Here is a 115,343-nt window from a genome sequence, read left to right as displayed (position 1 = left end):
AATCTGCACACGGAACGAACCCTGCTTCTGCAGTACTTGCCGGAATGAAAGTGGTAGTGGTGAAAAATCTTGAAAGTGGAGAAATCGATTTCGAAGATTTAAAAGCAAAAGCGGAACAACACAGCGCCAACCTTGCTGCGGTGATGATTACTTATCCTTCAACTTATGGTTTCTTTGATGATAATATTATTGAAATTACAGATTTGATTCATTCCCACGGTGGACAGATTTATATGGATGGTGCAAACATGAATGCACAGGTTGGTTACACTTCGCCAGGAAATATTGGTGCAGATGTTTGTCACTTGAACTTGCACAAAACCTTTGCGATTCCTCACGGTGGTGGTGGACCTGGAGTTGGCCCTATCTGCGTTGCCGAACATTTAGTGAAATTCTTACCAAGCAATCCAAATATTAAAATCGGAACTACAGAATCTATTGATGCCATTTCCGGAGCACCTTACGGTTCTTCTTTGGTCTTAAATATTTCTTATGCTTATATTAAAATGTTGGGAACTTTTGGTTTGAAAAAAGCCACAGGTCATGCGATTCTTAATGCCAACTATTTGAAAGAAGTTTTAGGCGAGCATTTCCCGGTTCTTTATTCCAACAAAAAAGGAAGAGTTGCTCACGAATGTATCATCGATTTCCGTCAGTTTAAACCACTTGGAATTGAAGTTGCCGATGTTGCAAAACGTTTGATGGATTACGGTTACCACGCTCCAACAGTAAGTTTCCCAGTTGCGGGAACATTAATGATTGAGCCAACTGAATCTGAAAGTAAATCAGAATTAGACCGTTTCGCCGAAGCATTAATTTCTATCAAAAGAGAGATTGATGAGATCGCAGACGGTAAATATGATACAGCGAACAACGTTTTGAAAAACGCGCCACATACAGAACAAGTCGTGATTTCTGACACTTGGGATCGACCATACAGCCGCGAAAAAGCTGCTTATCCTTTGGATTGGGTTCGTGATCACAAATTCTTCGCCTCCGTTTCTCGTGTTGACGAGGCGTATGGCGACAGAAATTTAGTGTGTACCTGCGCACCGATTGAAAGTTATATGTAATTTAAAAATCATAAAAAAAAATTCCTGGAGGTCTTCTTCAGGAATTTTTTTGTTTAAAAATGAAAGTCTTTATTATGATTTTTTATTTGGGCAGACATTTCCGCCTTCCACTCCCGCTTTTTTATTCCACTTCGTTCCACAAAAAGAGCTCCGTTCAAGTCGGGCTGCAAGATTCCGCTATGAAATAGGTGAGTTCTAAATATTAATATTTACCTTCGATATTCGATATTCACAATTCACTATTCACAATTCACTCATTCACCACATTGCTCATTACCGATTACTCATTGCTCATTCACGCTCTCACATCCCAAATTCCACTGTATATTTCTTATCAAATTTCCATTTACCATTGACGAATTCTGCTGAAATAGTTCCATCGCCGGTTGGATCAGAGAAATCGGTAAAGTAAACGTTATCGTAATTTTTATAGGTTTTCATTTTGCTGTATTTTCCTGGAAAAAAATGATCAAGAACATCATCTTTTACCGGTGCTTTCTCAGAAGTGGTATAAACCAAAACTTTTATGTTTTTTGGATTCATCGCTTGAAAATATTCGCAATCGGTTAGAATTTCTACAAAAGAATATTTTTTAGTAGTAGTCGGATGGTCGACCAAAGTTTCATACATCGCTGTAAATTTATCAGTACCCGATTTATATTTCGGATTTGAATCAAGAAAATCTGCAATTCCATCGCCATCAGTATCCGCAGAATTTGGATTCAGACCAATGAAGTTTTCAAACAGATCATTGAAACCATCTTTGTCACTGTCTTTTTTAATGTCATCTAAATTGATCACAAACTGAACGCCATCTTTAATCACTTCATATTTCGGCAGCATCGGAACTCGCGATAACCTTTGAATATTGACCAAAGTTCCATTCATTACAAATGCATTGTTCTGTAAAAACTTTTGATCTTTTCCATAAAAATCCGGTAGATAAACATTCTGTGTTAATCCTAAAAAGTAAGGTTTAAAATCATTGTTGCTTTTTTCAATGATCCATAATCCATATTTATTTTTAGCCAAAGCGTAATGATCTTGAATTGATACATAATTAAATTCCGGTAAAGCCGTAATCCATTCTGCAAATTTTTTCTGATATTCTGGCGACTCGAAATATTTCTTTTCCTTTGCCTGAAGTTTTTCCGTCGTTTTTAAATCATAATTAAATTTTTGAAAATTAGTGAGATTTTTCATCTGAATATGGGCGGGAAGATCTTTAAGAATTTCCTCATGAGTAAGAGGTGCAGTTGGTTTTTTAACATCTTCGTAATTAATTCCCTCGTTCAGGATAAAGCATTGTTCTTCAGTAGTTTGTTTTGGTTTTTCACCATTTTCTGCATTTTTAGAACAAGACAAAATAAATAGAGGCAAGAGTAAAAAATAAACTTTCATATTAAAAACTTTTATTAGTTAAATTTAAGACTTATTTTTGGGTTAATATTATGATATTAAACAGCCTATTTACCCATCAGCGAACCGGAAATCATCCTGCAATTCCCGCGTCCAGAACAGATTTTCAAAGAGATTTTGACCGTATTATTTTCTCTGCCTCGTTCCGAAGACTGCAGAATAAAACCCAGGTTTTTCCACTTCCGGGAAGTGTGTTTGTGCACAATAGACTGACGCATTCTCTCGAAGTTTCTTCTGTGGGAAGAAGTTTAGGAAGTGCCGTTGGAGATTTCATCTTTAATAATTATAAAAGTGATCTGGATGAAGATGCCCAGAATTTTTATCAGCATAATCTTCATAATGTGATTGCTGCAGCTTGTTTGTGCCATGATGTCGGAAATCCAGCTTTTGGACATTCCGGTGAAGATGCGATTGCCAGTTATTTTGAAAAAAATGAAAAGGATTTAAAAGGGAAATTCAACGAAAAAGAATGGGCAGATCTGGTAAATTTCGAAGGAAATGCAAATGCAATCAGAGTTTTAACGCACCAACAAACCGGTAAAGATGAAGGTGGAACGCAACTAACTTATACCACTTTGGCGAGTATTGCAAAATATCCGTGTGAAGCAATTGCAAAGAAAAAAGGAGTTATCCACCGTAAGAAATTCGGCTTTTTTCAAAATGAAAAAGATACCTTTTTAAATATTGCAAAATCGGTTCATCTCCATCAGGAAAGTGAAGAGCCGACTATTTTCAAAAGACATCCTTTTGTTTGGTTGGTTGAAGCGGCAGACGATATTTGCTACAACATCATCGATATGGAAGATGCGCACCGATTGGGAATTGTCTCTACTTCGGATTGTGAAAATTTGTTCCTCGAATTGATTAAATCAGAAAACGGAAATACCAAAAGAGTAGAAGATAAGTTGGCAATCTTGACCAACGCTAACGAGCGAATTTCTTATCTGAGAGCAAAAGTAATCAATGCTTTAATTAATAAATCAATCCAAATTTACCAGGAACGTTTCATGGATATATTACATGGAACATTAGATAAAGCGCTGCTTGATATTTTTAAAATCGATAATCCCTCTTTACAGGAAATCGAAAATTTCTCCATCGATAAAATTTACAATCACAAAAATGTGATCGAAATCGAAAATGCCGGATATAATGTAATGTACGAATTACTGAATCATTTTATTCCACCGATTTTAACTGCTAAAGATCAACGAAAATCTTACGATAAAATGGCCTTGAAACTTTTACCAAAACAGTTTCTGTATGAAGATGGATCTGATTACCAAAAAGTTCTGGGTGTGATTGATTTTGTTTCCGGAATGACCGATAATTTTGCGACTGATTTGTATAGAAAAATTAAAGGAATTGATATCGGAATGACGATGTAAATTCACTAAATTTTAATTATCTTTATCCAAAATCAAAACGATTTATTTAAAACCATTAAAAAAATTCCAATGACTTATTTAGGATTTATTATCTTTTTCTTGCTTGTTATTTTATTCGCCTCGTTCTTTACGGTGAAACAGGCAACCGCTGCAATCGTTGAGCGTTTAGGGAAATTTCACGTTGTACGCCAATCGGGTTTACATTTAAAAATTCCATTCCTTGATCAGGTTGCGAAAAGAATGAACTTGAGAATTCAGCAATTAGATGTTATTATCGACACGAAAACTTTGGATAACGTTTTCATCAGAATGAAAGTTTCTGTGCAGTATCAAGTTATCGCATCTCAAGTTGCCGATTCTTTCTACCGTTTAGAAAATCCAGAAAATCAAATTACATCTTATGTTTTTGACGTAGTAAGAGCAGAAGTTCCAAAGTTGAAACTGGATGATGTTTTCGTTAGAAAAGATGATGTTGCAGTTGCCGTAAAAGGGGAACTTCAGGAAGCAATGCAAAGTTATGGTTATGATATCATCAAAGCATTGGTAACTGACATCGATCCAGACGAGCAGGTGAAACATGCGATGAACAGAATTAATGCTGCTGAGCGTGAAAAAACTGCTGCCGAATACGAATCTGAAGCACAAAAAATTAGAATTGTTGCCGTTGCAAAAGCGGAAGCAGAATCTAAAAAATTACAAGGTCAAGGTATTGCCGATCAGCGTAGAGAAATCGCCGCTGGTTTGGTAGAATCTGTGAAAATGTTGAACGAAGCGAATATTAATGCACAGGAAGCTTCCGCGTTAATCGTTGTAACTCAGCATTACGATACACTTCAGGCAATTGGTTCGACGAATAAGAGCAGTTTAGTATTATTGCCAAACTCTCCTAATTCTGCGAGTACTTTATTAAATGACTTAATGGTTTCTATGGCTGCAACACAACAGATGGAGCACATTAAACAATAAGTTTTATTGAATATAAAATATGCGAAAGCCAACTTTACGAAGTTGGCTTTTTTTATGTCGTTACTATTTTAAAAATGAAAAATTTTCAATTATAATTCATTTATTTCTCGAAAGTACTTTCTTTTTGAAAAAAAAGAATACTTTTATAAAAAAAAATTATGAAAAAAATCAACTTTCTTGGGCTTGTCGCTCTGTTCTTTATGGTAGTTTCTTGTGTCTCCAATGTACCGATGAATTCGGAGTATTTTCAGAAACCATCTAAAGTGGGAATTTTTGTAAATGTAAATGATCCTCAAAAATTTAGAGAAGGTTCTCAAGGATTATTAGATTTGGCTGTAACTTCTGGAGATAAGTATCAACCTCTTTTAGATCTTGCCAAGAAAGAGATTAGCTTTAAAAATGAGTTGATTAATATTTATACTGAAACTCTAAAAGCAAGAGGAAAAGAAGTAGTTGTTATTGATGAAAAGTTTGATCCAAAAACAGCTGAGAAATTTAAAGGTGATAAAGAAGAATCTAAAAAATATTTCAATTATGATATGAGATACCTGAAAGAGAAATATGGTGTTGACGATGTCGTTTTTGTTAATGTAAATTGGGGTGTCATGATCAGTTATTACAGTATGGTTGAAACCGGGAGAACGGGATATGCTTCTATTTCTAACCGTGTAATTAATTTGAAAGACAACTCTCTTTATTTTTCAAATGATAATTCACAAGTTGATGTTATAAAAGGAAAGTGGAATACGCCACCTAATTATGACAACGCAAAAGGTAGAATTCAGGAAGCTGTTAATAAAGCGATTGAAGTTGAAAAAAATATATTCAAATAGTTAATTTACGATACGAACTGGAAAGGCCCGAATCACTTTCGGGCTTTTCTGTTTTTTTAAAGTAGGGGAATAAATTAATTATTATATAGAGATTGAATACAATCTTAAAATCAAGTTGATTTTTGACTTTTTTATTATTTTTAAATAGGTTTCTTTTCTAATTTTTTTAAAACATTTTTAAGTATTTTTGCATCACTTATGATTAACAGCGACCAAATAAAAGACGTTCAATCCAGAATTGGAGAATTGTACAAACACTTACAAATCGACCGAAAGAAAATTGAAATTTCAAACGACGAAGAAAAAACGGTGTCGCCCGAATTTTGGGATCATCCGAAAGAAGCAGAAGTTTTTATGAAGCAGCTTCGTTCCAAGAAGAAATGGGTGAATGATTATGAAGAGATTTTTGCTCGTTTTGAAGATATTCAGGTCTTAATGGATTTTGCCAAAGAAGATCCTGATTCTGAAAAAGAACTTAATGAAGCCTTCCCGGTACTTGTACAAAAAATCGATGATCTGGAATTTAAAAACATGCTTTCGAATGAAGGTGATGAACTTTCTGCGGTGCTTCAAATTACCGCTGGAGCTGGAGGAACAGAATCGTGCGACTGGGCTTCGATGTTGATGAGAATGTACACGATGTGGGCCGAAAATCAAGGTTATAAAATCCGAGAACTGAATTATCAAGCTGGTGAGGTTGCCGGTATCAAAACGGTGACTTTAGAAATTGATGGCGAATTTGCTTTCGGTTATTTACGCGGAGAAAATGGGGTACACCGTTTGGTGAGAATTTCGCCGTTCGATTCTAATGCCAAACGCCATACAAGTTTTGTGTCGGTTTATGTTTATCCTTTGGTCGATGATACGATTGAAATCAATATCAATCCTGCAGATATTTCCTTTGAAACGATGCGTTCTAGTGGAGCAGGTGGACAAAATGTAAATAAGGTAGAAACTGCAGTTCGATTGCGTCACGCACCAACCGGAATTATTATTGAAAATTCTGAATCCCGTTCTCAACTTCAAAATAAAGAAAAAGCAATGCAGTTATTGCGTTCCCGATTATATGAAATGGAACTTGAAGAGCGCATGAAAGCCAGAACAGAAATTGAAGCTGGTAAGATGAAAATCGAGTGGGGAAGCCAGATCAGGAACTATGTAATGCATCCTTATAAGTTGATAAAAGATGTTCGGTCCGGTCATGAAACTTCAGATGTTGATGGAGTAATGAATGGTGATTTAACTCCTTTCCTAAAAGCCTTCTTAATGGCCGATGGAACGGCTGTTGAAGGTGACGACTTTTTACTTTAAATTTAGCAAACTTTAACAAATACTTAATATTGATAGACGCTGTCTTTTATTATCTTTGCAAATATGGAGCATTTTGAAAGTTGGAAGGATTTCTTGAATCCTGAGTTTTACATAAAGATGGGTGGTTTTTGGCTCATCTTATTTATTATCTTCGCGGAAACAGGTTTATTTGTTGGATTTTTCCTTCCTGGTGACAGTTTACTGTTTGTGTCAGGAATCTATGCAGTTGAAATTATTAAAGAAACTTTTGGTTCTACCGGAAGCGATTTTCTGGATACTACGATTTTAGCAACCTCAGTTGCAATTGCAGCGGTGATCGGAAATGAAATCGGTTACTGGTTTGGTGTAAAAGCGGGTCCTTCTCTTTATAAAAAAGAAGATACCTTCCTTTTCAAAAAGAAATATCTTTTTCAAGCACACGATTTCTTTGAGCAGCATGGTGCTTTAGCTGTAATTATGGCGAGATTCTTACCGATTGTAAGAACCTTTACTCCAATTGTTGCAGGAATTGTGAAAATGGATAAAACCCGATTTTTAATTGATAATATTATCGGTGCCTTTTTATGGTCATTCTCGCTAATTTTTGCGGGACATTATTTAGATGCTTTATTTAAGAATCAATTTGATATTGATTTGAAATCGCATTTAGAAATGATCATCATTATCATCGTATTGATTACTACTGTTCCAATTATTATGAAATTTTTCTTTGGTAAAAAGAAAGAAGAAGTTAAGGACGAAATTGATACTCACGGATAAATAACATCTTGTTATAATATTGAACAGCATTCGAAAGAATGCTGTTTTTTTTATTTTGAAATTTTTAAAATCTTGAATTTGAATTAAGTATCCGAGATTACTTTGTTTCGCTCTTTAATCTTTCAATCAGCATCGTGATAATTCTTCTGTTATACTCTTTGCTTTCCATACTATAAGTCTCGATTTCTTCTAAGGTAAACATGCCGATTGTTATTCCGATGAAGGTATTTTTGAGTACGCTGTCTTTTTGTAAACTTTGCTCGATAAATGTTCTTTTTTTTGCACCGGATAAAGAGTCGTAATCTGCTTTCTGGCGCATTGCATAAGTTGCAAATAAGGAAGCGTAAATATCGTTCTGTAATTTTAAAATGGGCCGTAAAGTTTGGTTTTGAAATTGTTCAATTGCGGTACTTGTTTCTAAAATTTCTATTTCTAAAGTGGGTCTTAAATCTAATTTATTGGTCATTCTATTTCTATTTATTTTTCTGAATTAATGCTAGTATCTTCAACAAAAATAGGGTTTATTTTCATTTAAATATTGCTTAAATAAAATCATTAATTGAAAAATGATTTAAAATTTCTATCAAAATTTTTACTTCAATTTAATCATTTATCGTAATATTACAATATAGAATAATGATATGGGAGCAAGTAAAATCGAGCACTTTTCAGACGAACAAATTGAATTAGCAAAGATTGCAAAAGCTTTGGCACATCCAGCTAGAGTTGCTATTCTCGAACATCTTTTAAAAGTAAACGAATGCATTTGCGGAGAAATCGTTTCCGAACTTCCGCTCGCACAACCGACCGTTTCTCAACATTTAAAGGAAATGAAAAACGCTGGAATCATCAAAGGAACAATAGAAGGAAATTCTGTTTGCTATTGCCTTAATGAAAATATCATCGAAAAACTGCATCTTTATTTTAAAGAAATCTCCACTAAACTCGCCGAAAGAATAACGTGTTGTTAAGATTCAAAAAGCATTTAATCTTTTTTTTGGAACAAATGATTATCAGTCTTTTATCTAAAATCTATCTTCCAACGTCCAACATCCAACATCCAACATCCAACATCTAACACCTAACATCCAACACCTAACTAAATCACAATGAATACCAACGAAGAAATCAAAGAAATGGTAAAGCAAAAATACAGTGAGATTGCTTTACAAGACCAGCAAACCAACGCATCTTCTTGCTGTGGAAGTGGCGGCTGCACGACTGAAGTTTATAATGTAATGAGTGATGAATACGATCATTTGGAAGGATATAACGCCGAAGCTGATTTAAAATTGGGTTGTGGTTTGCCAACAGAATTTGCCAAAATTCAACCGGGAAATACAGTTGTGGATTTAGGAAGTGGTGCCGGTAATGATTGTTTCGTAGCCAGACATGAAACAGGCGAAACGGGAAAAGTAATCGGAATCGATTTTACACCAGAAATGATTGATAAAGCCCGATCGAATGCTGATAAATTGAATTTCAATAATGTTGAATTCAGATTAGGCGATCTTGAAAATATTCCGACAATGAGTAATATTGCAGATGTTGTGGTGAGTAATTGTGTGATGAATTTAGTTCCTAATAAGCCAAAAGCTTTTAGTGAAGTTCACCGAATTTTGAAAGTCGGCGGACATTTCAGTATTTCAGATATTGTATTGACTGGCGATCTTCCGAAAAGAATTAAAAATGCTGCCGAAATGTATGCAGGTTGCGTCGCAAGTGCGATTCAGAAAGACGATTATTTAGATATTATTAAAAATTCTGGTTTTAAAAACATCACTATTCAAAAAGAAAAACCAATCATTATTCCGAATGATATTTTGAAAAATTATCTGAACGAAGAAGAAATCGAAACCTATAATTCCAACCAGAATATTATTTTCAGTATTACGGTTTACGCTGAAAAATTAGATGAATGTTGCGGACCAACATGTTGTTAAGAAATTGAAACATTCCTAAACTTACATTTACAAAATAGAAAAAGCAAGATTGATTTCTTGCTTTTTTATTCAGATAAAGTTGAACAGTTATTTTTTCTTTGATTTAATATAAAGGAAACCAATTAAAATTCCAGCGGCCATCATCATAACGGTTTTCGTTTTTTTCGATGGAACAGGAATCGCCAGTTCACCATAAATCCTCATCGGATCTTTGGATTGATAATTTACATTCCCATCAGTATTGGTTGTAGCATCATCTTTCATCACTAATCTTAAAGCTGCTGAAGCTGTATTAATAATTGCTCGCGGAAATAAGCTATAGAGTATTTTCGATACTTGTGCATAACCGTCGGTGATAATACTTTTTCTCGGATTTTTTGCAGCTTCAACCATTTGAGATGCCAATTCACGTGGATCTACTGAAAACGGTGGAATCTTGAAATCCAATCCTGAATATTTTGCGGAGTGCATATTCCCGGTCGATCTTTGAATTCCAGGATATAATCCAACAATATGAATGTTTGGTTCATCGGAAACTTCACCTTGCAAACCTTCTACCATTCCTCGTATTCCAAACTTGGTGCTTGAATAAGCGGTAGAATAAGGAGCTGGCATCCAGCCACCAATAGAAACATTATTAATTAAAATTCCTTCTTTTTGTTTTTTAAATATCGGCAGAACTGCATGAGCTCCGTGTAAAAAACCTAATAAATTAGTTTTCACCACTTGATCCATCGTTTCAATTGGGATTTCTTCAAATTTACCGCTTGCCATTACTCCGGCATTATTGACCCAGATATCGATTCTGCCATTAAATTGTAATGCACGTTCTGCCAGACGTTGAACTTGTTGCGCATCGGAAACGTCGGTTTGAATGCCTACGGCAACTACTTCTAAATCGTGACATAAAGCAACGGTTTCATCTAATCCTTCCTGACCTCTGGCGGCAATCACTACATTACAACCTTCTAAAGCAAATGCTTCCGCGGCTGCTCTTCCGACGCCACTAGTTCCTCCTGTGATCACTACCGTTTTGCCATGCAGGTCTCCGTATGTTATTTTTTCATTTTCCATAATAGTATTTTATAAATGTTAGATTGATGGGTGAATACTATCAATTATTATGCAATTCATTTTTAATTCGATTTAAAATGATTTTTAGAAGTGAATAATGAGAGCAATTGTGTCATTTATCTTTTTAATAATCTCGCAATTTTATAAATTTGAATTCCATATTTATATTTTAAATTGTCGAATAATGTCCAATGCCTGCACTTTACAAAACGAAGATTTCCTAGATCACATCGATGTGATTGTCCGAAATGTGCGAAAAATGCCGTCGCAACTGAGCTAAGCCAACCAATATTCAGTAGAAGACGATAATGAAATTCGGTGTGCGTGTACTCATTGTGGTTTTGTTAGTCATTTTAATGATATTGCTAAATCAACCGTTTTTATTAATAGCCGCGGAGTTGCGGTAAAATCACATGTTCTTTATTTTAACAGTCCTTGTGATCCGTTCTTTCAATATAAGGTTTGGTAGGTTATTCCAACAACGTACGGATTTCTTTGGGCGTATAATCTTGAACATCTCAGCATCATTTAAAACTTTATCGCCTACAAAATACGCAGTCGCAATGGTTTAGAAAATAAGAACAAAAGCATCGCCAGTCGACTTCCAGCTTGGTTTTCCAGTGATAAAAACCGAGATTATTGACTAAAAATAATTAAAAAATTTAAAGAAAAATAGAATTTAATTCTATCAAAATTTCAAAATTCCTGATTGCATTAATAACGTTTTTTCCCGAAAAATAGTAGGGATTATGCATCAACATGTTTAAATTTTCATCGCTATGTTAAAGCTTTCTACCACTTGGTTTGTGAAATTTTGAAAATCAATTGTTAAATAAACCTTAATTATATTGAAAATCATTATATTTGCCGACTATAATTTTAATGTTGTAAACTATTAACGATGCAAGGAAAAGGACTTATTACGCTGGTTGCGGTCATTCTGGGACTTATTTGTCTTAACGAATTGTTACCAACATGGTATGCTGGTAAAGTTGAAAGACAGGCCACTGCTATTGCGGGAAACAATCCCGAAAAATATAACAAAGAGATGGCTCGTCTTTCTAAAGACACTCTTAATCTTGGATTTACAAAACTGTATTATTCAAGAGCAAAAGAAAGAGAAATGAAGTTGGGTCTGGATTTGAAAGGAGGAATCAACGTTCTTTTGGAAATCAACCAAAGAGATTTGGTAAATGATTTAACCCAATATTCTACGAATCCAATTCTTTTGGAAGCGCTAGACAGAACAGACAAAGACCAGAAAAATTCTACGAAAAACTATATCGAGAATTTCTTTACTGAATTTGCTGCGGTAAATAAAGAAAAAGGAACCAACTTGAAATTGGCTGATCCAGAAATTTTCGGAAATACCAATCTTACAGAAATTAAATACAACTCATCTGATGATGAAGTTAAAAATATCGTTAGAAGAAAAATTAGTGCTTCAGAAGGAGCTGCTTACGAAGTAATCAGAACGCGTATTGATAAAATGGGTGTTACCCAGCCAAACGTTCAGCGTGTTCCTGGAACAGGTAGAATTTCGGTAGAGATGCCAGGAAGTAAAGATATCGACCGTGTAAAGAAAATGTTGGCGACTTCTGCAAAATTACAGTTCTGGGAAGTACAGACGATTCAGGAAGTTATTCCTTACTTAGAGCAATTATCAACTATTGTTCCTTTGAAAGCGGATTCTATCGGTGTTGCAAAAAATACCAATTTAATGAATATGCTTCAGTTGAACTCTTTGAGATCAAGTGGAGTTGGTAACATTAAATTATCAGATACTGCCGCAGTTAATAAAATTTTAAATTCGAAAGTTGCGAGAGACCTTCGCCCTTCGAATATTAAATATACCCAGTTCATGTGGGGATATAAGCCAGAATCTACTGACGCAAATAATTTAGTACTTTATGCTATTCGTGGTAACATCAACCAGAAAGCGCCTGTTGATGGTGCCGTAGAATCTGCCAGAGTTAACTATGACGAAATGGGTAGAGTAGTTGTTGACATGCAAATGGACTCAAAAGGTTCTAAAGAATGGAAAGCAATGACTGCCAAAAACGTGAACAAATCAGTAGCAGTTACTTTGGATAATGTAGTTTATACTGCACCAAATGTTGTTAATGAAATCCCGAATGGTAGAACACAAATCTCTGGTAACTTCTCTCAAGAAGAAGCTCAGGATTTAGTAAATGTTTTAGGAGCTGGTAAACTTCCTGCAAGTGCAAAAATTGTACAGGCAGATGTTGTTGGGCCATCATTAGGACAACAGTCAATCGACGCAGGTATGCTTTCTTTCTTGATCGCATTTTTAGTAATTGTTTGTTATATCATTTTCTACTACGGTGGTGCTGGAGTTTATGCGGTTATTGCAATGGTAATCAACTTGTTCTACATCTTCGGAATCATGGATTCTGTAGATGCGACCTTAACCTTGCCTGGTATCGCGGGTATCGTCCTCTCCATGGCGATGGCGGTGGATACCAACGTAATTATTTATGAAAGAACCAAAGAAGAACTCTTCGCTGGTAAAGGTATTCTGGAAGCGTACAAAGACGGTTTCAAACATGCACTTTCGGCGATTATCGATGGTCACTCGACTACGATTCTAACTGCAATTGTTTTGTATATCTTCGGAACAGGTCCAATTAAAGGATTTGCAGTAACATTAATCATCGGTATTTTGATGACCTTCTTTACTTCGGTATTGTTATCAAGAGTAATGATTTTTGCAAGATTGAACAAAGGAAAAGGATTGTCAGTTTGGACGCCTATGACTAAAAACTTATTCAGAAATGTTTGGATCGACTTTATTGGAAAAAGAAAATATGCTTACATCATCTCTGCATTTCTTACTGTTGGAAGTTTAGTTTCCATCTATGTAAATGGCTTCAAATATGGTATTGACTTTACAGGTGGTAGAAACTACGTTGTGAAATTCGATAAACCAGTTGATGCTGATAAAACGGAAAAAGATTTAATCAAAATGTTCTCTACTGAAGATGGGAAACTATCTGCTGTAGAAGCAAAAACTTTCGGAAGCGGTAACCAGTTAAAAATCTCTACGGATTATTTAATTGATGACGAATCTTTGAAAGCCGATCTAACCATCGAGCAAAAATTATATGAAGGATTAAAAGCAGAACTCCCAGCAGGTTTAACTTTACAAGAATTCAAATCACCAGATGCTTCTCATGCCGGAATCGTGTCTTCTACCAAAGTAGGACCAACCGTTGCAGATGATATCAAAACAGGTGGAATGTTCGCGGTAATCGCAGCTTTAGCGGGAATCTTCCTTTATATTTTAGTTCGCTTTACCAAATGGCAGTTCTCTTTAGGAGCAATTGTTGGTTTGGCTCACGATGCGATTATCATCTTAGGAACCTATTCATTACTGCACAAATACATGCCGTTTAACATGGAGATCAACCAGGATTTCATTGCAGCAATTTTGACGGTATTAGGATATTCCATTAATGATACCGTAATTGTATTCGACAGGATCCGTGAATATTTAAGAGAGAAAAAATCCCTTACTTTGGCAGGATTATTTGATGACTCTATCTCAAGTACCTTGGGTAGAACGTTCAATACGTCATTCACCACGATATTGGTAATCTTGGCCATCTTTATTTTCGGTGGAGAAAACCTAAGAGGATTCATGTTCGCCTTGTTATTGGGTATCGGTTTCGGTACTTATTCATCCATCTTTATTTCCTCGGCAATCGCTTATGATTTCTTAAAAGGGAAAGGAAAAGGACCAGAAGAAAAACTACACGGTAGAACTTCAGTCGATGTAGAAGTCATTGACAAAAGAACTAAGAAATAAATTTTATATTTAAATAATAAATGTCCTTCGAAAGAGGGACATTTTTTTTGTTTAAAAGATTCGTCATATCTACTTTTATAAGAAAATATATTTAGCAAATCCGAATTTTTTTATTTTCTATTTGGGCAGACATTTCCGCCTTCCACTCCCGCTTTTTTAATTGGTGGCTTCGACAAGCTCAGCCACCAACTAGAAAGAGCTCCGTTCAAGTCGGGCTGCAAATCCCGATTTAATCGAAGATCTTTATTAATGTGAAAATGGTTCAATCCTCAAACACCAACATTTGAATTTCACTGAGAGATTAGAGTTAGTATTCTACAATTAAAGATTTCTTTTATTATTATGCTTATGCTTTACCCATTGCTAAACGAAGTGCCTTTGCGCCCGTAATTTTTACAGTAAGTTATATACTACTTTGCGTCTTTGTGTTAAAAATTCGTATTTTCAAACAGTTACTTTTTTAAGTAATTAAATCTAATTATAAAAAAAACCTGACAAAAAACTATCTTTACACCCGCAATGAAAAAAAATCGAAAATCCGCCGCCATAGGTTTCATTTTCATCACCTTACTAATTGATATTACAGGGTGGGGAATCGTGATTCCAGTAGTTCCGAAACTGATTCAGGAATTAGTTGGTACTACTGATTTAAGTGTCGCTTCCCGCTACGGAGGCTGGCTCAGTTTTGCGTATGCCGGAATGCAATTTATTTTCGCATCCGTTTTAGGAGGATTGAGTGATAAGTTTGGCAGACGACCGATTATCCTTTTTTCATTGTTAGGATTTTCAATGAACTTTTTCATTCAGGCAATTGCTCCAACCATCTTCTGGCTTTTTGTCGGAAGAATTTTATCAGGAGTTACAGGCGCGAGTATCACTACGGCAAGTGCTTATATCGCTGATATATCCAATGATGAAGACCGCGCCAAAAACTTCGGAATGATTGGTGCCGCTTTTGGTTTAGGATTTATTATCGGTCCGGTCATCGGTGGATTCCTTGGACAATACGGAGCAAGAGTTCCGTTCTACGCAGCCTCTGGTTTATGTTTAGTCAACTTTCTTTACGGTTGGTTTATTCTTCCCGAAAGTCTCGACAAAGAACACCGGCGACCTTTCAACTGGAAACGGGCAAATCCCATTGGTTCTTTATTGCAACTGAAAAAACATCCAGAAATATTAGGTTTAATTTCAACCTTAGTTCTCGTTTACATTGCCGGACATGCCGTACAAACCAACTGGACTTTCTTTACGATGTACAAATTCGGCTGGACAGAAAAAGTAGTTGGACTTTCATTGGGAGCAGTCGGTTTAATGGCAGCGTTAGTTCAGGGATATTTAATACGATTAATACAACCCAAACTCGGTAATGAAAGAACCATTGTTTATGGACTGGCACTTTATGCAGTTGGTTTAATTCTGTTCGCTTTCGCCAGTCAAAGTTGGATGATGTTTGCCTTTTTAATTCCTTATGGCTTAGGTGGAATTGCGGGACCTGCTTTACAATCTGTAATTTCATCACAAGTTCCAAAGAATGAACAGGGAGAATTACAAGGAGCTTTGGCAAGTTTAATTAGTTTTACTGCGATCATCGGTCCACCCTTAATGACGAATGTTTTTTATTATTTTACACACGATTCGGCACCATTTAAATTTCCGGGAGCACCCTTTTTCCTGGGATTTATTTTAATGGCAATCAGTGTTATATTGGTGAATAGGATCTTCCTGAGAAAAAAAAATCCGTAATTGAAATTTTAACCTCTTGAATTCCAATCAAATTTTAAGAATAATTTAATTTTAAAAATGAAAAACGATACCATAATCTTTTGTAATTTTACACCATGGAATTAAGTATAGGTGAAATGCTCATGATTGCCTTAGCAATCGTTGTCTTGTTTGGTCCAAATAAATTACCGCAGATTGCGCGCGATTTAGGACAGGGAGTACGCAAAATGCGTGGCGCCATGGAAGACGTGAAAACTGAAATCTTAAAAGAAACGGACAATCCTGTTTCTGAAATCAAAAGAGAAATTGATAAAGTAAAGCAAGCAGCAATGGATTTTAATCCAATGGCTGATCTTGACAAACAAGCTCTTGCCCAGCGGGAAGAACCCAAAGTCAATCTTTCTGAAAACGATTCTCACGAAGGACCAGTAAGCCGTTAAGATGCACGAGATTATTCAGGAAGATAGATCGATGTTTTTATTTCTCAATAATTTGGGAAGTCATTCTTTCGACCAATTCTGGATCATGATTTCTGCGACCTGGATATGGATTCCACTTTATATCATTTTTCTTTATCTTTTATTTAAAAACTATCAACTTCGAAATTTAGTTTTTATTCTCATATTTATTGCTTTAGGAGTTACCTTCTCCGATCAATTAGCGGGAATTTTCAAAACCGGAGTTGCACGTTTACGACCTTGTCACGATCCAACTTTAACAGGCTTAATGCGTGACGTAAAATGTGGCGGACAGTTTGGATTCTATTCCAGTCATGCTGCAAACACATTTTTTATCGCCACTTTTATGTCTTTGCTTCTTTATCGAAAATACCGATTGCTTCCTTATATTTTATTCATTTGGGCCATCATCGTTTCTTACAGCCGAATTTATTTGGGCGTCCATTTTCCACTTGATATTTTAATGGGTTCCTTAATGGGCTTTTTTGCCGGTGGTTTTTTTGCCACTCTAGCCTTAAAAGTAATCCACAAGCAGAACAACTCAAATTCAACAACGACCATTTCAGAGTAGATTTTTAACGAAAATAATATTTTCTAATATTTTTACACCACTCAATTTCCGAAGGACATCTTAATTCTCTTCACTCCTTAACCAAAACCTTAATGATTAAATTGTAATGGTCAATTGTCAACAGTTAAATGAAATTTAAGAAACTGTTTGTGTAAATTGTGTTATAATAAATTTCATTAATACACCACGCAATTTCCAAAGGACATCTTAACTCTCTTCACTCCTTAACCAAAATCTTAATGGTTAAATTTTAATTATCAATTCTCAAGTTCTCAAATCTTCAAACTCTCAAATTGTGAAATTTTTGAAACTCTTTGTACAATTTGTGTTTAAAGCATTTTCACTCTCTTATCAATTCGATTTCGTCAATCAAAATTTCCATTGAAAATACCACTCCTCCTATCTTTTTTATATCTTTGCTTCTATGTCAGAAAACAACGATAAAAGGCTTTTCCTCATCGATGCGTACGCGATGATTTTCCGTGGATATTATGCTTTAATAAGAAGTCCGCGTATCACAAGTACCGGGATTGATACCTCCGCTATTTTTGGTTTTACCAACTCTTTAATTGAATTAATTAGAAGAGAAAAACCTACGCATTTAGCCGTCGTTTTCGATGTCGGACAAGCCAGCGTTCGAACCGCTGATTTTGCCGAATACAAAGCCAACAGAAATGAAACTCCCGAAGCCATTAAACTGGCTATTCCGTATATTCATAGAATCTTAGAGGCGATGCACGTTCCCATAATTGGTCTGGAAGGTTATGAAGCCGATGATTTAATTGGAACTCTTTCTGTAAAGGCAGAAAAAGAAGGTTATCAAACTTTTATGGTGACGCCAGATAAAGATTTTGCACAATTGGTGACAGAGAACGTCAAGATTTATAAACCCGGTTTAAAAGGGGCTGAATTCGAAATTCTAGGCGTTGAAGAAGTTAAAGCAAAATACGAAATCGAAGATCCAAAACAGGTTATTGATTTCCTGGCCATGATGGGCGATGCTGTGGATAATATTCCTGGTCTTGAAGGAGTTGGTGAAAAAACCGCCAAGAAGTTTCTAAAAGAATACGGAAGTATTGAAAATCTTTTAGCAAACACGGCAGATTTAAAAGGAAAGTTAAAAGAGAAAGTAGAAAACTCAGCAGAACGTGGAATCCTTTCAAAAAAATTGGCCACTATTATTTGTGATGCACCGATTGAATTTCATCAGGAACAATATGATTTAGATACGCCTGATTTTGAAAAAGTAAAAGCAGTTTTTGATGAAATTGAATTTCGACGTTTATATGAAAACTTGTATCGTGCTTTTGCTCCCGCAAATGAAAATGTGAGTTCTAGTGTCAAACCATCACTTTCTAATCCTCAGCCTGCAAAGGGTGGAGTTCAATCGATGCAACTTGATTTGTTTGCCAACTTTGAAGAATTAGATCAAGCGACAACGACCAAAGAAACTGCTTTTGATAATGATCATTTGTATCAATACATCGATTCTCCGAAAGCGCAATATATGTTGGTTCGAAACTTAATGGCTCAGCAAGCCGTTTCTTTCGATACTGAAACCACATCATTAGATGAAATGGAAGCCGAACTAATCGGAATGAGTTTCTCCTACAAAAATGGCTTGGCGTATTATATTCCGCTGTCAGAAAATCGCGAGGAAGTTTTAGAAACGCTGGAAATTTTCCGTCCATTTTTTGAGAAGCAAGATGTTTTGAAAATTGGACACAATATAAAATTTGATTTCAAAGTTTTAAAACAATACGGAATTACCGTTGAAGGATTACTTTTCGACACCATGATTGCGCATTATTTACTCAATCCAGACGGTCGACACGTTATGGAATATCTTTCCGAAATGTACCTGAATTACAAACCGATTTCCCTGGAATCATTGGTGGGTAAGAAAGGAAAAAATCAAGAAAGTTTACGCTCCGTTTCTTTACAGGAACAAACTGAATATTCCAGTGAAGATGCCGATTTGGCTTTCCGTCTTTATCAGGTTTTTGCTCCACAATTAAAAAAAGAAAATCTTGAGAATTTATTTTTTAAAGTCGAAATGCCTTTAATGAAAGTTCTTGCCAAAATGGAACTGGAAGGAATTGCGCTCGATAAAAAATGGTTGGAACAGGAAAGTATTGATTTAGAAAACGATTTACGTCAACTGGAGAAAACGATTTTTGAATTTTCAGGCGAAGAATTTAATATGAATTCTCCGAAACAATTGGGCGAAGTTTTATTTGAAAAAATGCAACTTGATCCAAAAGCGAAGAAAACAAAATCTGGTCAGTACGCAACTTCCGAAGATATTTTACAAAAATTATCTTCAAAGCATGAAATTATTAAACATATTCTGGAATACAGAACGTATCAGAAATTAAAATCCACTTACGTCGATGCCTTGCCTTTACAGATTGATAAAGACGATCATCGCGTTCATACCAATTTTTCACAAACAACGGCTGCAACAGGACGTTTAGCAAGTATAAATCCAAACTTGCAGAATATCCCAATCCGGACTTTACGTGGACAACAAATTCGTGGAGCATTTGTCGCTAATCCTGGAAATAAATTAATTGCGGCAGATTATTCTCAAATTGAATTGCGTTTAATTGCAGCAATTTCTGAAGAAGAGAATATGATTAAAGCCTTTCAAGATGGTGAAGATATTCACGCTTCCACGGCTTCGAAATTATTTAATATTCCTTTAGAAGAAGTTACGAAAACCCAGCGTTCACAAGCAAAAACAGTGAACTTCGGAATTTTGTATGGTCAAGGTGCTTTTGCTTTAGCCGAACAAACCGGACTTTCCAGAAAAGAAGCCAAGGAAATGATCGAATCTTATTTCGAAACTTATCCGAATTTGAAAAAATACATGGCCAATCAGGTCGTGAAAGCGCAGGAAATGGGTTATGTAGAAACGATATTGCATCGTAAGAGACATTTAAAAGATATTAATTCTGCGAACTTTGTGGTAAAAGCACACGCTGAAAGAAATGCTGTTAATGCTCCAATTCAGGGAAGTGCTGCTGATGTGATAAAGTTAGCAATGATTAAAATTGATGAGCAACTCACCGAACAGAATTTAAAAACGAAAATGCTTTTGCAGGTTCATGATGAACTTGTTTTCGAAGCGCCTGAAGAAGAATTAGAAACCGTAACTGCTTTAATTAAAAAAGAAATGGAATCGGCTTACGAAACCACCGTTCCTTTATTAGTCGAAGTTGGAGTCGGAGATAACTGGTTGGAAGCGCATTAAGATTTACACTTTGTCAAAGTTAAAATCTTTGACAAAGTTTTTTAAATAAAGTTTAATTTAAAATTTTACTTATGAAAACAGTGGTATTTTATGAGCATGCAGACGCACCAATGGAAAAGTTTATGGAAGTTTTTCCGAGGCATCAAGTAGTAGAAGATCAATTTTTAAAAACGGGAAAAATTTTGGGTACCGGGGCATTTTCAATTCCAGGAGAAGGAGCAATGGCCATTTTTTCCGACCGAGTTACAGCAGAAGAATTTGTGAAGCAAGATCCCTTTGTTTTGGAAGGTTTAATCGCAAAAGTAACCATCAAAGATTGGAACGACGAAATTCTGTAGAAGGGGTATTGGTCGTTCATTTATTTTCTGAGAAATTAAAGATAGCGTTCCTCCGGAACGCATATTTAAAATCGGTAAATTGTTGAATACAGAGATAAGATTCCTCTGGAATTTATAATAATTATTATATGAAATTTCTAATCATCATTCCCACGCACAACGAAGAGAAGAATGTTCTTTTCACTTTGAAATCTTTGCAACAACAGATTTTTCAGGATTTTTTCTGCGTCATTGTTAATGATGGTTCTACGGATAAAACGCAGCAAATTATTGAAGATTTTATTAAAGAAAATTCAAAATTTAAAATTCAGAATTTAGAATTATCACAGCATGAACCTGGCGCAAAAGTAGTTCGAACTTTTAATAAAGGATTGGAATCTGTAGATTTAATCGACTTTGATATCATTTGTAAATTCGATGCAGATATTGTTTTTCCGTCGGATTATTTAATGAAAGTCAATCAAGTTTATGAAACGCAACCAAAAGCCGGAATGGTTTCCGGGATTGTCAAAATCAATAAAACAATTTTTGAAAATGCTTTGGTGTACGATTTTAAAGACGAAAAGAACCGATGGAAATTTGAAAATTTATCCTCTAAAAACCATATTCGTGGACCTATAAAATCCTACCGTAAAGAATGTTTTCAGGCTATGAATGGTTTGCGCCCGGTTTTAGGTTGGGATAATATTGATGTGATGTTGGCCAAGAAAAATGGTTGGGAAACCATCACGATTAAAGATTTGTGGGTGAAACATTTAAGACCGACTGCTTATCAATATAAAAATCAGAAAGCCGAAAAACTCGGTGAATACTTTTATAATATCGGTTTGAATTTACCATTAACAATCATTTCCTCCGGAAAATCATCATTTAAAAATAAGTCATTTTCAGAATTCTTCACCACGATGAAATCTTTTTTAAAACAAAAACGAGAACGGTCATTATCAAAAGAAGAAATAAAATATATCAGAAATCTACGCTGGCAACAGATGTTCAATAGAAAATAATTTTTATGCTAAAAACAATATTTTTCTTTTTGTTGTCTACTCAATTATTCTGTGGGCAAATCATCAGAGATACAATCCTTGGAAACCCAAAATTTGTTAAAGAAACTGTTGTTTTTTTAACAGAAATAGAATCATATAAGTTTCTTTCTACCGACGGTGATTATGGCCATGCAACAATTATGACGCCTGAAAATTTACGGAAAAGTATGCGTGATAGTTGGTTTGGAAGTGCATTTTGCAGGTACATCAATAACGAAACGTATTTCGATAAGAATAGAAACATTAGCAATGAAAAGTGGTTTTATAAATCGGGAAAATTGGTGGGAGATTACAGATATTCTTACGATCGTTTTAATAGACTGGTTTTTAAATCTGATAGTTCCGACTATGCTACGATAAAATCAAAAATGTTTTATCAATCATGTGATTCAAACCCGATATTCAAGGAAACTATTCGATATAAAAAAGATGGAACCTTGCAGAAGCGCGGTGGATTTTTAGATACCTTTCCAGAAAAACAAATTAGTGAGTATGACGTCGTAAATAAAGTAGAAAATGTTTATTTAGTTACTAATAAAAAAAATAAGATTGTTAGTGATGAGGGCGCATATCAAGAGATAAGAGATTCTATTTTTAATAGGTATTTAATCATGCAACGGTATTATAATGATCGATGGCAAATAAGTAAATCTGTAAAGTTCTACACTGATTACAAGAATGCTACAAGAAAAAGTAAGGAATTCTACACGTACGAATATGATGAACTTAATAGGAAGATTAAAGAAAGTAAATATGAAAATGATCGACTGATAACTTCTTCATTGTACACATATAATCCTCAAGATTATTTAATTGCAAGAAAAACCTTTGTTAATGATAGGCTATTGTACAGTGAGAAATATAGTTATGAGAATAATTATATCGTAAAATTAGAGATAAAAGATAATTTTGGAAATGAGAGTAATCAAGATTTGAATAAAATAGTAACTTTCAAGTATAAGTTTGATAAACAAAAAAATTGGACGGAGATAACCAAGATCGTCGATGACAAAAACCTTTATGTATGGAAAAGAGAAATAGAGTATTATTAATTTTTATGTTGTGTTTCGGATTGATATCGGCACAGAAAAACGCAGATCTCATCATCACCAATGCGAAAATCTACACGGTCAATCAAAATTTTGATACGGTAGAATCGATGGCGATTTCAAAAGGAAAAATTATAGCCGTTGGAAAATCTGCTGATATTCTTAAAAATTACAAATCTTCCAAAGTTCAAGATTTACAGGGGAAAACTGTTTTCCCTGGATTGATCGATGCGCATTGTCATTTCACAGGTTATGCTACCGACAAGTGGAAATGCCAACTTTGGGGAACAAAATCTTGGGACGAGATTATTTCTAAGATTTCAGATTACGCCAAAACTGCTCCTAAGGAATGGATTTACGGACGTGGTTGGGATCAAAATGATTGGGCAATTAAAGAGTTTCCAAATAAAGAACAACTCGATCAATTATTTCCGAACCGTCCGGTTTATTTAAAAAGAATTGATGGGCATGCTGCGGTTGCCAATCAGAAAGCATTAGATATTGCCGGAGTGACAAAAGATTCAAAAATCTTGGGTGGAGAAATCGAAGTTAAGAATGGAAAATTGACTGGAATTTTAGTTGATAACGCAATGCTTTTGGTTGAAAAACATATTCCGGAAATTGAAGATAAAATGGCGATTCAGTATTTTTCTGAATTGCAGAAAGAATGTTTTTCTTACGGATTAACCTCGCTTCATGATTGCGGAATTACAGAAAGAACTTTGGGACTTTTAGAAAAAGCACAATCACAGAATACTTTGCAAATGAAGATTTTCGCTTTGATGGAAGACAATCCTGACTATTACGACCGTTGGATTAAAAAGGGAAGATATACCAATAAAAATATAACTGTTGGTGGATTTAAAGTGTATTCTGATGGAGCATTAGGTTCCAGAGGTGCTAATTTAAGACATGATTATTCGGATAAGAAAGATTGGAGAGGATTTTTATTAAGTGAAAGAACGCATTTCGAAAACCTAGCGAAGAAATTGAAAAATAGTAATTTGCAAATGGCAACTCACGCCATCGGAGATTCTGCAAACAGAACGATTCTTCAAATTTATGGTGATGTTTTAGGCGGTAAAAATGACCGAAGATGGAGAATTGAACACGCCCAAATTGTTGATAAAAACGATTTCGATTTGTTTGGAAAATATTCAATTATTCCTTCTGTTCAGCCGACTCACGCAACTTCCGATATGTATTGGGCAGAAGATCGGTTAGGAAAAGAACGTTTGAAATATTCTTATGCTTACGAAGATTTATTAAAGCAAAATGGTTGGCTTCCTTTGGGAACTGACTTTCCAGTCGAAGAAATTAGTCCATTAAAAACGTTCTATTCTGCTGTGGCAAGAAAGGATTCAAAACATTATCCTGAAAACGGATTTCAAAAAGAAAATGCTTTAACAAGAGAACAGGCAATTCGTGGAATGACGATTTGGGCAGCCAAAGCCGCTTTCCAGGAAAATGAAATCGGAAGTTTAGAACCAGGAAAATCAGCGGATTTTATAATTGTTGACCAAGATTTGATGACGGTTCCGGAAGTTAAAATTTTAGATACTAAAGTTTTAGAAACTTATAGCAACGGAAAGAAAGTTTTCTAACTAAACCTTAATTTAATCTTGAAAAAAATAGCTTACATAGAACTCGATACTCATGCAGAAATTGCAGGAAGTTTCATGGCGTTAATGAACGGTTCCAAAGCGTTTGAGGTCGATTATTACTTTTCTGAAAGGATTATAAAGCAAATCGGGAAACATCATTCGAACATTCATTTAAGTGAAAGTACGGAACTTTTGGATCAATTGGAGCAGAACTATGATTTGATTATCATAGGAACGGTGCATCGTTATTTTAATTTATTTAATGAAATTGCGGAGAAATATAATACTTCCGTTATTGTTCATAATTTAAATTTTACAAGGACTTCTAGGTTTCAATTATTTCAAAATATCTTTAAAAAAGACTTTAAATACCGATTGAAATTATGGTTAAAAGAAGATCTACTTTCAGCTCCCGAAGTTTTTAGAAAGGCAAAAAATCTTTTGGTTTTGGATCAAAGTTTAGGGCGAGATCATTTTCAGTATTTACCAGTGTTCTTTAATGAATATCAAGTCAATAATAACTCTGAAATTTTCACGATTGTGATTCCGGGAGCGGTTTCGCAGCAAAGAAGAGATTATAAAAAAGTGCTTCAAGAATTGACGAATCTAAATCAACTTGATTCGAAAAGGTTGATTCAAATTATTTTTCTCGGAAAAGCCCATGGCAAAGAACTTCGCTGGTTACAGAGTTTTGAAAAAGAAAAATCCGCAAATATTTCGATTCAATATTTTACTGAAAAAGTTCCTCAAAATATTTTCGATGAATGGATGAATAAAGCCAACGTTATATGGTGTCCAATTCAAAGTGAAACCGAATTCTTTAGCAATAAAGAAATCTATGGGAAAACCAAAATGAGTGGAAATATCGGCGATGCTATTAAGTATGGAAAAGTGGCTTTCTTTCCGGAGAATTATCCATCTGATTTTGAATTTATTATGAATGAAAAAGCAAATTTATCACAAGAAATTTTCGGGTTTAAATCAGAGAACTCTTATGATTTCCAAAAGGAATTTAGAAAAAATGCAATTTCAACTGAGCTTGAAAATACTTTAAAATCGTTACTCTAAATTCTTAGAATTTAAAGATGCTTTTAAAGAACTTTTTATTCAGATAATCTTCAAGTGGGAAGATCTTCATTACATGATTAGCTCCAAAAATTACGATTAAAACAAAGGCTGGTTTGTACAAGAGATTGAACAAATTGCTTTTTGTTACCGGGAATATAATAGCCAAAGTTATCGCTAAAGTGCAGATGATAAAAACGTACATCATCTCGATGGTCAATGGGAAAACTTTAAATTTAACATAATTAAAATAAATTTTAATCATATTAAATAAGCTCAGTGAAATCGCCGTTGCCATTGCAATTCCAATAATACCAAATTCTGTTTTTGTTAGGAAAAGATAGTTCAATACAATCGTTGTAATCGCTAGAAATAGCATCACCACAATATTGAAGCGGTAATGTTTTGAGAGCGAAATAATATGTCCGTTGAATCCAGTGGCTAAATCAAATAACATTGCGAATCCTAAAATCCAGACAACGGGTTCGGCTTGACGCAATTGTTCGCCGTTTTTGATGAAATTACTTAAATAAGGAAATCCAACTAATATGCACGAAAATAGAACTGCGCCTAGAAAGAATAAAGTCAAAGAAGTTTTTTTGTGGAAACGGTCCAGTTCTTCGAATTCCCCTTCAGCAATGGTTTTATTAATAATCGGAGCGGATATATTAAACAGTCCCATTTGTGGAATTAGGATAAAAGAGAGAATGGATAAAATAATACTGTAAACTCCATTTTCTTCAAAATTTAAGAATTCACCAATCATGAAATTATCGACACGGAAGGCGATATAATTTCCGATGTTTCCTAGAAAACCGTAGAAGCTGTAGTTCAGAATTTCTTTCCAAAGGTTGTCTTTCCGTACATAATCCGTACTGAAATCAGGTGTGATTTTTTCCAGTTTATTGGCGTAGAAAAAATATCCTACCAACGATAATAGAAACATTCCAAGGAAAAATCCGTACGATCCTTTTTCAGAAACGCCCAAAAAGAAAAATAAAGTAAAGGCTCCTAAATTGGCGATTTTTGGAAATAGATTTTCAAAAATATTAGGAACAACAATTCTTTTGAAATTGGTAATATATTTATTGAAAACAGCAGACAAGGCCATTACCAAAATAAGTGGAAGAATTAAAAGTTTCATTTTCCACAACTGTAAACTTTGGAATTGTGGGAACAATAAAAAGAAAGCGAAAAATAGGATGGAAAAAATGACAAAATTCAGCAGAATTCCAGTTAAAGAAAGAGATAATAGATTTTGATGTTTACCATCTTTTTTGGTCTGATGAAAAAACTTAACGGTAGAGAAAGAAAGTCCAAAAACTACGATTGGTAAAAGCATTTCTGCTGTTGGCATAATGTAGCGCAACTTTCCGTAAAACTCCATGTCGTACGGGAAAATGAAAATCGCAGAAATAGTCCCGAGTAAAAAACCGAAATATCCGATTAAGGAATATTTAAAACCTTGACGTGCAACTACACTCATAGTTTATTGGTTTTAAGGGAGTTTTGGTTTTCTTTGAAAATGAAATTTCGCACCATATTTTTTAACGGTAAATAGTTTTTAAGTAAAATTCGTGAGTAATTTTCTAAATCATCAAAGTTGTTTTCAAATTCAAGAAAACAAAGATAGTAAAATATGTTAAATAAATGTTAAAATCATTACTAAGCAGTAAATGATTTGAAGGAGACAAGGTTTTGTTTTAAATTTATCAATTGAAGATGTGAGTTCTTAATAGCATTTATTGCAATAAAATATCTTCGTTACTATAGCATGAAAAAAGTTCTTATTCTCCTCGGGTTTAGTTTACTGACCTCTTGTAGTTCCCTTAAAAATAATCAACAAAAGCCTTTCGTTTGGGAGGGAGCCAACGTTTACTTTCTTTTAACCGATCGTTTTAAAAATGGTGATCCGTCGAATGATATTAATTTTAATCGAAAAGAAAAAGCCGCTGTTCTTCGTGGTTTTGAAGGTGGAGATTTAAGAGGAGTTATTCAAAAAATTGATGATAATTATTTTTCTGATTTAGGAATAAACGCCATTTGGATGACACCAGTTGTGGAGCAAATTCACGGCGTAACCAATGAAGGAACAGGTAATACTTATGGATTTCATGGTTATTGGACAAAAGACTGGACGGAACTGGATCCCAATTTTGGAACGAAGAAAGACCTTAAAGAATTGGTGGAGAAAGCGCATAAAAAAGGAATTCGAATTGTTTTGGATGCGGTGATTAATCACACTGGACCGGTGACGGAAACCGATGAAATATATCCTAATTCCTGGGTGAGAACTTCGCCAACCTGTACTTACAATAATTTTAAAAATACAACTGAATGTACTTTGGTTGCTAATCTTCCTGATGTTTTAACGGAGTCAAATCAGCCTGCAGAACTTCCACAAATGCTCGTTGATAAATGGAAAAAAGAAGGGAAGTATGAAACGGAAATGAAATCCTTGGATGCCTTTTTTGCCAGAACAGGCTATCCAAAAGCACCGAAATATTATATTATGAAATGGCTGGCAGATTATGTTCAGGAATACGGAATTGACGGTTATCGCGTTGACACCGTAAAACATACGAATGAAGATGTTTGGAAAGATTTCCAGAAGGTTTGCCAGGAATCATTTGATATTTATAAAAGAAAAAATCCTTCGAAAGTACTTGACAATAATTTGTTTTTTACGGTGGGAGAAGTTTACGGTTATGGGATTTCACAAAAGCAAGATTACGATTTCGGTGATAAAAAAGTGAATTATTATCAGAACGGCTTTAAGTCGCTCATCAATTTCGATTTTAAAGGAGATGCCAATAAATCTTATGAAGAGCTATTTTCGAATTATTCAAAACTGTTGCATTCTGATTTGAACGGCAAAACCGTGATGAACTATTTAACTTCGCATGATGACGGATCACCTTTTGACAAGGATAGAAAAAGAACTTATGAAGCTGGAACAAAATTATTATTAGCACCCGGGATTTCACAAGTTTATTATGGAGATGAATCTGCAAGAACTTTAACGATTGTTGGTACAGAAGGCGATGCAAATCTTCGGTCAAACATGAACTGGAATGATATTGCGATAAGTGCATCAACCAATAACCTGTTAAAACATTATCAAAAATTAGGGAAATTTAGAGCGAATCATCCAGCTGTCGGCGCAGGCGTTCATCAAATGATTTCGGAAACGCCTTATTATTTCTCCCGCGTCTTATCCCATGAAAATTACACCGATAAAGTGATCATTGGACTTGATATCAGTGGAAAACTGAAAGAAGTAAATGTGGAAGGAGTTTTTGCTGAAGGAAATCAATTGAAAGATTTTTCTTCTGGTGCATCGATGCCTGTTATAAATGGGAAAGTTTCTTTCTATTCTAATTCTCCAATTGTTTTGTTAGAAAAAATTAATTAAAAAATTAAAATGAAAAAAGTCAGCATATTATTTTTAGTATTGATTTCCTTCGGACTATTTGCCCAAAAAGTTCCGGAAATTAATAAAGCAGAATTTTCAAAAGAGGCCTTAGGTCAAAAAATAACTTCTTTAGAAGGAAAGAAAGTTTCGATTGCCGAGGTGTTGAAAAAACATGAAGCACGAATTTTAATTATTGATTTCTGGGCGAGTTGGTGTCGAGATTGTATTCTTGCACTTCCGGCTACTAAAGAGTTGAAAGAGAAAAATCCAGAAATTGACTTCGTTTACTTTTCTTTGGACCGTTCTCACGAACAGTGGAAAAGAGGGTTGGATAAATACGAAATCGCTTCTCAAGAAAACTATTGGTTTGATGAAGGTTGGAAAAATAATTTCAATAATTACATCGACTTGAATTGGGTGCCAAGATTTATGGTCATCGATCAAACTGGAAAAATTGCCAAGTATTACTCGATTCATCCGAGTGATCCTGATATTCAGAAAACGATTGATCAATTAAAGTAATCGTCTTTTAACCAAAAGGTAATTCCAAGAATTCATTGAGTGGTTTTATACTTTCGAGTATTTTAGCAAAATTGGTCGCCGCATTTTTATCTAAAAGTTGTTCATCAGATACAGGATGACTCACGATAAAACTTTTCAATTTCAGATATTCTGCCATCGGATGATCTTTTTCAAAACCGGTTGGAACTCTTTGTAATTTGTTTTCTACACTTAATCCGCGGAAATTATTTCGGAAATCGTTGTTTTCTAAAATTTTCAAAAAATCTTCACTATTTGCTGCTATTTCTTTCCTGATCTCCTTTAAAACTGAAGGCTCTGGTTGGTAAACGCCACCTGCTAAAAATGATTTCCCGGGTTCGATATGTAAATAATATCCAGAGATCTTATTTCCTTTTCCCATTCCTAAACTCGCTCCGAAATGCGTTTTATAAGGAATTTTATTTTTCGAAAAACGGATATCACGATAGATTCTAAAGATTGCTTTCTTGGGATCAATTTTCAAAATCTCGTCATCGAATTTTGAAATCTCATGAATTAAATCTTCCACAAATACTTCCACATCTTCCTTGGCTTTCAGATAGACATCCTTATGTTCATTGAACCATTCGCGGTTGTTATTCTTTTCTAAAGTTTTAAGGAATTGTAGGGTGGAATTTTCTATTTTTACAGACATTTTGATGTGTTTTTTTGAGATGAGAAATTACTTTTACTTATTCCAATTTCTTTTTTTGGTTTGTTATTTTTTTTAATTCTTTGGCGTTTAGATTGCTAATGATTTTTTTGCCTGATTTTGCTTCGATTTCTTTTCTGGCATTTCCCGCTACTGTTCCGCCTTGTCGGGCTATTATTTTATTTTCGGCGAAGTTTTTCGGTTTTTTTTCTTTGCTTATTTCGGTAGTTGTAGCTTCAGCAAGCATATTCAAAACCAATTCTAAATTGGTCATATTATCTCGAAGGTTTTCTTTTTTCAAACCCTTGTATTTTTTGTAATCTTTAACGATTTTTCCTGACCAAGCTTTGGTGATTTCATCAGTAAGTAAAGCATATTCTTGTCCTTTTTTCACTCCTTTATTATCCCATTCGTCAGTCAATTCTTTTCTTACCTCAATGCTTTTTAAGCGTTGATTTATCCAAGCGGTGCTGTATCCTTTTTTCAGATAAGTTTCCATTGCACGATCAAAACCAAGTTCTGGATCTTCAGTTTCTTCTATCCGTTCGTAGCCAACTTTTGCTAACCATAATTTGAAAGGTTCTGCTTTGGGAGAAGGAATAGATTGAATTAGGCGAAAAAGTTGCTCGGTATCTGCAACATCAGTTAAACGCATTTTACCGTCAGCTGCTTTTAATTTCAAAGCGTTACAAGTTGTAACGGTTTCATTTCCTTCGTCGATTAATCGTTTTTTTAATACTCTCCAATAGACTTGTGGATTTAGACTGTCAGTTAAAACAGAAACCACATCAACAATACTAAAATACCATTTTTCATCGTCATCGCTCCAAATTGTACGAACTTTCTGGCTTTCAAATAATTTTATTGCGGTTTCTTTTTTCATTTTAAATGATTTTTCTAAAAATATTCTTCATAACGAAAATACGTTTTTATTACCTTGAAACTATTCTTGTCGTTGCTTCTTTATAGGTTGTGAGGAATTGTATTGTGGAGCAGCGTGTTGTTTTTACTAATTAATTCTAATCAAAAATAATCAAAATTAATTTTAAATATATGTTCATTGTCATTTAACCGTGTCAAGGTTCTAAACCTTGACACGGTTTTTAAATTTCGTCATTTAATATCGAGAAGAACTTTAAGTTAAAGAAAATAGAGGATTGTAAGAAATATAAAGTTAACCTACAAAAATAAAACGGAGATAAATGGCGTTTTGTGTAATTAACAATAATTTAATAAACACCTCATATAATTATAATAAATAAAAAACGTATCTTTGCACCCAATTTATAGACGATCTTTTACATGAATTTATTTACGGAGACCAATCTAAGTCCTGAAGTTTTGAAGGCAATTGGCGAAATGGGCTTTGTGAGCCCAACAGAAATCCAAAAACAGACTATTCCTTTTATCTCTACAGATACACGCGATCTTATCGCACTTGCGCAGACGGGAACAGGCAAAACAGCAGCGTTTACGCTTCCGATTTTGGATATGATTGACGACGGGAGTCGCAAAATCCAATTATTGGTGCTTTGTCCAACCAGAGAACTTTGTTTGCAAATTACCAAAGACATTACAAATTATTCGAAATACTTAAAAAACATCAAAACTACAGCAGTTTATGGTGGTAGCAGTATTAGCGATCAAATCAGATCTTTACGTGACAAACCACAAATTATCGTGGGAACGCCAGGTAGAGTAATCGACTTGATCAACAGAAAAGCCCTTGATTTTTCAGAAATTCAATGGTTAATTCTTGATGAAGCTGATGAAATGCTTTCAATGGGTTTCAAAGAAGATTTGGCAACCATTTTAAGAGAAACACCAGAAACTAAACAAACTCTTTTGTTCTCGGCAACGATGAATAAAGAGGTTGAAAGAATTTCTAAAAACTATTTGACGAATCCACACAGAATTGCTGTTGGTTCTATCAATGAAGTTAAGAAAAATATCAAGCACGAATTTTACGTGGTTGGTTACAGAAACAAAAAAGAAGCTTTGAAAAGATTGATTGATGCAAATCCAAATCAATATTCAATTCTTTTCTGTAGAACCCGTATGGAAACTCAGGAAGTCGCTGACTTTTTGATGCAAAATGGGTATGCTGCAGATGCGCTTCACGGTGATTTATCTCAGGCACAACGTGATACGGTAATGAAAAAATTCCGTTTGAAAAACATCGATATCTTAGTTGCGACTGACGTTGCAGCGAGAGGTTTGGATGTTGATTCATTGACACACGTTATTCACTTCTCTTTACCGGATGATCCTGAAGTTTTTGTTCACCGTAGTGGTAGAACTGGACGTGCTGGAAAAGATGGTATCTCGATTTCTTTAATTAAACCTGAAGAATCAAGAAAATTGAAACAAATTAAATCAGTTACTAAAATTGATATTGTTGAGAAGAAAATCCCAACTGGTAAAACGATTATCGAAGCACAGGTTGCTGGAGTATTCGAAAAATTATTTACAGAGCACGAAAATCTGGTTGAATTCGACAATGAGTTGATTCCAGATTTATCAGCCTTTACTAAAGAAGAGTTGGTTCACCAAATGTTGCAGTTACAACTGAGAGAGATGGCGCTTTATTACAAAGATAAAGACGATTTGGTTGATCAGAAATTCAACAGCGACGATAGAGGAGGAGACCGAGGTAGAGATCGTGGCAGAGACCGTGATCGTGACGGAAGAGGTAGAGATCGCGACAGAGGCGGTGACCGAAGAGAAGGTGGAAACAGATTCAGCAACAACCGTGATGGTGGTAGCAGAGACGGTGGAAGCAGGGATTTCGGACGTGACCGTGAGGGTGGAAACCGTGATTCTAGAGATAGAGATGGTGGAAACAGAGGCGAATCTAGAGATAGAAAACCAAGAAGAAACGATGGCGATATGGTAAGGTTTTTCTTTAACTTAGGAAAACGTGATAACTTGAAAAAAATTGACATGTTGGAAATTATCAACAAGTCAACTGAAAAATCAAGAAAAAGACCAGATATCGGTAATATCGAAATTTTAGAAAAATTCTCTTTCTTTGAAGTAGAAAAATCATTTAAAGACGAAGTTCTTAAAGGATTAGAAACTCAAAAATTCAAAGGAAAAGATATGAGAGCTGAAGAATCTAACTAATTCTCACTCTTATTAAATATACAAAACAGTTTCATTTTAATTAATGGAGCTGTTTTTTTTGGTTAATGTTAAGATTTGGGAGTCGTGTTTTTTGGAGTAAGAAAATGCTGTATTTTGCGCTTTTCGTTGATATAATTCTCATGAACTATATAGTATCCTTGAGCATCTATGAAGTATTATTTTGAGAGATTTCTCCTATCAGAAAAGCATAAGTCGTTTTATTGACGCAGAGGCGCAAGTTTTTATAATTTTCTTTTGAAACTGTTTAACGCGCAAAGTTCGCCTCGGGGCAAATATGCAATGTTTTGAATTTATATTTTTTGTATTTTTTAATTAAGATTGAGTTTCATTTTTAATAAAAAACAAAACCAAAGAATAAGCTCTTACTTCCAAAATAGATAGCACGCTAATTTGAAAATCCTTGATGAACTTTTTGGAATAATTTTTACCTGAAACTTTTGTGACTTTGTGGTTTTTTTTTTATTAATTAAATATCTTAGGAAATTGTAATCGAATTTTTGTTGGCAACTATTTTTCAATGTTAAGAAAGATTAATATAAAAACGAGAAACCTATCACTCTTTTTCGGAAATTTGCACCACTAATTATTAAATGAATTAAAATGGGAATCGGAAATATTTTTAAAATGTTCCAGCCGAAAGACAAAGTGTTTTTTGTACTGTTTGAAAAAGTAGCAGAAGAGCTTGTAGCGATGTCAAAAGAATTTCACGAAAGTTTACTTGACTTTGACATTAATGATGACACCATGTTACAACACATGAGTGACTACGAACACAGAATGGATGATTTAACACATGAAATTTTCGTGCAGTTAGGAGAAAACTTCATCACTCCATTTGACAGAGAAGACATCAGTCATTTAGCGAGTGGTTTAGATGATATTGCTGATTTTATGTATGCGTCTGCTAAATATATTTATTTATACAAAGCACCACTGGATCCTGCTTACACTGAATTTACTCTTTTAATTTACAAATCTTGTCTTGAAGTTCAATTGGCTCTTAAAAACTTGAACGATTTTAAAGATCCAAAAGCAGTCAAAGAATCTTGTATTAAAATCAACTCTTTCGAAAATATCGCTGATGACGTATTGAGTCAGGCAATTGTTAAATTGTTTGATACCAATGATGCACTCTTAATTATTAAAGTAAAATCAGTTTTGGAATATCTGGAAACAGTGACTGACAAAGCAGAAGATGTTGCAAACACGATTGACAGTATTTTGATTAAATACGCTTAATCTATTCCCTAACTTAGTATAAAGAAAAGAATGGATTTACCGATTCTACTTATAATAATCATTGTATTAGCCTTAATATTTGACTATATCAATGGGTTTCACGATGCCGCAAATTCTATTGCGACCATCGTTTCAACAAAAGTATTAACCCCTTTCCAAGCAGTTCTTTGGGCTGCCGTCTGGAATTTTGCAGCATTTTTCCTGGCTGCCTATGTTATCGGAGAATTTAAGATCGGGAATACGATTGCCAAATCCGTTAATACCGACTTCATTAATCTTGAAGTCATCTTTGCGGGTCTGGTTGCCGCAATCGCGTGGAACTTATTAACTTGGTGGTTTGGGATTCCTTCCTCTTCATCACATACCTTAATTGGTGGTTTCTTAGGTGCTGCGTTAATGCATGCCTTGGTGACTGATTATCATGTGATTGCTTTGGCTCAACCGGACTTGGCTACTTTTGATAAACTGATTCTGGCCTTTAAGCAACTCTTTACGCAGGATGTCGTCAGGTATGATAAAGTGATTCCGATCTTTTTATTCATCTTCCTGGCACCATTGATTGGTTCTGCGATTTCGATTGTAATCACTTTGTTTATCGTCAATGTTTCGAAAAGATCAAGCCCTAGAAAAGCCGATAATGTTTTTAAGAAATTACAGTTAGTTTCATCAGCCTTGTTCAGTTTAGGACATGGTACCAATGATGCGCAAAAGGTAATGGGTATTATTGGAGCAGCTGTGATTTACCATCATACACAGACTTTACACGATCCTGTTTATTTAGCTTTAGACAGTACGCACCAGTTTAATTATTTTGTAGAACATTACTTCTGGGTTCCTTTTACGTCATTTTTAATGATTGCTTTAGGAACCATGAGTGGCGGTTGGAAAATTGTAAAAACCATGGGAACACGTATTACGAAAGTTACTCCATTAGAAGGAGTGGCAGCTGAAACTGCTGGAGCAATTACGCTTTTCATTTCAGAACATTTCGGAATTCCAGTTTCAACAACCCATACTATTACCGGTGCAATTATCGGGGTAGGCGTAACCAAAAGAGTTTCTGCAGTTCGCTGGGGAATTACCGTAAGTTTATTGTGGGCTTGGATTTTAACCATACCAATTTCTGCCTTTGTTGCAGGAGTTACTTATTTGGTAGTGGTGTTTTTTAGATAATAGATATTTTATATAATAGGAGAAAGTGTCTCAATACTCCAACTGACCTTCTGAGATTCTAATAGTTGACACCCATGCTCTGACAGGAGTCCGTGAGAAAAACATAAAAAAAGCCGTTTCATATAGTTATGAGACGGCTTCTTTTTTGTGCCTGTTTTAATAGGTAAAGAATTATTTTAAATCGTATTTTTGCACAAACAAGAAATTTATGCAGTTTTTAGATGAATATCAGGAGATGGTTGCTACCGCGATTCAAAAATATATCTTCAAAGATAAACCCGAGGAACTTTATGCTCCCATGAATTATATTATTTCACATGGTGGAAAAAGACTTCGTCCGATGATGGTCTTGATGGCGTGTGAAATGTTTGGTGGTGATTTAAAGAAAGCAATTAGACCTGCTTTAGCAATAGAGTTTTTTCATAACTTCACCTTGATTCATGATGATATTATGGATGAAGCGCCACTTCGACGCGGTAAAGCTACTATTCATACTTTGCATGGAATTAATACAGGGATTCTTTCCGGAGATGCCTTGATGTTCAAAGCCATTAAATTTTTTGAAAATCTAGAACCTGATTTGTATAAAGCATGCATGCGTGTTTTCATTCATACTGGTTTATTGCTTTGTGAAGGTCAACAATATGATATCAATTTTGAGACTCAGGAAGAAGTTACTTTCAATGATTACATCAGAATGATTACCTACAAAACAGGGATTCTAAGTGCTTCCTCTTTTGAAATTGGTGCATTAATCGCCGGTGCAGATTTTAAAGATGCAAAAGCCATTTTCAATTTTGGAAAACATGTTGGAATTGCTTTCCAGATCATGGATGATTATTTAGATGTATTCGGTAACCAGGAACAAATTGGTAAACAACATGCAGGAGATATTTACGAAAATAAAAAAACGGTCCTGTATCTTTTAGCCAAGGAACACGCAACCGAAGAAGAAAAGAAAGAACTCGAATTTTGGTATTCTAAGAAAACCGATAATGTGGACAAAGTCTACAGCGTAGAAAAAATATTCCGTCGTGCAAGAGTGGATGAGAAAGCGTTACATCTTATTCAGGAACATAATGATCTTGCTCAGCAGTATCTCAATAAAATCAATGTTTCCGACGAAAAGAAAAAGCCGTTTGTAGAACTTGCTAATTACTTATTGCGCAGAGAAAGCTAAATAAGAATTCTCCTTCATCATCACATTAACAAATCATAATCGTCTCCTTGACCAATGAAATTTAGAACAGAAGTAGATATTCCCAATTCCGATAAAAAAATTGAAGTTGAAGATCAAATCTTTTCAATCGGTTCTTGCTTTGCAACCGAAATGAGCGATTTGCTTCAAGATGGACAATTGCAAACTTTTAATAATCCTTTTGGGACGCTTTTCAATCCGTTTTCCATCAATCAAAGTATCAAGAAATTACATGATGCTCGGTTTTATGAAGAATCGGATTTAATTAGTTTTAATGAAGAAGTAATTTCCCTGGATCATCACACTTCCTTTAATTCTCGGTTTCTTCATCAGACTTTAGACCGGATTAATTCTCAAATCGACGCCGGAAATCAGTTTCTCCAAAACACCAACTGGATTCTTATTACTTATGGAACTTCCTATATTTATGAATTTCTACCGAAGAAAAAACTGGTCGCAAATTGCCATAAAATTCCTGCAAAATATTTCGAAAAGAGATTATTGACCAATTTAGAATTAACAGATTCCATTTATGAAACCATCGTTAATCTGAAAGACATCGCAAAACCCAATGTTCAAATTTTATTTACTGTTTCGCCAGTCCGTCACACCAAAGATGGAATGGTCGAAAACAATTTGAGCAAATCGAAATTGATTTCAGCGATTCATGAAATTTTGCCACAATTTGAAAACTGCCATTATCTGCCGGTTTATGAAATTTTAATGGATGATTTACGGGACTATCGTTTCTACAAAGAAGATTTAATTCATCCCAATAATCAAGCAATTAATTATATCTGGGAAAAGTTTGGAAACGCTTATTTTTCCGATGAGACCATGGATTTTATCGAAGAGAATTTAAAAATAGCAAAGTCTTTAGATCATAAAACCTCTGATGATAAAAATCCAAAATACCAGGAGTTTTTAGAAAAGATAAAAGAAAGAATTTCGATGCAACAAGCGAAAGTAAAGCATAAAATATTTAATTAAAATCCGAAGGATTCAAAACTTAATATTCTTAACTCCTTCATCATTCTTAATGGTTTAAAATTTTTTATTTAAAATCTGTTTTCTTTAACTAATTACTTACTACCTAAATCCTAAAATTTACAACCAAAATGATCGATACCCACACTCACTTGTATTCCGAAGAATTCGACGAAGACCGAAAAGAAATGATCGAAAGAGCTTTAAATAAAGGCGTTTCCAAATTTTATCTCCCAGCCATTAATTCTGAAACGCACGAAAAAATGCTCGCTTTGGAAAGTGAATATCCAAATCAGATTATTTCTATGATGGGATTACATCCATGTTATGTAAAACCAGAATCGTGGGAACAGGAACTGAAATTAGTTGAAGATTATTTAAACCAAAGACCATTCGCAGCCATCGGAGAAATCGGAATTGATTTGTATTGGGATAAAACCACTTTAGATATTCAGGTAAAAGCTTTTGAACAACAAATCGATTGGGCGATTGAAAAAGATCTACCCATTGTTATTCATACCAGAGAAAGTTTCGATGAAACATTTGAAGTTTTAGACCGAAAAAAGCATCCAAAATTACGGGGGATTTTCCATTGCTTCTCAGGAGATTTGGACCAGGCAAAAAGAGCGATTAACCTAAACTTCATTTTAGGAATCGGTGGAGTAGTCACCTTTAAAAATGGAAAGATCGATCAATTCTTAAACGAAATCCCTTTAGATAAAATCGTCTTAGAAACCGACTCTCCTTATTTAGCTCCTGTTCCACATCGCGGAAAAAGAAACGAAAGTTCTTATCTGGATTTGGTTGTTGGAAAACTCGTGAATATTTACAATAAAGACTTTTCCGAAATCGATAGAATTACTACAGATAACGCAAATCGGATTTTTAATAGGTAAAGAAAAATAATGAAAAAGAAATTCGACAGCATAAGATTTTATCATCCCGAAGAAGTGAATCCTGCAATACGCTTTATAATGCGCCATCCTATGATGAAACTTCTTCTGCATTATAGTCTTCCTAATATTTCAGATGAAAAAATACAGCAAATTGTTGGCGATATCCATTCTATCGAAGATTTTCAGAAATTCATTATTTACCCAAGTATCAAGAATGTTTTGAAAGCAAGTTCTGACGGGTTTACTATTTCTGGAGCAGAAAATTTGAATAAAAAGGAATCTTATCTTTTTATATCCAATCACCGGGATATTCTTTTAGACACCTGTTTGTTAAATTTTGCTTTGTTAGAGAAAGGTTTAAACCTGACAGCATCGGTCATTGGAGATAATTTGGTGCAAAGAGATTTATACCTTATTTTGGCAAAACTAAACCGGAATTTTTTTGTAAAACGTAGTGCAGCGCCAAGGGAACTTTTAGAAAACAGCAAACTTTTATCTGAATATATTTTCCAATTGTTAACCAGTGAAAATCGCTCGGTTTGGATTGCGCAGCGAGAAGGTCGTGCTAAAGATGGTAATGATTTCACCCAAGCTGGCGTTTTGAAAATGATTTCTATGTTTGATGAGCAAAGTAAACCTTGTCAATATTTTAAAAAATTAAAAGTAGTTCCTGTTTCTATTTCTTATGAGTTAGACCCGACAGACAAATTGAAAGTTGAAAAAATGTGCGCAGATCATCTGAATCAAGAAAAGCACAAAAACGAAGATTTTCTCAATATTATGACGGGCGTTTCTGGCCAAAAGAAAAGAATTCACTTGCATTTTGGCAAGATAGAAGATGAGATTTATACGGATATTGAAAACTCCGTTTCGAATTCTAATAAGCAAATACAGAAGTTGGCAGAGGTTTTAACCAAAAAAATTGTAGAGGGTTACAAACTTTGGCCAAGTAATTATATTGCTGCAGATTTACTGAAAAACAGCACTCTATATTCGAAATATTATACTGAACAGGAAAAGCAATTCTTTATCAAAAGAATGAATTTAAGCATTGTTAAAAATAATCATTGTATGAATCAAGCGCTTTTGGAAATGTACGCAAATCCTGTTTTTAACAAACTAAATCTATAAAAAATGCCACGAATTCACAAATGATTAATTCGCGAGTTCGTGGCAAATGTTTTTTAGCAACAACCTATTTTCCTCTCGAAAAATTACTCTTATTGTTAGGCTTCTTACTATGACTGTTACTTGCATTCCCTTGGCCTTGCGGTCTTGGTCTGAAAGGTTTGTTATTAGAATCTCTTTTTTCAGCTACTAAATTCTCAGTATGGAAAGGATGTTCTTTTTCAACCGGAATTTTCTTGCCGATTAGTTTCTCTGTGTTCTTTAGATTTAATAAATCCAGACCGTCAACGAAAGAAATTGAACTTCCTTCTGCACCCGCTCTTCCTGTTCTACCAATACGGTGAACATAAGTTTCAGACACGTCAGACAATTCAAAATTTACTACATATTTCAACTCATCGATGTCGATTCCTCTGGCTGCAATATCAGTCGCAACTAAGATTCTCGTTTTTCCAGATTTAAAATTAGTAAGAGCGTTCTGTCTTTGATTCTGAGATTTATTTCCGTGAATTGCTTCTGCAGAAATTTTATGGCTTTGTAGTTTTCTGGCAATTTTATCAGCACCATGTTTTGTACGTGAAAATACCAAAACAGATTCCTTAATTTCTTGCTGTAAAATATGCGTTAACAGATCCAGTTTGTTGTCTTTATCAACGAAATATACTTTCTGTTGAATCGTATCAGCCGTTGCAGAAACGGGCGCTACTTCAACCTGAATTGGATTAGTAAGCATAGAGCTCGCTAATTTGTTAATTTCTTCCGGGAACGTCGCCGAGAAGAATAGGGTTTGTCTTTTTGGTGGAAGCAATTTAATAATTCTCTTCACATCGTGAACAAATCCCATATCAAGCATTCTGTCTGCTTCGTCTAAAACGAAAACTTCTAAATGCTTTAATGAAATAATTCCTTGAGAAATAAAATCCAGTAATCTTCCTGGAGTTGCTACCAAAATATCAACGCCTCTTCTTAAAGCGTTTTCTTGGGCAGCTTGTTTTACACCTCCGAAAACCACTAGATTTCTTAATTTCAAGTGTCTTCCGTAAGATTTGAAACTCTCATCAATCTGAATGGCTAATTCTCTCGTTGGAGTAAGAATTAAAACTTTAATGTGATTGTTTTTAGCATTTTTGATTGCTAAATTTTGTAGGATAGGAATCGCAAATGCTGCAGTTTTTCCTGTTCCGGTTTGTGCGGTTCCCAGTAAATCTCTGCCTTGCAATATGTGGGGAATCGATTTTTGTTGAATAGGTGTTGGTTGGGTGTAACCCTCTTCCTTAAGCGCTTTTGCGATAGGATCAATTAAGTTTAAGTCGGTAAAATTCAAATGAAATGTTTTTTAATTAAAATGAAACTCGTGTCATTCTATAAATAATGTAACGAAGGAAATGAAGTAAAAAACTTTTAAAGTTTTCAATTCCGCAGGGAAGCGGATTCATCTAGAATGACATCGTCCATAAAAAATCCTTCCGTGAAGAAGGAATTTAGTTTTGCAAATATAGTTTAATTATTTTTAGTAATGGATATTTATGAATTATTCAATCTTCGTCCAATTTTGATTGGTTTTTAAATCTTCAAAAAACTGATATACTTTTACTAACTCTGGTGTTCCACGTTTGCCGTAATCCTGGACTTTTTTAAGGTGTCCATCTTGATAATTAAGGGTTAAATTAGAAGTTGGCAGATCGGTAACGTTTTTATTTCCATAATCATCTTTTAAATCTTTGGGTAAAGAATCCAGAAGGGAAATTAATTGATTGTAATGTTCCTGATCAATTTTTCCTTGGAAAGATCCTTCGCTTTTTTGTGATTCTGTATCTCGCGAGAAATTAAAGCGTTCTGCTTCAAATGTTGCAGTTCTGTCGCTGTTAATCGTCATTTTAAAAATAGGGCAGAAGCCAAAACAAGGTCCGGCAGAATATTCAATTTTGGAATACTTGGAAGTTGTTTTAGTTGTAGCGCACGAAACGATCAGAAGGAAAGAGAAAAGACTGAGTACGTATTTCATATTTTTATTTTGAAAATTGATTTCAATTATTATTCCAAAAAAAAATAGATCTGCTAAAAGCAAACCTATTATTTTTATATCCGTTTATAAATCTTATCCGTGTAACTGTTTCCAGATTGCATCTTTCAATTCCATTAATCCTTCTTGGGTAACAGCTGAAAAGAAAATAGGTTGCTTGTTTTCAGGGAATTCTTTAGAAATTTCAGCTTTCAATTCATCATCTAAAAGATCTGCTTTAGAAATAGAAATAATGAAATCTTTATCTAAAAGCTCCGGATTATATTCCTGCAATTCATTTTCCAGAATTTTAAACTCCTCAAAATGACTTTCTGAATCGGCCGGAATTAAGAATAAAAGAATGGAGTTTCTTTCAATATGTCTTAAGAATCGATGTCCAAGACCTTTACCTTCCGCAGCACCTTCGATGATTCCTGGAATATCTGCCATTACGAAAGATTTGTAATTCCGGTAATCTACAATTCCTAAATTGGGCGTCAACGTTGTAAAAGCGTAGTTGGCAATTTTTGGTTTTGCTGCAGAAACTGCTGCCAGTAAAGTTGATTTTCCAGCATTTGGAAATCCTACTAATCCTACATCAGCAAGCAATTTTAATTCAAAAGTGATATAGCCTTCTTCACCAGGCAATCCCGGTTGTGCATATCTTGGAGTTTGATTGGTAGAAGATTTAAAATGCTCATTACCTTTTCCACCTTTTCCACCGTGCATCAAGATAATTTCCTGACCATGTTCTAAAATTTCAGCAACAACTTCTCCTTCTTCATTTTTAGCAATGGTTCCAAGCGGAACTTCAATATAGACGTCTTCACCATAAGCACCGGTTAACTGGTTTTTACTCCCGTTTTTACCGCGTTCTGCTTTAATGTGTCTTGTGTATCTCAGTGGAAGCAAAGTCCACTCGTGCGCATTTCCTTTTAAAATTACGTGACCACCACGTCCACCATCTCCACCATCAGGTCCACCTTTTGGAACATATTTCTCACGGTTAAGATGCGCTGAGCCTCCACCACCATGACCACTTGTACAATGGATTTTTACGTAATCTACGAAATTTGACATAATTCAGTTCTTAGTTATGACGAGAAAAAACGACAAAGCAATCCAATTCAACAGATTGCTTTACTGCGCTCGCAATAACGATTTTTTTATTTTATTTTTTCTACTTCCGCAAAAAGTTTTTCAGAGATTTCATCGATTGCTCCAACTCCGTTTACTTCTACATATTTTCCCTGTTGTTTGTACAACTCGGCAACTTCTGCAGTTTTTGCGTAATATTCTTTAATTCTATTGCTGATGATTTCTTGATTTGAATCATCAGTTCTTCCACTGGTTTCTCCTCTTTTCAACAGGCGTTCAACTAAAACCTTATCTTCTACTATTAAAGAAAGGCAAACATTGATATCGCTGTTTAAAACTTCTTTAACGATTTGTTCCAAAGCTTCTGTCTGGGTTGCTGTTCTTGGAAATCCGTCGAAAATAAATCCTTGTGCATCACATGGTTTTTTCAATTCATCGGTCAACATGTCAATGGTTACTTGGTCTGGAACCAATTCGCCTTTGTCGATATATGATTTTGCTAACTCACCTAATGCGGTGTTGTTTTTCATATTGTAACGAAATAAGTCACCAGTAGAAATTTGTTTCAAATTGAATTTTTCAATCAAATTCTGTGCTTGTGTACCTTTTCCGCTTCCTGGAGGACCGAATAGAACGATATTTATCATTATTTATCAGATTTATTTTTTAGTGATTTATTCTTCCTTCAGATAATTGATATAAGTCTGGAAGATTTCTTCCTAATTCATCATAATCAAGTCCGTAACCTAAGACAAATTTATTTGGGATCTCTTTAGCAACGTAATCGATTTTAAACTCTTTTTTGTAAACGTCCGGCTTTAATAATAAAGAGGCTACTTTTAAAGATTTTGGACGCTGCGTGTTTTTAAAGTATTCGAATAAACTTTCAATCGTGTTTCCAGTATCGATGATATCCTCCATTAAGATGATATGACGACCTTCAACTTCTTTGGTTAAGTCCATTTTTTTATAGACAATTCCTGTAGATTGTAGTCCTCCTACATAAGAACTCATTTGAAGAAAAGCAATTTCGCATTGTCCTGGATAGTGCTTTAGGAAGTCTGAGAAAAACATGATAACGCCATTCAAAACTCCTATAAAAACAGGGACTTCATCTTTATAATCCTCATAAACTTTCTGTGCAAGATCTTTAATGAGTGCTTGAATTTCGTCGTTTTTCATGTACGGGACGAATTCTTTATCGTGAATTTTAACTATATCCATATTTTTTTTCTAAAGTGCAAATTTAAGGAAATAAATTGAAAGTGAATGCTGTTAATCGATACCATATATAAGAGATGTAAAAGGTTGTAAATCTTTTATCTCTAAATTTTGTTCAAGATTATTATAAAAACTAATTTTGTAGAAATCTAAAAAAAAAGTAAAATATGGCAACTTACGTTGTAGTTGGTCTTCAGTATGGCGACGAAGGCAAAGGAAAAATTACGGATGTACTCTCCGCAAAATCAGACTATGTGGTGCGTTTTCAAGGCGGTGATAACGCTGGACACACTGTCTATGCTGGTGAAGAGAAATTTGTTTTACACTTGCTTCCCTCGGGAGTTTTGCAGTGTAAAGGAAAATGTATTATTGCCAATGGAGTAGTCGTAAATCCGAAAGCATTCTTGAAAGAAATCGGTCAGATTGAAGAAAAAGGAATGCGTACCGATCACGTTTTTATCAGCAGAAGAGCGCATGTTATTATGCCGTATCACATTTTGCTCGATACGTACCGTGAAGAAGAAGAAGGTGGAACGCAAATCGGAACGACCAAAAAAGGAATCGGACCTTGCTATGAAGATAAAATCGCAAGAGTTGGAATTCGTATGGTTGATTTGTTAAACCCTGAGGTTTTAGCAGAAAAAATCAAGAAAAATCTTAAAACTAAAAATTCACTTTTCGAAAAATATTTCGAGAAACCAAAATTAGACTTTGATGAAATTTACAATGAGTTTTTAGCACTTGGTGAAACATTAAAGGACAGAATCGTTGATACCGAAGTTGAATTGAATCAAGCAATTCACGATGGTAAAAATATTTTGTTTGAAGGAGCGCAAGCTGCCATGTTAGATATCGATTTCGGAACGTATCCTTACGTTACCTCTTCTTCGCCAACAACAGGTGGAGTTTGTTCCGGTGCCGGAGTTCCTCCAACAAGTCTTCAGAATTTAATTGGTGTTGCGAAAGCATATACAACAAGAGTTGGAAATGGTCCTTTTCCTACGGAGCTGAACGACGAGATCGGTGAAGAGATGAGAAGAATTGGTCATGAATTCGGTGCAACTACAGGAAGACCAAGAAGATGTGGTTGGTTAGATTTGGTTTCATTAAAACATGCAACCATGATTAATGGAATTAATAATTTAGTCATTACCAAATTAGATGTTCTTTCGGGAATGCCTACTTTGAAAATTGCAACCAAATACAAAACAGAAGACGGTAAAATTATCGACTACTTCACTTCTTCAACGACGAAATTATATAAGTACGAACCAATGTATGAAGAATTGGAAGGTTGGGACGAAGATATTACGCACGCCAGAACGTATGATGAACTTCCTGCTAATGCAAAAAAATATATTGAGTTTATTGAAAACTATTTAGGAATCAATGTTTATTTAGTTTCAGTTGGTCCTGAAAGAAGTCAGAATATTATTAGAAAAGAATTATTTTAAGTTTTAGAATCGTTTTTTAGTAATAAATAAAGGTAAACCACTCTGCAGAGAGTGGTTTTTTGGTTTTAAAGTTAAAATTATTTTTATATTATGTTTTGGATGGTATCTTTTACTAATTAACAAAATATTGGCTTTAATTTTGATATAAGTTTAAAGTTATTTAAAATAATATATAAAACTAATAATCATTAAATGCTTTTTACACCTTAACCAATTAAAATAATTTAGTGATGAAAAATCTACTCCAAAACAAAGAATTTCAACTGGACGAAATTCTTTTTGAAAACCGAAATAAAAATTACGGTGCTTATGTTTTAAGAAACGAAGCAGATCACATTCTAACAAAATCGATGTTCATCGGAATAGGCGTTTTTGCCATGGTCGCAATCACCCCATTATTAATGAATGTTTTCAATGCTACAGAAGTTCCGATCATAGTTGAAGTTCCGCCGCCTTATGAAATTCACAATGTAGATCCACCTGAAGCTCCGCCGGTTGTTGTGCAAACAACGCCTCCGGTAGCAGCGCCAGTTAATACTTTGGACTCTACTGTTCCAACTCCAACGAAACATGCTAAGGTCGAAAAAGTAATGCCGAAGCAATCGGATTACGATCATGTAGTAGCTGGAACCAAAGATATAGTTGGAGTTCCACCCGTTAGTTACACTCAGCCGGCAGTACAGGATATTCCCGTAAAGGGTCCTGAAATTAGTGTTCAAAAACCAGTTGATAATACTCCAAAAACAACGGTAGATGTTTCAGCGGATTTTATGGGCGGAATTAATGCTTTCAGAAATAAAGTGGTCAATCAGTTTAATACTTCTGCGATGGATGGAACCAGTGAGGTGGTGAAAACAACTATTGTTTTCATTGTTGAAAAAGACGGAACGATTAGCGAAGTAAATGCAACAGGATCAAATTCAGATTTTAATCGTGAAGCTATAAAAACCATTAAAGCAGTAAAAGGAAAATGGATTCCTGCCAAGTTAAATGGCGAGAATGTAAGAAGTTATTTCAAGTTCCCAATTTCTATGCAATTTGAATAAATAAGCAGTTAACTTAAAAAGATAAGACTTATCCACAAAATACATTGTTTTGTGGATAATTTTATTTATCGGTAAGTTGTTAATTTATAATACTTTAACTTTATTTGAAGGTTTTGGAATCATTTAAAAATCAGAAAAAAGTGTATTTTTGGGGATTAAATTTTATATAATGGCTAAAATCATAGGGATTGCTAATCAAAAAGGCGGCGTAGGTAAAACTACAACTGCGGTGAATCTCGCTGCAGCATTAGGAGTTTTGGAAAAGAAGATTCTACTTATTGATGCGGATCCTCAAGCAAATGCAACTTCAGGTTTAGGGATCGAAGATGCTACTTTTTCTACCTATCACTTGTTAGAACACAGTGTAGAAGTAGAAAAATGTATTCAAAAAACGGCTTCTCCTAATTTGGATATTATCCCATCTCATATTGATTTGGTTGCGGCGGAGATTGAGTTAGTCGATCGTGAAAACCGCGAGTACATGCTTAAAAAAGCGTTGGTATCGATCAGAGATAATTACGACTATATCATTATCGACTGTGCACCAAGTTTAGGATTGATTACGGTGAATGCGCTAACAGCAGCAGATTCTGTGATTATTCCAATTCAGTGCGAGTATTTTGCATTAGAAGGTTTGGGTAAATTATTGAACACCATTAAAAATGTTCAAAAAATTCATAATCAAGATTTAGATATTGAAGGTTTACTTTTGACCATGTTTGATTCTCGTTTAAGACTATCAAATCAAGTGGTAGAAGAAGTTCACCTCCATTTCCCTGAAATGGTTTTTGAAACAATTATCAGTAGAAATGTTCGTTTAAGTGAAGCACCAAGTTTCGGCGAAAGTATTTTAAATTACGATGCAGAAAGCAAAGGAGCGATTCAGTACCTTCAGTTGGCCGAAGAAGTTTTGTTGAAAAACGAAAATTTAATCAATAATTAAGAAATGATTTGCGGGGTTTAATTTTATTTAAACTTTAAAAATCAAGAAAATATTTTAAGAATGAAAGACAAGAAAAGAGCAATGGGACGTGGATTAGGTGCGATTTTAAGCGCCGAATCGAAAGCGACTGTTAACTCCGCAACAGATGAAGGTGCAGACAAATTTGTCGGCAATATTATGGAGGTCTTTTTAGAAGATATTGATCCGAATGCAACACAGCCAAGAACCTATTTTGATGAAAAAGCCCTGAATGATTTAGCGCTGTCCATCAAAGCTTTGGGTGTTATTCAACCGATTACTTTAAGAAAAGAAGGGAATAGATTTGAAATTATTTCTGGAGAAAGACGTTTTAGAGCGAGTAAAATTGCGGGTTTAAAAAGTGTTCCGGCTTATATTCGATTGGTCAATGATCAGGAATTGCTTGAAATGGCTTTGGTTGAAAATATTCAAAGAGAAGATTTAGATGCCATCGAAATTGCTTTAACTTATCAAAGATTGCTCGAAGAAATCGGAATGACTCAAGATAATTTAAGTCAGAGAGTCGGCAAGGAAAGAAGTACAATTACCAATTCAATTCGTTTACTGCGACTGAATCCTGATTTCCAGAATGCGATTAGAAGTGGTGAAATTTCCGCCGGTCACGGTAGAGCCATTATCAGCATTGAAGATGAACAAAAACAAAAAGAGCTTTTTGACAAGATTTTAAAACATGGTTTAAGTGTTCGTCAAACCGAACAGGAAGCCATTTTGTTGAAGAATCCTAAAGCTGATGTCAAGAAAAACAAAACAGAGCTCTCTAATAATTTCAAAAGAGTTGAGAAAAATTTAGCCGATATTTTAGAAGTTAAAGTAGAAATAAAAACGGCTGCTAACGGTAAAAAAGGAAAAATAGTTCTGGATTTCAAAAACGAAGAAGAATTAGAACAAATTCTCGCACACTTTAAATAATGCAAAAGCTTACTGTTATATTTTTGGTTTTATTTTCAATGATGACTTTCGCACAAATCAGTCCGAAAGATACTATTCGTGTTGAAAATTATCCTACAGATTCAGTTTCTGCAAAAGAAGTCCCGTCTGAAATTGAAATGCTTACCAATATTAAAGATTCCAATGCTCCTGCTGGAATAATGAAATTTAATCCTACAAAAGCCGGATTATATTCTGCGATTTTACCAGGATTAGGACAATATTACAATAAGAAATACTGGAAAATCCCAATCGTTTGGGGCGCAATCGGAACTGGAGTTGGCGTAACACTTTGGAATCAAAAACAATACAACCGTTACAGAGAAGCTTTTGTCGCTGAGTTAAATGGACAACCACATGAGTTTTCCAATATTCCCGGCGTGACCAAAGAAGTTTTAGGACGAACGCAAGATCGGGTTAAACGACAAAGGGATTATGCGATTGCAATTACCAGTTTAATTTATGTTTTAGGAATCGTAGATGCAGTCGTAGATGCGCATTTATACGAAGGAAGACATGATCCTGATTTAGCTTTAAAACCCACCATTATTTTCGATGAATTCGGAAAGGTGAATTCTAAAGCAGGTTTAAGTTTGAGTTATAATTTTTAATAAAAGAAAAATTATTACAATACATAAAATGGAATTAGATTACTATAAAAATTAAAAACCACAAAGTCTTTTTGGAAAAAATATTTTAAAAGTCCACAAAACTTAAGAAAATCTGAAGATTTTCCCTTGATGAACTTTTATTGATCTCTTTTTTAAACTAATCTTTTGTGACTTTGTGGTTATAAATATAAGTTGTTGATTTTTATTAAAATAAAATTTTAACTAAAGAATATTCATTTAATAATAAAAACGCACTGCGTTAAAAGATATGAAAATAGCACTTGTTGGTTACGGAAAAATGGGGCATATCATTGATGAAATTGCCACAAAAAGAGGTCACGAAGTTGTAGCGAAATTAAGCGAAACTCCAACTTTAGAAAATCTGAATAATCCAGATGTAGTAATCGAATTCTCCAATCCTGAAGTAGCTTTTAAGAATATTAAAGTATGCCTGGAAAATAAAATCCCTGTCATTTGTGGAACAACAGGCTGGCTCGATCAAAAACCTGAAATCGAGAAAATTGCGCTTCAGAATAATACTGCTTTCTTATACGGTTCTAATTTTTCTTTAGGCGTGAATTTATTTTTCGCTTTGAATGAAAAACTGGCTAACTTGATGAAAGGATTTCCGGAATACAACGTTCAACTCGAAGAAATTCATCATACCCATAAAAAAGATGCACCAAGCGGAACTGCCATTTCTTTAGCGGAAGGAATCATTAAAAATGATAACCGATTCGATGCCTGGAAATTGGAGGAAACTCAAAATAAAGAACTCGGTATTTTTGCCATCAGAGAAAATGAAGTTCCCGGCACTCACAGCGTTTACTACAAAAGCGATGTTGATGAAATTGAAATTAAACACACTGCTTTCAATCGAAATGGTTTTGCAGTCGGAGCCGTAATTGCCGCCGAATGGATCATCGGCAAAACAGGAAATTTCACCATGAACGATGTTCTCTTTTCATAAGCAATGAATAATAAGCAATGAGCAATTACTTATTACTCATCACTAATTACTCATGTTCTGTAACAATTTTCAAATAAAATAAACTAATAGCGATAAGCAATACAATATGGATTACTTTCTTACTTATTTAATTTACGTCGTCATTCTCTCTGTAATAATGGGGATTTCTACGTGGAAACTTTTCAAAAAAATGGGTTACAATCCGCTATTTGCGTTTGTGCCTTTTTATAATTACTTCATCATTTTAAAAGAAACCGAGCATTCCAAGTGGTGGGTAATTTTATCTTACGTTCCGATTATCGGACCGATCATGATGACTGCTTTCCATTTGTTTTTGATGAGACATTTCGGAAAAAAATCTTTTGTGCAGACTTTGTTGACAATCTTCCTTCCTTTTATTTATTTGGCGGTGGTGAATTATTCCAAAGATGCAGAAGTTGAAAAAGAGGACGATCTATATTTAACAGACGAAGAAAAATTAGCCAAAAAGAAAGATACTTTTACGGGTTCAATTACTTTCGCTGTAGTATTTGCTACGGTTATTCACGTTTTTGTAACTCAACCTTTTGGGATTCCGACAGGTTCCATGGAAAGAACACTTTTGGTAGGAGATTTCTTATTTGTAAATAAATGGTCTTACGGTTTTAGAATGCCGATGCGCCCAGTTGCATTACCTTTCTTGCAAGGAACGATCTCGGATACAGGACAAAAAGGGAATCCGAAAGATGACCCAAAATCTTATGTGGATGCCATCAAACTTCCGTACACCAGAATTTTGCAGTTAAAGAAACCGCAGAGACATGATATCGTAGTGTTTAATTATCCGCAAGATTCGGTTCACACTGCGATTGATCGAAAAGATCCTTACGTAAAAAGATGTGTCGCTGTCGCCGGCGATCTTATGGAAATGAGAGCAGGAAGGCTTTTCATTAACGGACAACCAGAAGTTATTTTGGGAGATCAGCAACTTCAGCACAAATATATTGCCACCACTGGAAGTCAATTAGACATTCCGGCTTTGTATAAAATCTATGGCTTTTTACCGGTTCAGGAAATTCAGACTCAAAATGGTTTCATGTATGATTTTCAGGGGTTGACCGATAAAACAGCGAAGGAAATAAAAGCGCTTCCACAGATTATCGAAATGAAAGAACATATTTGGGCCAAAGATTCTGCGGCGGTTTCTTACAAAGTAAATGCAGCCAGAGACGCTTACACCAAAAATATCGATACCACACAATCTATCTTTCCTATCAATAAAAAGTGGAATCAGGATTGGTACGGACCTTTAAGAATTCCGAAAAAAGGCGATGTGGTAATTTTAAATCAAGAAACATTACCAGAATATCAGTGGATTATTTCTGAATATGAACACCATCATTTAGAAAATAAAAACGGTAAAATCTTTATAGATGGCAAAGAAGCGACTCAATACACCATTCAGCAGGATTATTATATGATGATCGGTGATAACCGTGATGCCTCTTTAGATGCGCGATTTTTCGGCTTCGTTCCAGAAGAGAATATCGTTGGATCACCCATGTTTACTTGGATGAGTGTTCAGGGACTTTTCAAAGACAGCGGTTCTACTTATCAGGCTGACACCAAAATTCGTTGGGACAGAATGTTCAAAGCAACCAACACTGGCGAACTGCACAAAACCTCTTACTGGTGGGTTGCGGTCTTAATTCTTGGGCTGTTTTTCGGTTGGGATTTCATCATGAAATTCTTTAGAAAGAAAGAAGAAGAAGAGAATTAATTTTTTTAGGAGCTTAATCCCGCTGTCCGCTATATCTTTTTTGCCTAGGCTAAATCCAACGCAAAAAAAAGGATGCCGCTTCCATCGGGGCTAGGATTCAGTTCACCAATCAAGAGTTGTTGAATATTGAAAAACTTTTTAGGAAAGAATAAATTATAAACGTATAATTTATTCTTTCCTGTTTTGGGATAACCATTCATTTGACTTTTAGCAGCACGTTTTTAACAAAAATAGTATTATAACAATGGCCATTTTATTACCTGTATTTTATCTTCCACCAGTTTCGTGGTTTTCCATTTTTTTACAAGAAGATGCAGAGATTATTTTCGAACAGTACGAAAGTTTCCCCAAACAAACCTTTCGAAACAGAGCCAATATCTATGGAGCAAATGGGAAGCTATCATTGATCATTCCAATGAATCATAGCGGAAGTCGGTTGTTAAAAGATATTCAAACTTCAACACGGGATAAGTGGCAACAACTTCACTGGAAGTCCATAAAGACCGCTTATCAATCTTCTCCGTATTTCGATTATTACGAAGATCAACTGGAGGGAATTTTTAATTTTAAATCAACTTCATTATTAGAATTTAATCTTAATGCTTTAAAAGTGATTCAGAAAATTCTGAAAACAGAAAAGGCATATTCTTTGAATGAGGAGTTCTTCAAAGAGCCAAAGGAACTCAGTTATCGAGATCAGTTTTCAGCAAAATCAGAAACCGCTTTTCAAATGGAAGACTATTATCAGTCTTTTTCAGATAAGTATGGTTTTTTAGAAGACTTATCTATAATTGACCTTATTTGTAACAAAGGCCCAGAATCGATGACCTATATTAGAAATATTAAACTTAAATAAGATGAAGAAGATATTAATTGCCGCGTATTTTATGACCGGCTTTGCAGTTTTTGCGCAACAAACTGCTGCTCCGTTAGATCCAATGCAAGATAAAAATTTGATGACTTGGTATCATCAGGATTTTGCATCATCTAATGTTTATGGCGTAAATACTCAGAATGCTTACAAATATTTAGAATCAAAAGGCTTAAAACCAAAACCAGTAATTGTTGGAGTTTTAGATAGTGGAGTAGATGTTGAACATCCAGGTCTTATCAAAAATATGTGGAGAAACGTGAATGAAATTCCAGGTAATGGGATTGATGATGACGGGAATGGTTATATCGACGACATCTACGGCTGGAATTTCATTGGTGGAAAAAACGGTGATATCGATGTAGATAACATGGAGGTAACTCGTGTTGTTAAAAAATACCAGTCGGTTTTTGAAGGACCAAATTCTGCACAGAACAAAGCGAATCAAGCAAAAATGCCGGCAGAGTTTGACATGTACATGAAGTCAAAAGAAATTTTCACCAAAAAAAGCGTTGAGGCAAAACAGAATTACGAAACCTATAAGAGGATTTCAGACATGATTCCTTCAATGATCGCAATGTTAAACGGTCAAAATCTAACTCCGGATGTTGTAGTTTCAATTAAACCAACAACACCAGAACAGGCGATGGCTGCTCAAGTTTTAGGACAAATTAGTAAAGATCCGTCTGTTGCAGGAAAATCTCCAGCTGAAGTGCAGAAGTTTTTAGAAGCTCAGATGAAAGAAGCTTTGGATTATTATGAGCCACAAGCTTTGAAACAATATAATTTGGATTATGATCCAAGAGCTTCAATCGTTGGAGATCATTATGACGATTATGCTGAAAAAAATTATGGTAATAACCACTACAAAGGTCCAGATGCACAACACGGAACTCACGTTGCTGGAATCATTGCCGGTCTTCCTCAAGGAAATGAGGTGCAATATGGAGTAGGTTATAAAGTCGCGAAAATCATGACGGTTCGTGCAGTTCCAAATGGTGATGAACGAGATAAAGATGTTGCAAACGCGATTCGATATGCCGTAGATAATGGTGCGAGAATATTAAATATGAGTTTTGGTAAACCAGTTTCGCCAGGAAAAGATGTTGTTTGGGATGCCTTCAAATATGCAGAATCTAAAGGAGTTCTTTTAGTGAAAGCTGCTGGAAACGAAAATGAGGACATCGCTGAACACGTTTACTTTCCAACGAACTTTAAAAATGTTACCGACCCAAAACCTTTTATTAATAATATGATTGTTGTAGGAGCTTCTACCAATGATAATGAGTTTTTAAGAGCTGGTTTCTCCAATTATAATAAAAAATTGGTTGACGTATTTGCACCAGGTGAAAAAATTTATTCTACTGTACCAGATGGTAAATATGAATATCTTCAAGGTACTTCAATGGCATCTCCAGTAGTTGCAGGTGCTGCAGCTGTTTTACTTGCTTATATGCCAAATTTAACTCCAGCTGAAATGATTGAGTCATTAGTGAAGACCTCAAATAAGTCCACTGTGAATGCAATGATTAATTCCAATACCAATAACAGATTCGATATGATTTCTGAAGCGGGTGGAGTAATCGATTTGAAAAAAGCAGCAGAATATGCTTACACTCACTTCTACAAAGCCTCAGCTAATTCAGCTCCTTTGAAAGCAAAACCTTCTACCATAAAGAAAAAAGCTGTTAAAAGAAAAGCTGTTAAAAAGTAATATGATTAAATTCATATAGTTAAAACCCGATAATTCGGGTTTTTTTTGTGTTTTAATTTAATTGGCACGGTTTTTTGTACTTCTAAAATAATTAATTATCACGACTATGAAAAATTTATTATTAGCAGGAATTATCGGAGCAGCAATGACTGTTTCATGTTCTACAGCAAAAACAGCTCAGTCAGACCGGGCAGATTTTTTAAAATTGAAAGGTGACTGGCAAATTACCAGTGTGAACTATGACAACAATTATAAAGTAAAGCCATTTGACGAAGGTGCAGATGCACAATGTTTTGTTGGTAGTCACTGGAAATTGGTTCCAAATAACTGGACAGGTTCTTACACCATAAATGGTGGTGGAGATTGCCCAAGTGTAATGCAGCCAATTAAGTTTGAAGTAACCAATGGTAATGAATTCAAATTCAAAAAATTAATGGAAGGCACTAAAGCAAAAGCGGTCACTGCTGGATATTCATTAAATTTAATTAGTCAAACCGCAGATCAATTTAGTCTGGAACAAAATATTCCTTCAGGTGGAGACAATGTAAGAGTTGTTTACAACTTCGAAAGAACTTCAATGAAATAATAATATCAAAAATAAACTTATGAAAATTTTTAATAAAACAAACATCGCAGCTTTGTTTATCTCAGCATCAATGTTGACAATGACCAGTTGTGAAGCAGTAAAAAACTCAAATAATCAACAAAAAGGAACTGTAATCGGTGCTGCCGCAGGAGCAGTATTAGGTGGAGTTCTTGGAAATAATTTAGGTAGAGGTAGAAACGCACCTCTGGGAGCTGTTCTTGGTGGAGTAGTTGGTGGAGTAGCCGGTAACGTTATCGGTAACAAAATGGATAAACAAGCCAAAGAAATCAAAGAAACTTTACCAGGAGCAGAAGTTGAAAGAGTAGGGGAAGGAATCAAAGTAACGATGAAAGAAAACATGGTTAACTTTGCATTTAATTCATCAGACCTTACCTCTGATGCAAAAGTAAATCTTAATAAATTAGCTACCGTTTTAGCAAATAATCCAGATACCAATATTAATATTTACGGATATACAGATAGTAAAGGAACCGACTCTTATAACCTTTCCCTTTCTGACAGAAGAGCTGCGGCAGTAAAAAGCTACTTAGCATCTAAAGGTGTTTCTTCAAGTAGAATGAATACGATGGGAATGGGTGAAGCTGATCCAGTTGCTACCAATGATACCGATGCTGGTAGAGCACAAAACAGAAGAGTAGAATTTGCAATTACAGCAAATGAAAATATGATTAATGCAGCTGGTAATAACTAGTACGTTTTAAATCATATTCCAGAATTTACAATCCGCTTCGGCGGATTTTTTTTATTTAAAATTCACTAATTTTACAACTGAATTTTACATGAATGAAGAAATATTTAAAACTGCTTCGCGTAGAGCAATGGGTCAAAAATCTATTTGTTTTCTTACCGCTATTTTTTTCGGGAAATATTACCCATTATGACTTATTGCTAAAAAGTGTTTTTGCTTTTATTATTTTTTCTCTGGTAGCGAGTAGTATTTATATCATTAATGATTATTCAGATATCGAATCCGATAGAAAACATCCGGAAAAAAAAGACCGTCCGTTAGCAAGTGGAGAAATTTCAAAATCAAAAGCTAAGATTATTTTAGTGATTTTGTTGACTTTGATTTTTGTTTTAATGTTCCTGAGCAGAGATTTCTTATTAGATAATCTCTGGAAATTTGCAAGTATTGTAGGTTTTTATTTCGTCATGAATTTAGCATATACGTTTAAATTAAAACACGTTGCAATAGTTGATGTCATGATTATTTCGATTGGTTTTGTCCTTCGGGTTTTAGCTGGCGGTTACGCAACCGGAATTTTAATTTCACAATGGGCAATTTTGCTGACATTTGTTTTGGCGTTAGTTTTAGCAATTGGTAAAAGAAGAGGAGAACTCATTAATGCTCAAATATCAGGTAGAACAAGAAAATCACTCGACGGCTATAATGTACAGTTCGCGGATATTGCACTTTCTATCAGTTGTGCTTTAGCAATCGTATGTTACTTGATGTTTACGCTTTCTCCAGAAGTGCAGCAGCGATTCCATCCAAGAGTTTTTTATACGGTAATCTTTGTTGTATTTGCTTTTTTACGCTATTTACAGCAAACTTTGGTTTATAACAAAACCGAATCTCCTACCAAAATTATTTACAAAGACAGATACATTCAAGTCACCTTAGTGCTTTGGTTGGCGGCGTTTTTATTACAAATTTATTTCAAGAAATGAAACCAAATTATAAACAGACCGTAACGAATTGGGGAAATTTCCCAGTGGTGGAAAAGGAAATGAAGTCCGAAGATTCGTCTGCTAAAATTAGAGATTACGTCCGCCATAATCATGATATCATAGCCAGAGGAAATGGCAGATGTTACGGTGACGCAGCACTTTCTGAAAATATATTTTCTACCAAAAGACTAAATAAATTCATCAGTTTCGACCGTTTAAATGGAATCATTGAATGTGAGTCCGGCGTCTTGCTTTCGGATGTTTTAGAAGTAATCGTTCCTCAAGGTTATTTTCTTTTTATAACTCCAGGCACTAAATTTATTACGGTTGGTGGTGCAATCGCTTCCGATGTTCATGGTAAAAATCATCATGCAGAAGGTTGTTTTTCAGAATATGTAATCGAATTTTCTTTAATGAACGAAAAAGGAGAAATCCTAAATTGTTCCAAAACTGAGAATGCTGATAAATTCTGGTCAACAATTGGTGGAATGGGATTAACCGGAATTATCCTCTCGGCAAAATTTAAATTAAAAAATATTGAAAGCACTTATATTCGTCAAGAAAGCATCAAAGCAGAAAATTTAGATGAGATTTTTAAATTATTTGATGAAAGTGAATCTTGGACGTATAATGTTGCTTGGATTGATTGTCTTCAAAAAGATAAAAATTTAGGGAGAAGTATTATGATGCGCGGCGAGCATGCTTTTAAACATGAATTGCCCAAGAAATTACAGGAAAATTCTTTAAAGCTAAAGAAAATCAACAGTCCCTCAATTCCTTTCTATCTTCCCAATTTTATTTTAAATAATTTGACGGTTAAATTATTTAACTACTTGTATTACAGTAAGCAGCGTAAAAAAGAAATCAAAAATTTCGTGCATTACGAAACGTTTTTTTATCCTCTGGATGTGGTCAGTGACTGGAATCGGATTTATGGTAAAAATGGTTTTATTCAATATCAAATGGTCATTCCAAAAGAGAAAGGTAAAGAAGGAATGAAGAAGATTCTGGAAACCATCGCTAAAAGTGGAAACGGATCTTTCCTCGCTGTCTTAAAATTGTTCGGTAAAGACAATGTAGAAGCATACAATTCCTTTCCGATGGAAGGTTATACTTTGGCTTTGGATTTTAAAGTCAATAAAAAATTGAAGAAACTGGTAGCTCAACTTGACGATATCGTAGAGGAATTTGGCGGCAGAATTTATTTAACCAAAGATTCGATGAGCAAATCATCATTGACGAATTATCTGCAAAATGTTCAGAATCCGAAATTTGTTTCGATGCAGCAAAAGAGAATTCAAAATAACTAATGAATTTTCAGAAGATAATTCTATCCAGAAATTCATATCCAGAAATTACAAAATAAACTATGATCGTTTTAGGAAGCAATTCAGAAGTTGCACAGGCATTTGTTGAGAAGACTTTAAGTGCCGGTGACAAATTTTCGAAAATATATCTTTTCACTTCTAACAAAGAAACCACAGAGAAATTTGCAAAACATCTTGAGGTGAAATTTGTTCAGCAATCAGAGATTATCGAACTCGATTTATTGAAACCAATCGATTATACGACTTTTGACGAAATTGATTCTGAACTTCTTTTTTGCGCAACAGGATATCTTGGTGAAGGTACCGAAGAAGGACTTTACGATAATAGAAATACGGAGAAAATCATCGATATCAATTATGCGAAATTAATTCCAGTTCTTAATTTCTTTGCCAATAAAATGGAGCGACAAAGATCAGGAACAATGATCGTACTTTCTTCTGTTGCTGGTGAACGCGGACGACAAAGTAATTTTATTTACGGAAGTGCAAAAGCAGGTTTAACTGCTTACTTAAGTGGATTAAGAAATTATCTGTTTGCCAATAAAGTTCATGTTCTTACGGTAAAGCCTGGTTTTATGGCAACTAAAATGACGGAAGGTTTACCGCTGAATCCCAAATTAACTGCAAGCCCAAAACAAGCAGCAGAAGCAATTTATAAAGCCTATAAAAGCAAGAAAAACATTGTTTATGTCTTACCGATTTGGAGCGTTATCATGTTGATTATTAAAAATATTCCAGAGTTTATTTTTAAGAAATTAAAACTTTAATACTATAAAAGATAATTTGTAGTTTACAGAGAATTAATTGATACTGAATTTTTAAATAATGAAAAAATTATATTGCTTTGATTTTGATGGAACGTTAACATACAGTGACACCATGTTTCTGTATCTTAAATTTTATAATGCTTCGAAATTTAGAATTCAGTTTATTAAACATATTCCGCTTTTTACTTTGTTGAAAATGAAACTTTTAGATGCTGAGAAAGTGAAGAAGAGTTTTATTTCTTCCATTCTTAAAGGTCAATCTAAAGCGAAAATTGAAAAAAAATCACAGCAGTTTTTTGAACAATATTATCCTGAAATTGTTAGAGGAAATGCTTTGGATTTCATTAAAAATATCGATCATACTCATACGGATTGTTACATCGTTTCTGCCTCGCTTGATATTTGGGTGAAACCTTTTGCAGATCAATTTAAAATGAATCTCGTTGCAACGCAGGCAGAGTTTAAAAATGATATTTTCACCGGCAATTTTGTTGGAAATAACTGTAATGGAATTGAAAAAGTAAATAGAATTAAGGAAATCATTTCGGGTAAAAAATATGATAAAACCATCGCTTTTGGAGATACTTCTGGCGATAAAGAAATGTTAGATTGGGCAAATGAAGGTCAGTTTAAATTTTTTCATTAATTTTAAACTCTGAAAAAATCTAAAAAAGTAAAAGTAAAAATGAATAAAATTTATTTGGATAATGCTGCGACTACGCCGCTCTCCGAGGAGGTTATCGATGCAATGGTAGATGTTTTGAAAAACAATTATGGTAACCCGTCATCAACTCATAGTCTTGGTCAGGAAGCTAAAATACTGATCGAAAACGTAAGAAGAGATGTTGCAGATTATCTAAAAGTGACTCCGGCAGAAATAATTTTTACTTCTTGTGGGACAGAATCTAATAACATGATCATAAAATCGTGTGTCGATCATTTGGCGGTAGAGCGAATTATTACTTCGCCGCTTGAACACAAATGTGTGGCCGAAACGGTTTTGGATATGAAGAAAAGAAGAGGAGTTGAAGTGGCTTATCTTCGTCCTGACAAAAAAGGAGATGTCAATTTAGAACAATTAGAAAATCTGCTAAAAAGTTCTGACAAAAAAACTTTGGTGACCTTAATGCACGCCAATAACGAAATTGGAAACCTTCTTGATATTAAGAAAGTAGCTAAAATGTGCAAAGAAAATAATGCATTATTCCATTCTGATACGGTACAGTCAATGGCACATATGGATTTGGATTTCTCTGATATCCCAGTAGATTTTGCTTCTTGCAGTGCACACAAATTCCACGGACCAAAAGGAAGTGGTTTTGCATTCATAAGAAAAGCTTCAGGATTAAAAGGAATTATTACCGGTGGTCCACAAGAAAGAAGCTTAAGAGCAGGAACAGAAAATGTTTGCGGAATCGTAGGTTTAGGAAAAGCTTTAGAAATTTATCTTAAAAATATGGATAGTTATGCTAATCATATTAAGGAGATTAAACAATATACGATCGATCAACTTTCTCAGAAAATTGAAGGCGTTAAATTCAACGGAAGAAGTGCTGAAATGGACAACAGTCTTTATACAGTATTAAGCGTTTTGTTGCCTTTCAAAGATCCAATGATTGGGTTAAAGTTAGACATGAAAGGAATCGCAATTTCACAAGGAAGTGCGTGTTCTTCAGGAGCATCTAAACCGTCCATGGTAATGATGATGGTGGTAGATGAAGAGGAAATGGATCATACGACACCTCTAAGAGTATCTTTCAGCCACTTTACAACCAAAGAAGACATTGATGCTTTGGTCAATGCGGTAGAAGAAATCGCAGAGAGCTTTCAAATAGAAAAAGCAAATGTTGAGCATAGATAGACAAGGAGTTAAATTAACAAGAATATTGTAAATTTGTACTGAAAATTAATATTAAAAATATATAAAAAATGGCATTAGAAATTACAGATCAATCATTTCAGGAAATGGTTTTGAATTCAGATAAACCGGTATTGGTAGATTTTTGGGCAGTATGGTGTGGACCTTGTAGAACACTTGGACCAATTATCGAAGAAGTAGCGACTGATTTCGAAGGAAAAGCAGTAGTAGGAAAAGTTGATGTAGATAACAACCAACAGGTTTCTGTAGACTACGGAATTAGAAATATTCCTACAGTTTTGATTTTCAAAAATGGAGAAGTTGTTGATAAAATCGTAGGTGTTGCTTCAAAAGAAGTGATTGCTGAAAAATTATCAGCACATTTATAAAAAATAAATTGCTTGACAATGAGTGCTTTCCTGATTAGGAAAGCATTTTTTTTAAATATTGTTTGCAAGGTGCAATAAAAAACGTACTTTTGCACTCACCAAAAAGAAAGGAGTTCTTACAAACTAAAAAATCTGATAATTCAACTCATTAAAAATCGCAAGTCAGCTCGCCAGAGTTAATAAGACGGTTTTGAATTCAGTTAATTAATGGTAAAATGATCCGGTAGTTCAGCTGGTTAGAATGCCGCCCTGTCACGGCGGAGGTCGCGGGTTCGAATCCCGTCCGGATCGCATTTATAGATTATTGGTAGTCTATAAAAAACAGATTAAGTTTATCAATTACTTTTAAAAAAAAGATCCGGTAGTTCAGCTGGTTAGAATGCCGCCCTGTCACGGCGGAGGTCGCGGGTTCGAATCCCGTCCGGATCGCTTTTTTTTTAATCATCAGTAATTTATAAATGTTCCTATAAAAGTTGATCAATACTTTTTCAAAAAAATGATCCGGTAGTTCAGCTGGTTAGAATGCCGCCCTGTCACGGCGGAGGTCGCGGGTTCGAATCCCGTCCGGATCGCAACTACAATATCAAAGTAGTACAAAATGCTGTAAAACATATGTTTTACAGCATTTTTTGTTTTGTGCCTACTGCAAAGAGAGTCAAAAAATTACATTCTGAAAGTGACCTATTCAGTGACCTGTTGAACAGGTTGAAATAGGTCACTGGAAACTCAGAGAAAACCTTATCACGAGCTAGTTCATAAACTGAATATCTTGTGATAAGGTTTTGGTAAAGTTAATTTTAAAATCTTTAAAGTCACACAAAATGAACAAGACATTTAATTTACTTTTCTATGTAAAAAAAACTAAAGTCAATTCTACAGGAGAGGCTCCTATTTATTTACGAATTACAATTGATGGCAAAATATCCGAGATCAGCACAAAACGGACAGTACAGCCTTTAAAATGGAGTTCTGCGATGCGGAAAGTCAATGGCTCTTCAGAAGAAAGCAGATCGCTTAATTTTTATCTAAAAACATTTGAGCAAAAAGTTTACGAGACTTATCATGGGTTGATGAGAGATAAAGAAACAGTGACTTGTGAAGCTCTTAAAAATAAGTTATTGGGTAGAGGAGAACTCAACAGAACGCTTATTCCTATTTTTCAAGATCATAATGATCGAATGGAGAAGCTAGTAGGGAAGGAATTTGCCCAAGGGACATTAGTTCGTTATAAAACCACTATAAAGCATACCAAAGAGTTTTTGAAATGGAAGTATAATATTTCTGACATTGACATTAAAAAAATTGATTATGGTTTTCTTAACGACTTTGAATTCTTTCTTCGGACTGAAAAATCCTGCAATAATAATTCTGCTGTAAAATATATCAAGAATTTCGGAAAAATCATTCGCATCTGTCTTGCTAATGGTTGGATGGAAAGAGACCCTTTTTTGAACTACCATTCGAAGTTTGATGAAGTAACAAGAATGTTTCTCAATGAAGAGGAAATAGAGATGCTTTTGGTTAAGAATTTTAAAAACGAGAGGTTATCTTTGGTTCGTGATATTTTTTTGTTTAGTTGCTTTACGGGTCTAGCTTATATAGATACACAGCAACTTACAGAGCATAATGTCACAATAGGATTAGACAACAATAAATGGATTTTTACCAAACGCCAAAAAACCAAAACGACCTCTAATATCCCTTTGCTTTCTCAGGCAGAAAAGATTATTGAAAAATATAAAGCGAATCCAATCTGTATTAATAAAGGTAGATTACTGCCTATATTGAGTAATCAGAAAATGAATGCTTATTTAAAAGAAATCGCCGATATTTGTGGTGTAAATAAAGAGTTGACTTATCACATCGCTCGTCATACTTTTGCGACGACAATTACTCTTTCTAATGGAGTCTCAATTGAGAGTGTAAGTAAAATGCTTGGTCATAAGAGCATAAAAACCACTCAGCATTATGCTAAAATTTTGGATGCGAAAGTAAGTGCAGATATGAATGACTTGAAAATAGTGTTAGGAAACAAGGAGCAAATGAAACAAATTGGATGATTTTTATTGCCATTTTAGGTTGACGGTTTGAAAAACTTATATCCTTTCAGTCTTTTATATCTACTCATATTCCTAGTAACATTTGAGTTAGTAAATTCTTGTGTGGATTTATTAAAATTAATTAAACCAAACATATTATTTTAAAAATAATTCTAAATGCTTTTTATGAATACCTATAGAATAAATTTCAAAAGAAACGTTTTCATCTGCATCAAAGGACTTATCCCACATAAGCGCTTCCTCATTTTTTAATTTATAGGAGTAGTAAAATGAATTGATCATAATTTTCATTCCTATAACGGGAACACACGAAATTCTAATTGGTCTTTCCTTTAATTTACGTGACAAACTTAAACTCTGTTCAGAATTTTTTTCTTCAATCGTTAAATTCGGCAAACCATCCCGAAATGTAAAAGAAACTTTCATTTTCATTTTAAATATTATCGTTTTTTTAGACTTTATATGATCTGTGCCTTTGTAAGTTTTGATTTTTCATTGCTTTTTTTTAAGATATAAAGAAAAATGACAGAAGACTTACTAGCTTTTGAATTCGACCGGGATTTTTGCAATATCCAAATCTTTCGGATCCGCACCTTGTCGCATTGAAAATATAACTTCATCCTTTTTTATATGTTCAAATTCATCGTAGCTTAAATCGAATAATGATTGAAGGTTCAGATTCAATAGTTGCTCATTTTCATCAATGAAATTGTCAGAATAGATTCTAATAAATTCTTTTTTTACTATTTCGTTCACTTCAAATCTTTTGAACTTTATAAAATCTCCTTCTTTAATCCTAAATACCCTTTTTAGTATTGAAAAATCCTGAATTTCATTTTTAGAAATGAGATTGTCTCTCAAAATAAAATTTGCATAAGAGATCAGCAGATCTAAAGACTCTAATTTGATGTCTTCAATTTTTTGGATGCTATATCTTTTGAGAATGGAATTTAAGAAATTTAATTCAAAATTATCATCTAACAATTTTAAAATTTCGCAGATATATTCTTTCGAATCATTATCTGCTTCTCTTTGTACAATAAATCTGGAAAAAGAAGGTGAAAAGGTGTACATATTTCAATTTAATCTTGATTTATAATTGGTGATAACGCTATTATGGTAGTAGAAAATATACTAAAGCCGTAGCTGCTCAGTCTAAAGGAAATCTCTCCCGAGGATCTCGTTAATTATTTTTTCATTTCCTGCTCATAGGCCTAAACGAAAACTTAGTTATTAGCCCTATATGTTAACTTTTTTAGAATTTATTTGTTTCTTTTGCTCTTGTCCAGTTCTTCCTAAGAATTGGTTTTAAAAAACTTGTTTCACCATTGGATGGTTCACCTGAAAAATGACAGTTATTCTCACGGTATTCATCGTTGTTGAATTTTTTCCAACTTTGAAAAGCGGTGTCACACATTGGAAGTTTTGAATTGAATGGAATTTGCCTCCCAGTTCTAATACAAAAACCCAATACCTTTGTCAGCTGTTTAGGAATAAAGGTTTCCTTTTTAACGAAAGTATCAGTCTTAAGTTTGTTATCAAAAAAGTCAGACAATTTATCCGTTTCAATTATAGACTTTGTATAACTTCTTGAAAACCCTAACCTCGTGCTTTCAAACTTTGGTTCTTTAAGAAAAAGTAAATCGGATTGCTCTATAACCCGTTGAAAATATCCAGCGGCATCATTTTCCAAAGTGTCCAGACTGGTAAAGCTTTCCAATATTCCTTTTTATTGGTAAGTACTCCTGCTTCAATATTGTTGTCTTGCGAAAAATTGTAAAGATTCATTGAGGTCAAGATTGCTGCACTTTCATTAGCATAGTATTTTGCATGAAGTCTTTTTTCATAACGAATTTCTATATTAGGAAAGTCTTTGAAAAAATTAAAATCTTCTTGCTTCATGCTTTTTGAAAAGTCATCTTCATTTTTCCCGAATACTACAGTAATTTTAAGGTTGGGATTGTCCTTTTTGGCTTTCAATGCAGAAGCGTATCTGTCGTGAAGTTTGATGTATGGAGAGATGAGTATTATATAATCGTCAGCATATTCAAAAAGATTTTCTAATTGAGCATTTAAGTCATTTCCTGTTAAGAATGTCGCCATGTATTGTTTTTAATTACGTAATGTTCTTTAGGTTATTAGATCAAATATATAAAAAATATTTGCATTTTATGGGAGTCTAAAATGGAAATTTTTCAATTCTGATTCGGGAGAAAGGATAAAGCCATTTTGATGATAATATTAGTGATAATTGAAGTTAATAAATTTATTTGGCGTAATATATTTCCATCAATATCTTCGGAAAAAAAACATCTGAAAAAAACTTCGGAGAATAGGGGATCCCATTCCGTTCAACAGGCTTTCATTCCATGCCTTTCAGACAAAATGACCCAAGGCGCAAAAGAATGGAGTGCAGCTAAAGTTCAGTCATTAGCGGTTCGGGCTTGTTATGATGTATTTATTGTTCTTTCTCTTCAAAATTATCAAAATAGGAAAAATCTTTTGTTATGAGTCCGTTTTCAATCGTGAAAATAACGCAAATAGGTAATTCAAATTTTGAGTTGTCGGGTGCTGTACCACTTGATACAAATTCTACAATGATATGTTTGTTACCAGAAGGATAAGTTTGAATAACCTGATCGTGAAGGTCTGGAAAAACTTTATGGAGCTCGGAATATTTCTCTACAATTTGTTGTCTTGTTTGTTTTACTATTCCTTGTCCTAGTGATGGATCTTTAAAATCGGTAGTTTCAGCATACATATTAGCCATTTTTGTCCATTCGTGATTATTAAAATGTTCAAAATATTGTTTTACTATTTTTTCATTTGTAGAGGTCTCCATAGTTTTTTCTTTTGTTTGATTGTTACAGCCGATTAATATAAAAGTCAAAGTTAATAAGGATAATATTTTTCTCATAGCATCTTAAATTTGTTTGGTAAGGGCTTAATTTATTAATATTGTCGATGTTTTTTAGTCTGATTGCTTACGGTTGGGTATTTCCGCACGCGGGATAAAAATACGAAAACTTTCTACTTGTAAGAAACTTAATTAATCCCAAAAATCTTCGATAAAAATTTCGTATCCGAGTGTAGAATATATTATCGGCAGTTTCTAGTTTTGTGTATTAATTTCTTTATCAGTTTCCCCAGTATTTTCTTTTCACTATTTTTTAATGAATCATTAAAAAATATAATTCGCATTTTTTTCTTGAATAATGCAATTAAGTGGTAAACTTTGTCTCGGAATAAGTGGTGTACCTTGCGTCCGAATGGTGGTGTATTTTATTAATTAGAAATGAGAGTTTTTCAACCATTTTGAGTCCGATATAACAACTTAATCATTGCGTGCGATATTATTCTTAACAATTTCTAGTAAATCCTTTCTTGCTGCCTGCAATTGTCTTTCAAACATTTCAACAGTTTTCTTTAAAGGGTTTTTTTAAGGTGTTTTCATTGGCTACTATGTTTAATGCAGTTCGAGATAAATTGATCATAAAGAAAGCCCTTTTCCTTAAAACATTTTCTGAACTCGTGATTTTGATGTTGAACGTTTCGGTTTTGGTGAAGAAAAGGAAGTTATTATCGAAATTATATTGGTGAGCCGAACAGTATTTTACAAAATACAACAGGTGTTTTGTAAAACTGACAAAAATCAAGCTTTCCTTGTTTAGTTATTATGCTGCTTAATGACAGATTGTTACTGCGAAAAAGCGCTTCACTGTTCAATTGTAATTTCCGAATAGAGATAAAATGATCATTTTGTCCTTTTTCATATTACTATTTATAGCTACTTTCGGCATTGAAAAACTAACCTATGAAAAAACTCTACATTGGGGTATTATTTCTTTTCGCCATACTCTCGGTTTCCGCACAAGAAACCAAAACCTTGTGGCAGAAAGATATAAAATCTTCTACTCAGGATTTTCTCTCGACCATGTCCATTACTTTGGACAGGCAAATTGTACTTTCTGGAAGTGCTATTCAAAAATCAAAATTGTCGGGTGTTAGTACTAGTGGTGCAACTTCTACAAATGCAGGCTATGATTACCGTTTACTAAAACTTTCACAAGAAGGAAATATTCTTTGGGATAAACACTTTGGTGGTTCAAAACATGATTATCTCGTTTCGACTACCACGACCAGAGAAGGCGGATTCTTACTAACAGGAACGTCCTATTCCAATCAATCCCTTGATAAAAAAGATAATAATATTGGTGGTGCAGATGTTTGGTTGATCCGTCTGAATGAAGATGGCGAAGAACTGTGGCAAAAAACATTAGGAACAAAAAATAATGATGAAGCTGCGGCAGTAACCCAATCTTTAGATGAGGGTTTCTTTGTTGCCGGAAATATTAATTCTAATAAAAATTTGTTCGGTTCGAAAGATATTTTTATTTCCAAATTAGATAAAACTGGAAAACTCATCAACACCACTATTCTCGGTGGAAATGCTTTAGATGAAGTACAAGAAATGATTGCTACTCCAGATGGAGGAAGCGTTCTTTTGATGTATTCCACCTCCGGGAAAACAGAAAATAAGATTTTCAATCCTTTAGAAACAGATGAAGCGAATACTGAAAACAAAGCAGTTGATTTATTGGCATCTCTTAAACCAAAAACCGATAACCAACAATCAACAACTATTTTCGGTAAAACAGAAGAGAATTTTGGCGAGGGAGATTACTGGATTGTGAAATTAGACAAGAATGCCAATGTTGAATGGCAAAAAACGTATGGTGGAAGTGCTGATGACCATCCCAAAACCATAGTGTTTACAGACAAAGGATATTTAATTGGCGGAGAAAGCAGAAGTAACTCTTCCGGAAATAAAAGAGAGAATATTGAGGAGGGAACGGATTTGTGGTTGATCTCTTTGGATAAAAATGGAAATGAATTGTGGCAAAAAACATATAGTTTCGGAAACCGAGATGTTTTGATGAGTGCTAATGTCATTAGAAAAACCAATAAAGACAACTTTAGCGAAGACAAAGGATTTTTATTGGGTGGTTACACACAAGCAGAAGGCAAGATACAAACCGACGATGAGAAATTTTGGATGCTTTATATTAATGCAGAAGGAAAAGAAGAATGGCGCAAACATGTGGAAGGTACATCTAAAAAGAAGGAAGAACGTTTGGTATCTGCAAAATTGCAAACGGACGGAACATTTCTGTTAGCAGGAACAAGTGCAGAAGAATTAGGACAGGAAAACTGGAAAATTTTAAAACTTGGTGACAAAGATTTGGATAATCTCCTTCAGAAACAAGATATCCGTATTTACCCAAATCCTGTGGATGATTACGCTTATGTAGAAATAGGTTTTGAATTAAAAGGTGAAGCGCAAATTACGCTTCATGATATGAGTGGAAGACAAATACAAAAAATTAAAACAAAAAATAAGGTGACGAAAATTGATACTGCCGCTTTGCCGCAGGGAGTTTATATTGTGACTGCGAAGACTCCTAATAAATCCGTTAATACTAAAATTGTGAAGAAATGAAAATGTTTTTTAATATAATACTTATATTATGTCCTTTTACAATTGTTTATTCTCAATCCAGTATTTTAAATATAAAATCACCTGAAACTGCCGCTTTCGAGAGAAGTGGAAACATACCTATAAACAAATTTACAGGAGGTTTGGATTTTAATATCCCGCTATTTGACTTGAATGTGGGTGATATTTCTTCTCAAATTAATCTCTCCTATGATTCTTCAGGTTTTCTACCAGCAAAAAAATCTGGTTATGCGGGATTGAACTGGAATATCAATAATTCAGGTGTGATTTCACGAGAAATTAGGGGTGTTTCGGATGATTTTATAGGTAATGACAGCAGTGAATTACAAGGTTTTTTGGCTGCAATTAAAGTTGGAAAAACCAATCATGATATTTTTAACAATAATTATTTAGCGTCAAGTTTGCCACATACAGCCCAAGATACGTATGGAATTTATTTAGGATATCACGGTAAATATGCAGAACTTTCTTCAGATAAATATAATTTTAATTTTTGGGGGATCAGTGGTTATTTCTATATAGGAAATGATGGAAAGCCTTTAGTAACAAGCAATGATCAAAATCTGACAATAGATTTGTCAGGATATACCCAACAAAATGTAGCAGAGCAAACTGATTGTAATCCTCTAAGTTCTGTATTTGTAATTACAGATGGAAGAGGTAATAAATATCATTTTGGAGGCTCTTTTGACAATTTGGAAGTGAGCAGTTCTCTAGGCAAAGAAGCCACTGCAAATAATCCTGGAGGACTACAAACTCCAAATTTAACTATTCTTTCTTGGTATCTCTTCAAAATTGAATTAATAAGTGGTCAGCAAGTAGTTTACACTTATAATCAGGATCGATTAGGTTACGGTATCGAATCTAATTATTGCAAACAATACAACACTTTGCCTTACGTCTCTGATATGAATCAGGTCGCTTTTTCATTCGACATTCATAAATATATTAATCAAACAGTTAGTTCTGAAAAACATAAATATGAAGGATCTGTAGGTGGCTCTCATATTACAAGCAGCGGAATTTCATCAATATGGACTAGTCCATTCTGGATGTTTAACATTCGGTGGATTCAAGTAATAAATGCAACATGATCAAAATTATTTAGTTGTTCGGCAAATATTTCATTGGGCGTTTTGTACCCAAATCTTTTCCTAGGTCTATTGTTTAAAATATAAGTTACATCTTGTATTTGTTCTTTTGTGATATTTTCAAAGTTATGCTTTTTAGGAAAATATTGTCTTATTAATCCATTCAAATTTTCATTCGCTCCTCTTTCCCAACTGTGGTATGGTTTGGCAAAATAGTAGCTTATATTGAGTGCTTCTGCTATCGCTTGATGATTTGCAAATTCTTTTCCATTGTCAGAGGTTATAGTTTTGATCAGAGGTTTCCAATCTTGTAATAACTCGATGGTTTTCTTCTCAATTTCAGCAGCTTCTTTACTACCTACTTTTCCCATAAATAGTACACCAGAGGCTCTGTCATTAATAGTTAGTAAGGCTCCTTTGTGATCTTTCCCTATGACCAAATCTATTTCTAAATCTCCTAATCTATTCTTCTTTTCAACTATTGAAGGGCGCTGACTAATGTCCACTCTACCAACAATAAGACCTCTTTTGTCTTTTAAATGACCTCTTTTTTTATACTTCTTTCCCTGGGTTCGAAGATGCCGATACAATTTACCTCCTCTGCGTTTATCTTCCCAAATGTATTGGTAAATTCTTTCACCAGATACCATACTTACCTTATCAACTTTAGATCTACCCACGATCTGTTCTGGGCTATAATCCTTAATCAAATAACACAAAATATTCACTTCTATCTCTGCTGTTAATGAGCATTTTTTCCTTTTTATTTGATGCCTATTTTGAGCCTTTTTATCGGCTAATTTTGCTTTGTATGTCCCACTTCTTTGATCCGCATTTCGCTTGATTTCTCTGGAAATTACACTTTTGTCTTTGCCTACAAAGTTGGCTATTTCAGAAATGCTGATTCCAGTACTTCTATAAGTTTCTATTTGGTATCTTTGTTCCAACGTTAAATGAGCCATCTGTTTTTAGAGTTTTGCAACCCAAAGATAAGATGAAATTTTTCGCCGACTGCTGGGATAGCTTCTGTTCCTAGGAACAGAAGCTATCCCAGCAGTCTTTTATTAACCGTTGCATTTATTAATTGAATGTAAGTTCTAAAGAAAACAAAACTTAATAAAATTGCAATTTTAACTAAAAACATTTCAGATAATAAACTGACGAGCATCTACACTATCGATTTCAATTATCAAAATACTCCAGACAACTTGGCTTATAGATATGATTTCTTGGAAAGCATCGATGTTAAAAGTCAAAATCAGATTGTAAAAAAAATAAAATTTAAAATACTACCAAAAGGTACTGAATCAAAAAGATGGTTTCTAACAGAACTAGCCATTAATGATCAGAAATATACATTCAATTATAACAATGTAACTTATTTTCCTCCTGAAGCTACTTTTGGGGTGGATTTTTCGGGGTTTTGGAATGGGAAAGATGATAATAAATCCATAATTCCTGCTTACTCATTCAGTCTAAATACAGGAGACTTGACATTAACTGGGACTAATAGAGATTTTAATCCGACTTATGCGGAAGTAGGAATGATAAAAGAGATAATTTATCCAACTGGAGGGAGAACCGAAATGTTTTTTGAACCACATAAAATAAATTATAAAATAATTAGAAACTCTCAATCAAATTTTTATCCTCAGTTAACAGCTTCTAATGATAATGTTAGTGGTTTACGATTATATAAGATGATAGACAAATCTGGTTCAGGAAATGATATTATAAGAGAATATAAGTATCTTAAAAATAGAGATAATCCTTCCTTAGGCTCTTCTGGTATTTCACTTACAAACTATATTTTTTTTAAATATGCAAAATATAGAACAACGCTTCCAAACTCCATAACGGATAAAGAAACATTTACTGAGTTTGGATCAAATATAGAGCAAAGTATATTTTCGAAACCTAATGTTGAGTATAATAAAGTTCAGGAATATGTAAATGGCAGTCTTTTCAAGGAATATGTCTTTAGCAATTATTTTTCCTATCCTAATTATTTAGATTCAGATCCAATGGCAAATAATATTATTTTGTGGAGACCCTATAATAGCAATTTCGGAATTGGGAATTATATGAAAAATATAGATACGCAATTTATTGATGAAAGTGGTAAGCGTGGAAAGTTACTCGAAGAAAATTTCTTTGCTGATAATATAGAAGTCAAGAAAATATCTACCGAGTATGTCACCCTCAACAACAAACCGTATTGTAAAAACTTTAATGAAAACAATTCTTTGGTATATAAATGCGGTAATACATCAAATGACTATGTCACTGATGCCAGCATAATTGGAGGCAACTGGGTACAGAAAAGGAGAATCGATGTGAAGCCCTTTGTTAAATTTTCTACAATAATAGAAGATTATTTACCAAATGGAAATATTTTCACTAACACTTTATATCGATATGATGATAATACTACTCTTAACATGTCAGGAGCAGAATCGTCATACTTTCCAGAAGAAATAAGTAAAATATCATACAAATATTCAACAACATACAATGATTTGAAATTAATTAATAACAATATTTTGGCTCCCGTATTAGAAACAATCAGAAGCAAGGATATATGGAAATCAACTTCTTTTTTGAATTATGTTACCTCTCGAACAAAAACGGAATATACAAACCCTACTAATTTTTTTCCGAGTTCGTTTATCTCATATAGTATAGACTCTAATATCCCTGTGGAAAGTATAATCTATGATTTTTATGATAATAATGGTAATCTCCTACAATACACTACAAAATCAGGCACTCCAACAGCAATCATCTGGGGTTACAACCAAACCCAACCAATTGCAAAAATAGAAGGAGCGACTTATTCGCAAGTTTCAGCATTAGCCGCAGCAATTATTACGGCTTCAGATTACGGAAGCCCACACTATTCCGAATCAACCCTAATAGATAAACTCGATACCTTTAGAATTAGTTTGCCTCATTACCAGATTTCGACTTATACCTACAAACCACTAATCGGTGTAACCAGTATCACTCCGCCAAGTGGAATTAGAGAAATATATAAATATGATTCCTCTAACAGATTAGAGTCAGTGCAAAATACAGATGGTGAAATTCTGAAAGAATATTCTTATAATTATGCTCCGAGTAAATATTTTAATATTGAAAAAAGCCAGACATTTACTCGTAATAATTGTGGGTCAAATTATATAGGAACAACTTATAATTACATTGTTCCTGATGGAAAATATTCTTCTATAGTTAGCCAAGCTGATGCGGATCAAAAAGCACAGAATGATATTGATACTAATGGTCAGAATACCACTAACAAGAATGGAAGTTGTAGACCAGCTGTTAGCTGTTACGTATCAACAACGCCATTCTCAGGAGGCGGAGGGGTACTAGAAACAGATGTAAATTATAAGGCTACTATTTCATTTAATACAGGATCAAATTCAGTCGATTTTCCATGGACAATAGGCGTGAAAATTGGAACTATACAAGGAATTTGTAAACCTTTAACAGATCACAACTCGTACAATGGACAGATGTATTATACAATTAAAACTAATGGTGATATTATTATAAGATCTCATAATGGTAATTATCCAAATAACAAGTCTTTTCAAAATCTATTATTTTATTTCCCGAAAAATTAATTAAAGATGAAAAAAACTTTATCATTATTTTGTTTGTTACTGTTATCGAATTTTGCTATTGCCCAAAATACTACACCGCCTACCGGAATTTCGATAAATGAAAACTATGTTTTCAGTAGGACTTATTTAGAACCTACTGCATCAAGTAATACAAGTACAAAGCAAATACAGTCAGTCACTTATTTTGATGGGTTAGGTCGCCCAAAACAAAGCATAGCCATAAAAGCATCATATACAGGAAAAGATATTGTTTCTCATATTGAATATGATGGATTTGGGAGGCAAGTTTTAGATCACCTTCCTGTTCCACAATTGGGAACTTTAAACGGTGCCATTGTTCCAAATCCTTTGGCTAATGCAACTACTCCAAATATTTATGGCTCAGAAAAAATCTATTCCAGAAAATCTTTAGAAAATTCTCCATTAAATAGAATAGACAGTTTGTTTCAAGTCGGCTCGGCTTGGGCAAACAAACCTGTAACTTTTAAGTATGAAGTTAACGACGCACTTGATGCGGTTATTAATTTTACTATCACAGCCACGCCAGTTCCATGGACAAATAATGCTACTTTTTCTAATTTAATAAAAGGAAGTAATTATGCAGATGCGATGTTGTATAAAAATACAGTAAAAGATGAAGATGGCAATGAAACCATAGAATTCAAAAACGGAGAACGACAGACGGTTTTAGTAAGAAAGAATGACGGAGTTAATCAAGTTGATACTTACTATGTTTACAACGAATACAATCAATTAGCTTTTGTTGTTTCACCTTTAGCAGTTCAGGCAATTGAAGCCTCTGCAATACCAACAACTCTTTACACGTTAACAGACCCTATTTTAAATGATCTTTGCTACCAATATCGCTATGACGGAAGAGGAAGATTAGTAGAGAAAAAACTCCCTGGAAAAGGCTGGGAATATATGGTCTATGACAAACAAGACCGTCTGGTTTTAACCCAAGATGCCAATTTAGCAGGAACTAACAATAATTTCAAAGCAAAAGGCTGGCTTTTCACAAAATATGATCAGTTTGGAAGAGTCGTTTATACAGGTTTCTTTAAAAATACAGCAACCCGCTCTACCATGCAGACTGCCCTAAATAATATGAATGGATCTAATAATGAAGTGCGAGTATCAACTGCTTCTACTATTTTACAGGGATTGCAATTATTCTATACTAAGAATGCTTTTCCGACAGGGAGCATGACTTTGCTTTCAGTCAATTATTACGATAGTTATCCTACAGGAACACCATATCCCACAGGCAACGCTATTCAGGGAACCCCGATTCTGGAAGATATTTTTCCTGCTGGAGTAAATCAATCCACCCAATCTCTGTCCCTCGCTTCTTTTGTTAAAAACATCGAAGATGATAACTGGACAAAAAATTATAGTTTCTACGATAGAAAAGGAAGAGTTATTGGAAGTCATTCAATCAATCATCTTGGCGGTTATACCAAAACAGAAAGTATCCTCGATTTTACCGGCGTTCCACAGAATATATTTACAGACCATAAAAGGTTGCATAGCGACACTGAAGTAAAAATTGAAGAAACGTTTTCTTACGACCACCAAAACCGTCTTTTGGTTCACAAGCATCAGGTAAACAACCAATCACCTGAAATATTGGCAGAAAATACGTACAATGAAATCGGGCAGTTGGATTATAAGAAAGTAGGCAATAACATTCAGAAAATCAATTATGCCTACAATATCCGTGGCTGGATGACGAAAATTAACGATCCTTCAAACCTTGGGAATAAACTCTTTGCTTACGAAATCAGATATGATAACCCTACAAATTCTGTTATTACACCTAAAAAGTTCAATGGAAATATCTCAGAAGTAGATTGGATTACTTCCAATGATCAATCTCTGAGAAGATATAGCTATACATATGATAAATTAAATAGACTTTTAGGAGCCACCTATCAGAAACCCAATGAGGTTATTCCCCTTACTAAAGCCTATAATGAAGAGCTCTCCTATGATGCAAACGGTAATATCCTAACGTTAAAAAGATATGGTGGTATCGATTATTTTAAAGCTCAGAAAATTGATGATTTAACTTACAAGTACAGTGGTAATCAGTTACACAGTGTTACGGATTCCTCTACGAATTACTTAGGATACCCTGATATTTCAGGAAATACGATAGGGAGCGACTCCAATGGTAATATGACCAACAATAAAGATAAAGGTATTAATTTAATAGAGTACAATTATTCTAATCTTATAACTGGATTACTTTTTGAAGAAACTTATATTCCTAACCCTTATTCTCGACCCGTAAATGTACGTACAAATTATCGATACGATTCCAATGGCACAAAACTAAGGAAAACTAGATATACAGGATTAAAGTCGAGTATTGGAAAAACTATAGAAATTACAGATTATTTAAATGGTTTTCATTATTTAGCAGTCACAACAGATGACGGAAGTAATAACATCCATATTAGTCCCCCTACTTTACAATTCATACCTACTGCAGAAGGTTATTATGATTTTATAAAAAATACGTACATTTACAACTATACCGATCATCTCGGAAATATAAGGTTAAGTTACTATAAAAACAGCGCAGGAGCTCTTACCATCGATACTGAAAGCAATTATTATCCTTTTGGCTTAAAACATGAAGGTTATAATGAAAACCAATCTACAGCTACTTACAACTACAAGTACAACGGAAAGGAGTTACAGGAAACCGGAATGTATGATTATGGGGCGAGGATGTATATGCCGGATATTGGCAGATGGGGAACACAAGATATATTAGCAGAAACTTCCAGACGATTCAGTCCCTATACTTATGTAAATAATAATCCAATATTTTTTACAGATCCAACAGGAATGATAGCAGATGGCTGTCCTGGTGGTAAATGTCCTGAAGGTGTTGACGATGTTAAAACACTTCCTAGCGGTGAAAATGAAGTCCAAATACAGGAAGTTGTTTTACAAGGGAAGAAAAAAGAAGCAAATCCTTATTTGCGAGGAGACTGTTTTTTGTGTACTGATAAAGGTTTTGCACAATATCACGGTGGACAAACGCGTGCTGAATATAATTTTCAACGTCAATCTTCACTTTGGAATGGTCCACAGCCGGGAGGAGCGGCTGTAATGATGATGGGAAGTGATCTTCTTGGAATAGGAGATGTTGCGGGAATTCTGTTTAATAATTGGTTCGAAGAACTAGAACCTGATGAGCAAAAAGGAGCGCTTTTATTAGGAGGAGCTGCTTTAATCATAACAAAAAACACCAAAATTGCAGGTGCGGAAGCAAAAGCAATTATGGGAGTAGAGAAAGCAGAAGCTAAAGGTGTTTTTACCGTTACAAGAGATGGGGTTGTGTTACCAAAAGATTTAAAGATTCCTAGTAATTTAGTTGAAAACCCATTTAGAACGTCGTCTTATGGGGAGATTCAAAATGGTAAATTTATTGAAAAACTAAGAATTGATCCTGCAACTATGCCAGGAAAAAAAGGACCGAACGTTAGTCATTTTCATATAAATGGCAGTGGAAAACATATTTTTGATAATGCAAAATGGCCAAAATGATAAATTTTAACACTATAGAGTGGCACGATGCTGTGCTTAAAGAAATCTTCATCGATCGTAAAAATCCGGGAGATAATGACACACTTGTTTTGAATATTGAATTTCAAGATGGATGTTTAAAAAGCGTAATTTTCGAGGATGTTTATTGGTCTTGTCTTAATTTAAATTTTGGGGTAATTGCCGAAGAAGCTATACTTGAAGCATATACAGGAGGAAAAGAGAATCAAGATTTAAAAACAATATATGGTAAATGGAAGGGTCATTTAGATGATATTGACTTGAATATATATATATTTAATTTAAATTCTACAGATAGTGTAATTAAAATCATTGCAAAAAATTTTGATATACTTTAATCACTAATGAATGATAATAGTATTTTCGGATGCTTTGTTAAAACGACTGCCGATGGAACTGTTGATGTCGATGAACAAGCTTTAGTTTTTGAAAAAGGAAAACTTTTTAGAGCCTATGTTTTTGGAGAAAAAGGAATAAATAATCAATTAAAAAAAAGCAGAAAATACAAATTATGGTAAAGATTTAGTATTAATTTTATTCGAATTTTATGTATATCTCTTACAGGATTTAGAGCCAATAGATTACCGCAAGAAGGAAAAATCCGTAGGTATTCCAATTGTTATAAACGATAAGAATTTTTTTAGCAAGTCAGATGATGAGCGTTATATATTTTTAAAAGAATCTATTTTAGAAAAAATTGATTTACTTGCAGAATTTGTAAAGAAGAAGAAATTTGATACAGATACTGAACTGTTAAAAAAAGATTTATTAAGACTTTTATAAGGTTCCGTCTAATACCAACAAATTCCAATATTCCATTCCTAAACTTGCGTAAACGCATTATTAATAGGGGTTTATAAACCGGTAAATTCTTTAAAAGAAAAAATAAAAACCACCTTCTTCGGGGTGGTTTTACAAATAATGTCCGTAAGCAGAAAGAATAAAAACGGTTTGGTTTTCTACTTCGTAAATGAGTCTGTATTCTTTGTTTATTCTTCGAGACCAAAGGCCAGAAAGATTGTGTTTTAAAGGTTCGGGTTTGCCAGTTCCTGTAAAAGGATATTCTACAAGTTCTTCAAAAAACACCAATATTTTGTTTAATACCGCTTTGTTTCCTGCTTTTTTATGAGTAGCTAAACTATGAAAAGATTAGAAGAAACCAAAGTAGTATTACAGCAATGCTCTGATCGATATTATGAAGCAATTGGGAAGTAAAATAAAAAAACCTCTAACACAATTTAGGTTTGCTGAAAAAAAACTCCGAAGTCAGAAACTTCGGCGAATAGGTTTATTTGTCTTTCATACATACAATAAATCTCCAACTCTCATCAGAATTTATTTATCTAATTCATCATAGTATTCTTCAAAATCAAAAAGTATATCAAAGATTTCTCTGGGATGTACTCGTAAACCCGTTGCAATTTCTATCAATGTTGTTAATTGATAATCTATTTTATTATTAGCTGCGTCACTTACTCGTGCTTCCGTGAGATTACATTTTTCAGCAATCTTGGAATATGGAACTTTTCCTTTTATTTCCTTAATTTTTTGAGCAACTAATGCTTTAATCTCATCGGTTTTAAACTCGTTCATAATTGCATATTTATTGCAATTTGAGTGTAATTAGTAAAATTTCCATTACCGAATTCGGTAATGTCGAAATAATTTATTATATTTGTCTCAAGATTACAAACAAAAATGTAATTTTGCGATACTTCAAAGAATATAGAAGCATTCGCTTAGAATCTCGAACAGAAAACTGGTAATTTTTAGACAACGAGAGGATAAGCAAGATGCTCACGACCTAGGCGTGGGCTCTCTTATCGTTGTCAGGTATACCAGTACCTCTGTTCGGTAAGTTGAGACCCACGCTGTTTTGTATTCAGATTTCTCAATTCCCTAAGCTATGCTTTCTATAACAATATAGTAGAACGACACTTACAGTGGTTGCGTAACCATTGTGGCTTAATTGCTTCACGGGAAATAAGATTACATAATCAACATCTTCAATGCTCTAAAATCATGAACAGAGGCATTCTCTACTTCAACGACAGCTCTTAAAAAGCAAATCTTCATATCAATACTCTTTCAAAGGATTGGTCTTTAGCGGGAAAGTGAATCCACTGTAAAAGTGTTTCTACACGCTTTCCCCTAAGGCAGTCCGATCAATTTTGGTGGGTGAGCGAAGCCGAAGCCAAAAGGAGCTAATCTGTCTGGCTATTTTAGGAAGGGTCACCTAAAAAAATTACCAGAAGATCCTTCTGGGATGCTTCATGGTTCCCCCTAGGATACTTCATGAGGAGTTCATGAGGAATTCATGAAAAGTATTTGAGAATTTCACTGCAAAAGAGCAGTTCAGATAAATGGTATGATAATACAAACTAAAATCTTTTTTTATAATAATTCATTATAGAACGAGACATTCATATCAATAATTTTAAAGGATAGTTTTAGCGGGAGAGTGACTCTTCTTCATAAGTTTCTACAGGCTTTCCCCTAAAGCAATTCTATCATATTTGTTGGCTGAGGAAGCCGAAGCCAAAAGAATAGAAACATTAAAAAAAAAACAGTGCTTAATTGAAGTGTTCACGAATACTCCACGAAGAGTTCATGAAAACAGTTAAAGAATTTTACACTAATTAAAAAATCGGTTTAAAAAGAATGAAAAAAGCTTCTATTTCTAACCCAAATAACTCTTAGGTCAGCCATTTTTTCTAAAAGACTGAATTTTATCAATTGATTAAAAATTGATCAAACATAATAATTAAAAATTTAAATCCTATGACTTGATAGTTACCACCTAAAAAAAGCCCTTTCCCCACCAGTTTTGGCGACCTCGGGAAAAGAGCATGAATAGTAATTAATCTTAATTAAAAACCTTTACAAAATTATGAAAAATTTTCTTTTGCAGAAAGGATTAGTGATAATCTTTGCTCTATTATTCTGCAATTTTTTAATCCTAATCCCTGCTCAGACACTGGCGAATCCATCATTAATTCACAAATTTGAACCTCTACAAATTGGCGATACCATTCCTCACGAGATATGGGATTTGCCTTTCGAAACAGTAAATTCTTCTATTCCTGTTGAGAAACTCCAAATGGACAAGGATAAATTGCTTATTATCGCCTTCTGGGCAAGTTCTTGTTCATCTTCTGCACTATCCGTCGCTGAAACTTTACGTCTTCAAAAAGAGTTCAATAGTAAATTTGCTATTGTTCCTGTTTCAAAAGAAAGTACCTCATCACTTAATGAATATTTTCACAAATCAAATGTGGAAAAAGTAACGAGGATGAGTACCATAAGTAATGATCGGGTCCTTCATGAACTTTTTCCGCATTTTGGCGTACCCTTTCTCATTTGGATTAAGGACGGTAAACTCATTAATACTACCGATATGGGGCAGCTTTCTGAAAAAACTGTTAATGAAATTTTGACAAGTAGTCCTTCTTCCTTGCAGACTGTGGTGCAATTAAATTCAGATAAACCTATTTTCCTCAGTAGTGATTTTTATTCCTATCATCAAAATGTCAATTTACAGCACTATTCGATATTACTGAAAGGTATTGTAAAAGGTTTAGGTGGTGGCGGGACTTTACGCGAAAATGATAAAGGAATAATAAATGGGAGATTGTTCAGTAATCAGACACTAGGGTCCATCTATTTTTCGTTGGGTTTTGATGTTTTTCGTCAAAGGAAAGAGACGCTTTTTAATGAAAAAAGAATGATTTTTAAAATGGAAAATACACAAGGAGTAATGCCTGATAGCAGTAACCACAGGTTTTACGAAGACAATCTTTATAGCTACGACATTTTAGTTCCTGAAAATGAGAAGGACAAACTTAATGACTATATCATCCAAGATCTCAACCGATATACTGAGTATAACATTCAATTCGAAAATAGGTTAACAGACTGTTTAGTGCTTGTAAGAACCTCCAATAAAGATAAAATAAAAACCAAAGCAGGCAAGAAAATAATCACCTTTTATCAAAAGCCAGCAGTTATACAAAATGCTAAGTTGGCAACATTAACCAATCTTCTTAATAGTGAAAAAGATATTAGTTATCCGATTATTGATGAAACTGGTTATACAGATAATATTGATTTGAAAATTTCTTCCACTTCAGATATATTGGCTTTAAACGAAGATCTCCAACAGTATGATCTGAATCTGGTTAAAGTCAAAAGAAATCTATTAATGATGGTTATTAGAAAAAAATAAAACTACACAGAGTAATTAACTTAAAACTTCATAATATGAGAAAAATAAGATGGATTATTTTATTGGTATCCAGTACATTCATATTTGCGCAACAAAATGTGAGCGGAATAATACTAAATGAGAAAACAAAAGTACCTCTTGCAGGTGTTGCTGTAGTGATTTCCCCTTTAGGTTCCGTTATACTGACAGATAATAGGGGACAGTTTTCCTTTCAATTAACTTCGGAGACTTCTGAACTTACCATTTCAGCTAAAGGATTTGAAACCAAATCTGTTCAGGTGAAACAACCAATAACTGAAACAATGAAAATCTACTTAGTTTCAGGGATTTACGAAATTGAAGCTGTAAATATACAGACAGGGTACCAGCATATCCCGAAGGAGCGATCTACGGGTTCTTTTTCCTCGGTTAATAATAATTTACTAAATCAGCAAGTTTCTACCGATATTTTAGGCCGATTGGCAGGAGTTGCTAATGGTATAATGGTTGACAATGGTACCTCGCAAGGAAAAAACCAGATTATGGTTAGGGGTTTAAGTACTATTAAAGGACCTAAAATGCCATTAATAGTGGTCGATAATTTCCCTTATGAAGGGGATTTAGGGAATATAAATCCTAACATTGTAGAAAGCATTACCGTGTTGAAGGATGCTTCGGCGGCGAGTATATGGGGAGCTCGTGCGGCGAATGGGGTTATTGTAATTACAACTAAATCCGCAGGAATGAATAAACCATTTACTGTAAATTTTGGAATGAATACAACAATGACTACAAAACCAGATTTAGATGCGGTAAGACAAATTTCATCTACAGATTTTATAGAGTTGGAAAAAGAGTTATTTACACGTGGATTTTACAATTCAGATATAAACTCATCAAAAAAAATCGTCATTTCTCCAGTAATCGAATTACTAAATAGTGCAAAAAAAGGACTTATATCTCAAGAGGAAGCAAATAGGCAGATTGATGAATTCAAAAAGTATGATTTACGAGATGAATTTAAAAAACACATGTATCAAAGCGCTATTAATAATCAATACTTTGTCGATTTTTCTGGTGGGAGTTCGAAACTCTCTTGGATTACTTCGTTGGGTTACGATGATAATGAAGGCAATCTTGGTGAAAAATACGACCGACTAAATGCTAATGTAAAGAATGTTTGGAAGCCAAATGATCGGTTTACTTTTTCTTCAGGGTTTATTTTTACAAATACATCTTTACAGAGTGGTCGGTTGGCTTACGGAAATTTAAATATGAAAAGTGGCAACGCAGCACCTTATGTTCAGTTAGCGGACGATATGGGTAATGCCTTACCAGTTTTTTCAACATTTAGCCAACGTTTTAAAAATTCTTTTTCAGAAGGAAAGTTATTGGATTGGAATTATTATCCCTTGACAGATTGGGAATATAACACCACCAAAACTAAGAATACCGAGGTGATTTTAAATACAGGAATAAATTATCGTATTATCAAAGGACTTGATGCAGACATGAAATACCAATATCAGAGAAATTCAGGCTTTTCTGATGTGTTATTCGGAGAAGATGGTTATTATAGCCGAAATCTTATCAATAGTTTTACACAAATTAATCAGGATGGAACAATAAAATATGGTATTCCCAAAGGTAGTATTTTTGATAAAAGCAATGTATTATCAACTATTAATAATCTTAGAGGCCAACTTAATTTTAACCATAAATATGAAAAAAGCCAAATTTCGGCAATACTAGGTACTGAAATACGATCTGCTGAGGCTTATTCATCTAAAAACCGCTATTTCGGGTTTAATGATAGCGATCTTACTTTTTCAACTATAGATTATAGCAACGCGTTCCCTTTCATTACTGGAGGCAATTCTACCATATCAAACAATGATGGATTAGGCAATACTGCAAGAAGATTTGTATCTGCATATGGTAATGCTGCTTATACATTTGATAATCGCTATACCATTTCTGGAAGCGCAAGAAGAGATGCAAGTAATTTATTCGGATTGAACTCACGAGATCAATGGAATCCGTTTTGGTCGGTGGGATTAGCATGGAATATTGCGAACGAAAAATTTTATAATTATACGGGACTACCAAATGTTAAGTTAAGAGGTTCTTATGGTTTTAATGGAAATATAGATCCATCAATGGTTGCAGTTTCTACGATTCTTTACGTTTCTCCGTCTTCAATTTATACAGGTACACCGACCGCAAGATTTGATAATTACTATAATCCAAACTTAAGATGGGAGACTGTTCGGATGATAAATATAGGACTAGATTTTGCATCACAAAACAATAGAATTTCAGGATCTCTAGATTACTTTCAAAAAAAAGGAGCAAACCTTTTCGGGCAAGCTCCTATGGATTATACTACAGGAATTCTTTCCCTTCTTTGGAATGTAGCCGGAATTAAAGGAAATGGTCTTGATTTAGAATTAAAGACCCTAAATATTGATCAGGCATTTAAGTGGAATACAATATTAAATTTCAGCAGGTTCAAAGATGAGGTAACCCATTATTATATTAATACTACTTTTGCCAGGCAATTTGTGTCGCCTACAGTTACAGTGTCTGGAGTTGAAGGATTACCGATATATTCTATTTTTGCATATAAATGGGCTGGTTTAAACCCAATTACAGGTGATCCTCAGGGTTTTTTAGATGGAGAAGTAAGTAAAGAATATAATAAAATTATGAATTCGGATATCAAGGATCTTAAATATTTCGGTTCTGCTATTCCAAGAACTTATGGCTCCTTTATCAATTCATTTTCATATAAGAATGTAAGTTTAGATGTTGGAATTCTTTATAAGTTTGATTATTGGTTTCGTAAACGCTCAATCAATTATACAAGTTTATATAGGGATTGGCTAGGACATAGTGACTACTCATTTCGTTGGCAAACTCCTGGTGATGAATTGAACACGAATGTGCCATCAAACAGTTTTGTAGCAAACGCTAACAGAGATAATTTTTATGCTGGTTCTGAGGTGCTCGTTGAAAAAGGAGACCACATACGTCTGCAATACATTAATCTTTCCTATAATATTTCTAGCAGCTCCCAATGGTCATTGCCATTTAAAGAAGTCAAATTGTATATTAATGCATCCAACTTAGGTCTATTATGGAAAGCGAATAAAAGCGGTATTGATCCAGATTATAATTTGGGTAATTATACACTCATTAACCCTTCAACCTTTTCTTTTGGCATAAAAACAAAATTTTAAATTATGAAAACACAATATTATTTTAATATAATTGCTCTGCTTGCATCAATTTCTTTTATAGGCTGTAATGATTTCCTTGATGAAAGATCAGATTTGAAATTAGCAATTCCTGAAACTGTAGAAGCAAATCAAGCTTTGATAGACAATTATAATGTGATAAACTTTGATTTTGCTACAAGCGGTGAAACTAGTACTGATGATTTCTATTTGGCAGAAGACGATTATAATGGATTGATTTATGAGGAGCAAAAGCGCCTTTATATGTGGAAGTCTGATCATGTTTCGCCAACTATAGATGCTGGAAATGATTGGTTCTACTGTTATCAGGGAATTTACTATGCCAACTCTGTTTTATATAATCTTGAGAAATACAATTTAAACGGAAATGAGGCAAATAATGTAAGGGGACAAGCTTTGGCACTTCGTGCAAGTAGATATTTGGATGGGGCTCAGTTGTGGTGTCTTGCTTATGACAAGTCAACCTCTGAAGCAAAATTAGGTTTGCCATTAAGACTTGATCCAGACATGAATTATGTTTCAGAGCGATCAACATTAGAAGAGACCTATCAGCAAATTCTAAAAGATCTGCACGAGGCTGTAAACTATTTACCTGTAAATTCACTATCGGTTTCTAGAATGTCAAAACCGGCTGCATTAGGTCTGCTTTCTCGAACCTATTTGTTTATGGGTGACTATTCAAATTCATTAAAGTATGGACTGGAGGCAATATCTTATAAATCTTCATTAATGAATTATAATAATCTGGAGGTAAATAGTAATTATCCTATATCAAATATAAATGCAGAGATAATTTTCAGATCATCAATGAGGTACGAGACTCATTTACTTCCAGCAAAAATAAATTTAGAACTGTATAATACTTATAATGATAATGATTTACGCAGGAAAATTTTTTTTAGGAAAAGCAATACAGGTGAAATACTATTCAAAGGCAATTATAACGAATATGGCGGTTTATTTAATGGAATATCAACAAATGAATTGCTTTTAAATATTTCTGAATGCTATGCCCGTCTAGGAGATGCAAACTCAGGTATAAATTATCTTAATGATTTGTTGAAAACGAGATGGATTACTGGCAAATATATAACAATTACTGCAAATAATTCTCAGATTGCACTACAGAAGATTTTGGATGAAAGACGAAAAGAATTATTGATGCGTGGCCTCCGATGGTCCGACATTAAACGTCTAAATCGCGACGGTGCAGGAATTGTATTAACTCGAAATCTAATGGGAGAGACCCTTACTTTACCACCTAATGATTTACGCTATGCGATAGCAATTCCAGAGGAAGTTGTTAAATTAACGGGGATGAAACAGAATGAGAGATAAATGAAATATACCAAAATTTCTTAACATGTAGAATCTTCTCTTGGAGTATTTCTGAAAAGAGGTAATTAAAATTAAGAGGCTGTTTCAAATAGGTTTGAAACAGCCTCCTTTATTTAATTATAAACTCTTACGTGATTTGCTAATTGCAAGCACTTGAGAATTTGATAACCCTGAAATGTGGTCTGCTAGAGTAGTATCATCAGGAACTGCTATTTCACACGGTGCATTTCCATCTGTACATCCTCCTCCTCCAGAATCATCCCAATTACTAGGATTTCCGTAAGCGCCTGGAGTGGTATCGCTACTGGTATAAAAATAGGAAGTCATGTTCGTATTTGTTTTGCGGTCTTTTTGAAATGACTGAACCACAAACATCATCATAAAGACTACCATGATTGCAATTCCTATTTTTGAAATTTTATTTAGTTTCATAATAGTGGTCTTTTTTTAATAAAAAAGATTCCCTTAAAAACTCTTAGTTAAAATTATGTTAGGTATTCTGTCCTTAACTAACAGACTTTTTTATTAGGTGCTTAACGGTTCATCAACCTTTCTGTACCTTATAGCACACAGAAATTTACTGTTTGCATAGCTCATGGAATGCCCGGGCATTCAACATTTAGAAGCGTGCACACTTCTAATATTTTAAGTTGATTAACTCGCCTAGCTAATATGACTATACCAGCGAGGGCGGTAATCATCAGTTCGATATTGAATATATGATCTTACTTCCAACTCATTTTCTAAAAAAGTCGGTGCAGGTGTATGGCGGATTATTACTGTAAAAGATGCCCACTTTACTACATCCTGCAAAAACGGTCAGTACTTCGATAATCATCAATAACCTACGAAACTAGTAAGGTCAGCAGCACAACAAAATAATACTATTTGACTGTACTGTCAACTCGGTAAGGTGATGATCTTCTGTATCCTTCAATGCCAGATGCGTGAGCCAGCTGACTGCAAAAGTTTTTGAGACCTACAATTTTACTCATTGCATGATAGTAAAATAGTACTGCGGAGAAAAAGATAATGGGTAGTTAATATTTTTATCATATTTTTCACGACCTCCATTTTGATGATGTAAAATTGCGACATCCTTTTTTCAAACATATGTGGTTTTTAGGCAGAAGTATGTGTAATATTAACATTCTTATGTGTAATATTTACGTTTATATGTGTAAAATATCCGCATACATTCAATAAAATATCAGCAGAATCATGCTTCCAATGCAATGCGTGGGATACGGTTGAACGGGAAATGGTAAGTTTTGTGAAACAGACTATAGAGTTGATGGTAGCTTGAAAAACCATTTTTATAGGCAATTTCCTTATAACTCATCGTACTCAGTAAGAGATCTTCGAGCACAGGAATCATTTTGATTTTAAGATAATGATGATAGAAGGTGCTTTCAAAAAACGCCGTGCTGTCTTTTGAAATCTGACGGTAAGACAGGCTTTTGCTGCGCACAAAAGCCTCTACCGTCCCGTGCTCGTCAGTATCATATATTTCCATCATTTTCAGAAGGTACCGATACCGGTTATTTCCTATCGATGCGGGTGGCCGAGGGTAAACCGTTTGATGGGTCACAACGGAAATGGTATAATGGTGCTGCTCCTTAGTAACCACTCCTATAAAAATCTGAATTTCAGCTGATTTAATCCGCTGAACATGTATGGGCAGGAAAAAACGGTCTTTGGAAACCGAGCCGGCCACGCGTTGATAAGCTTCAGTAAGCAACTTCACAATCTCAGCGTACTCCCCGTGCGAGGTAAGCTCTTCTTCTGCGTCCAGATAGGTAAAGACAAATCCCTTAAAATAATATGCGGTTTGATGATCCAGAAAATGAATAGCCTGAAACAACCTGATATACTGCTTGATAATTTCTTTAGTTTGTGAAAAAACAGTCTCACTAGACAAATACTGTCGTTCCGATGAGACATCACAAAGTTGACAGTAGCGTTCTAATGCTTTTTTAAGATGCTTCTGTAAAAGATCAAGATGGTAAGTGTTCATGGTGATACGTTTATATCAGGAAGCTCCAGGTTGAATATCCGCAGTTCATTAAATAGGATATCCTTGTTCTTGTTCAGGAAAATTTGATAGCCTGCCCAAGGTAACTTTATCGGAACTGTTTCAGATCCCAAATAGAGTGTAGGCTTTCCAATTGCTTCAGCTTCTATTCCCAAAAGCCGGATCGTTCGCAATAGTTTGACGTCGCATTCTGCAAAGACAATTCCTCTATGACCTTGTTGCACAACTTGTAGTGCAAGTGCAATCAGCGTTTTAAAAATATGGAAACCTCTCTTGTCTGCTCCTTTGGATACAGCGAATCTGCCGATATGGTAAATGGGTGTTCCCGCATTGACTAGCGCTTCAACATTAATATTGAAAATTTTTTCTAGAGGTAAAATTTGGGTAGGTGTTTTTTGGAATATTCTGATGCTCCCACAAATGATATTATACGACATTGCAACGAAAATATGAGAGTTAAAATATTGTTTTTCTTCAGCACATAATATTTGCCTCGTAGAATTTATATCTTCAGCTGTTACAATTTCGCGATGATGAAGATGGTTTTCATTAATTATAAAATGAATTAATTCATGAATATTTTCAGGAGGCATTTTGTAATATTCTATATCTTTTTTCATATTGTCTCATAATTAGTGTTGTTTCGGTAAAAATATTATGATATTTTTAGATATTATCTACACTTTTGTGTAGATTTGATAAGTGAATGTAAATACTACACGACAGTGTAGCCAAGTTCAACAATATTCCCTCTTAATTATGGATGAAATACACAGGTTCTTTTCAAGAAAGAATACAGTAAATTATTTATCGGAAGCGGAGAATGCTCAAAGTGGTAATTATCTCGAAATCCTAAGGGCCGTCTGCAGACTTTCATATATGAGCATGTATGTAATCGATTATCAGCGGAAGGAGTTTGAATATGTGTCGGATAATCAGCTTTTTCTATGTAATCATACTCCTGCAGAAGTCATGGCGATGGGATATGCTTTTTACTTTAAATACGTCTCTGAGGAAGACTTGGAAATGCTCATCAGAATAAACGAGATAGGGTTTGATTTTTTTGACAGAACACCACTAGAAGACCGGAAAAATTACAGTATTTCTTATGATTTTATTTTACAGACAGGGAAAGAAAAAATTTTGATCAATCACAAATTAACCCCAATATTTATTACTTCCGAGGGTAAGATTTGGAAAGCTTTATGTGTAGTTTCTCTTTCTTCAAATGTTACCTCAGGAAATATTCTGCTTTCAAAGGCAGGTGAAGATTCATTTTGGGAGCTTGACTTAATCGGCGGGGTATGGAATAAAATGGATAAAAGTAGATTAACGGAACGGGAGCTGCAGATTATCCGCTTGCATGCACAAGGATTAACAATAAGCCAAATAGCAGATCGAATGTGTATCGCTGTCGATACCGTTAAATTTCATCGAAAAAAGCTTTTTGACAAATTGAACGTTAAAAATATAGGCGAAGCATTAGCTTATGTCAAAAACAACAAGCTACTTTAATATGGAATCCTTTCCATGTTATTCTTCCATAAGTAAAGACCTCAAATAGAACTCCGGAAATTTTTTATAAAACTTCCCTGTAGCTATTTTTACCAAAAGATGGGTACACATAGCGGCGACATACCATGATCCGATAGCCAGTTGGGGTGGCGGGAGAGCGAGGTCTTCAGTTCTGTAATGATTAATTACTTCTTCAAGCCATATCTGCGGATTCTGCCAAAAACGTTGGTAACTTGCAGCGTATTCTACCATGTCCACTTCATTAAAATTGCTGGACTTTTTAAGTAATTGAAGAGGTGGTCCCTTCGGTGAAAGAACAGTAACTAATCCTCCCCAACCGACATTATAAGGATGTATGACTGGAATCCCACTTTTAAGACATGATTCATCAAATAGCTGCGGTGCTTCATTAGTATAATCCAAAGCATTGATTCCGACATGATATGTCCCTGTTTCTGGTATATTGTCGCGACTTATAAACTGGTCTACAAACGTGATTTCCGCATTTGCGTTGATGCTTTTTAGTCTTTCGTAAAGAGCCATGGCTTTTGAAGTTCCTATGTGGTCTTCAGTGTAATTTTGTCTGTTGAGATTGGAGTCTTCGATGAGGTCACCATCAATAACGCATATTTTTTCAAAACCCGTGCGAAGTGCACATTCCGCGATATTACTTCCGATTCCACTTCCGGCAATAACGATCGAGAAATTTTTCAATTTTTGTTGCTCACAATTACTGAGGTAAATGCGGTTTCTTAAATAACGGTTCATTGTAAAAAGTTTGTCAAATCTACTTTTTTTGAATGTTCAGCTCCCTACACTTTCGTGTAGTTCTTTGGGCTTTTCGAGTTTCTTAATCTACAGTGTAGCAAATGAATTAATCATGGGCAATACATTTGGGTATAAATGAAATATCTATGGTTAAGTTCATTGCAAATCTCGAAAGTGAATTGGAAAGCAGATTACTATTTCTAAGTTTAGAATCTGATAAACCTCTAAAAAGAGCAGAAGAATCAATGCTGGAAATTAATAACGCATTAAAAAAACTTAAATCTTTTGTTTTACGCACTAAGTTTCCCTCAGACAGTGAAGAAATAGATTTCTTCAAAAACCGTAAACCCTTGATATTATCAAAATTAATATATCATAATGAAGTCTATAGAATCGAAACCCGCAAGCCAAGTGGAGGTGAAAAGATGATTCGAAAATACTATCAGACAGAACTCATTAAACTGAAAGAGTTCTTTGAAGAAAATGTCGATTTTTATGGGTATTACAGAACATGCAGTTCCTACCTCGATCATAAATATTTTATCCGTAAAAACCTCGACGTTAAGTTGAGTTTAGACTCTTTTGTTTTTGAATCAGATGCAAGATTCAGTACTTCTCACGATTATAAAGTCGCAAAAATCATTTCAAATGACCTTCTCGAAGTTTACCTCAATGATCAATTGCTGAAATTAAATAGGCAAGGGGAGGAGCAGTACCGAATATCCACGCCCAAAACAAGACTAGCCTGGACAGATAATAAAACTTCACTGATTGAATTAATTTATGCGTTGTACTGCAAAGGATCATTCAATAACGGTAATGCGGATATCAAGGAAATCAGTGCTTATTTTGAGGCGGTTTTCAATATAGAACTCGGTGATGTTTATCGGACATACCTTGAAATAAAAAATAGATCATCTCGTACAAAATTCTTAAATAATCTCCAGAGTTTGTTGAATAACAAAATGGATTCGCAGGATGAATAATTTATTTTTCTGACTTTAACACCCACCTTGTAGCAATTCAATAAACTCAATGTTTTTGGAAAAATTTTTATTGATTTTGTTGGAGCTTTCTGAAGTTCAAAGAAAAAAAATTGCTGATAATTCCTTTAACTCAGCTTTTTTTAAAATATCAATACCCAACTTGGGTACACCTTGAGGGTTTAATCCATCAATAATACCAAAATTTGTCAAAACAAATCAAAAGTAATATGGGTCACTGGCATTCTAAGCACAGTGAAGACTCTTAACCTTAGCTCAAAAATTATGGCATTAGAAGTATTAACCAAAGAAGATCTTCAGCAATTTAAAATTGAACTGCTCGAAAGTATTGAAAACTTGCTTCAGGGAAAGAAGACAGAAGAGAAATTATGGCTTCGAACTTCCGAAGTCAAAGAACTCCTGAACATATCTTCAGGAACCTTACAAAACCTGAGAATTAACGGAACCTTGTCGTACAGTAAAATAGGAGGGACGCTGTATTACAATTATAATGACATCCAGAAACTATTGATGGATTTTAAACATTAATTGTAAATCAGTAATTATGAAGCAGTCTAAAAATATCATCAGTTTTTTTGAACGTGTTATTGAGGATGACCGTTTAAATCCCTCTCATATCAGTATGTACGTTTCTCTTTTCCAGTTATGGAGTTTAAACCAGTTTCAAAATCCTTTTCGTATTTGCCGAGAAGAAGTAATGAAGTTAGGTAAAATCAAATCGATCGCTACTTATCATAAATGCATTAGAGAGCTTTACGAGGCAGGATTTATTATTTATTTGCCTAGTTATGATTCCTACAAAGGAAGTTTGATCGAAATTATTGATTTTGAAAGTGAACAAGCAGATAGAAATAGATTATTAAAAAATCGAAAATTATTATCAAATGTGGAGATTTCTTTTTCTGTACCGATGAAGTATGAAGTTGAATTATATTTTACCGAACGTGATTTAAGATCTACTGAAGCAGATCAATTTTATTCTTCATATCAATCTGCGAATTGGAAATTGAGTAATAATCAACCCATGAAATGCTGGCAAGCGGCTGCGAGGAATTGGATTTCTAACGTAAAAAAAGTTCAAAACTAGAACATTCATGATAATCAGATGAACTAATAACAAAAGAATATTAGCAATGAAAAGCATAGATCCTAAAACACTGATTTGGCAGTTAACCGTTGAAGAATTCTTAGAAGTTTCTAAAAATATCAATTCTTATAAAAAGTATGAGTACGGTTTGAAAGGATTGGCGAAGATTCTTGGATGCTCTGTGTCAAAGGCTTCGGAAGTAAAATCTTCAGGTATTTTAAATGAGGCCATTATCCAAAACGGAAATATCATCATCATTGATATAGAAAAAGCATTGGAACTTTTTGGAAAAAAATAAGCATGTATTATCTTGAACTCATTCAACGGTTTTGGCATTTTAATAAAGAAAATCAAGTAGGTTCGACGGCAATCTCAATGTATCTCTACCTTTTGAAAACTAGTAATGACACCAATCGTTATGATTTCAATATTTCGGATGTTGAAATTAGTAAGCAGTTAGGATTGACAAGGAAAACGGTAAAATGTACAAAAGAGAAACTAAGAAGTTTAGGTTTAATTCAATATCAAACTAAAAATGGTTCTCCTGGATCTTACAGATTAATTTTAGATTATCCTTTATTGATTACTCATACCAAAGTTTCGGAGAAGCGAGTAAAGGAAAGAAAGAATATTTCTCAAAAAACTGAACAATTGGAAATTCCATTGCAGGCTGGTTTACCGATTCAAGATACAAGTGAAAGTATTCCCAAAATTGTCAATGAAAAGATTACACCTCAGTTTTCAAAAGTATTAAGTCCAATTATCGATGATAAAAGTATTCCTACAATTGAAGAGTTCATTGAATATGCTCAAACATTAGAAAGTTATGATTCCCAATTAGATTTCAACATTAAAGAAAAATATGAAAATTGGGTAAATAATAACTGGAAAAATAGTTCAGACCGGCCGATCACCAATTGGAAGTCTTCGTTGAAAAGCACGTTGCCTTTTATGAAAAATAACACGATTAATACAATACAATCAATTCCCAATATAAAGCGCTCTAAGTTTTCAATTGATAACTAAAAAAATAAAATCGGTAATAGACTCCAAAACAAAACCTAAAAAACGATTATGAACATTCCAGAAAAGGATTTAAAATTAATCCGCAAGGAATTTGAAAAAAAAGAGGAGAGATTTCCCGACAGAATAAGACTGGGAAATAATTTCGTAGACGATTTCATTTTTGAAAATAGTGAGGCGGCAGATATTCCGATCAATGCACTACGGGTGATTTTCAATATCGTTTCAATTATTAGTAATGAGCAGTTTCGACCAGAAGACCGTCCGAAACAACTGACTTTATTCGATGAAGAATTTGAAACCGAAAACAACACTTTTGCTTCTATAAAAATTAGAAACAGTAAAATCTCGCCAAGTGGTTCTACAAAACAAGTCGTAGATGCGTATGAGTTTTTGACTAAATTCAAAATGAGCTGGTACAAATCGCTTAATTCGAAAGGCACAGAAATTAAAACTTTTGGCGGACTTATTTCTACGCCAAGTTATGATCAAAGAGGATTTACAACATTTTTAATCAGCAGTTATTGGTTGAAAAAGTTGATGGTTATTCCTGAATACAATTACATCCTTTACAATTTGGTGTACAACATCAAAAACAATAAACATATCATTTTTGCAATATGGCTTTCTAAATTACCTGAAAATGGAACGGTTTTAAAGCTTTCTACCTTGAATAAGAAGTTCAGATTGAATTATAAAATCGCCAACGATTTTTGCTTTAAGTTTTTAAAATCTGTGAGAGTCGCTCTTGATAAGTTCAATACTTTGTCTTTCAATTATAAATACAAAAGAGATCATATTTTCATCATTCCTTATCATACCAAAACGATTTTGGATGAAACTTTTTCCATAGACGCGCAAGATCGATCGGAAATTACCAGAAGATTAATTTATTTCAGGAAAAGGTATGGTTTACAGGAACATGAAATGCTTCAGTTTTCTCATCAATACAGGAATATTCCACAAACCAGAGCGTTAATCGACCAATCTTTCAAAGAGTTTATCAGAATAAATCGACGAAGAGGAGTTAAATCTACCAATTTTCAGGGAAAAATGTTTCTGAATGAAATTCAGGAAATTATAATTCAAAAGTACCGAAATACAAAAATGGGAGAGTTGATTCCGAATGGTTATCCAATTATTAGTTGAAATCGGTTTCGCACTCATTTCATTTCGGAATTGCACTCATTCAGAATTCGGAATTGCACTCGCTGAAGTTAAGGAAGTGTTAAAATAAAGTGAAATAGGAACGAGTTTTCGGAATTGCATTCGTTTCAAAATTTTAAAATCATTCTAACTATGGATAACGAAGTAAAATTACGACTAACCACAATTATTGCAGAAAAAAAAATATTTGTATTCGGAATTGCACTCATTCCAAAACAGGTGAGTTTTCGGATTTGTACTCATTTCAGTTTCGGATTTGCACTCATCTTTAATTCGGAATTGCACTCGTTTCAAATCATTGGTAAACAACTTGTCATAAGGTGTTTCAGGTATTCATTAAAAGTGTATTTAAAAGTAATTAAAAGTCTTTTTTTATTAAAAAGGAAAATGTGGATAAAAAATTTGCTTTAAAAAAGAAAAAAATGAATTGCGAAAAAATAAAAGAGAAAGTGAGTATAAGAATGGTTTTAGAATCATTCAATCTTTTTCCTGTAAAGGAAAACCAACGGACTGCATTTTATTTTGCACTGGATAGAGTAGAGGTAGTTCCTAGCTTTGCAGTTGATTTTACAAAAAATAAAGGATTTGATTTTGGCACAGGGAAAAATTATGATGTGATTTCGATTGTTCAACAAATGAATAAATGTTCCGTTTCTGATGCTTTGAAATACCTTTCTAGATTAGATTTTTCTGTTCAAAATGAAGTTGAAAATGAAGAAATTGATAAAAATAAAAGTTATCGAATTCTTAAAGTAAATGAAATTAAACATCCTGCATTAATTGAATATTTAAAATCCCGAAAAGTTTTTGAACAAAGTCATTTAGTTAAAGAAATTCATTATGAATTGAATGAGAAAAACTATTTCGGAATTGGTTTTTTCAACAATTCTAGCGGACTGGAAATCCGAAATAAATATTCTAAAATTTGTTTAGGGAAAAAGGATATTACTTTATTTGAAAATGAAAGAAATGAGAACACAGAAATTGTAGTTTTTGAAGGTTTTTTCGATTTTTTGACTTTCAAAAATTTGGAAAAGGAAAAAAGGTCAACTTCAGATTACCTGATTCTAAATTCTACAGCAATGCTTTTTAAAGTGGAAGAAACCTTGAAAAAATATGCTAAAATTTCTCTTTTCTTGGATAATGATGCGAATGGAATTGCAACTAAAGAGATTATCCAAAAAAAGTATAAAAATATAGAAGATTGTTCTTTGTTGTATTATAATTTTAAGGATTTGAATGAGTGGTTTTGCACAGAAAATTAAGTGAAAAACTACCTTTATAATTCGTTATATTTCAAAATGGCTTCTTCAAAATCATCTTTTATAAATTCCCAATGTTTTCCCTGAAGACAAATAGGATTGAAATCATCATCTGCAAGACTAAAATTGGTGAAATTTTCTAAAATCAATTCTTTGTCATGACTATATGGATAGCGTTGTAGATGGAGTTCCAGCATTTTGTTGATACTGCAAGAAGGAAGAACTTCATGCAAATCCCAAAAGTCTTTCTTTCTACCAACTCTTTGTACCACGTCAATTTTCATGGCAATGATTTCCTCTATTGTTGCAAAACGGATTTCATCTTCTATTTTTGCAGGTTGTATATAAGAATCGGTGTAATACAAATCCAGTTTAACCGTATTTTCTTTGTCAGTTCCTATGAAATAAGCTTTCCCCATTGCAGGTTCCAATTCAGAAAAAGTATCGATGTAAGCAAAATTACTTTTGAGAAAGAGATCAATTTTTTCAAAATCAATGCTTCCATATTGCAAATCGCTAAATAAATCAATATCCACCGAAATCCGGTGTCCCAATTGCAAACTTAAAGCTGTTCCGCCTACCAATCTGAAATTTTCAAAAACATCAGATTCCATAAGGATTTGAAGACTGTTTTTCAGTACATTATTTACTGTGTTATAATACAACATAGTACAGAATTAAGAAATTGGATGAAGTTGCATTGGCTTCGTCTTTTTGGAATGAAGTGCCGTATTGGTTTTAAGTTGACCATAAAAACGTGAAATTTCCGTCTTTTCTTCTTCGTTTCCACGTTCAAAAACACGATGGATAACCGCCTGATATTGCTTGTCCCAATCTATTTGATTAATATCTGTATCCCAAAATAAGGATTTTCGGAGAATAGAAAGATTAGGACTGTGGTTTTGTGCTTTTTCTTTTTCCTTCCGTATCTCATAATAACTCTGAAGAATAACAATTGTTCCTTCTTCCAGCTGCAATTCTTTTTCAATTTTTAAAGCTAAAGAAACAGGGATATTTCTTCTTCCTTTTGTTATCTCATTAAATGTTTGAGGATATTCGCCCACAGCTAAGGCAAAAGGTCTCTTTTTGAGCGAACGTTTTTGTAGTTCTCGCTCAAGAATAATTCCTGGATGGATGCCTTTGTATTTTATAAGCTGTGAATTCATATTACAAATATAAACAAATTTGTTTACATTTTATAAAAATAGATTTGATTTAAATATTCGCAGAAAAACATTTCTTATTATGTGTTTTTTGAAAATATTGCAGATAAATATGACCTGTTAAATCGCTTCTAACTGAGGTTTGGCTTTCTACTATTGCAAATGTAGGAAAGCATCATTCACTCAAAAAAATCTTTTTGGGTTTCTAAAAAAATTCTTTCCACAAGCTCCAATAATTTTTCCAGACACTCCTAAATCCTGCGGATAAAAAGATTTCAAGCCCGATTCAAAACTTGTATTCAATTACAGGAACTGAATCGGGTTTTGTGTGCCTGATACTTTCCTATAATCATCGGCAAAGAAAAAGCCGGAACCTCAGTTATACGAATCAATTCAATCGAAGACGCTCTTTTACATCAATGAAAATAATCAAATGAAACAACCATAAATAATGCTTTTCCAATTTGGAAAAAAAGTAAAAAAAAGAAAAAAGCCGAGTGTCCTCGAAACCAAATCAATTCACTCGAAAATTTAAAATTAACAACAAAATAATTATTAACAATTTAAATCGAAAATTATGAACATCATTGGAAGAATTACCAAAAATGCAGAAATCAACACATTGAAAAATGACAAGCAAGTCGTTAATTTCTCAGTAGCCATCAACGACAGCTACAAATCCAAACAAGGGGAACGTATAGAACAAACTACCTATTACAACTGTTCATATTGGATAAGCGCAAACGTGGCGAAAATCCTTACCAAAGGAACATTGGTGGAATTGACAGGCAGAGCAAGTTCTAATGCGTGGATTGGAAAAGACGGAGAAATCCGTTCTGGACTGAATTTCCATACTTCAAACATCAAATTGCACGGTGCTGGTAAAAAGTCGGAAGTAGAAGATAAACCATTTTCAAAATCGCAGAAAACCGTAGTTGTACAAGAAGAAACAGACGATGATTTACCTTTTTAATTTTCATTAATTGAACAGAAACAATCATTTAAAATTCAAAATTTTTAATCTAAAATTTAACGAAAATGCAAACCAATTTTTTCAGACAAATAGCCAAACTCAATCTCACAGGCGATTTACAAATCACATTTACCCAAACCACAGAAAATAATTATGTTGTTTCCGTACTGCTCAAAAACGAGCAGTGTGGAGACGAAGCGAGGAAAACCATTCCGCCCTTGAATTTACGAGGAACAGCCGAAGATTTGGATAACGGATTTTTTGAAAATATTTCCACACCATTACAAACCGCTTCGGGATTAATGGTAGATATGGAATCTTTTATGAAACAACTCGAAGAAGCCAAAAAGAAATCGGCAATGGAAAAGGAAAAATCCGATAAGGAGAAAAAAGAAAAGGAAACCAAAGAGAAGAAGTTTAAAGATGCTTTGCAAAAAGCCGAAGAACTTGAAAAAGAAGCGAAATATAAGGATGCGTGGTCTGCTCTTCCGAAAACATCGGAATATCCCGATTATGCCGAAAATATCCGCAAAAAACAGGATGAGTATGAAAGACATTTTGCACCAAGTCTTTTTACAGAAAGTCAACCTCAATCAACCGAAATTTAACTTTAAAAAAATCAAAGATTATGTTACTCGCAACACAATTAGAAAGAGTTTTTATACTCAAAGACCAAGAACAGGAAATCCGATTGACCGACCCCGAACCAAAATGGAGCGTAGAATCTGTAATGAATTTTTACGCCAATACATATCCAATCTTAACTACCGCCAAAGTTTCCGCACCACAAATAAAAGACGATGCAGTTGAGTACAAATTTGAGAGCGTAATGGGAATAAAAGGTTAAATCAAAAAATAAAATGATGAATTATGCAACGCAAAATCATATCGGGAATTATCAGCCTACCAGAACAGAAACGACAACGGCAATTGCACCGACAGTTAAACGAGTTCACACAATGGATGCAAAGACCAAAAGATGCAAACGAAGTGCAGAAAGACAAGCAGAAAGCCGTACCAATAGCGATGTTGCCAATGGTTTTCTAAAGTCCACCTTTCTGCCTAAACTAAAAACGGAACAATCCGTACAGGCTTATAAAGAAATAGTAAAAACGGAGAGGGATTTTTATCAATCCCTTTCCAAACTTACCGAGCATTACGGCATTGAACCGATGCAGACACAGATTCACGGCTATCCTTACAATATTGCTTTGGCGATGTGGGATATAGAAACCAAATTAGAACGCACCCATTTAAATTGGGATAGTTTACGATTGGTAAAGGACAATAAGAAAACATTTTTAGTAATTGAAGAACGGTATGATACAAGAACGACCTTGTATTATATTCCCATCATTCCCATCTTTAAAATGCTTAATAATCCGAAGCGCAAAAAGACCGCTCAATTATTGGTTTCGGTTTGCAGTTATCTGTATCACATTGCCGATATTCCGTATTACAGGCAAGAAAATAGCTATTTGTATTTGATGTATGAAATGATGACCGATTGGGTGGAACAGGATGATGAAATGGACGAAACAGAAAGCTACAAAAGTGAGTTAAGGCAAGCCGAACAAATTGGCGATAAGATAGAACAGAAACTATTCAATCGTATCAATTTACAACTATTTAAACAGCGTTTAAACAACTTTAAAAGCCTTGATGAATTTGACCAGGAATGTTGGCAGTTAGCTTGTAAAGTTTTTGAACTTTTTATGGAATATCGGACAACAAGTATTTTTAAAAATGCCCCCATTTCCGAACAAGACCCCGATAATGATGATTACGACAATGAAACCATTGGAATGGAAAAGTATATTTCATTTGTGGCAGATACCAAAGGTTGGTTATATGAAAGTCTTTCGGATAGCATTAATAATGAATTTAATGAGTATGGAGCAATGGCAGAACCTACCATTAGCAAATGCTTTGACGGAAGCGAAATAACCGCAACCAACCTTGATTTTGAGAACCGTTTGTTCCCTATATTGAACGATTTATGCGGTTTATTAAATGAATATAAAACAACAGTAAAATGAACAATTTAAACGACATTACCGAGAATTTCGGAACATTATATTATCCAAAATCTGCTTTGGTTTTCTATGAAACCAAAGGAATAAATACCGATATGTATGTGGAGCATTTTGATATGGACAAAAATGGAAATCCCATTAATGCACACCCCTTGACTGTAAAGGAAGCCAATGTATTGGCAAAGTCATTACAAACCGATGAAGAAAAGAGCAAAGCCTTTTTAAAGCCAAGGGGAATTTTACCGACCAATATTCTGCATATCAATCCGAGCGAAAAAGGCACGGTACTTTGGTTCACCAAAGCACAGCAAAGACAGCTGTATTTTGTAAATGGTTTAGTCATTCCGAACGAAAAAGCGCAAGTACCGCCAATGCTTTGGTTTGCCAATAAAAACAGTCTTTCAGTCTTTGCTTTGGCAAGCGATAGAAGACCAACAGAAAAAACGCTTTTGCATTATGCACCATTTTTCAATGTGTATGAAAACGGCAATGTATGTATGGGAACGGTAACTATTGATATTCAAAATTCGGCATCCGTGGAGGAATTTATACACGCTTGGGAAAACTATTTTTTCAACAGCTATTTCAGCCATTTATTGGGAAACTACAATCCGATAAAAGGGAATTGTGTAACCATTTGGAAAGAGCTAATTGGTACAGACAAAGCCTTCCCGAGAGAGGTATTGAAACCGAATAGCAAAACACTTGAAAATTTATTGTGATGGAAAACGAAAGAACAACTTTGGGTGAGCAAAGTCGAACCAAAGTACATTTTACAGACAGCGATTTAATTAATCCTACCAATCCGATTTTAGTAAACCTAATCGGTGCAGGTGGCACTGGTTCAAAAGTTTTAACCGCTTTAATGGAAACGAACCACAGTTTAATTGAATTGGGACACACAGGATTGCAAATTCGCCTTTGGGATGATGATATAGTTACCAATGCCAATTTAGGAAGACAGCGTTTTGCAGAATGTGAAATTGGATTGTACAAATCCGTTGCATTAATCAACAGAGCCAACCGATTTTCGGGGACAAATTGGAAAGCAGAAACGGTGAAATTTGAAAAAGACTGCTTAGGTAAATTGCCCGAAAATGCAGGAGCAAGTATTTATATTTCTTGTGTGGACAGCGTAAAAGCAAGGTTTGAGATTGCAGATATTTTAAAAATGTTGAATAATAGGAAAGCGTATTCTAATCGTCCACGTTATTGGTTAGATTTTGGGAATAGCCAACACACAGGACAGGTTTTATTATCTACAATTGGTAATATTCAACAATCTAATTCGGAGAAATTTGAAACGGTGGCAAATTTGCCTTTTGTTACCGATGAATTTGGAGAAATTTTAAAACAATCTGAAGAACAAGACGACACGCCAAGTTGTAGTTTGGCAGAAGCATTGGAAAAACAGGATTTGTTTATTAATTCGTCATTGGCACAGATGGGATGTTCTTTGCTTTGGAACTTGTTTCGCAACGGAATGACCAAAAACAGGGGGTTCTTTCTGAATTTGAAAAGTTTTCATTCACAACCTATAAAATTATAATCTTTGTCGCTTGATTGGTAAATCGGACGGCAAAAATGCAATTCCTCCCTTTGGTCGGAAACGCATTTTTGCAGAGAATATGGATGCAACCCCATTTCTAAAACATTGCTGGGCTTTGGCTTTTGTAATGTTTTGGAAAAGAGGTTGAGGAGTTTTAGTTTTCTTATTTTCTTTGTAATTCCTTATAACATTGAGTACAAGCAGGTCTATTAAAATTTGTATTATTTTTTTCTCCACACGAAATGCAGAAATTTTCTCTGTAAAAAGGATCTTGGTATAATGACCATGTTTTATAGCAATACAAACAAAGTGGTTTGTTTAAATCCAAATTTATTGTGGTTTTGCACCTTATACAACAACCATTTTTCTTAGCATCTCCATTACTTTCACTGCCTATCTTATATTCATACTGGGATTTTCTTTGATTTTTTATAGCACTGTTTACATACTTTGCGTTTTCAAAATCGGACAAATTTTTTTTAGGTACTTTTCCAAATTTAATGAGTTCATCTATCAGATTTAATTCTTGGTCGGAACCAACGTAGTTTTTACCAAACATTAATTTCTTTTCAAAAATTGGTCTTCTAACATAAATTGCGTAGCCATTAACTTCTAAAATATTGAAGCAGGCATTAACAGCAGAATTAAAAAATGAATTTTGAGAAATAGATATTATTTTCTTTTTGGAATGCGCTCCAAATTCAATGTTATAGTCGAAAGAATAATCAATTAAATTCATTGAAGTGACTACTGATTCATTTTCATTTCCATAATATTTTGCGTGAAGATTGGGAATATAGACAATAGAAATATTTTTGAATTGTGTAAAATATTCAAAATCTTCCTTTTTTAAACTCCTGTTTATGTTGTTTTCATTTTTCCCAAAACCGATAATAATATGAACATTTGAATTATTTAAATGAGTCTTGAAAATCTCCTTTTTAATGTAGTCCCCTAACTGAATAAATGGTGACAAAATGAGAAGATATTTTTCAGAATTATAGATTATATCATATATTTTATCATTCAATTCTTTTCCCGTTTTAAAATTCATGTGATGTTTTTTGGTTTTGAGTAGCCAATTTACGGAAATTATCAAAAATTCATGCGTATTTGGTTAAACTAAATATCAAAATCAGGTTGGCAAAAATGCAATTTCTCCCTTTGGTCGAAAACGCATTTTTGCAGGAAAGCGAAACAACCACATTTCTAAAAAGCAGGACTTTGCTGAGTGTGTTTTTAGAAAAGAGGTTGTAGTTGGTTTATTTTTTATATTTTTCTTTGAATTCGTAAAAGTTTTCATCAAAATGGTTTTCAAGATTTTCAAATTCTATGAAGCAGATAAATTCTTTTAAACAACTTCCTTTAAAACCTCTAAATTTTGGATATATCTCTAAAGGGTTTTCCAACAAGTCATTAAATGTGTATATCTCCAGCGAGACGAGCATGTTCCATAATCTTTTGCTAAAAGGAAAATGACTGTCAATCAATCTTCTGTCTGAATTGAAAATTTCTTTTTCCGAGTTTCTTTTTGTCATTTTTTTATATTCGGACAGGTATTCTTGGTAAAGCAAGTTTTTCTTTTCTTTTAAAGCATTAATTTCTGTAACGAGTTCAGAAACTGATTTTATTTTGAAAAATATTTTTTTATAGTTTTGTCGGATTGCTTCTTTTGTAACGTCATATTCGACAGATACAGTTTGTAATGATTGCTTTTCAATTAAAAGTTTTGACATGATATCGTACTCTTTTTCATCAAGAATATTTTTGGACATTTCGAGATAAAACTGATTGGTCAAATCAATTATTTTCTGATCCGAAATAGTACAAATCGTATTGTTATCGTTGCTGAAAACAGTTTTGGCGGAATTATTTTTCACTTTGGCACTCATATTTTCGATATTTATTTTGTGAAGTGCTACAAAAAAGGCGTAGGTCACTACACTTACCGATACTGAGGCACTGGTATACCCGACAACAATAAGAGAGCACCCACGCCAAACGTGAGTGTCCTTACTTATCGTCTTGTTGTCTTAAAAATTACCAGTTTTCAGTACCAAGACTTAAAGCAAAAAACACTTTAAGATTTAATAATATTTTATTAGGACAAATATAAGAGCCTGTTTAAAAATTATTCATAAATAAAATTTTAAAGACATTTTTCTTTCCCCAACCTTAAAGGGTGGAAAAATGCCTTAAAAATTTCATCAAAATTACTCCCTTTAGATTCTGTGTTGATTTCCAAAAAAAATTGATATTTATTTTTGTAAATTTGTTTTTCAATTCAGTCAAGAACTAGGGTTGGGGAAATTAATTTGATGAAATTTAAACGGGCTCTAAACAAGTTTAAATAAAAAAAAGTTACTAAGAGTCTGAACAGACAATTACATATAATTCAATGATTATATAAACCTGTAAATCTGAAATATTATAAAAGCAATATTTAATACTTAAACAATGATATAATTATTTCTGAATGTTTTGCGCAGAGTTTACCGTACAGAACATTCAGAAAATTGAGTTTTTTTGAGATACAAGATGCCCCTTTTAGACGTCCATTTTCTTCAAAAATGAATGTCAAAAATTTTTCAAAAGGAGTAAATCATTCGGTACTCTCGGAGTTACACTGTTATTTCTTTCGGATAGATTTAAAAGCTTTTTTAGCCAATTCTGTAAAAATTTTGATAAAAATTATATAGAATACCAATATCGATACACACTTGGTTAGTTCCCTGAAACTCATGGAAGATTGATTATCAGCAAGTGAAGTGAGGATACCTTGTATTGTTTTGGGAAAATAAATTATCGATTTTCCGTTTAAAACAATCTGATAATAGAAAAAAAAACCAATTAAAGATATATTGAACAATCCGTAGAACCCAATAAAATAATCAACTTTATCAAATTTAAGCCGTACTCCTTTTAACAAGGAAGTAACCATTATTTTCAAATTATTAAATGAGTGAAAATTAAGATTTGGCTTATTGAATAGATCAGATAATATCCAGTACCCATCGGCTCGCAAAAAAGGCAATAGATTATAAAGAGCCTTTCCCGAAATTACTAAGCCTAAGATTTGTAAAACATGATTCTTTGTAAAAAAGCCTATAATTGATAAAATTAAACAAAAAATAACTTCAAAATAAACCCCTGCACTATTTACTATAATTCGCTTCCATCTCTCTAATCTCCATATATCGGTAACATCAGCAAAAAAAACAGGCAAGAAGTATAAGTAAAATCCAAAACCAATGCCTCCATGTTTGGCTTTATAATAATGTGCTGCCGTAGCATGACCTAATTCATGAAAAATAATGCTTACAAAGATTAATACCACGAAATAAGGGAAAATCTTCACAATATTTAACTCTCTATATTGGTAATAATTGGAGTAAAGATTAAGACAAAATACAATAATGCCGAAAATCATCAATGGAATGTATATCTTTTTCCTGAGGAGAAAGCTCAAAAAGGGCACTATTTTGGAAACCATATTAGATTTAAGAAAAATAAACCCAAATTTTATATAGTTCGGAATTTTTACCCGCTGTTTTACTGAGTCATCATACCCAAAAACACCCTGTTTTTTGAGACGATTAAAAAGCGCAACAATTTGATTATCAGACAACAATATATTGTGTCTTTCTTGAAACTCCTCACGAATTGCTATCAAAGTCCTTTTTCCATCTGCTAAACCTAATAAATCGTAATATTTCTGGCTAATTTTTGTATATGTATGAAGCTTTTGATTGTATAACAAATATTCTTTCTCACTGAATTTAGAAAACTCAATATCTGATGATAATTTGTACAAAACGTTTTCATCCATCATAATAAAGCTCTTAAAGCGTAAATCGTTGTAAGTGTTTTGCTGCTGTAAGGTTCGCTGGCTTTTGGTTTGATAAGTATTTCTGCCTTCCAACTCCCATCATGAAGTTGATTTCCTGATAAGTATTTTTGGGCTTTCTGTTTTATCTCGTTCAATTCAGGAGATTGAAGTAGATTTAAACAGAAAATTGCAAAACTGGTTGATAGAATATTATATTGTTTTTCATCAAAACTTCCATCTTCATTCTGAGAATCTTTCAAGAATTTTTTTATTCTTTGCTTAACCGACTGATATTGATCAGGAAACTGGCAAAGCAATCTTAGGCAAACATAGGTTCCGTAAAACTTTCCATAATACCACCTACTCTCCCAAAAACCACTTTCCTTTTGCTCGGAAAGAATATAATCAATAGCTCTCTCTATAGTATGTTTATATTTTTCAGCATTAAATAATGTAAGAGCATATACAAAATTGGCTACGACTTCTACATCAGGACCTTTCCCCCATTTGGTGGAATTGCACCAATCTTGTTTTTGTTGCTTTTCAGTAAGGTTCTCTTTAGGGATAATCCAGGTTTCTATACCTCCATTGTCATTTGTTCTATCGGATATGGCTGTATCAATGGCTTTCAGACAATATCTATCCACCAATTCATAGTGATTAGTCTTCATAAATTGTTGCATAATCTGCCCCAGATCGTCAATATCTGATGCAATCTCCCGAACGGTCGGAAAATAAGACCATGCACCAACACTATCATTATTTTGCCTGTCAACTAAATATTGATTTTCTTTCTCAAAGAAATCTCCAGTATCAATATTAAAGTGTTGCGTAATCTCCAACAAACAATCGTTCAGTAAAGCTCTCTGAAAGGTGTCTGACGAATGAACATCTGTATCATTTTCAAAATCATCTACACTCCCTAAGTACATAATGTGCTTTAAGTCTATGTAATTATGAAAATAATCAGACTTTATTACATTTAATCCTTTTGAAAAGACTTGATTGGTAATATCCTTTAAATCCAAGAACTCTCCATCCGTAATCTTTTTTCTGATTTTAGCTTTTTCCTGAATCGTTTTTATATATCCTTCTGTAACATTTTTATACAGTTGAATGGAGTGTTTACACCGATCAATAGTATTACACCATAAACTTGCCTCTGATAATTCATTAATAATTTCTTTAGCTTTCTCAAAATATGTTATGGACTTATTCAGGATATTTACTCCAACACCTTCTACATAGAGCACTTTATTAAGCAATACTACATCATTGCTATATTTTGAGTAGTCAACAATTTTGGATAATTCATAAACTGCCCAATTAAATTGTTTCTTATTGAAATCTTCACTAAAATCTTTAACATCATCATGCAGTTGAAAACCTATTGAAAAATACCTGTGTGATTCAAGCAGTAAATTATAAATTTCTTTATTGGAACTTTCCGAAAGTAAAAATAAGCAGTCAATAGCCACTTTTCCAAAAGCAGACTTTTTATCAGCAACATCTTGATATCTTTCAAAAGTTGGATTTTCCCAAAGAGATTTTTCCAGAGATATAGCATCATGAAATTCTGTTTTTCTAAGATTCCATAGATTCCAAAACTTACTATCTTTATTAAAAATAGATGTTAAAATCTTTATTGCATCTTCTTGTAAAGCTAAAGCGGAGAGAATTTCTGTTGTATCCTTATCATCGATAATTTTATCTAATCTCATCGCTGATTGATATATCGCAAATCCTGCTATATCCAGTTCTTCGATTGTCTTCTTAGAGATCTCTTTGTAATAGCTATAAAATTGTGATGCGTAATTCTGGTAAAAGTCAGGACTTTTTTGTGGACTACTCATCTATAAACTTTTGTTCTTCTTTGGATAATAATACCTCAGACAAATTACTAACATTACTCTGAATATTAGATGTTAGGGGTTTAGTCAAATCTAAAGCATTGTCTAAACCTTTGTCGGTGGATGGAGTAAGTTTGCCAAACTGGACACTTCCTTCGGCAGAATAGGTATGCATTTTTATATTTTTTTCATCTGTAATATACCCTCCACCAGCATATTGAAGTACATTCGGGATGTACTTATCTTGATAGCGAGAAAGCTGAAACTCTGATGAAAACTGGGAACTGTGTACTTTAGAACTCGATTTAGTATTTCCTTCTAAATTTTGATCCGCAGTCCATTTCAAATAAGTAATAGCCTTAGTCTGGGTGTTATAAATAAGCTCCCCCGTAATAGCTGCCTTTTGTTTTTCTAAGTATCCAGACTTAAATTTTATTAAAAGTTCATCATTTGAAATTTTTTCATAGGTTGAAGTATAGCTGTTTTCATTAGTATATTTGAATGCAAATGCCAAATTAAAATTAAAAAACAGCAACCTATTGAATGTACGGAATTGCACATCATTTCCCAATGATTTATCTACCATTTTTGTCCTGAAATATTTAATTTTATCAAATGAAATCTGTAAAAATTTCTTTGGGTTAGCCATTGCTCCGCTAAGTCCTAACTTATAACTTCCGTCTTTTTCCCATATATCAATATCAGCGATAAAAAGATGATTGATTTTGTTATCAAAATATGTCTTTTGCATCAGTTTAGCATTATAGATTACAGGTTCACTATAATAGAGTTTATCATAATTCTCCATAACACTTTGTGTAATTTGGTATAAAGAATACTTTTTTGATATAGTTACCTCTGCAATTTCTTTTACTTTAGGATTCAACTCTATAATTGTCTCTTTCTGGTTACTATTTACGAGATAGCTTTCGTATAATGCAGAAGTGACTGTAAAGGTTGTTACATGTTCAGGAATCAAAACCTCTCCATCCGTGTTAGTGTAATAAATCTGTCTGTCATTTGTAGTTATTGTAACATTACTTATGACTTCTTTTGTCTCACTGTCAATTGTTTTATATTTTTTCTGAGCATAAATATTAGTTATACAGAAAAAAAATAAAAATATAAATAAATTAGGCATACTTTAATTTAATTAAAAAAAGATTCTGATAAGTAAACTTACCAGAATCCTAAGTTTTGGAATCTATTAAAATGTCCAGCTAACACCAACAGTTATTTCTCCGCCATCTTCAACAGCCGCAGCTGAAGTCATTTCAAATCTTTGTTCCAATTCTTCCATTTGAAATTCATTTAGAAGTTCAAACTTTTCATCTTGAGTCAATTTTTCTGTGCTCATAAGTAATGATTTTTTAAAAGGTTAATAATTAATATATTTTGTTTTAGATAAAAAAGGACTACAATTTTTTCCCTTTATCTGACACAAACATAAAAATATTTAGATCGTAAAAAAATCAAATGGATTGTAGATTTATAAATCTATTCTCTAAATTCATAAATTAAAATAACTGTAAATAACTAAAAATCAGTTACATAAAATGAAGTTGCTTAAGAAATATTAGGGCTGGCTTTCAATCTCTTTCAAGTATGTAGAAAGAGTTGTTCCTGTTCTTTTTTTGAACGCATTTGCAAATGCTTGTTCATTATTATAGCCAAATTCAGTGGCTATAACTGAAAAATTATAAGAACGTAACTTTTTATCGTTTACTAATCTGATTAAAGCATAATCAATACGCAAATCGTTTAAATAATTGGGAAAACTTTTTTCTTTGTATATGTTTACTACCTTAGATAGGTAGGAAGAATTAGTTTTAAATTTTTTAGCAAGATTGTCTACTACAATACCAGTTTTTAAATATTGTTCTTTTTCCTCAAACATTTTTAATTCCTTTAAAATATGTTCTACTATTTCATCTGGCAATTTATTTTTTTCAGAATCAAAAATTTCTTGATTAGCAATGACTTCATTTTCAGTTTTATTTTCAGTAGAATGACTTTTCTCGCTGACAGACTTTATGAGGTCTCGCGCAATTTCTTTATATTCATTTTCTTTTCTTTTTGCCTTAACGAACAGAATCATAATGAATATCAATAGCAAACACAATATTCCTATAGTAGTATAAGATAAATATTTTTTGTTTTTTAATTCTTTTATAATCTCTTCTTTTTCAGATAAAAGTTTTGGCATATCATATTTTTTCGGAAGCTCACGAGAAATATATCTGAACTGGGTGTCTAAAATGGAATTGATTTTAAGAAATCTATCAATATAATAAAGTTGTTTTTCTTTGTCCTTTTTCTCTTTATAATAATCAATTAAATAACTATAAACATCCCGAAGTTCCGGAAAAGTATTATTTGTTTTTTGAACAATAGAGTCAATTTTGATGTAATTTTCTACAGCTTTGTCTTTGTTTTTTGATTCAGCATAAGATTGTCCTAAATACAACATTGCATAATTAGCATCCAAATCAATATTATTTTTTAAAAAATAGGCTTTGGTCTTTTCTAATATTTCAATTGATTTAGGATATTGCTTCGTTAATAAATAATACTGTCCCGATAAGGATAAATATCTATTATATCTTACATACTCATTATTTTTTAGCGTATAATGAAGACCATTTTTTATTAATTTTTCTGCTTTTCCAAATTCATCAATATCCAAATAAGAACTTGCTAAATTTATTTGGATGTGTTGTATGTCTTCATTTGTTAAAGAACCTGAATTGTCATAATAGTACTTCAAAACCTTAGCGGCTTCCTGTGGTTTCCCGATATAACCATTCAAATATGCAATTTGTAAATCTGCAATTGCAATTTGTCGTGTGTTCTTTTTTTCTTTTGCATATTTTAATGCAGTAACATAATTTTCTAGAGCTAACTTTAGATTATCAGCGTTATAATATAGCATGCCTTTAAATAAATAAATTCGAGCTGGATATATTTCATCTTGTAAATTTTTACTGATTATCTCTAAACTATCTATATATTTTAATGCGACCGGTAAGTCTTTATTGTAATGATTCAGTACGTATCCTTCGGCTATATACTTTTTATCTTTATTTTCTTTCTTTGCTTTTTTAATATAAAACTCTGCAATTATTCGAGATTCTTCGTTTTCATTATTATCCTTATAACTATAAAATTTATTTTCTAATTCTTCGTAGGAATATTTATTCAAGTTTTCAAATAAACTATTTTGGGAATATAGTAGATTGCAATATCCAATGAACAAAAGGAAAAAATATCTCATATTTTTCATAATTTAATAGTTTTGCAAAAATACCATTTTATTATAGGAAAATTACTCAGAATGCATAAGCTATATTCAGAAGAATCAACAACCTTAGCTATTCGGTGTAATTCCCTGTAATTAAGCTAAATAAAGACTTTTTTATTGTTATATATTTATAAATTTATAAATACAACTCATTGAAGTTTTGAAAAATATGGTTTCATTTGTACAAATAATTATAAAATTTTAAAACGTTATGAAAAAGCAAAAAAGTGTAAAAAAAATTTCATTAAACAAAGTGAAAATTTCAAAAATCATTAATTTGAAATCGATAAAGGGTGGTGATGATGATTTGGAAAAAACAGGTTGTATGTTTCCTGAAAATGCTAGTAAAGCAACAGATACTACGGTTAGAATATAATTTTTCATGCAGAAAATAATATTTATCATTGCTTGTCTTTTAGCTAAATATATGGTTGCTCAAAAAGGCAATCCTGCTCCATCTTTACCAGTTATAGATGAATATTTTGGCAATAAAATTGTTGATGAATACAGAAATTTAGAAAACTTGAAAGATTTATCCACCATTAAATGGATGAAATCTCAGACAGATTATGCTATTTCTGTAATCAATAAAATCCCAAATAAAAATTTTTATCTGAACAAAAGATTGGAATTTGATAAAAGACAAGGTTTTTCCGTTTCGGATTTAAACATTACAAGCAATGATAAATATTTTTATCTTAAAACAAATGCCGGTGAGAAGTCGGCAAAAGTATATTACAGAAATGGATTTAATGGAAAAGAAGAAATACTTTATGATCCAGCAAATTTTAGCTCTTCAATTAAAAGTACAACGGAAAAATTAAAACATCGGTTTGTAATCAATCTATTGAGTCCGAGTTGGGATGGAAGCAAATTAGCCATTTCCTTAACAGAAAATGGTAAAGAATTTTCCGAAGTCATTGTAATGGACGTAGGAAAAAAATATATTCATCCTGAAATTATCACAAATACAGATCCTTCGAATATTGGAGGAATCAGATGGCTGGAAGACAATTCTGGCTTTTTCTATATTTCATATCCCACCATTGACAGCAGTTCTAAAGAATATGGAAAAAATACACAGTCCGTTTTATACAAAATAGGGCAAGATCCTCAAAAATTAAATGTAGTATTATCTAATCCGAACAATCCCAATCTTAGAATAGAAAAAACGGCGTTTCCTGCTGTTTTGTCATTCAATTCTGATGACAAATACTATATAGGGATTTTAGTGGATTCTGAAGACTTTAGAAACACATTCATAATTAGCAAGAAAGATCTTTTAGAAGGCAAAAAAAACTGGAAATCATTATATACTAAAGAAGATAAGGTACAAAACATAAGCTTAGCAAATGATGAAATTTACTTTTTATCCGGATATAATTCTTTGAATTATAAATTGTGTAAAACCAGTACGAACAATCCCAATTTCAGAAATCCAGAAGTATTGGTTCCCGAAAATAAGGATGAAGTAATAACAAGTTACAAAATAACCAAAGATGGGGTTTACTTTACAAGAACTAAAAATGGCGTAGAAGCCAAACTATATTTATACAAAGATGGAAAAGAAACTAATATAAAAACTCCTTTTGTAGCAGGAAATATTTATTTAGAAGCAAAAGGGAAAGATTTTTCAGATATTTGGATTAGCTGTTCAGGTTGGGCAAATGAAGAACAACGATTTAAATATGACTTACAAACCAATTCGTTTATTTCTGAAAATCTTACTCCAACTATTGAATACCCAGAATTTAAAGATGTTGTTGTTGAGGAAATTACTATAAAATCTTATGATGGCGTAGAAGTCCCATTATCTTTAATTCATAATAAAAACATTAGAAAAGATGGTAATACTCCTGTACTTATTAATGGTTATGGTGCTTTTGCAGAATCCTATTATCCCTATTTTTCTTTGAGTTATTTATTATGGGTTAACCAAGGAGGTATGATTGTAGTTCCGCACGTAAGAGGTGGCGGAGAAAAAGGAGAACAGTGGCATATTGACGGACAAAAATTGAAAAAGCCCAATTCTTGGAAAGATTTAATTGCTTGTACGGAATTTTTAATTGCACAGCACTATACATCACCAAAAAAAATAGCGCTTTTAGGAGGAAGTGCCGGTGGAATTTTAATGGGCAGAGCAATGACAGAAAGACCTGATTTATTTGCTGCAATAATGATAGAATCTGGAAGTCTAAATACATTAAGAAAAGAATTTTCAGGAGGAACTGGAAATACCACAGTTCAGGAATATGGTTCGGTAAATGATTTGGAAGGATTTATGGCTTTAAAAGAAATGGATGCCTATCATCATATAGAGAAAGGTGGAAAATATCCGGCGACTTTAATTACTGCAGGCATTAACGACCCTATCGTTACTCCCTGGATTTCGGTGAAATTTGCTGCAAAGTTATTATCAAATAATACCTCAGTTAATCCTGTATTATTAAAAATTGATTATGAGGGTGGCCATGCTACTAGTAATTCCGCAGTACAGAGATATGCAAATATAGGAGATCTTTTTGCATTCGCTTTTTGGCAACTTGGACATCCTGATTACCAACCAAAAGATTAGCCAATGCCACGTTTCCCTTATACTTTTTTTGACAATTTTGTTGTCAGAGTACCACTATTATCTTATAAAGAATTTCAAAATATTTTTTCTGAAAACACAAATGATGAAAAATTACAAGAAATCTTTAGAAGAACTTCATTCAAGGAATCAATCTATTTGGCTTCTTCCGATTTGTATTTGGAAATGGAAAAGTTAATAGACAGCAATATTGATTTTAATGAAAGTTCAAGATATAGATTAAAAAATACTCTTCTGAAATATTTTAACAGAATGAGTACACGTTGCACTCCATTTGGTTTGTTCTCCAGTGTTGGAATTGGATATTTTGATAAAGAGCATTCATTTCCTGAAAAAGATTCAGATTGGAAAAGATTGAGAGAAACCAAATTTGATATGTATTTTTCAGTAGCACTCTCACAATACTTACTTTCAATTCAGGATATCAAAAACAAACTTTTGTTTTTTCCAAACAACAGCATCTATAAGGTTGGTAATAAAATTCGATATATTGAGCACGAATCCAAAGGAATGAAAAGAGATTATGTTATTTCTTCCGCTCCTCTTTCTCAGGAATTAGAAAAAATATTGAAATATTCAAATGAAGGAAAGACAGTTCCTGAAATGATTGCAATTTTAAATAGTGATAATATAACTTCGGAAGAATCTTTCGAATATATTAAGGAATTGATTGAAAATCGGGTAATTGTAAGTGAAATGGAACCAAATATTTCCGGAGTGGATTTTTTGGATTCAATCATTTTTATTTTGAACCGTATAGGAGCAGAGAAAGAAAAAAATATTTTGCTTGACATCAAAAACCAACTTTCAAAACTTGACAATTGCTTTGAAAATTCGGTTTCTTCTTATGACGAAATCGAAAAAAGTATTCAGACTTTGAACATTGAATATGAAAAAAAATATCTTTTTCAAACTGACCTTTACTTTGACAATCAAATTGGATTATCTTATCATTGGAAAAAAGAAATGAAGAAAGGTATTTCATTTCTGAATAAAATTACTTTAAACAATTCCCAAAATTCACTACTCGAAAAATTCAAAGTTGCATTTTACGAAAGGTTTGAAAATGAAGAAATTCCATTAGCTTTTGCGTTGGATACCGAAACTGGAATTGGTTACAGGCAAAATGTTCAATCTGCGGGCATTCATCCTTACATAGAAGATTTAATAATCCCGTTTTCTTCAAAAAACAGGAAATTGGACATTAGTTTGAACCCTGTTCAGATTATTTTAAATCAAAAAATACAGGCTGCAATTGCTGAAAATAAGTTTTCCATACAACTTTCAGATGAAGATTTTCCGGAATTTGAAGAAGAATGGAATGATTTGTCCGACACTTTATATTTTATGACTGAAATCGTTTCAGATGATAATTCTCAAAAATTGTATCTGAACTTTGGAAGTGCAAATGCAGGTAGATTATTAACAAGATTTGACTCGGAAATATCAAAAATTAGAGATTTAGTTAAAGAAATTTCCAAAAAAGAAAACGATTTAAAAACCGAACAAATTTTAGCGGAAATCATTCATCTTCCAGAAGCAAGAATAGGAAATATTCTAAAGCGACCACAAATGAGAAACTATGAGATTCCCTATTTGGCAAAATCTCTTTTGCCTGTAGAAAATCAAATTCCTGTTGATGATTTATTACTTTCTATAAAAAACGATAGGTTGTTTCTTCGGTCAAAATCACACGATAAAGAGATTGTACCTTATCTTACTAATGCTCATAATTATTCTGCCAATTCGTTGCCTGTTTACCATTTTTTATGTGATTTAAGCTCTCAAAACATTCGATCGGGACTGTCTTTTGATTGGGGTGATTTAGGTAAAGTTTATCAATTCTTACCAAGAGTAGAATATGGCAATATTATTCTATCGAAAGCCCGATGGAAAATTTCTACAGAAGAGATAAAACGTTTTTTACGCTTGAATCAAGAGCAAATAATGATTGAAATCGAAAATTGGAGAGGAATAAGACAAATTCCACAATGGATTCAATGGGTAAAGGCAGATAATACTTTGCTAATAAACTTTAAAAATTGGGAATTGGTCAACCTTTTTTTTGCATCAATCAAAAACGAAAAAGAAGTTTTTATTGAGGAATTCCTCTGTAATAAAAAGCAAAATTACACGAGTCAATTCATAT

The 115,343-nt window shown here is 33.7% G+C and carries 103 protein-coding genes and 3 tRNA genes (2 of these 106 cut by a window edge); 74 read left to right on the top strand and 32 right to left on the bottom strand.

Annotated features, from left to right (window positions below):
* A protein-coding gene (gene gcvP / locus Q73A0000_RS07645; protein WP_193813462.1) for an aminomethyl-transferring glycine dehydrogenase crosses the window boundary here: on the top strand, positions 1-1,073 show its end. The gene continues 1,786 nt to the left of window position 1, outside the view; the window shows 1,073 of its 2,859 coding nt (coding positions 1,787-2,859); its start codon lies off the left edge, out of view; it ends in the stop codon at positions 1,071-1,073.
* A 303-nt stretch (positions 1,074-1,376) separates the two neighbouring features.
* On the opposite strand, the gene Q73A0000_RS07640 is transcribed toward gcvP, so the two are convergent.
* On the bottom strand, positions 1,377-2,474 hold the full coding sequence (locus tag Q73A0000_RS07640; RefSeq protein ID WP_193813461.1) for a hypothetical protein: 1,098 nt from the start codon (positions 2,472-2,474) through the stop codon (positions 1,377-1,379).
* 50 nt (positions 2,475-2,524) lie between these two features.
* Here Q73A0000_RS07640 and dgt point away from each other — a divergent pair, with 50 nt between their 5' ends.
* The 5 genes from dgt to Q73A0000_RS07615 all read left to right on the top strand — a co-directional run bounded on the left by dgt (position 2,525) and on the right by Q73A0000_RS07615 (position 7,749).
* Complete coding sequence (gene dgt / locus Q73A0000_RS07635; RefSeq protein ID WP_193813460.1) at positions 2,525-3,880, top strand: dGTP triphosphohydrolase; 1,356 nt, start codon at positions 2,525-2,527, stop codon at positions 3,878-3,880.
* A gap of 69 nt (positions 3,881-3,949) precedes the next feature.
* Entirely contained in the window at positions 3,950-4,846 is an 897-nt protein-coding gene (locus Q73A0000_RS07630; protein WP_193813459.1) for an SPFH domain-containing protein, read from the top strand.
* 158 nt (positions 4,847-5,004) lie between these two features.
* The gene (locus Q73A0000_RS07625) at positions 5,005-5,679 is read left to right on the top strand and encodes a hypothetical protein (protein WP_193813458.1); all 675 of its coding nucleotides are present in this window, start codon (positions 5,005-5,007) and stop codon (positions 5,677-5,679) included.
* A gap of 198 nt (positions 5,680-5,877) precedes the next feature.
* A complete protein-coding gene (gene prfB / locus Q73A0000_RS07620) occupies positions 5,878-6,990 on the top strand; it encodes a peptide chain release factor 2 (protein WP_193813457.1) in 1,113 nt (370 codons plus the stop codon).
* A 63-nt stretch (positions 6,991-7,053) separates the two neighbouring features.
* Complete coding sequence (locus Q73A0000_RS07615) at positions 7,054-7,749, top strand: DedA family protein (RefSeq protein WP_193813456.1); 696 nt, start codon at positions 7,054-7,056, stop codon at positions 7,747-7,749.
* Between the two features lie 97 nt (positions 7,750-7,846).
* Here Q73A0000_RS07615 and Q73A0000_RS07610 read toward each other — a convergent pair whose 3' ends face one another.
* Complete coding sequence (locus Q73A0000_RS07610) at positions 7,847-8,215, bottom strand: glyoxalase (protein WP_193813455.1); 369 nt, start codon at positions 8,213-8,215, stop codon at positions 7,847-7,849.
* Between the two features lie 175 nt (positions 8,216-8,390).
* Here Q73A0000_RS07610 and Q73A0000_RS07605 point away from each other — a divergent pair, with 175 nt between their 5' ends.
* Complete coding sequence (locus Q73A0000_RS07605) at positions 8,391-8,720, top strand: ArsR/SmtB family transcription factor (protein ID WP_193813454.1); 330 nt, start codon at positions 8,391-8,393, stop codon at positions 8,718-8,720.
* Positions 8,721-8,858: 138 nt separating this feature from the next.
* On the top strand, positions 8,859-9,692 hold the full coding sequence (locus tag Q73A0000_RS07600) for an arsenite methyltransferase (RefSeq protein ID WP_193813453.1): 834 nt from the start codon (positions 8,859-8,861) through the stop codon (positions 9,690-9,692).
* Positions 9,693-9,779: 87 nt separating this feature from the next.
* Here Q73A0000_RS07600 and Q73A0000_RS07595 read toward each other — a convergent pair whose 3' ends face one another.
* Positions 9,780-10,766 carry an SDR family oxidoreductase gene (locus Q73A0000_RS07595; protein ID WP_193813452.1) on the bottom strand — a complete coding sequence of 329 codons (987 nt, stop codon included), beginning with the start codon at positions 10,764-10,766 and terminating at the stop codon, positions 9,780-9,782.
* A 901-nt stretch (positions 10,767-11,667) separates the two neighbouring features.
* Between Q73A0000_RS07595 and secD the strand changes: the two genes are divergently transcribed.
* The 10 genes from secD to Q73A0000_RS07545 all read left to right on the top strand — a co-directional run bounded on the left by secD (position 11,668) and on the right by Q73A0000_RS07545 (position 25,707).
* Complete coding sequence (gene secD / locus Q73A0000_RS07590) at positions 11,668-14,595, top strand: protein translocase subunit SecD (RefSeq protein ID WP_193813451.1); 2,928 nt, start codon at positions 11,668-11,670, stop codon at positions 14,593-14,595.
* Positions 14,596-15,114: 519 nt separating this feature from the next.
* Complete coding sequence (locus Q73A0000_RS07585) at positions 15,115-16,338, top strand: TCR/Tet family MFS transporter (RefSeq protein ID WP_193813450.1); 1,224 nt, start codon at positions 15,115-15,117, stop codon at positions 16,336-16,338.
* Between the two features lie 95 nt (positions 16,339-16,433).
* Positions 16,434-16,757 carry a twin-arginine translocase TatA/TatE family subunit gene (locus Q73A0000_RS07580; RefSeq protein ID WP_193813449.1) on the top strand — a complete coding sequence of 108 codons (324 nt, stop codon included), beginning with the start codon at positions 16,434-16,436 and terminating at the stop codon, positions 16,755-16,757.
* A 1-nt stretch (position 16,758) separates the two neighbouring features.
* Positions 16,759-17,346 (top strand): phosphatase PAP2 family protein, encoded by a 588-nt coding sequence (locus tag Q73A0000_RS07575; RefSeq protein ID WP_193813448.1) that lies wholly within the window; start codon positions 16,759-16,761, stop codon positions 17,344-17,346.
* A 424-nt stretch (positions 17,347-17,770) separates the two neighbouring features.
* Positions 17,771-20,602, top strand: a complete 2,832-nt coding sequence (gene polA / locus Q73A0000_RS07570) for a DNA polymerase I (RefSeq protein WP_193813447.1) — start codon at positions 17,771-17,773, stop codon at positions 20,600-20,602.
* A gap of 71 nt (positions 20,603-20,673) precedes the next feature.
* Entirely contained in the window at positions 20,674-20,940 is a 267-nt protein-coding gene (locus Q73A0000_RS07565) for a YciI family protein (protein WP_193813446.1), read from the top strand.
* Between the two features lie 128 nt (positions 20,941-21,068).
* Positions 21,069-21,947: a glycosyltransferase family 2 protein gene (locus Q73A0000_RS07560; protein WP_193813445.1), complete on the top strand. Its 879-nt coding sequence runs from the start codon at positions 21,069-21,071 to the stop codon at positions 21,945-21,947.
* A gap of 5 nt (positions 21,948-21,952) precedes the next feature.
* Positions 21,953-23,038 (top strand): hypothetical protein, encoded by a 1,086-nt coding sequence (locus Q73A0000_RS07555; RefSeq protein WP_193813444.1) that lies wholly within the window; start codon positions 21,953-21,955, stop codon positions 23,036-23,038.
* A complete protein-coding gene (locus tag Q73A0000_RS07550; protein WP_193813443.1) occupies positions 23,011-24,639 on the top strand; it encodes an amidohydrolase in 1,629 nt (542 codons plus the stop codon). Before Q73A0000_RS07555 ends, Q73A0000_RS07550 begins: the two co-directional genes overlap by 28 nt.
* 18 nt (positions 24,640-24,657) lie before the next feature.
* The gene (locus Q73A0000_RS07545) at positions 24,658-25,707 is read left to right on the top strand and encodes a hypothetical protein (RefSeq protein WP_193813442.1); all 1,050 of its coding nucleotides are present in this window, start codon (positions 24,658-24,660) and stop codon (positions 25,705-25,707) included.
* A gap of 4 nt (positions 25,708-25,711) precedes the next feature.
* On the opposite strand, the gene Q73A0000_RS07540 is transcribed toward Q73A0000_RS07545, so the two are convergent.
* Entirely contained in the window at positions 25,712-27,190 is a 1,479-nt protein-coding gene (locus tag Q73A0000_RS07540; RefSeq protein ID WP_193813441.1) for a lipopolysaccharide biosynthesis protein, read from the bottom strand.
* A gap of 288 nt (positions 27,191-27,478) precedes the next feature.
* Here Q73A0000_RS07540 and Q73A0000_RS07535 point away from each other — a divergent pair, with 288 nt between their 5' ends.
* Together Q73A0000_RS07535 and Q73A0000_RS07530 are read left to right on the top strand one after the other, a co-directional pair.
* Positions 27,479-29,119, top strand: a complete 1,641-nt coding sequence (locus Q73A0000_RS07535) for an alpha-amylase family glycosyl hydrolase (protein ID WP_193813440.1) — start codon at positions 27,479-27,481, stop codon at positions 29,117-29,119.
* Between the two features lie 9 nt (positions 29,120-29,128).
* On the top strand, positions 29,129-29,641 hold the full coding sequence (locus tag Q73A0000_RS07530; protein ID WP_193813439.1) for a TlpA family protein disulfide reductase: 513 nt from the start codon (positions 29,129-29,131) through the stop codon (positions 29,639-29,641).
* Positions 29,642-29,648: 7 nt separating this feature from the next.
* Here the strand turns inward: Q73A0000_RS07530 and Q73A0000_RS07525 are convergent, their stop codons facing one another.
* Positions 29,649-30,314, bottom strand: coding sequence for a DUF2461 domain-containing protein (locus Q73A0000_RS07525; RefSeq protein WP_193813438.1), 666 nt, complete (start codon positions 30,312-30,314; stop codon positions 29,649-29,651).
* A 37-nt stretch (positions 30,315-30,351) separates the two neighbouring features.
* A complete protein-coding gene (locus Q73A0000_RS07520) occupies positions 30,352-31,194 on the bottom strand; it encodes a Bro-N domain-containing protein (protein WP_193813437.1) in 843 nt (280 codons plus the stop codon).
* A 419-nt stretch (positions 31,195-31,613) separates the two neighbouring features.
* Here Q73A0000_RS07520 and Q73A0000_RS07515 point away from each other — a divergent pair, with 419 nt between their 5' ends.
* The 7 genes from Q73A0000_RS07515 to Q73A0000_RS07485 all read left to right on the top strand — a co-directional run bounded on the left by Q73A0000_RS07515 (position 31,614) and on the right by Q73A0000_RS07485 (position 40,082).
* Positions 31,614-33,437, top strand: a complete 1,824-nt coding sequence (locus Q73A0000_RS07515; protein ID WP_193813436.1) for a DEAD/DEAH box helicase — start codon at positions 31,614-31,616, stop codon at positions 33,435-33,437.
* Between the two features lie 621 nt (positions 33,438-34,058).
* Entirely contained in the window at positions 34,059-34,697 is a 639-nt protein-coding gene (locus Q73A0000_RS07510) for a DUF47 domain-containing protein (RefSeq protein ID WP_193813435.1), read from the top strand.
* Between the two features lie 30 nt (positions 34,698-34,727).
* Positions 34,728-35,870 carry an inorganic phosphate transporter gene (locus tag Q73A0000_RS07505; RefSeq protein ID WP_193813434.1) on the top strand — a complete coding sequence of 381 codons (1,143 nt, stop codon included), beginning with the start codon at positions 34,728-34,730 and terminating at the stop codon, positions 35,868-35,870.
* 208 nt (positions 35,871-36,078) lie between these two features.
* Positions 36,079-37,050 carry a polyprenyl synthetase family protein gene (locus Q73A0000_RS07500; RefSeq protein WP_193813433.1) on the top strand — a complete coding sequence of 324 codons (972 nt, stop codon included), beginning with the start codon at positions 36,079-36,081 and terminating at the stop codon, positions 37,048-37,050.
* 54 nt (positions 37,051-37,104) lie between these two features.
* A complete protein-coding gene (locus tag Q73A0000_RS07495) occupies positions 37,105-38,058 on the top strand; it encodes a GSCFA domain-containing protein (RefSeq protein WP_193813432.1) in 954 nt (317 codons plus the stop codon).
* A gap of 128 nt (positions 38,059-38,186) precedes the next feature.
* Positions 38,187-38,951 (top strand): TatD family hydrolase, encoded by a 765-nt coding sequence (locus Q73A0000_RS07490; protein WP_193813431.1) that lies wholly within the window; start codon positions 38,187-38,189, stop codon positions 38,949-38,951.
* Positions 38,952-38,960: 9 nt separating this feature from the next.
* Positions 38,961-40,082: a 1-acyl-sn-glycerol-3-phosphate acyltransferase gene (locus tag Q73A0000_RS07485; protein WP_193813430.1), complete on the top strand. Its 1,122-nt coding sequence runs from the start codon at positions 38,961-38,963 to the stop codon at positions 40,080-40,082.
* A 64-nt stretch (positions 40,083-40,146) separates the two neighbouring features.
* On the opposite strand, the gene Q73A0000_RS07480 is transcribed toward Q73A0000_RS07485, so the two are convergent.
* The 5 genes from Q73A0000_RS07480 to hpt all read right to left on the bottom strand — a co-directional run bounded on the left by Q73A0000_RS07480 (position 40,147) and on the right by hpt (position 44,403).
* Entirely contained in the window at positions 40,147-41,403 is a 1,257-nt protein-coding gene (locus Q73A0000_RS07480; RefSeq protein ID WP_193813429.1) for a DEAD/DEAH box helicase, read from the bottom strand.
* 207 nt (positions 41,404-41,610) lie between these two features.
* Positions 41,611-42,084: a DUF6438 domain-containing protein gene (locus Q73A0000_RS07475; RefSeq protein ID WP_193813428.1), complete on the bottom strand. Its 474-nt coding sequence runs from the start codon at positions 42,082-42,084 to the stop codon at positions 41,611-41,613.
* A gap of 93 nt (positions 42,085-42,177) precedes the next feature.
* Positions 42,178-43,161, bottom strand: coding sequence for a GTPase ObgE (gene obgE, locus Q73A0000_RS07470; RefSeq protein ID WP_193813427.1), 984 nt, complete (start codon positions 43,159-43,161; stop codon positions 42,178-42,180).
* An 86-nt stretch (positions 43,162-43,247) separates the two neighbouring features.
* Complete coding sequence (locus Q73A0000_RS07465) at positions 43,248-43,826, bottom strand: adenylate kinase (RefSeq protein ID WP_193813426.1); 579 nt, start codon at positions 43,824-43,826, stop codon at positions 43,248-43,250.
* A gap of 19 nt (positions 43,827-43,845) precedes the next feature.
* The gene (hpt, locus tag Q73A0000_RS07460; RefSeq protein WP_193813425.1) at positions 43,846-44,403 is read right to left on the bottom strand and encodes a hypoxanthine phosphoribosyltransferase; all 558 of its coding nucleotides are present in this window, start codon (positions 44,401-44,403) and stop codon (positions 43,846-43,848) included.
* A gap of 164 nt (positions 44,404-44,567) precedes the next feature.
* Between hpt and Q73A0000_RS07455 the strand changes: the two genes are divergently transcribed.
* The 21 genes from Q73A0000_RS07455 (at position 44,568) to Q73A0000_RS07355 (ending at position 63,414) form a co-directional block, all read left to right on the top strand.
* Positions 44,568-45,854 (top strand): adenylosuccinate synthase, encoded by a 1,287-nt coding sequence (locus Q73A0000_RS07455; protein ID WP_193813424.1) that lies wholly within the window; start codon positions 44,568-44,570, stop codon positions 45,852-45,854.
* Between the two features lie 230 nt (positions 45,855-46,084).
* Positions 46,085-46,900: an energy transducer TonB gene (locus Q73A0000_RS07450; RefSeq protein ID WP_193813423.1), complete on the top strand. Its 816-nt coding sequence runs from the start codon at positions 46,085-46,087 to the stop codon at positions 46,898-46,900.
* A gap of 169 nt (positions 46,901-47,069) precedes the next feature.
* Positions 47,070-47,843 carry a ParA family protein gene (locus Q73A0000_RS07445; RefSeq protein ID WP_193813422.1) on the top strand — a complete coding sequence of 258 codons (774 nt, stop codon included), beginning with the start codon at positions 47,070-47,072 and terminating at the stop codon, positions 47,841-47,843.
* A gap of 60 nt (positions 47,844-47,903) precedes the next feature.
* Positions 47,904-48,791: a ParB/RepB/Spo0J family partition protein gene (locus Q73A0000_RS07440; RefSeq protein WP_193813421.1), complete on the top strand. Its 888-nt coding sequence runs from the start codon at positions 47,904-47,906 to the stop codon at positions 48,789-48,791.
* Positions 48,791-49,420, top strand: a complete 630-nt coding sequence (locus Q73A0000_RS07435) for a DUF5683 domain-containing protein (protein WP_193813420.1) — start codon at positions 48,791-48,793, stop codon at positions 49,418-49,420. Before Q73A0000_RS07440 ends, Q73A0000_RS07435 begins: the two co-directional genes overlap by 1 nt.
* 268 nt (positions 49,421-49,688) lie before the next feature.
* Positions 49,689-50,390, top strand: a complete 702-nt coding sequence (gene dapB / locus Q73A0000_RS07430) for a 4-hydroxy-tetrahydrodipicolinate reductase (RefSeq protein ID WP_193813419.1) — start codon at positions 49,689-49,691, stop codon at positions 50,388-50,390.
* A gap of 106 nt (positions 50,391-50,496) precedes the next feature.
* Positions 50,497-52,149 (top strand): signal peptidase I, encoded by a 1,653-nt coding sequence (gene lepB, locus Q73A0000_RS07425; RefSeq protein ID WP_193813418.1) that lies wholly within the window; start codon positions 50,497-50,499, stop codon positions 52,147-52,149.
* A 244-nt stretch (positions 52,150-52,393) separates the two neighbouring features.
* Positions 52,394-53,005, top strand: coding sequence for a WbqC family protein (locus Q73A0000_RS07420; RefSeq protein ID WP_193813417.1), 612 nt, complete (start codon positions 52,394-52,396; stop codon positions 53,003-53,005).
* Between the two features lies 1 nt (position 53,006).
* Complete coding sequence (locus Q73A0000_RS07415) at positions 53,007-54,734, top strand: S8 family serine peptidase (protein WP_193813416.1); 1,728 nt, start codon at positions 53,007-53,009, stop codon at positions 54,732-54,734.
* A gap of 106 nt (positions 54,735-54,840) precedes the next feature.
* A complete protein-coding gene (locus tag Q73A0000_RS07410; protein WP_193813415.1) occupies positions 54,841-55,320 on the top strand; it encodes a lipocalin family protein in 480 nt (159 codons plus the stop codon).
* A 19-nt stretch (positions 55,321-55,339) separates the two neighbouring features.
* Positions 55,340-56,032 carry an OmpA family protein gene (locus Q73A0000_RS07405; RefSeq protein WP_193813414.1) on the top strand — a complete coding sequence of 231 codons (693 nt, stop codon included), beginning with the start codon at positions 55,340-55,342 and terminating at the stop codon, positions 56,030-56,032.
* Positions 56,033-56,124: 92 nt separating this feature from the next.
* On the top strand, positions 56,125-57,012 hold the full coding sequence (locus Q73A0000_RS07400; RefSeq protein ID WP_193813413.1) for a decaprenyl-phosphate phosphoribosyltransferase: 888 nt from the start codon (positions 56,125-56,127) through the stop codon (positions 57,010-57,012).
* A complete protein-coding gene (locus Q73A0000_RS07395) occupies positions 57,009-58,322 on the top strand; it encodes an FAD-dependent oxidoreductase (protein WP_193813412.1) in 1,314 nt (437 codons plus the stop codon). Before Q73A0000_RS07400 ends, Q73A0000_RS07395 begins: the two co-directional genes overlap by 4 nt.
* Before the next feature lie 59 nt (positions 58,323-58,381).
* A complete protein-coding gene (locus tag Q73A0000_RS07390; protein ID WP_193813411.1) occupies positions 58,382-59,107 on the top strand; it encodes an SDR family NAD(P)-dependent oxidoreductase in 726 nt (241 codons plus the stop codon).
* Between the two features lie 58 nt (positions 59,108-59,165).
* Positions 59,166-59,753: an HAD-IB family hydrolase gene (locus Q73A0000_RS07385; protein WP_193813410.1), complete on the top strand. Its 588-nt coding sequence runs from the start codon at positions 59,166-59,168 to the stop codon at positions 59,751-59,753.
* Positions 59,754-59,792: 39 nt separating this feature from the next.
* Positions 59,793-60,968, top strand: a complete 1,176-nt coding sequence (locus tag Q73A0000_RS07380; protein WP_193813409.1) for a cysteine desulfurase family protein — start codon at positions 59,793-59,795, stop codon at positions 60,966-60,968.
* 68 nt (positions 60,969-61,036) lie between these two features.
* Positions 61,037-61,354, top strand: coding sequence for a thioredoxin (trxA, locus tag Q73A0000_RS07375; RefSeq protein WP_193813408.1), 318 nt, complete (start codon positions 61,037-61,039; stop codon positions 61,352-61,354).
* Positions 61,355-61,571: 217 nt separating this feature from the next.
* Positions 61,572-61,645: transfer RNA gene (locus Q73A0000_RS07370), tRNA-Asp, on the top strand.
* Positions 61,646-61,709: 64 nt separating this feature from the next.
* Positions 61,710-61,783, top strand: a tRNA-Asp gene (locus Q73A0000_RS07365).
* Positions 61,784-61,852: 69 nt separating this feature from the next.
* A tRNA-Asp gene (locus tag Q73A0000_RS07360) sits at positions 61,853-61,926 on the top strand.
* A 249-nt stretch (positions 61,927-62,175) separates the two neighbouring features.
* Positions 62,176-63,414 (top strand): site-specific integrase, encoded by a 1,239-nt coding sequence (locus Q73A0000_RS07355; RefSeq protein WP_193813407.1) that lies wholly within the window; start codon positions 62,176-62,178, stop codon positions 63,412-63,414.
* A 135-nt stretch (positions 63,415-63,549) separates the two neighbouring features.
* Here the strand turns inward: Q73A0000_RS07355 and Q73A0000_RS07350 are convergent, their stop codons facing one another.
* The 5 genes from Q73A0000_RS07350 to Q73A0000_RS07330 all read right to left on the bottom strand — a co-directional run bounded on the left by Q73A0000_RS07350 (position 63,550) and on the right by Q73A0000_RS07330 (position 66,331).
* Positions 63,550-63,846, bottom strand: coding sequence for a hypothetical protein (locus Q73A0000_RS07350; protein ID WP_193813406.1), 297 nt, complete (start codon positions 63,844-63,846; stop codon positions 63,550-63,552).
* A gap of 105 nt (positions 63,847-63,951) precedes the next feature.
* Positions 63,952-64,488: a hypothetical protein gene (locus Q73A0000_RS07345; RefSeq protein ID WP_193813405.1), complete on the bottom strand. Its 537-nt coding sequence runs from the start codon at positions 64,486-64,488 to the stop codon at positions 63,952-63,954.
* A 181-nt stretch (positions 64,489-64,669) separates the two neighbouring features.
* Positions 64,670-65,134, bottom strand: coding sequence for a hypothetical protein (locus tag Q73A0000_RS07340; protein ID WP_193813404.1), 465 nt, complete (start codon positions 65,132-65,134; stop codon positions 64,670-64,672).
* Positions 65,068-65,517: a phospholipase D family protein gene (locus Q73A0000_RS07335; protein ID WP_193813403.1), complete on the bottom strand. Its 450-nt coding sequence runs from the start codon at positions 65,515-65,517 to the stop codon at positions 65,068-65,070. The genes Q73A0000_RS07340 and Q73A0000_RS07335 overlap by 67 nt, the downstream gene beginning before the upstream one ends.
* A gap of 355 nt (positions 65,518-65,872) precedes the next feature.
* The gene (locus Q73A0000_RS07330) at positions 65,873-66,331 is read right to left on the bottom strand and encodes a nuclear transport factor 2 family protein (RefSeq protein WP_193813402.1); all 459 of its coding nucleotides are present in this window, start codon (positions 66,329-66,331) and stop codon (positions 65,873-65,875) included.
* A gap of 897 nt (positions 66,332-67,228) precedes the next feature.
* Between Q73A0000_RS07330 and Q73A0000_RS07325 the strand changes: the two genes are divergently transcribed.
* Positions 67,229-68,914 (top strand): T9SS type A sorting domain-containing protein, encoded by a 1,686-nt coding sequence (locus Q73A0000_RS07325; protein ID WP_193813401.1) that lies wholly within the window; start codon positions 67,229-67,231, stop codon positions 68,912-68,914.
* The gene (locus tag Q73A0000_RS07320; protein WP_193813400.1) at positions 68,911-70,026 is read left to right on the top strand and encodes a hypothetical protein; all 1,116 of its coding nucleotides are present in this window, start codon (positions 68,911-68,913) and stop codon (positions 70,024-70,026) included. Before Q73A0000_RS07325 ends, Q73A0000_RS07320 begins: the two co-directional genes overlap by 4 nt.
* Here Q73A0000_RS07320 and Q73A0000_RS07315 read toward each other — a convergent pair.
* A complete protein-coding gene (locus Q73A0000_RS07315; protein ID WP_193810852.1) occupies positions 70,005-70,985 on the bottom strand; it encodes an IS30 family transposase in 981 nt (326 codons plus the stop codon). The two genes, Q73A0000_RS07320 and Q73A0000_RS07315, sit on opposite strands and share 22 nt — an antisense overlap.
* A gap of 267 nt (positions 70,986-71,252) precedes the next feature.
* Here Q73A0000_RS07315 and Q73A0000_RS07310 point away from each other — a divergent pair, with 267 nt between their 5' ends.
* From Q73A0000_RS07310 to Q73A0000_RS07295, 4 genes are read left to right on the top strand one after another with little or no spacing between them, the layout of a single operon-like run.
* Entirely contained in the window at positions 71,253-73,655 is a 2,403-nt protein-coding gene (locus tag Q73A0000_RS07310; RefSeq protein WP_208458814.1) for a DUF5977 domain-containing protein, read from the top strand.
* 6 nt (positions 73,656-73,661) lie between these two features.
* Positions 73,662-77,219, top strand: coding sequence for a DUF6443 domain-containing protein (locus tag Q73A0000_RS07305; RefSeq protein WP_193813398.1), 3,558 nt, complete (start codon positions 73,662-73,664; stop codon positions 77,217-77,219).
* Positions 77,216-77,575, top strand: coding sequence for a hypothetical protein (locus Q73A0000_RS07300; RefSeq protein WP_193813397.1), 360 nt, complete (start codon positions 77,216-77,218; stop codon positions 77,573-77,575). Before Q73A0000_RS07305 ends, Q73A0000_RS07300 begins: the two co-directional genes overlap by 4 nt.
* A 6-nt stretch (positions 77,576-77,581) precedes the next feature.
* On the top strand, positions 77,582-77,755 hold the full coding sequence (locus Q73A0000_RS07295; protein ID WP_193813396.1) for a hypothetical protein: 174 nt from the start codon (positions 77,582-77,584) through the stop codon (positions 77,753-77,755).
* 394 nt (positions 77,756-78,149) lie between these two features.
* Here the strand turns inward: Q73A0000_RS07295 and Q73A0000_RS07290 are convergent, their stop codons facing one another.
* Together Q73A0000_RS07290 and Q73A0000_RS07285 are read right to left on the bottom strand one after the other, a co-directional pair.
* Positions 78,150-78,323 carry a Txe/YoeB family addiction module toxin gene (locus Q73A0000_RS07290; RefSeq protein ID WP_244140838.1) on the bottom strand — a complete coding sequence of 58 codons (174 nt, stop codon included), beginning with the start codon at positions 78,321-78,323 and terminating at the stop codon, positions 78,150-78,152.
* A 249-nt stretch (positions 78,324-78,572) separates the two neighbouring features.
* The gene (locus tag Q73A0000_RS07285) at positions 78,573-78,830 is read right to left on the bottom strand and encodes a hypothetical protein (protein WP_193813395.1); all 258 of its coding nucleotides are present in this window, start codon (positions 78,828-78,830) and stop codon (positions 78,573-78,575) included.
* A 1,297-nt stretch (positions 78,831-80,127) separates the two neighbouring features.
* Between Q73A0000_RS07285 and Q73A0000_RS07280 the strand changes: the two genes are divergently transcribed.
* The 3 genes from Q73A0000_RS07280 to Q73A0000_RS07270 are packed head-to-tail and all read left to right on the top strand — an operon-like array spanning position 80,128 to position 86,039.
* Entirely contained in the window at positions 80,128-81,462 is a 1,335-nt protein-coding gene (locus tag Q73A0000_RS07280) for a hypothetical protein (protein ID WP_193813394.1), read from the top strand.
* A gap of 35 nt (positions 81,463-81,497) precedes the next feature.
* Positions 81,498-84,683, top strand: coding sequence for a SusC/RagA family TonB-linked outer membrane protein (locus tag Q73A0000_RS07275; protein WP_193813393.1), 3,186 nt, complete (start codon positions 81,498-81,500; stop codon positions 84,681-84,683).
* A 3-nt stretch (positions 84,684-84,686) separates the two neighbouring features.
* A complete protein-coding gene (locus Q73A0000_RS07270) occupies positions 84,687-86,039 on the top strand; it encodes a RagB/SusD family nutrient uptake outer membrane protein (RefSeq protein ID WP_193813392.1) in 1,353 nt (450 codons plus the stop codon).
* A gap of 117 nt (positions 86,040-86,156) precedes the next feature.
* Here Q73A0000_RS07270 and Q73A0000_RS07265 read toward each other — a convergent pair whose 3' ends face one another.
* The 3 genes from Q73A0000_RS07265 to Q73A0000_RS07255 form a co-directional block, all read right to left on the bottom strand.
* Positions 86,157-86,432 (bottom strand): hypothetical protein, encoded by a 276-nt coding sequence (locus Q73A0000_RS07265; protein WP_193813391.1) that lies wholly within the window; start codon positions 86,430-86,432, stop codon positions 86,157-86,159.
* Positions 86,433-87,258: 826 nt separating this feature from the next.
* The gene (locus Q73A0000_RS07260; protein WP_193813390.1) at positions 87,259-88,056 is read right to left on the bottom strand and encodes a hypothetical protein; all 798 of its coding nucleotides are present in this window, start codon (positions 88,054-88,056) and stop codon (positions 87,259-87,261) included.
* Entirely contained in the window at positions 88,053-88,694 is a 642-nt protein-coding gene (locus tag Q73A0000_RS07255) for an N-acyl amino acid synthase FeeM domain-containing protein (protein ID WP_193813389.1), read from the bottom strand. Before Q73A0000_RS07255 ends, Q73A0000_RS07260 begins: the two co-directional genes overlap by 4 nt.
* Before the next feature lie 139 nt (positions 88,695-88,833).
* On the opposite strand from Q73A0000_RS07255, the gene Q73A0000_RS07250 reads away from it, so the two are divergent.
* A complete protein-coding gene (locus Q73A0000_RS07250) occupies positions 88,834-89,589 on the top strand; it encodes a helix-turn-helix transcriptional regulator (protein WP_193813388.1) in 756 nt (251 codons plus the stop codon).
* Positions 89,590-89,607: 18 nt separating this feature from the next.
* On the opposite strand, the gene Q73A0000_RS07245 is transcribed toward Q73A0000_RS07250, so the two are convergent.
* Positions 89,608-90,303, bottom strand: a complete 696-nt coding sequence (locus tag Q73A0000_RS07245; RefSeq protein WP_317174286.1) for a ThiF family adenylyltransferase — start codon at positions 90,301-90,303, stop codon at positions 89,608-89,610.
* A 200-nt stretch (positions 90,304-90,503) separates the two neighbouring features.
* On the opposite strand from Q73A0000_RS07245, the gene Q73A0000_RS07240 reads away from it, so the two are divergent.
* The 7 genes from Q73A0000_RS07240 to Q73A0000_RS07210 all read left to right on the top strand — a co-directional run bounded on the left by Q73A0000_RS07240 (position 90,504) and on the right by Q73A0000_RS07210 (position 95,903).
* Positions 90,504-91,343 (top strand): RteC domain-containing protein, encoded by an 840-nt coding sequence (locus Q73A0000_RS07240; protein ID WP_193813386.1) that lies wholly within the window; start codon positions 90,504-90,506, stop codon positions 91,341-91,343.
* 282 nt (positions 91,344-91,625) lie between these two features.
* Positions 91,626-91,889, top strand: a complete 264-nt coding sequence (locus tag Q73A0000_RS07235) for a helix-turn-helix domain-containing protein (protein ID WP_193813385.1) — start codon at positions 91,626-91,628, stop codon at positions 91,887-91,889.
* Between the two features lie 16 nt (positions 91,890-91,905).
* Complete coding sequence (locus tag Q73A0000_RS07230) at positions 91,906-92,448, top strand: hypothetical protein (protein WP_193813384.1); 543 nt, start codon at positions 91,906-91,908, stop codon at positions 92,446-92,448.
* A 46-nt stretch (positions 92,449-92,494) separates the two neighbouring features.
* On the top strand, positions 92,495-92,746 hold the full coding sequence (locus Q73A0000_RS07225) for a DUF3853 family protein (RefSeq protein WP_193813383.1): 252 nt from the start codon (positions 92,495-92,497) through the stop codon (positions 92,744-92,746).
* Between the two features lie 2 nt (positions 92,747-92,748).
* Positions 92,749-93,474 (top strand): hypothetical protein, encoded by a 726-nt coding sequence (locus tag Q73A0000_RS07220; RefSeq protein WP_193813382.1) that lies wholly within the window; start codon positions 92,749-92,751, stop codon positions 93,472-93,474.
* Positions 93,475-93,522: 48 nt separating this feature from the next.
* The gene (locus tag Q73A0000_RS07215; protein WP_193813381.1) at positions 93,523-94,620 is read left to right on the top strand and encodes a hypothetical protein; all 1,098 of its coding nucleotides are present in this window, start codon (positions 93,523-93,525) and stop codon (positions 94,618-94,620) included.
* A gap of 440 nt (positions 94,621-95,060) precedes the next feature.
* On the top strand, positions 95,061-95,903 hold the full coding sequence (locus tag Q73A0000_RS07210) for a toprim domain-containing protein (RefSeq protein ID WP_193813380.1): 843 nt from the start codon (positions 95,061-95,063) through the stop codon (positions 95,901-95,903).
* Between the two features lie 14 nt (positions 95,904-95,917).
* On the opposite strand, the gene Q73A0000_RS07205 is transcribed toward Q73A0000_RS07210, so the two are convergent.
* Both Q73A0000_RS07205 and Q73A0000_RS07200 read right to left on the bottom strand, forming a co-directional pair.
* Positions 95,918-96,568 carry a nucleotidyl transferase AbiEii/AbiGii toxin family protein gene (locus tag Q73A0000_RS07205; RefSeq protein WP_193813379.1) on the bottom strand — a complete coding sequence of 217 codons (651 nt, stop codon included), beginning with the start codon at positions 96,566-96,568 and terminating at the stop codon, positions 95,918-95,920.
* A gap of 9 nt (positions 96,569-96,577) precedes the next feature.
* Positions 96,578-97,066 carry a transcriptional regulator gene (locus Q73A0000_RS07200; RefSeq protein WP_193813378.1) on the bottom strand — a complete coding sequence of 163 codons (489 nt, stop codon included), beginning with the start codon at positions 97,064-97,066 and terminating at the stop codon, positions 96,578-96,580.
* A gap of 574 nt (positions 97,067-97,640) precedes the next feature.
* Between Q73A0000_RS07200 and Q73A0000_RS07195 the strand changes: the two genes are divergently transcribed.
* The 6 genes from Q73A0000_RS07195 to Q73A0000_RS07170 all read left to right on the top strand — a co-directional run bounded on the left by Q73A0000_RS07195 (position 97,641) and on the right by Q73A0000_RS07170 (position 101,621).
* Complete coding sequence (locus Q73A0000_RS07195; RefSeq protein WP_193813377.1) at positions 97,641-98,036, top strand: single-stranded DNA-binding protein; 396 nt, start codon at positions 97,641-97,643, stop codon at positions 98,034-98,036.
* A 65-nt stretch (positions 98,037-98,101) separates the two neighbouring features.
* Complete coding sequence (locus Q73A0000_RS07190; protein WP_193813376.1) at positions 98,102-98,644, top strand: PRTRC system protein E; 543 nt, start codon at positions 98,102-98,104, stop codon at positions 98,642-98,644.
* 20 nt (positions 98,645-98,664) lie between these two features.
* Positions 98,665-98,883 (top strand): PRTRC system protein C, encoded by a 219-nt coding sequence (locus Q73A0000_RS07185; protein ID WP_193813375.1) that lies wholly within the window; start codon positions 98,665-98,667, stop codon positions 98,881-98,883.
* Between the two features lie 16 nt (positions 98,884-98,899).
* The gene (locus Q73A0000_RS07180) at positions 98,900-100,075 is read left to right on the top strand and encodes a hypothetical protein (protein ID WP_193813677.1); all 1,176 of its coding nucleotides are present in this window, start codon (positions 98,900-98,902) and stop codon (positions 100,073-100,075) included.
* Positions 100,072-100,794: a PRTRC system protein B gene (locus tag Q73A0000_RS07175; RefSeq protein ID WP_193813374.1), complete on the top strand. Its 723-nt coding sequence runs from the start codon at positions 100,072-100,074 to the stop codon at positions 100,792-100,794. Before Q73A0000_RS07180 ends, Q73A0000_RS07175 begins: the two co-directional genes overlap by 4 nt.
* Positions 100,794-101,621: a PRTRC system ThiF family protein gene (locus Q73A0000_RS07170; RefSeq protein WP_193813373.1), complete on the top strand. Its 828-nt coding sequence runs from the start codon at positions 100,794-100,796 to the stop codon at positions 101,619-101,621. The genes Q73A0000_RS07175 and Q73A0000_RS07170 overlap by 1 nt, the downstream gene beginning before the upstream one ends.
* 163 nt (positions 101,622-101,784) lie before the next feature.
* Here the strand turns inward: Q73A0000_RS07170 and Q73A0000_RS07165 are convergent, their stop codons facing one another.
* From Q73A0000_RS07165 to Q73A0000_RS07135, 7 genes are all read right to left on the bottom strand, one after another.
* Positions 101,785-102,675 (bottom strand): phospholipase D-like domain-containing protein, encoded by an 891-nt coding sequence (locus Q73A0000_RS07165; protein WP_193813372.1) that lies wholly within the window; start codon positions 102,673-102,675, stop codon positions 101,785-101,787.
* A gap of 208 nt (positions 102,676-102,883) precedes the next feature.
* Complete coding sequence (locus Q73A0000_RS07160; protein ID WP_208458813.1) at positions 102,884-103,501, bottom strand: hypothetical protein; 618 nt, start codon at positions 103,499-103,501, stop codon at positions 102,884-102,886.
* A gap of 749 nt (positions 103,502-104,250) precedes the next feature.
* Entirely contained in the window at positions 104,251-105,453 is a 1,203-nt protein-coding gene (locus Q73A0000_RS07155) for a site-2 protease family protein (protein WP_193813370.1), read from the bottom strand.
* Positions 105,450-107,303, bottom strand: coding sequence for a prenyltransferase/squalene oxidase repeat-containing protein (locus tag Q73A0000_RS07150; protein ID WP_193813369.1), 1,854 nt, complete (start codon positions 107,301-107,303; stop codon positions 105,450-105,452). The genes Q73A0000_RS07155 and Q73A0000_RS07150 overlap by 4 nt, the downstream gene beginning before the upstream one ends.
* Positions 107,296-108,441, bottom strand: a complete 1,146-nt coding sequence (locus Q73A0000_RS07145) for a hypothetical protein (RefSeq protein ID WP_193813368.1) — start codon at positions 108,439-108,441, stop codon at positions 107,296-107,298. Before Q73A0000_RS07145 ends, Q73A0000_RS07150 begins: the two co-directional genes overlap by 8 nt.
* Positions 108,442-108,507: 66 nt before the next feature.
* Positions 108,508-108,657 carry a hypothetical protein gene (locus Q73A0000_RS07140; protein ID WP_193813367.1) on the bottom strand — a complete coding sequence of 50 codons (150 nt, stop codon included), beginning with the start codon at positions 108,655-108,657 and terminating at the stop codon, positions 108,508-108,510.
* Positions 108,658-108,876: 219 nt separating this feature from the next.
* Complete coding sequence (locus Q73A0000_RS07135) at positions 108,877-110,583, bottom strand: helix-turn-helix domain-containing protein (protein WP_193813366.1); 1,707 nt, start codon at positions 110,581-110,583, stop codon at positions 108,877-108,879.
* 229 nt (positions 110,584-110,812) lie between these two features.
* On the opposite strand from Q73A0000_RS07135, the gene Q73A0000_RS07130 reads away from it, so the two are divergent.
* The 3 genes in view from Q73A0000_RS07130 to Q73A0000_RS07120 are tightly spaced (at most 6 nt apart) and all read left to right on the top strand, a layout consistent with a single transcriptional unit that may run on beyond the window.
* The gene (locus Q73A0000_RS07130; protein WP_193813365.1) at positions 110,813-110,977 is read left to right on the top strand and encodes a hypothetical protein; all 165 of its coding nucleotides are present in this window, start codon (positions 110,813-110,815) and stop codon (positions 110,975-110,977) included.
* Between the two features lie 6 nt (positions 110,978-110,983).
* Positions 110,984-113,176: a prolyl oligopeptidase family serine peptidase gene (locus tag Q73A0000_RS07125; protein ID WP_193813364.1), complete on the top strand. Its 2,193-nt coding sequence runs from the start codon at positions 110,984-110,986 to the stop codon at positions 113,174-113,176.
* A 3-nt stretch (positions 113,177-113,179) separates the two neighbouring features.
* Positions 113,180-115,343: the 5' portion of a lantibiotic dehydratase family protein gene (locus tag Q73A0000_RS07120; protein ID WP_193813363.1), read on the top strand. Its footprint extends 26 nt past the window's final position; 2,164 of the gene's 2,190 nt are visible here — the first part of the coding sequence; the start codon lies at positions 113,180-113,182; its stop codon lies off the right edge, out of view.

The organism is Kaistella flava (ex Peng et al. 2021) (assembly GCF_015191005.1).
Lineage (GTDB): Bacteria > Bacteroidota > Bacteroidia > Flavobacteriales > Weeksellaceae > Kaistella > Kaistella flava.
Note: the sequence above shows the minus strand (reverse complement) of the source record. Positions and strands in the feature narration are given on the sequence as shown.

Excerpts from the sequence above, each read along its gene's own strand:
- Q73A0000_RS07200 (WP_193813378.1), bottom strand. The coding sequence starts at position 97,066 with ATGAATTCACAGCTTATAAAATACAAAGGCATCCATCCAGGAATTATT.
- Q73A0000_RS07520 (WP_193813437.1), bottom strand. The coding sequence starts at position 31,194 with ATGAAAAAAGAAACCGCAATAAAATTATTTGAAAGCCAGAAAGTTCGT.
- Q73A0000_RS07450 (WP_193813423.1), top strand. The coding sequence starts at position 46,085 with ATGAAAAATCTACTCCAAAACAAAGAATTTCAACTGGACGAAATTCTT.
- Q73A0000_RS07595 (WP_193813452.1), bottom strand. The coding sequence starts at position 10,766 with ATGGAAAATGAAAAAATAACATACGGAGACCTGCATGGCAAAACGGTA.
- Q73A0000_RS07170 (WP_193813373.1), top strand. The coding sequence starts at position 100,794 with ATGGAAAACGAAAGAACAACTTTGGGTGAGCAAAGTCGAACCAAAGTA.
- Q73A0000_RS07205 (WP_193813379.1), bottom strand. The coding sequence starts at position 96,568 with ATGTTGTATTATAACACAGTAAATAATGTACTGAAAAACAGTCTTCAA.
- Q73A0000_RS07270 (WP_193813392.1), top strand. The coding sequence starts at position 84,687 with ATGAAAACACAATATTATTTTAATATAATTGCTCTGCTTGCATCAATT.
- Q73A0000_RS07215 (WP_193813381.1), top strand. The coding sequence starts at position 93,523 with ATGAACATTCCAGAAAAGGATTTAAAATTAATCCGCAAGGAATTTGAA.
- Q73A0000_RS07625 (WP_193813458.1), top strand. The coding sequence starts at position 5,005 with ATGAAAAAAATCAACTTTCTTGGGCTTGTCGCTCTGTTCTTTATGGTA.
- Q73A0000_RS07260 (WP_193813390.1), bottom strand. The coding sequence starts at position 88,056 with ATGAACACTTACCATCTTGATCTTTTACAGAAGCATCTTAAAAAAGCA.
- Q73A0000_RS07540 (WP_193813441.1), bottom strand. The coding sequence starts at position 27,190 with ATGAGTGTAGTTGCACGTCAAGGTTTTAAATATTCCTTAATCGGATAT.
- Q73A0000_RS07530 (WP_193813439.1), top strand. The coding sequence starts at position 29,129 with ATGAAAAAAGTCAGCATATTATTTTTAGTATTGATTTCCTTCGGACTA.
- Q73A0000_RS07275 (WP_193813393.1), top strand. The coding sequence starts at position 81,498 with ATGAGAAAAATAAGATGGATTATTTTATTGGTATCCAGTACATTCATA.
- Q73A0000_RS07640 (WP_193813461.1), bottom strand. The coding sequence starts at position 2,474 with ATGAAAGTTTATTTTTTACTCTTGCCTCTATTTATTTTGTCTTGTTCT.
- Q73A0000_RS07285 (WP_193813395.1), bottom strand. The coding sequence starts at position 78,830 with ATGAACGAGTTTAAAACCGATGAGATTAAAGCATTAGTTGCTCAAAAA.
- Q73A0000_RS07210 (WP_193813380.1), top strand. The coding sequence starts at position 95,061 with ATGAATTGCGAAAAAATAAAAGAGAAAGTGAGTATAAGAATGGTTTTA.
- Q73A0000_RS07265 (WP_193813391.1), bottom strand. The coding sequence starts at position 86,432 with ATGGTAGTCTTTATGATGATGTTTGTGGTTCAGTCATTTCAAAAAGAC.
- Q73A0000_RS07580 (WP_193813449.1), top strand. The coding sequence starts at position 16,434 with ATGGAATTAAGTATAGGTGAAATGCTCATGATTGCCTTAGCAATCGTT.
- Q73A0000_RS07505 (WP_193813434.1), top strand. The coding sequence starts at position 34,728 with ATGGATTTACCGATTCTACTTATAATAATCATTGTATTAGCCTTAATA.
- Q73A0000_RS07465 (WP_193813426.1), bottom strand. The coding sequence starts at position 43,826 with ATGATAAATATCGTTCTATTCGGTCCTCCAGGAAGCGGAAAAGGTACA.
- Q73A0000_RS07405 (WP_193813414.1), top strand. The coding sequence starts at position 55,340 with ATGAAAATTTTTAATAAAACAAACATCGCAGCTTTGTTTATCTCAGCA.
- Q73A0000_RS07130 (WP_193813365.1), top strand. The coding sequence starts at position 110,813 with ATGAAAAAGCAAAAAAGTGTAAAAAAAATTTCATTAAACAAAGTGAAA.
- Q73A0000_RS07440 (WP_193813421.1), top strand. The coding sequence starts at position 47,904 with ATGAAAGACAAGAAAAGAGCAATGGGACGTGGATTAGGTGCGATTTTA.
- Q73A0000_RS07555 (WP_193813444.1), top strand. The coding sequence starts at position 21,953 with ATGCTAAAAACAATATTTTTCTTTTTGTTGTCTACTCAATTATTCTGT.
- Q73A0000_RS07560 (WP_193813445.1), top strand. The coding sequence starts at position 21,069 with ATGAAATTTCTAATCATCATTCCCACGCACAACGAAGAGAAGAATGTT.
- Q73A0000_RS07585 (WP_193813450.1), top strand. The coding sequence starts at position 15,115 with ATGAAAAAAAATCGAAAATCCGCCGCCATAGGTTTCATTTTCATCACC.
- Q73A0000_RS07235 (WP_193813385.1), top strand. The coding sequence starts at position 91,626 with ATGGCATTAGAAGTATTAACCAAAGAAGATCTTCAGCAATTTAAAATT.
- Q73A0000_RS07415 (WP_193813416.1), top strand. The coding sequence starts at position 53,007 with ATGAAGAAGATATTAATTGCCGCGTATTTTATGACCGGCTTTGCAGTT.
- Q73A0000_RS07525 (WP_193813438.1), bottom strand. The coding sequence starts at position 30,314 with ATGTCTGTAAAAATAGAAAATTCCACCCTACAATTCCTTAAAACTTTA.
- dgt (WP_193813460.1), top strand. The coding sequence starts at position 2,525 with ATGATATTAAACAGCCTATTTACCCATCAGCGAACCGGAAATCATCCT.
- Q73A0000_RS07345 (WP_193813405.1), bottom strand. The coding sequence starts at position 64,488 with ATGTACACCTTTTCACCTTCTTTTTCCAGATTTATTGTACAAAGAGAA.
- Q73A0000_RS07420 (WP_193813417.1), top strand. The coding sequence starts at position 52,394 with ATGGCCATTTTATTACCTGTATTTTATCTTCCACCAGTTTCGTGGTTT.
- Q73A0000_RS07295 (WP_193813396.1), top strand. The coding sequence starts at position 77,582 with ATGAATGATAATAGTATTTTCGGATGCTTTGTTAAAACGACTGCCGAT.
- Q73A0000_RS07400 (WP_193813413.1), top strand. The coding sequence starts at position 56,125 with ATGAAGAAATATTTAAAACTGCTTCGCGTAGAGCAATGGGTCAAAAAT.
- Q73A0000_RS07140 (WP_193813367.1), bottom strand. The coding sequence starts at position 108,657 with ATGAGCACAGAAAAATTGACTCAAGATGAAAAGTTTGAACTTCTAAAT.
- Q73A0000_RS07475 (WP_193813428.1), bottom strand. The coding sequence starts at position 42,084 with ATGAAATACGTACTCAGTCTTTTCTCTTTCCTTCTGATCGTTTCGTGC.
- Q73A0000_RS07550 (WP_193813443.1), top strand. The coding sequence starts at position 23,011 with ATGGAAAAGAGAAATAGAGTATTATTAATTTTTATGTTGTGTTTCGGA.
- Q73A0000_RS07335 (WP_193813403.1), bottom strand. The coding sequence starts at position 65,517 with ATGGCGACATTCTTAACAGGAAATGACTTAAATGCTCAATTAGAAAAT.
- Q73A0000_RS07155 (WP_193813370.1), bottom strand. The coding sequence starts at position 105,453 with ATGATGGATGAAAACGTTTTGTACAAATTATCATCAGATATTGAGTTT.
- Q73A0000_RS07435 (WP_193813420.1), top strand. The coding sequence starts at position 48,791 with ATGCAAAAGCTTACTGTTATATTTTTGGTTTTATTTTCAATGATGACT.
- Q73A0000_RS07455 (WP_193813424.1), top strand. The coding sequence starts at position 44,568 with ATGGCAACTTACGTTGTAGTTGGTCTTCAGTATGGCGACGAAGGCAAA.
- Q73A0000_RS07500 (WP_193813433.1), top strand. The coding sequence starts at position 36,079 with ATGCAGTTTTTAGATGAATATCAGGAGATGGTTGCTACCGCGATTCAA.
- Q73A0000_RS07515 (WP_193813436.1), top strand. The coding sequence starts at position 31,614 with ATGAATTTATTTACGGAGACCAATCTAAGTCCTGAAGTTTTGAAGGCA.
- Q73A0000_RS07280 (WP_193813394.1), top strand. The coding sequence starts at position 80,128 with ATGAAAAATTTTCTTTTGCAGAAAGGATTAGTGATAATCTTTGCTCTA.
- Q73A0000_RS07385 (WP_193813410.1), top strand. The coding sequence starts at position 59,166 with ATGAAAAAATTATATTGCTTTGATTTTGATGGAACGTTAACATACAGT.
- Q73A0000_RS07220 (WP_193813382.1), top strand. The coding sequence starts at position 92,749 with ATGTATTATCTTGAACTCATTCAACGGTTTTGGCATTTTAATAAAGAA.
- dapB (WP_193813419.1), top strand. The coding sequence starts at position 49,689 with ATGAAAATAGCACTTGTTGGTTACGGAAAAATGGGGCATATCATTGAT.
- Q73A0000_RS07145 (WP_193813368.1), bottom strand. The coding sequence starts at position 108,441 with ATGCCTAATTTATTTATATTTTTATTTTTTTTCTGTATAACTAATATT.
- Q73A0000_RS07225 (WP_193813383.1), top strand. The coding sequence starts at position 92,495 with ATGAAAAGCATAGATCCTAAAACACTGATTTGGCAGTTAACCGTTGAA.
- Q73A0000_RS07180 (WP_193813677.1), top strand. The coding sequence starts at position 98,900 with ATGAATTATGCAACGCAAAATCATATCGGGAATTATCAGCCTACCAGA.
- Q73A0000_RS07300 (WP_193813397.1), top strand. The coding sequence starts at position 77,216 with ATGATAAATTTTAACACTATAGAGTGGCACGATGCTGTGCTTAAAGAA.
- Q73A0000_RS07575 (WP_193813448.1), top strand. The coding sequence starts at position 16,759 with ATGCACGAGATTATTCAGGAAGATAGATCGATGTTTTTATTTCTCAAT.
- Q73A0000_RS07485 (WP_193813430.1), top strand. The coding sequence starts at position 38,961 with ATGAAAAAGAAATTCGACAGCATAAGATTTTATCATCCCGAAGAAGTG.
- trxA (WP_193813408.1), top strand. The coding sequence starts at position 61,037 with ATGGCATTAGAAATTACAGATCAATCATTTCAGGAAATGGTTTTGAAT.
- Q73A0000_RS07320 (WP_193813400.1), top strand. The coding sequence starts at position 68,911 with ATGAAAATGTTTTTTAATATAATACTTATATTATGTCCTTTTACAATT.
- Q73A0000_RS07190 (WP_193813376.1), top strand. The coding sequence starts at position 98,102 with ATGCAAACCAATTTTTTCAGACAAATAGCCAAACTCAATCTCACAGGC.
- lepB (WP_193813418.1), top strand. The coding sequence starts at position 50,497 with ATGGATTACTTTCTTACTTATTTAATTTACGTCGTCATTCTCTCTGTA.
- Q73A0000_RS07175 (WP_193813374.1), top strand. The coding sequence starts at position 100,072 with ATGAACAATTTAAACGACATTACCGAGAATTTCGGAACATTATATTAT.
- Q73A0000_RS07165 (WP_193813372.1), bottom strand. The coding sequence starts at position 102,675 with ATGAATTTTAAAACGGGAAAAGAATTGAATGATAAAATATATGATATA.
- obgE (WP_193813427.1), bottom strand. The coding sequence starts at position 43,161 with ATGTCAAATTTCGTAGATTACGTAAAAATCCATTGTACAAGTGGTCAT.
- Q73A0000_RS07535 (WP_193813440.1), top strand. The coding sequence starts at position 27,479 with ATGAAAAAAGTTCTTATTCTCCTCGGGTTTAGTTTACTGACCTCTTGT.
- Q73A0000_RS07605 (WP_193813454.1), top strand. The coding sequence starts at position 8,391 with ATGGGAGCAAGTAAAATCGAGCACTTTTCAGACGAACAAATTGAATTA.
- Q73A0000_RS07315 (WP_193810852.1), bottom strand. The coding sequence starts at position 70,985 with ATGGCTCATTTAACGTTGGAACAAAGATACCAAATAGAAACTTATAGA.
- Q73A0000_RS07185 (WP_193813375.1), top strand. The coding sequence starts at position 98,665 with ATGTTACTCGCAACACAATTAGAAAGAGTTTTTATACTCAAAGACCAA.
- Q73A0000_RS07380 (WP_193813409.1), top strand. The coding sequence starts at position 59,793 with ATGAATAAAATTTATTTGGATAATGCTGCGACTACGCCGCTCTCCGAG.
- Q73A0000_RS07565 (WP_193813446.1), top strand. The coding sequence starts at position 20,674 with ATGAAAACAGTGGTATTTTATGAGCATGCAGACGCACCAATGGAAAAG.
- Q73A0000_RS07240 (WP_193813386.1), top strand. The coding sequence starts at position 90,504 with ATGGTTAAGTTCATTGCAAATCTCGAAAGTGAATTGGAAAGCAGATTA.
- Q73A0000_RS07395 (WP_193813412.1), top strand. The coding sequence starts at position 57,009 with ATGAAACCAAATTATAAACAGACCGTAACGAATTGGGGAAATTTCCCA.
- Q73A0000_RS07490 (WP_193813431.1), top strand. The coding sequence starts at position 38,187 with ATGATCGATACCCACACTCACTTGTATTCCGAAGAATTCGACGAAGAC.
- Q73A0000_RS07325 (WP_193813401.1), top strand. The coding sequence starts at position 67,229 with ATGAAAAAACTCTACATTGGGGTATTATTTCTTTTCGCCATACTCTCG.
- Q73A0000_RS07250 (WP_193813388.1), top strand. The coding sequence starts at position 88,834 with ATGGATGAAATACACAGGTTCTTTTCAAGAAAGAATACAGTAAATTAT.
- Q73A0000_RS07195 (WP_193813377.1), top strand. The coding sequence starts at position 97,641 with ATGAACATCATTGGAAGAATTACCAAAAATGCAGAAATCAACACATTG.
- Q73A0000_RS07600 (WP_193813453.1), top strand. The coding sequence starts at position 8,859 with ATGAATACCAACGAAGAAATCAAAGAAATGGTAAAGCAAAAATACAGT.
- Q73A0000_RS07610 (WP_193813455.1), bottom strand. The coding sequence starts at position 8,215 with ATGACCAATAAATTAGATTTAAGACCCACTTTAGAAATAGAAATTTTA.
- Q73A0000_RS07150 (WP_193813369.1), bottom strand. The coding sequence starts at position 107,303 with ATGAGTAGTCCACAAAAAAGTCCTGACTTTTACCAGAATTACGCATCA.
- Q73A0000_RS07495 (WP_193813432.1), top strand. The coding sequence starts at position 37,105 with ATGAAATTTAGAACAGAAGTAGATATTCCCAATTCCGATAAAAAAATT.
- Q73A0000_RS07350 (WP_193813406.1), bottom strand. The coding sequence starts at position 63,846 with ATGAAAATGAAAGTTTCTTTTACATTTCGGGATGGTTTGCCGAATTTA.
- Q73A0000_RS07390 (WP_193813411.1), top strand. The coding sequence starts at position 58,382 with ATGATCGTTTTAGGAAGCAATTCAGAAGTTGCACAGGCATTTGTTGAG.
- Q73A0000_RS07135 (WP_193813366.1), bottom strand. The coding sequence starts at position 110,583 with ATGAAAAATATGAGATATTTTTTCCTTTTGTTCATTGGATATTGCAAT.
- secD (WP_193813451.1), top strand. The coding sequence starts at position 11,668 with ATGCAAGGAAAAGGACTTATTACGCTGGTTGCGGTCATTCTGGGACTT.
- polA (WP_193813447.1), top strand. The coding sequence starts at position 17,771 with ATGTCAGAAAACAACGATAAAAGGCTTTTCCTCATCGATGCGTACGCG.
- hpt (WP_193813425.1), bottom strand. The coding sequence starts at position 44,403 with ATGGATATAGTTAAAATTCACGATAAAGAATTCGTCCCGTACATGAAA.
- Q73A0000_RS07305 (WP_193813398.1), top strand. The coding sequence starts at position 73,662 with ATGAAAAAAACTTTATCATTATTTTGTTTGTTACTGTTATCGAATTTT.
- Q73A0000_RS07630 (WP_193813459.1), top strand. The coding sequence starts at position 3,950 with ATGACTTATTTAGGATTTATTATCTTTTTCTTGCTTGTTATTTTATTC.
- Q73A0000_RS07510 (WP_193813435.1), top strand. The coding sequence starts at position 34,059 with ATGGGAATCGGAAATATTTTTAAAATGTTCCAGCCGAAAGACAAAGTG.
- Q73A0000_RS07615 (WP_193813456.1), top strand. The coding sequence starts at position 7,054 with ATGGAGCATTTTGAAAGTTGGAAGGATTTCTTGAATCCTGAGTTTTAC.
- Q73A0000_RS07410 (WP_193813415.1), top strand. The coding sequence starts at position 54,841 with ATGAAAAATTTATTATTAGCAGGAATTATCGGAGCAGCAATGACTGTT.
- Q73A0000_RS07230 (WP_193813384.1), top strand. The coding sequence starts at position 91,906 with ATGAAGCAGTCTAAAAATATCATCAGTTTTTTTGAACGTGTTATTGAG.
- Q73A0000_RS07255 (WP_193813389.1), bottom strand. The coding sequence starts at position 88,694 with ATGAAAAAAGATATAGAATATTACAAAATGCCTCCTGAAAATATTCAT.
- Q73A0000_RS07125 (WP_193813364.1), top strand. The coding sequence starts at position 110,984 with ATGCAGAAAATAATATTTATCATTGCTTGTCTTTTAGCTAAATATATG.
- Q73A0000_RS07445 (WP_193813422.1), top strand. The coding sequence starts at position 47,070 with ATGGCTAAAATCATAGGGATTGCTAATCAAAAAGGCGGCGTAGGTAAA.
- Q73A0000_RS07355 (WP_193813407.1), top strand. The coding sequence starts at position 62,176 with ATGAACAAGACATTTAATTTACTTTTCTATGTAAAAAAAACTAAAGTC.
- Q73A0000_RS07330 (WP_193813402.1), bottom strand. The coding sequence starts at position 66,331 with ATGAGAAAAATATTATCCTTATTAACTTTGACTTTTATATTAATCGGC.
- prfB (WP_193813457.1), top strand. The coding sequence starts at position 5,878 with ATGATTAACAGCGACCAAATAAAAGACGTTCAATCCAGAATTGGAGAA.